90 protein-coding genes, 3 tRNA genes and 1 riboswitch are annotated in these 115,343 nt (G+C 44.6%); of the genes, 60 read left to right on the plus strand and 33 right to left on the minus strand.

Translation table 11 applies throughout. The features are described 5' to 3' along the window. Window positions 1-113: 113 nt before the first annotated feature. Window positions 114-190 (plus strand) — tRNA-Asp (locus MSG34_RS16980). Between the two features lie 59 nt (window positions 191-249). After that, window positions 250-326 (plus strand) — tRNA-Trp (locus tag MSG34_RS16985). Between the two features lie 821 nt (window positions 327-1,147). On the opposite strand, the gene MSG34_RS16990 is transcribed toward MSG34_RS16985, so the two are convergent. Beyond that, window positions 1,148-2,428: a sodium:proton antiporter gene (locus MSG34_RS16990; protein ID WP_017061334.1), complete on the minus strand. Its 1,281-nt coding sequence runs from the start codon at window positions 2,426-2,428 to the stop codon at window positions 1,148-1,150. A gap of 169 nt (window positions 2,429-2,597) precedes the next feature. Here MSG34_RS16990 and metH point away from each other — a divergent pair, with 169 nt between their 5' ends. Further along, window positions 2,598-6,275 (plus strand): methionine synthase, encoded by a 3,678-nt coding sequence (gene metH, locus MSG34_RS16995; protein ID WP_248338711.1) that lies wholly within the window; start codon window positions 2,598-2,600, stop codon window positions 6,273-6,275. A 115-nt stretch (window positions 6,276-6,390) separates the two neighbouring features. Here metH and lysC read toward each other — a convergent pair whose 3' ends face one another. Then, window positions 6,391-7,758 (minus strand): lysine-sensitive aspartokinase 3, encoded by a 1,368-nt coding sequence (gene lysC / locus MSG34_RS17000; RefSeq protein WP_248338713.1) that lies wholly within the window; start codon window positions 7,756-7,758, stop codon window positions 6,391-6,393. 108 nt (window positions 7,759-7,866) lie between these two features. After that, window positions 7,867-8,044: riboswitch (Lysine riboswitch) on the minus strand. Between the two features lie 176 nt (window positions 8,045-8,220). Between lysC and MSG34_RS17005 the strand changes: the two genes are divergently transcribed. Continuing rightward, window positions 8,221-9,360 carry an alanine--glyoxylate aminotransferase family protein gene (locus MSG34_RS17005; protein WP_248338715.1) on the plus strand — a complete coding sequence of 380 codons (1,140 nt, stop codon included), beginning with the start codon at window positions 8,221-8,223 and terminating at the stop codon, window positions 9,358-9,360. A 104-nt stretch (window positions 9,361-9,464) separates the two neighbouring features. Here the strand turns inward: MSG34_RS17005 and MSG34_RS17010 are convergent, their stop codons facing one another. The 4 genes from MSG34_RS17010 to MSG34_RS17025 form a co-directional block, all read right to left on the minus strand. Continuing rightward, window positions 9,465-11,228, minus strand: a complete 1,764-nt coding sequence (locus MSG34_RS17010) for a PglL family O-oligosaccharyltransferase (RefSeq protein WP_248338717.1) — start codon at window positions 11,226-11,228, stop codon at window positions 9,465-9,467. 96 nt (window positions 11,229-11,324) lie between these two features. Then, a complete protein-coding gene (gene uvrA / locus MSG34_RS17015; protein WP_248338720.1) occupies window positions 11,325-14,156 on the minus strand; it encodes an excinuclease ABC subunit UvrA in 2,832 nt (943 codons plus the stop codon). Window positions 14,157-14,305: 149 nt separating this feature from the next. Further along, window positions 14,306-15,178, minus strand: coding sequence for a UTP--glucose-1-phosphate uridylyltransferase GalU (gene galU / locus MSG34_RS17020; protein WP_248338723.1), 873 nt, complete (start codon window positions 15,176-15,178; stop codon window positions 14,306-14,308). Window positions 15,179-15,335: 157 nt separating this feature from the next. Continuing rightward, window positions 15,336-15,983 carry a LuxR C-terminal-related transcriptional regulator gene (locus MSG34_RS17025; RefSeq protein WP_248338725.1) on the minus strand — a complete coding sequence of 216 codons (648 nt, stop codon included), beginning with the start codon at window positions 15,981-15,983 and terminating at the stop codon, window positions 15,336-15,338. 278 nt (window positions 15,984-16,261) lie between these two features. Here MSG34_RS17025 and MSG34_RS17030 point away from each other — a divergent pair, with 278 nt between their 5' ends. From MSG34_RS17030 to tldD, 26 genes are all read left to right on the plus strand, one after another. Beyond that, window positions 16,262-16,819, plus strand: coding sequence for a single-stranded DNA-binding protein (locus tag MSG34_RS17030; RefSeq protein ID WP_017061342.1), 558 nt, complete (start codon window positions 16,262-16,264; stop codon window positions 16,817-16,819). Between the two features lie 161 nt (window positions 16,820-16,980). Further along, on the plus strand, window positions 16,981-18,996 hold the full coding sequence (csrD, locus tag MSG34_RS17035; protein WP_248338727.1) for an RNase E specificity factor CsrD: 2,016 nt from the start codon (window positions 16,981-16,983) through the stop codon (window positions 18,994-18,996). Window positions 18,997-18,998: 2 nt separating this feature from the next. Further along, window positions 18,999-20,441: an MSHA biogenesis protein MshI gene (locus tag MSG34_RS17040; protein WP_248338729.1), complete on the plus strand. Its 1,443-nt coding sequence runs from the start codon at window positions 18,999-19,001 to the stop codon at window positions 20,439-20,441. Then, window positions 20,441-21,088 carry a type 4a pilus biogenesis protein PilO gene (gene pilO, locus MSG34_RS17045; RefSeq protein WP_248338731.1) on the plus strand — a complete coding sequence of 216 codons (648 nt, stop codon included), beginning with the start codon at window positions 20,441-20,443 and terminating at the stop codon, window positions 21,086-21,088. The genes MSG34_RS17040 and pilO overlap by 1 nt, the downstream gene beginning before the upstream one ends. Beyond that, the gene (locus tag MSG34_RS17050; RefSeq protein WP_017061346.1) at window positions 21,081-21,413 is read left to right on the plus strand and encodes a hypothetical protein; all 333 of its coding nucleotides are present in this window, start codon (window positions 21,081-21,083) and stop codon (window positions 21,411-21,413) included. Before pilO ends, MSG34_RS17050 begins: the two co-directional genes overlap by 8 nt. 15 nt (window positions 21,414-21,428) lie before the next feature. Next, a complete protein-coding gene (gene mshL / locus MSG34_RS17055) occupies window positions 21,429-23,072 on the plus strand; it encodes a pilus (MSHA type) biogenesis protein MshL (RefSeq protein WP_050622247.1) in 1,644 nt (547 codons plus the stop codon). Between the two features lie 53 nt (window positions 23,073-23,125). Next, window positions 23,126-23,965 (plus strand): AAA family ATPase, encoded by an 840-nt coding sequence (locus MSG34_RS17060; protein ID WP_050622248.1) that lies wholly within the window; start codon window positions 23,126-23,128, stop codon window positions 23,963-23,965. A gap of 2 nt (window positions 23,966-23,967) precedes the next feature. Beyond that, window positions 23,968-25,143 carry an MSHA biogenesis protein MshN gene (locus MSG34_RS17065; protein WP_248338733.1) on the plus strand — a complete coding sequence of 392 codons (1,176 nt, stop codon included), beginning with the start codon at window positions 23,968-23,970 and terminating at the stop codon, window positions 25,141-25,143. After that, window positions 25,133-26,857: a GspE/PulE family protein gene (locus tag MSG34_RS17070; RefSeq protein WP_248338735.1), complete on the plus strand. Its 1,725-nt coding sequence runs from the start codon at window positions 25,133-25,135 to the stop codon at window positions 26,855-26,857. Before MSG34_RS17065 ends, MSG34_RS17070 begins: the two co-directional genes overlap by 11 nt. A 12-nt stretch (window positions 26,858-26,869) precedes the next feature. After that, the gene (locus tag MSG34_RS17075) at window positions 26,870-28,093 is read left to right on the plus strand and encodes a type II secretion system F family protein (RefSeq protein ID WP_048609623.1); all 1,224 of its coding nucleotides are present in this window, start codon (window positions 26,870-26,872) and stop codon (window positions 28,091-28,093) included. 3 nt (window positions 28,094-28,096) lie between these two features. Continuing rightward, a complete protein-coding gene (locus MSG34_RS17080) occupies window positions 28,097-28,552 on the plus strand; it encodes a hypothetical protein (protein ID WP_048614831.1) in 456 nt (151 codons plus the stop codon). 79 nt (window positions 28,553-28,631) lie between these two features. After that, a complete protein-coding gene (locus tag MSG34_RS17085) occupies window positions 28,632-29,207 on the plus strand; it encodes a prepilin-type N-terminal cleavage/methylation domain-containing protein (protein WP_248338737.1) in 576 nt (191 codons plus the stop codon). A gap of 35 nt (window positions 29,208-29,242) precedes the next feature. Next, window positions 29,243-29,707 carry a prepilin-type N-terminal cleavage/methylation domain-containing protein gene (locus MSG34_RS17090; RefSeq protein ID WP_248338740.1) on the plus strand — a complete coding sequence of 155 codons (465 nt, stop codon included), beginning with the start codon at window positions 29,243-29,245 and terminating at the stop codon, window positions 29,705-29,707. A 142-nt stretch (window positions 29,708-29,849) separates the two neighbouring features. Further along, on the plus strand, window positions 29,850-30,356 hold the full coding sequence (locus MSG34_RS17095) for a prepilin-type N-terminal cleavage/methylation domain-containing protein (RefSeq protein ID WP_248338742.1): 507 nt from the start codon (window positions 29,850-29,852) through the stop codon (window positions 30,354-30,356). Window positions 30,357-30,358: 2 nt separating this feature from the next. Next, window positions 30,359-30,745, plus strand: a complete 387-nt coding sequence (locus tag MSG34_RS17100; protein ID WP_248338744.1) for a type II secretion system protein — start codon at window positions 30,359-30,361, stop codon at window positions 30,743-30,745. After that, window positions 30,745-31,488 carry a prepilin-type N-terminal cleavage/methylation domain-containing protein gene (locus MSG34_RS17105; RefSeq protein ID WP_248338746.1) on the plus strand — a complete coding sequence of 248 codons (744 nt, stop codon included), beginning with the start codon at window positions 30,745-30,747 and terminating at the stop codon, window positions 31,486-31,488. The genes MSG34_RS17100 and MSG34_RS17105 overlap by 1 nt, the downstream gene beginning before the upstream one ends. Next, window positions 31,478-31,921: an MSHA biogenesis protein MshP gene (locus tag MSG34_RS17110; RefSeq protein ID WP_248338748.1), complete on the plus strand. Its 444-nt coding sequence runs from the start codon at window positions 31,478-31,480 to the stop codon at window positions 31,919-31,921. The genes MSG34_RS17105 and MSG34_RS17110 overlap by 11 nt, the downstream gene beginning before the upstream one ends. A 3-nt stretch (window positions 31,922-31,924) precedes the next feature. Beyond that, a complete protein-coding gene (locus tag MSG34_RS17115) occupies window positions 31,925-36,535 on the plus strand; it encodes a DUF6701 domain-containing protein (RefSeq protein ID WP_248338750.1) in 4,611 nt (1,536 codons plus the stop codon). Window positions 36,536-36,685: 150 nt separating this feature from the next. Further along, complete coding sequence (locus MSG34_RS17120; RefSeq protein WP_017062957.1) at window positions 36,686-37,729, plus strand: rod shape-determining protein; 1,044 nt, start codon at window positions 36,686-36,688, stop codon at window positions 37,727-37,729. A 94-nt stretch (window positions 37,730-37,823) separates the two neighbouring features. Next, complete coding sequence (mreC, locus tag MSG34_RS17125) at window positions 37,824-38,711, plus strand: rod shape-determining protein MreC (protein ID WP_004735927.1); 888 nt, start codon at window positions 37,824-37,826, stop codon at window positions 38,709-38,711. Beyond that, window positions 38,701-39,189, plus strand: a complete 489-nt coding sequence (gene mreD / locus MSG34_RS17130; protein ID WP_017061361.1) for a rod shape-determining protein MreD — start codon at window positions 38,701-38,703, stop codon at window positions 39,187-39,189. Before mreC ends, mreD begins: the two co-directional genes overlap by 11 nt. A gap of 7 nt (window positions 39,190-39,196) precedes the next feature. After that, on the plus strand, window positions 39,197-39,799 hold the full coding sequence (locus tag MSG34_RS17135; RefSeq protein ID WP_248338752.1) for a Maf family protein: 603 nt from the start codon (window positions 39,197-39,199) through the stop codon (window positions 39,797-39,799). Between the two features lie 20 nt (window positions 39,800-39,819). Beyond that, a complete protein-coding gene (gene rng / locus MSG34_RS17140) occupies window positions 39,820-41,289 on the plus strand; it encodes a ribonuclease G (protein ID WP_017061363.1) in 1,470 nt (489 codons plus the stop codon). Window positions 41,290-41,299: 10 nt separating this feature from the next. Further along, the gene (locus MSG34_RS17145) at window positions 41,300-45,175 is read left to right on the plus strand and encodes a YhdP family protein (RefSeq protein WP_248338754.1); all 3,876 of its coding nucleotides are present in this window, start codon (window positions 41,300-41,302) and stop codon (window positions 45,173-45,175) included. A gap of 95 nt (window positions 45,176-45,270) precedes the next feature. Further along, window positions 45,271-46,083 (plus strand): carbon-nitrogen hydrolase family protein, encoded by an 813-nt coding sequence (locus tag MSG34_RS17150; RefSeq protein WP_248338756.1) that lies wholly within the window; start codon window positions 45,271-45,273, stop codon window positions 46,081-46,083. 19 nt (window positions 46,084-46,102) lie between these two features. Further along, on the plus strand, window positions 46,103-47,548 hold the full coding sequence (gene tldD, locus MSG34_RS17155; RefSeq protein ID WP_017061366.1) for a metalloprotease TldD: 1,446 nt from the start codon (window positions 46,103-46,105) through the stop codon (window positions 47,546-47,548). 108 nt (window positions 47,549-47,656) lie between these two features. On the opposite strand, the gene MSG34_RS17160 is transcribed toward tldD, so the two are convergent. Continuing rightward, window positions 47,657-49,036, minus strand: a complete 1,380-nt coding sequence (locus MSG34_RS17160) for a PhoH family protein (RefSeq protein ID WP_017062953.1) — start codon at window positions 49,034-49,036, stop codon at window positions 47,657-47,659. Between the two features lie 466 nt (window positions 49,037-49,502). Between MSG34_RS17160 and rapA the strand changes: the two genes are divergently transcribed. Beyond that, entirely contained in the window at window positions 49,503-52,412 is a 2,910-nt protein-coding gene (gene rapA / locus MSG34_RS17165) for an RNA polymerase-associated protein RapA (protein WP_248338758.1), read from the plus strand. Between the two features lie 111 nt (window positions 52,413-52,523). On the opposite strand, the gene MSG34_RS17170 is transcribed toward rapA, so the two are convergent. Next, window positions 52,524-53,801: a divalent metal cation transporter gene (locus tag MSG34_RS17170; RefSeq protein ID WP_048609638.1), complete on the minus strand. Its 1,278-nt coding sequence runs from the start codon at window positions 53,799-53,801 to the stop codon at window positions 52,524-52,526. A gap of 158 nt (window positions 53,802-53,959) precedes the next feature. Here MSG34_RS17170 and MSG34_RS17175 point away from each other — a divergent pair, with 158 nt between their 5' ends. Further along, window positions 53,960-54,694, plus strand: coding sequence for a pseudouridine synthase (locus MSG34_RS17175; RefSeq protein WP_248338759.1), 735 nt, complete (start codon window positions 53,960-53,962; stop codon window positions 54,692-54,694). 34 nt (window positions 54,695-54,728) lie between these two features. After that, window positions 54,729-55,691 (plus strand): D-2-hydroxyacid dehydrogenase, encoded by a 963-nt coding sequence (locus MSG34_RS17180; protein ID WP_248338761.1) that lies wholly within the window; start codon window positions 54,729-54,731, stop codon window positions 55,689-55,691. An 85-nt stretch (window positions 55,692-55,776) separates the two neighbouring features. On the opposite strand, the gene MSG34_RS17185 is transcribed toward MSG34_RS17180, so the two are convergent. From MSG34_RS17185 to argR, 4 genes are all read right to left on the minus strand, one after another. Continuing rightward, entirely contained in the window at window positions 55,777-56,214 is a 438-nt protein-coding gene (locus tag MSG34_RS17185) for a universal stress protein (RefSeq protein WP_048609641.1), read from the minus strand. A 107-nt stretch (window positions 56,215-56,321) separates the two neighbouring features. Further along, window positions 56,322-58,901 (minus strand): TRAP transporter permease, encoded by a 2,580-nt coding sequence (locus tag MSG34_RS17190; RefSeq protein WP_048609642.1) that lies wholly within the window; start codon window positions 58,899-58,901, stop codon window positions 56,322-56,324. A gap of 255 nt (window positions 58,902-59,156) precedes the next feature. Next, the gene (locus MSG34_RS17195; protein WP_017061374.1) at window positions 59,157-60,125 is read right to left on the minus strand and encodes a TAXI family TRAP transporter solute-binding subunit; all 969 of its coding nucleotides are present in this window, start codon (window positions 60,123-60,125) and stop codon (window positions 59,157-59,159) included. 342 nt (window positions 60,126-60,467) lie between these two features. Then, on the minus strand, window positions 60,468-60,938 hold the full coding sequence (gene argR / locus MSG34_RS17200) for a transcriptional regulator ArgR (protein ID WP_004740827.1): 471 nt from the start codon (window positions 60,936-60,938) through the stop codon (window positions 60,468-60,470). Window positions 60,939-61,270: 332 nt separating this feature from the next. Here argR and mdh point away from each other — a divergent pair, with 332 nt between their 5' ends. Together mdh and MSG34_RS17210 are read left to right on the plus strand one after the other, a co-directional pair. Further along, window positions 61,271-62,206 (plus strand): malate dehydrogenase, encoded by a 936-nt coding sequence (gene mdh, locus MSG34_RS17205; protein WP_248338763.1) that lies wholly within the window; start codon window positions 61,271-61,273, stop codon window positions 62,204-62,206. Between the two features lie 124 nt (window positions 62,207-62,330). Beyond that, the gene (locus MSG34_RS17210) at window positions 62,331-62,522 is read left to right on the plus strand and encodes a hypothetical protein (RefSeq protein ID WP_017061375.1); all 192 of its coding nucleotides are present in this window, start codon (window positions 62,331-62,333) and stop codon (window positions 62,520-62,522) included. Window positions 62,523-62,633: 111 nt separating this feature from the next. On the opposite strand, the gene ispB is transcribed toward MSG34_RS17210, so the two are convergent. Beyond that, window positions 62,634-63,605: an octaprenyl diphosphate synthase gene (ispB, locus tag MSG34_RS17215; RefSeq protein WP_017061376.1), complete on the minus strand. Its 972-nt coding sequence runs from the start codon at window positions 63,603-63,605 to the stop codon at window positions 62,634-62,636. Window positions 63,606-63,873: 268 nt separating this feature from the next. Here ispB and rplU point away from each other — a divergent pair, with 268 nt between their 5' ends. From rplU to folA, 6 genes are all read left to right on the plus strand, one after another. Continuing rightward, window positions 63,874-64,185, plus strand: coding sequence for a 50S ribosomal protein L21 (rplU, locus tag MSG34_RS17220; protein WP_004740823.1), 312 nt, complete (start codon window positions 63,874-63,876; stop codon window positions 64,183-64,185). 19 nt (window positions 64,186-64,204) lie between these two features. Further along, window positions 64,205-64,462, plus strand: a complete 258-nt coding sequence (gene rpmA / locus MSG34_RS17225; protein ID WP_004735905.1) for a 50S ribosomal protein L27 — start codon at window positions 64,205-64,207, stop codon at window positions 64,460-64,462. 323 nt (window positions 64,463-64,785) lie between these two features. Further along, the gene (gene cgtA / locus MSG34_RS17230; protein ID WP_248338765.1) at window positions 64,786-65,958 is read left to right on the plus strand and encodes an Obg family GTPase CgtA; all 1,173 of its coding nucleotides are present in this window, start codon (window positions 64,786-64,788) and stop codon (window positions 65,956-65,958) included. Between the two features lie 329 nt (window positions 65,959-66,287). Next, on the plus strand, window positions 66,288-67,055 hold the full coding sequence (locus MSG34_RS17235; RefSeq protein ID WP_017061378.1) for a threonine/serine exporter ThrE family protein: 768 nt from the start codon (window positions 66,288-66,290) through the stop codon (window positions 67,053-67,055). Beyond that, on the plus strand, window positions 67,055-67,528 hold the full coding sequence (locus MSG34_RS17240; protein WP_048609645.1) for a threonine/serine exporter family protein: 474 nt from the start codon (window positions 67,055-67,057) through the stop codon (window positions 67,526-67,528). Before MSG34_RS17235 ends, MSG34_RS17240 begins: the two co-directional genes overlap by 1 nt. A 36-nt stretch (window positions 67,529-67,564) precedes the next feature. After that, on the plus strand, window positions 67,565-68,044 hold the full coding sequence (gene folA, locus MSG34_RS17245) for a type 3 dihydrofolate reductase (protein WP_048614861.1): 480 nt from the start codon (window positions 67,565-67,567) through the stop codon (window positions 68,042-68,044). 72 nt (window positions 68,045-68,116) lie between these two features. Here the strand turns inward: folA and apaH are convergent, their stop codons facing one another. From apaH to lptD, 6 genes are all read right to left on the minus strand, one after another. Next, window positions 68,117-68,920, minus strand: a complete 804-nt coding sequence (apaH, locus tag MSG34_RS17250) for a bis(5'-nucleosyl)-tetraphosphatase (symmetrical) ApaH (protein WP_248338767.1) — start codon at window positions 68,918-68,920, stop codon at window positions 68,117-68,119. A gap of 29 nt (window positions 68,921-68,949) precedes the next feature. Beyond that, entirely contained in the window at window positions 68,950-69,330 is a 381-nt protein-coding gene (gene apaG / locus MSG34_RS17255; RefSeq protein ID WP_004735899.1) for a Co2+/Mg2+ efflux protein ApaG, read from the minus strand. A gap of 88 nt (window positions 69,331-69,418) precedes the next feature. Next, window positions 69,419-70,234, minus strand: coding sequence for a 16S rRNA (adenine(1518)-N(6)/adenine(1519)-N(6))-dimethyltransferase RsmA (gene rsmA, locus MSG34_RS17260; protein WP_017062942.1), 816 nt, complete (start codon window positions 70,232-70,234; stop codon window positions 69,419-69,421). Beyond that, a complete protein-coding gene (gene pdxA / locus MSG34_RS17265; RefSeq protein WP_248338769.1) occupies window positions 70,231-71,223 on the minus strand; it encodes a 4-hydroxythreonine-4-phosphate dehydrogenase PdxA in 993 nt (330 codons plus the stop codon). Before pdxA ends, rsmA begins: the two co-directional genes overlap by 4 nt. Beyond that, window positions 71,210-72,508, minus strand: coding sequence for a peptidylprolyl isomerase SurA (gene surA, locus MSG34_RS17270; RefSeq protein ID WP_248338771.1), 1,299 nt, complete (start codon window positions 72,506-72,508; stop codon window positions 71,210-71,212). Before surA ends, pdxA begins: the two co-directional genes overlap by 14 nt. 43 nt (window positions 72,509-72,551) lie before the next feature. Next, window positions 72,552-74,897, minus strand: coding sequence for an LPS assembly protein LptD (gene lptD, locus MSG34_RS17275; protein ID WP_248338773.1), 2,346 nt, complete (start codon window positions 74,895-74,897; stop codon window positions 72,552-72,554). A gap of 149 nt (window positions 74,898-75,046) precedes the next feature. Between lptD and djlA the strand changes: the two genes are divergently transcribed. Both djlA and MSG34_RS17285 read left to right on the plus strand, forming a co-directional pair. Further along, on the plus strand, window positions 75,047-75,901 hold the full coding sequence (djlA, locus tag MSG34_RS17280) for a co-chaperone DjlA (RefSeq protein ID WP_010434455.1): 855 nt from the start codon (window positions 75,047-75,049) through the stop codon (window positions 75,899-75,901). A 57-nt stretch (window positions 75,902-75,958) separates the two neighbouring features. After that, window positions 75,959-76,504 carry a DUF924 family protein gene (locus MSG34_RS17285; RefSeq protein WP_248338776.1) on the plus strand — a complete coding sequence of 182 codons (546 nt, stop codon included), beginning with the start codon at window positions 75,959-75,961 and terminating at the stop codon, window positions 76,502-76,504. A 360-nt stretch (window positions 76,505-76,864) separates the two neighbouring features. On the opposite strand, the gene MSG34_RS17290 is transcribed toward MSG34_RS17285, so the two are convergent. From MSG34_RS17290 to leuA, 5 genes are all read right to left on the minus strand, one after another. Next, complete coding sequence (locus tag MSG34_RS17290; RefSeq protein WP_248338778.1) at window positions 76,865-77,647, minus strand: DUF547 domain-containing protein; 783 nt, start codon at window positions 77,645-77,647, stop codon at window positions 76,865-76,867. A gap of 156 nt (window positions 77,648-77,803) precedes the next feature. Continuing rightward, complete coding sequence (gene leuD / locus MSG34_RS17295; RefSeq protein WP_017061388.1) at window positions 77,804-78,406, minus strand: 3-isopropylmalate dehydratase small subunit; 603 nt, start codon at window positions 78,404-78,406, stop codon at window positions 77,804-77,806. A gap of 14 nt (window positions 78,407-78,420) precedes the next feature. After that, window positions 78,421-79,833 (minus strand): 3-isopropylmalate dehydratase large subunit, encoded by a 1,413-nt coding sequence (leuC, locus tag MSG34_RS17300; protein WP_248338780.1) that lies wholly within the window; start codon window positions 79,831-79,833, stop codon window positions 78,421-78,423. Window positions 79,834-79,950: 117 nt separating this feature from the next. After that, window positions 79,951-81,042 (minus strand): 3-isopropylmalate dehydrogenase, encoded by a 1,092-nt coding sequence (gene leuB, locus MSG34_RS17305; protein ID WP_017061390.1) that lies wholly within the window; start codon window positions 81,040-81,042, stop codon window positions 79,951-79,953. 97 nt (window positions 81,043-81,139) lie between these two features. After that, window positions 81,140-82,687, minus strand: a complete 1,548-nt coding sequence (gene leuA / locus MSG34_RS17310; protein ID WP_019826902.1) for a 2-isopropylmalate synthase — start codon at window positions 82,685-82,687, stop codon at window positions 81,140-81,142. A gap of 568 nt (window positions 82,688-83,255) precedes the next feature. Here leuA and MSG34_RS17315 point away from each other — a divergent pair. The 10 genes from MSG34_RS17315 to MSG34_RS17360 all read left to right on the plus strand — a co-directional run bounded on the left by MSG34_RS17315 (window position 83,256) and on the right by MSG34_RS17360 (window position 98,312). After that, window positions 83,256-83,915 (plus strand): TetR/AcrR family transcriptional regulator, encoded by a 660-nt coding sequence (locus tag MSG34_RS17315; protein ID WP_048609655.1) that lies wholly within the window; start codon window positions 83,256-83,258, stop codon window positions 83,913-83,915. Then, window positions 83,915-85,252, plus strand: coding sequence for an HlyD family secretion protein (locus MSG34_RS17320; RefSeq protein WP_248338782.1), 1,338 nt, complete (start codon window positions 83,915-83,917; stop codon window positions 85,250-85,252). The genes MSG34_RS17315 and MSG34_RS17320 overlap by 1 nt, the downstream gene beginning before the upstream one ends. Then, complete coding sequence (locus MSG34_RS17325; protein ID WP_248338784.1) at window positions 85,249-88,356, plus strand: efflux RND transporter permease subunit; 3,108 nt, start codon at window positions 85,249-85,251, stop codon at window positions 88,354-88,356. Before MSG34_RS17320 ends, MSG34_RS17325 begins: the two co-directional genes overlap by 4 nt. Before the next feature lie 312 nt (window positions 88,357-88,668). After that, entirely contained in the window at window positions 88,669-89,193 is a 525-nt protein-coding gene (locus MSG34_RS17330) for a phosphatase PAP2 family protein (protein ID WP_017068816.1), read from the plus strand. A gap of 54 nt (window positions 89,194-89,247) precedes the next feature. Then, window positions 89,248-90,303, plus strand: a complete 1,056-nt coding sequence (locus MSG34_RS17335) for an MJ1255/VC2487 family glycosyltransferase (RefSeq protein WP_248338785.1) — start codon at window positions 89,248-89,250, stop codon at window positions 90,301-90,303. Window positions 90,304-90,649: 346 nt separating this feature from the next. Further along, complete coding sequence (gene leuO, locus MSG34_RS17340) at window positions 90,650-91,609, plus strand: transcriptional regulator LeuO (protein ID WP_019826889.1); 960 nt, start codon at window positions 90,650-90,652, stop codon at window positions 91,607-91,609. Between the two features lie 201 nt (window positions 91,610-91,810). Next, the gene (locus MSG34_RS17345) at window positions 91,811-93,619 is read left to right on the plus strand and encodes a long-chain fatty acid--CoA ligase (protein WP_248338786.1); all 1,809 of its coding nucleotides are present in this window, start codon (window positions 91,811-91,813) and stop codon (window positions 93,617-93,619) included. A gap of 460 nt (window positions 93,620-94,079) precedes the next feature. Beyond that, the gene (locus MSG34_RS17350) at window positions 94,080-95,819 is read left to right on the plus strand and encodes an acetolactate synthase 3 large subunit (protein ID WP_048618189.1); all 1,740 of its coding nucleotides are present in this window, start codon (window positions 94,080-94,082) and stop codon (window positions 95,817-95,819) included. 1 nt (window position 95,820) lies between these two features. Continuing rightward, on the plus strand, window positions 95,821-96,315 hold the full coding sequence (ilvN, locus tag MSG34_RS17355) for an acetolactate synthase small subunit (RefSeq protein WP_008219984.1): 495 nt from the start codon (window positions 95,821-95,823) through the stop codon (window positions 96,313-96,315). A 113-nt stretch (window positions 96,316-96,428) separates the two neighbouring features. Further along, window positions 96,429-98,312, plus strand: a complete 1,884-nt coding sequence (locus tag MSG34_RS17360) for a diguanylate cyclase (protein WP_248338788.1) — start codon at window positions 96,429-96,431, stop codon at window positions 98,310-98,312. A gap of 583 nt (window positions 98,313-98,895) precedes the next feature. Here the strand turns inward: MSG34_RS17360 and MSG34_RS17365 are convergent. Beyond that, window positions 98,896-99,567, minus strand: a complete 672-nt coding sequence (locus MSG34_RS17365) for a GntR family transcriptional regulator (protein ID WP_019826885.1) — start codon at window positions 99,565-99,567, stop codon at window positions 98,896-98,898. 176 nt (window positions 99,568-99,743) lie between these two features. Beyond that, window positions 99,744-101,156 (minus strand): pyruvate kinase PykF, encoded by a 1,413-nt coding sequence (gene pykF / locus MSG34_RS17370; RefSeq protein ID WP_017061403.1) that lies wholly within the window; start codon window positions 101,154-101,156, stop codon window positions 99,744-99,746. 429 nt (window positions 101,157-101,585) lie between these two features. Here pykF and MSG34_RS17375 point away from each other — a divergent pair, with 429 nt between their 5' ends. Next, entirely contained in the window at window positions 101,586-102,356 is a 771-nt protein-coding gene (locus MSG34_RS17375) for a DeoR family transcriptional regulator (protein ID WP_017061404.1), read from the plus strand. Between the two features lie 107 nt (window positions 102,357-102,463). After that, complete coding sequence (gene glmS, locus MSG34_RS17380) at window positions 102,464-104,296, plus strand: glutamine--fructose-6-phosphate transaminase (isomerizing) (RefSeq protein ID WP_050643142.1); 1,833 nt, start codon at window positions 102,464-102,466, stop codon at window positions 104,294-104,296. A gap of 102 nt (window positions 104,297-104,398) precedes the next feature. Here the strand turns inward: glmS and MSG34_RS17385 are convergent, their stop codons facing one another. The 6 genes from MSG34_RS17385 to rpsU all read right to left on the minus strand — a co-directional run bounded on the left by MSG34_RS17385 (window position 104,399) and on the right by rpsU (window position 110,610). Beyond that, a complete protein-coding gene (locus MSG34_RS17385) occupies window positions 104,399-105,667 on the minus strand; it encodes an O-acetylhomoserine aminocarboxypropyltransferase/cysteine synthase (RefSeq protein WP_248338789.1) in 1,269 nt (422 codons plus the stop codon). Window positions 105,668-105,871: 204 nt separating this feature from the next. Beyond that, window positions 105,872-105,947 (minus strand) — tRNA-Ile (locus MSG34_RS17390). A gap of 163 nt (window positions 105,948-106,110) precedes the next feature. Next, the gene (rpoD, locus tag MSG34_RS17395) at window positions 106,111-107,955 is read right to left on the minus strand and encodes an RNA polymerase sigma factor RpoD (RefSeq protein ID WP_048614894.1); all 1,845 of its coding nucleotides are present in this window, start codon (window positions 107,953-107,955) and stop codon (window positions 106,111-106,113) included. A gap of 99 nt (window positions 107,956-108,054) precedes the next feature. After that, entirely contained in the window at window positions 108,055-109,806 is a 1,752-nt protein-coding gene (gene dnaG / locus MSG34_RS17400; RefSeq protein WP_248338791.1) for a DNA primase, read from the minus strand. A 119-nt stretch (window positions 109,807-109,925) separates the two neighbouring features. After that, window positions 109,926-110,369 (minus strand): GatB/YqeY domain-containing protein, encoded by a 444-nt coding sequence (locus MSG34_RS17405; RefSeq protein WP_017069475.1) that lies wholly within the window; start codon window positions 110,367-110,369, stop codon window positions 109,926-109,928. Between the two features lie 25 nt (window positions 110,370-110,394). Then, window positions 110,395-110,610 (minus strand): 30S ribosomal protein S21, encoded by a 216-nt coding sequence (gene rpsU, locus MSG34_RS17410; protein ID WP_004396009.1) that lies wholly within the window; start codon window positions 110,608-110,610, stop codon window positions 110,395-110,397. A gap of 258 nt (window positions 110,611-110,868) precedes the next feature. Here rpsU and tsaD point away from each other — a divergent pair, with 258 nt between their 5' ends. Together tsaD and MSG34_RS17420 are read left to right on the plus strand one after the other, a co-directional pair. Further along, entirely contained in the window at window positions 110,869-111,885 is a 1,017-nt protein-coding gene (gene tsaD / locus MSG34_RS17415; RefSeq protein WP_019826876.1) for a tRNA (adenosine(37)-N6)-threonylcarbamoyltransferase complex transferase subunit TsaD, read from the plus strand. 106 nt (window positions 111,886-111,991) lie between these two features. Beyond that, complete coding sequence (locus MSG34_RS17420; RefSeq protein WP_086971310.1) at window positions 111,992-112,807, plus strand: alpha/beta hydrolase; 816 nt, start codon at window positions 111,992-111,994, stop codon at window positions 112,805-112,807. Between the two features lie 43 nt (window positions 112,808-112,850). Here MSG34_RS17420 and plsY read toward each other — a convergent pair whose 3' ends face one another. Beyond that, the gene (gene plsY / locus MSG34_RS17425; RefSeq protein WP_009847793.1) at window positions 112,851-113,447 is read right to left on the minus strand and encodes a glycerol-3-phosphate 1-O-acyltransferase PlsY; all 597 of its coding nucleotides are present in this window, start codon (window positions 113,445-113,447) and stop codon (window positions 112,851-112,853) included. 138 nt (window positions 113,448-113,585) lie between these two features. On the opposite strand from plsY, the gene folB reads away from it, so the two are divergent. The 3 genes from folB to MSG34_RS17440 are packed head-to-tail and all read left to right on the plus strand — an operon-like array spanning window position 113,586 to window position 115,243. Continuing rightward, a complete protein-coding gene (folB, locus tag MSG34_RS17430; protein WP_004735969.1) occupies window positions 113,586-113,945 on the plus strand; it encodes a dihydroneopterin aldolase in 360 nt (119 codons plus the stop codon). Then, the gene (folK, locus tag MSG34_RS17435) at window positions 113,942-114,424 is read left to right on the plus strand and encodes a 2-amino-4-hydroxy-6-hydroxymethyldihydropteridine diphosphokinase (protein WP_248338793.1); all 483 of its coding nucleotides are present in this window, start codon (window positions 113,942-113,944) and stop codon (window positions 114,422-114,424) included. Before folB ends, folK begins: the two co-directional genes overlap by 4 nt. A gap of 15 nt (window positions 114,425-114,439) precedes the next feature. Continuing rightward, a complete protein-coding gene (locus MSG34_RS17440; protein WP_019826869.1) occupies window positions 114,440-115,243 on the plus strand; it encodes an undecaprenyl-diphosphate phosphatase in 804 nt (267 codons plus the stop codon). Window positions 115,244-115,343 lie beyond the last annotated feature (100 nt).

A 115,343-nucleotide genomic window follows, 5' to 3' on the forward strand; every position in this document is an offset into this window, starting at 1 on the left:
CAGAAGTGAAACACAATAGCGCCGATGGTAGTGTGGGGCTTCCCCATGTGAGAGTAGGACATCGCCAGGCTTTAAATTTGAACACTTGTCAGCGACGACAAGTATTCCACTGCGGAGTGGTAGTTCAGTTGGTTAGAATACCGGCCTGTCACGCCGGGGGTCGCGGGTTCGAGTCCCGTCCACTCCGCCACTTATTCGATAACCTCGCCTAGTGCGAGGTTTTTTCGAATCTGAAGTAATGAAAGTTTTAGGGGTGTAGCTCCAATTGGCAGAGCAGCGGATTCCAAATCCGCGTGTTGGGAGTTCGAATCTCTCCACCCCTGCCATATTTAAGGCTCTAGCAGAAATGCTAGAGCCTTTTTGCTTTCTGAATCCAATATACGCCATTAGTTAAGCAGTGGATTCTCCGACTTACCAAAACCGCGCGTGTTGAGAGTCTAAACCTCCAACCCTTCTATATACTAAGCCTCAGCAGAAATGCTGGGGCTTTTTTACGTCTGTTGCTTCTACGAAGTAATGTGGGATAACTAGGAGCTCCTAGCTCACCTGCGTGCTCGAATCTCCGGAGTGCCTGCTCATTCCAGCCTTGCCATATTTAAGACTCTAGGCTGCACGTCTCGGCAGAAATGCTAGCGCTTTTTATTCCTGTCATTTTTACAAGTATCACTAGAAGTACCAAGTGTTCCTTTAGCTATCTCTATCGAACACTGATTTAGTGCAGCCTTGCTGTATTTAATGACTTAGTTCAAAGCTAAAGCTTTCTGTTCACCACTCATCTAGCTCCGTAGTCCTGTTAATAACTAACGCTATTCTAGCGAGACGTTGAGTCCCGTTACTTTTGTTTCCAGGTGAAAGGTGAAGCCTTTCGATTGAAGCTTATATAACTTGAGAGTGGGTTATTGGGTAGACTAGCGAGTGGGCAGAAGAACTAATTCTCTGTATGACTTAAGCTCCTTAAAGAGTTCTAGCCACCCACATTAATGCTTTCAATTGCTTAAATACTAGCGGTATCAAATATCGATATAAGTTCTATATTCCACGTATACCTTTCAGCTATAGCTTCAGTGTGGGAATTGGTGAGTTTGACTTTCATTAGGTGTAAAAAAGGCCACCTAAAGTAGGCGGCCTTGATTGATCTATCTAAGTGTTAATCTAGCTCTTTCTCTGCTTGTTTTGCTTTCTCTATCATAGGAGTGATTGTTGAGCCTTGAACTAGAATAGAGAACACAACAACGGCGTATGTCATGACAAGGATTATCTCTTTTACATCTATTGCTTTGTCTTCAATTACCCAGATACCTGAAGGGATCGAAAGTGCCATGGCTAAAGCTAAGCCACCGCGTAAGCCACCCCAAGTTAGAATCTTAATCGACCACGGGTTGTAAGTTCTAAAGCGTTTAAATCCGATGTAAGACAAGAAAACACTTAAGTAACGTGCACTCAATACTAGAGGGACTGCGAACGCCATTAATATCCAGTCTTCTTGGTGGAATTTGAATAACAACATCGACATACCAATCAATAAGAACAATACGCCGTTTAAGAATTCATCTATCAATTCCCAGAAATGATCTAGGTGATCTTCACTCTCTTTTGAGAATCCGATAAAGCGAGTCCAGTTACCAATCATGATACCTGATACCACCATTGCCAATGGACCTGATACATGTAGAACTTCAGCAAACGCATAACCAGCAGTTGGGATGCCGATGGTTAATAGCAACTCCATCGAGTGGTCATCGGTATTGCTGATTAGGTAATGGAATACGAGGCCTAAAACAAAACCGTAGACGATGCCGCCAATTGCCTCTTGAACGAATAGCATGGTCACACTACCGACGGTTGGTGCTTCTGTACCAAATGCGATAGTAAATAGGGTTACGAAGATCACTAAGCCAAAACCATCGTTAAATAGAGACTCTCCTTCGATTTGAGTAGAGATTCTTCTGGGCGCATCGAGCTTCTTTACTATTGCTAACACGGCGATTGGGTCGGTTGGAGATATTAGCGAGCCAAAGAGTAGGCAGTAAATCAGATCAAATTGAATACCGATGAACTGACAGAACCCGTACAGCACAAAACCGATAAAGAAGGTTGAAAACAGCGTAGCACCTAACGCGAGTACTGTTATTTCCCATTTCTGGTCTTTTAAATTTGGTAACTTAATCCCTAAACCACCGGCAAAGAGTAAGAAGCCCAATATTCCCTTTAGTAGGAAATCTTCAAAGTTGATACTGGCAACGGTTTCTGAGGCGATGTCAGCCAGTTGGAACCAATTGTTTTGTCCCGCAATGATAATCAATAGAGATAACATCATTGAGCCAGCTGTGATGGCGATGGTTGTCTGCATTTTACCAATTTTGGTATTAACGAAAGCAATAAGCATGGCTGCAGCGGACAAGAAGCATAAGGTGTAATAGACCGACATTGGGATTCCAACATGTAACAAAGTATGAATATGAATTTTCGTTGTCTCATGCTCAAATAGCAAACATTTTTTTGTCATGACTCAGTAATCAATTTCCTTTTTTAGACGTCTAGACTCCTTTTTAATGTGTGATAGGATGGAGGGATAATTAAAGGAATGAGGTTGTACCGTGGGAAGTAATGTAAGGCAAAAGATTGACGCTCTGTTGAAGCAACGAATTTTACTGATTGATGGTGGCATGGGCACCATGATTCAGGATTATAAATTGGAAGAGCAAGACTATCGTGGTGAACGCTTTGCTGATTGGCACAGTGACTTGAAGGGCAACAATGACCTTTTAGTTCTTACACAGCCTAAGCTTATCAAAGATATCCATTCAGAATACTTGGAAGCTGGGGCAGACATCCTCGAAACCAATACCTTTAACGCTACAACCATCGCTATGGCCGACTATGATATGGAAAGTCTTAGTGAAGAGATTAACTTTGCTGCTGCCAAGCTTGCTCGTGAAGCAGCTGATGAATGGACCGCAAAGACCCCAGACAAGCCTCGCTTCGTCGCGGGTGTATTAGGTCCAACCAACCGAACTTGTTCTATATCCCCTGATGTAAACGATCCTGGTTACCGTAATGTTAGCTTTGACGAACTGGTTGAAGCTTATTCTGAATCGACTCGCGCGCTCATTAAGGGCGGTTCAGACTTAATACTTATTGAAACTATCTTCGATACGTTAAACGCAAAAGCGTGTGCTTTTGCGGTTGAATCTGTTTTTGAAGAAGTAGGTACTAGTCTGCCTGTAATGATTTCCGGTACCATCACTGATGCATCGGGTCGTACCCTTTCAGGACAGACGACAGAAGCATTCTACAACGCCCTTCGTCATGTAAAACCTATCTCATTCGGATTGAACTGTGCATTAGGCCCTGATGAACTGCGTGAGTATGTCGGTGAGATGTCTCGTATCTCAGAGTGCAACGTTTCTGCTCACCCTAATGCGGGTTTGCCTAATGCATTTGGTGAGTATGACCTTTCTCCTGAGGATATGGCTGAACATGTTAAAGAGTGGGCTGAAAGTGGCTTCTTGAACCTAATTGGTGGGTGTTGTGGTACTACTCCAGAGCATATCCGTCAAATGGCTGAGGCCGTTGAGGGTGTAACGCCGCGTCAATTGCCAGACTTACCAGTTTCTTGTCGTCTTTCGGGACTAGAGCCACTGACGATAGCTAAAGAATCTTTGTTCGTGAATGTGGGTGAACGTACCAATGTTACCGGCTCTGCACGCTTTAAGCGCCTTATCAAAGAAGAGCTCTACGACGAAGCCTTGAGTGTAGCTCGAGAGCAAGTCGAAAATGGTGCTCAAATTATCGATATTAACATGGATGAAGGTATGCTAGACGCCGAGGCGTGTATGGTTAAATTCCTGAATCTGTGTGCTTCAGAACCTGAAATCTCGAAAGTGCCTGTTATGGTCGATTCTTCTAAGTGGGAAGTTATCGAAGCTGGCCTAAAGTGTATTCAAGGCAAAGGCATCGTTAACTCCATCTCTCTAAAAGAAGGCAAAGAGAAGTTTGTTGAGCAAGCCAAATTAGTTCGTCGTTATGGTGCTGCTGTCATCGTGATGGCGTTTGATGAAGTCGGGCAGGCTGATACTCGAGAGCGTAAGGTCGAGATATGTACTAATGCCTACAACATTCTTGTTGATGAAGTCGGTTTCCCGCCAGAGGATATTATTTTTGACCCGAATATTTTCGCAGTGGCTACTGGTATCGATGAGCATAATAACTATGCGGTTGATTTCATTGAGGCAGTAGGGGACATCAAACGCGATCTGCCGCATGCGATGATCTCTGGTGGCGTGTCGAATGTTTCATTCTCATTCCGCGGTAATAACTACGTCCGCGAGGCTATTCACGCGGTATTCCTGTATCACTGTTTTAAAAACGGTATGGATATGGGCATTGTAAACGCTGGTCAGTTGGAAATTTACGATAATGTTCCAGAAGATCTGCGTGATGCTGTTGAAGATGTCGTACTAAACCGTCGTGATGATTCGACTGAACGATTGCTGGATATGGCGACCGAATATCTAGAGCGCGCTGTCGGTAAGGTTGAAGATAAATCTGCATTAGAGTGGCGTACTTGGCCTGTAGAGAAGCGTTTGGAGCACTCTTTGGTAAAAGGTATCACCGACTTTATTGTTGAAGATACCGAAGAAGCTCGCGTTAATGCCTCTCGTCCTATTGAAGTGATTGAAGGTCCTCTAATGGACGGCATGAACGTTGTTGGTGACCTATTTGGTGAAGGTAAGATGTTCTTACCACAAGTTGTAAAGTCTGCGCGTGTGATGAAGCAGGCCGTTGCCCACTTAGAACCATTCATCAATGCATCCAAAGAAGTGGGCGCAACTAACGGTAAGATTTTGTTAGCGACCGTTAAAGGTGACGTTCATGATATCGGTAAAAATATCGTTGGTGTGGTCTTGCAGTGTAATAACTACGAAATTATCGACTTAGGTGTGATGGTTTCTTGTGAGAAGATTCTCAAGGTAGCGAAAGAAGAGAATGTCGACATTATTGGCCTGTCTGGACTGATTACACCGTCTCTTGATGAAATGGTACACGTTGCTAAAGAAATGGAGAGACAGGGTTTCAAGCTGCCTCTTCTGATTGGCGGTGCAACCACATCTAAAGCTCACACAGCAGTTAAGATTGAACAGAATTATTCAGAGCCTGTTGTATACGTAAATAATGCCTCGCGTGCAGTGGGTGTTTGTACTTCACTACTTTCTGATGAATTGAAACCCGCTTTCGTTGAGAAGCTGGATATCGATTACGATCGCGTTCGAGATCAGCATAATCGTAAGAAGCCTCGTACCAAGCCTGTCACGCTTGAAAGAGCTCGTGCCAATAAAGTCGCTATCGATTGGGATGCGTATACGCCACCGGCACCCGCTAAGCCGGGAGTTCACATCTTCAATGATTTTGATGTGGCGACTTTGCGTCAGTATATCGATTGGACTCCATTCTTTATGACATGGTCATTGGTTGGTAAGTACCCAGCTATTTTGGGCCATGAAGAAGTGGGTGAAGAGGCAAAACGTTTATTCAAAGATGCCAATGATTTACTGGATCGCGTAGAGAAAGAGAAGCTGCTTGAAGCGCGTGGCATGTGTGCCATGTTCCCAGCGAACAGTGTTGGTGATGATATTGAGGTGTATACCGATGAATCTCGTACCGAAGTTCTAAAAGTTCTACACAACCTTCGTCAACAAACAGAGAAACCAAAAGGCTTTAACTATTGCCTGTCAGATTACATTGCGCCAAAAGAAAGTGGTAAAGCGGACTGGATTGGTGGCTTTGCGGTGACGGGTGGTATTGGTGAGCGCGAGCTGGCTGATGAATACAAAGCGAAAGGCGATGACTACAACGCAATTATGATTCAGGCGGTTGCTGACCGATTGGCTGAAGCGTTCGCTGAATACTTGCATAAAGAAGTGAGAAAGGACATTTGGGGCTACTCACCAGATGAGGATTTGTCTAACGACGATTTGATTCGAGAGAAATACCAAGGTATTCGCCCAGCTCCAGGTTATCCTGCTTGCCCTGAGCATACAGAGAAAGGCACGTTGTGGGAGCTGATGGATGTTGAAAAGGCAATCGATATGTCATTAACGACAAGCTACGCGATGTGGCCTGGTGCTTCAGTATCTGGTATGTACTTCTCACACCCTGATGCTAGATACTTTGCTATTGCACAGATTCAACAGGATCAAGTGGATAGCTATGCTGACCGCAAAGGTTGGGACATGTTAGAAGCCGAGAAGTGGTTAGGTCCAAACATTAACTAGTTTGAATCTACGACGAGCTTTGATTCGTATAGTAAAAAAGAGAAAGGGTTGCTTAATAGCAACCCTTTTTGTATCGGTGATTTAGTTATTTATCTGTCGATGATAGACGGACTTTCTACTCAAATAATTCTTGATGAAGTTTTTGAATCGCCAGCTTAGAAACAGATTCATCCAATAAGAAGCACAAGTTATGTGGGCTTGCTCCGTAACAAATCATGCGTAGGTTGAAATCTTCAAGAGTGCCGAATACCTGCTTTGCATAGCCTTTGCTTTCACTCATGTTGTTACCAATAAGTGCAACAAGGCATAGGTCGTGTTCAATATCGACAGAACACAGCTCTTCAAGCTCAAGGCGAGCGGCTTCCGGTAACTCAGGAGCACCACCTGATGTGTCTGTTTGATCGAGAGTAAGTGACACACTGATCTCTGAGGTGGTGATAAGATCGACAGAGATCTTATGTTTAGCAAGGATCTCGAATACCTTTGCCAAAAAGCCATAGGCATGGAACATGTTAGCACTGCGTAGCGTAACCATAGTTTGGTTGCAGCGTAGGGCAAGCGCTCTAAATAGAGGGGAGCTCTCAACTTGTTGGCGAATCCAAGTACCACCTAACTCTGGCGTTTTAGAAGAGCCGACAAATACCGGTATTTGGTAGCGTAGTGCAGGTACTAGAGTTGATGGGTGCAAGATCTTCGCACCAAAGTTTGCCATTTCCGATGCTTCACTAAAGCTGATCTCTGGGATAGGAGAGGCTTTAGGTGCAATACGAGGGTCAGTGGTGTAGATACCCGGAACATCCGTCCAGATTTCTAAGCCAATCGCCTGTACAGATTCGGCAATCAGTGCTGCTGAGTAATCACTGCCACCGCGGCCTAAAGTCGTGGTGTTGCCTTCACTATCAGCACCAATAAAACCTTGGGTAACGACAACTTGTTGTTGGCAAAGTGGAATAAGTTTCTCTTGCGCTAGAGCGGCAATATCTTCTAGTTGAGGTTCGGCTTTACCAAAATCATCATTAGTACGCATCACATCTCTGATATCAAAGCGAACAGCAGGAGTGCCTCGTTCAGAGATGATCTGAGCCAAGATGTGTGTCGACATCAACTCGCCGCATGCGACAAGGTGATCCGTCAGTTTAGTGCTTGTTTGGAATGATGCGGCCTCTGCAGCGCTCGCAATGTCATCAAGAATGCTGTGGACTTCTTTTTCGATGCTGATTGGATCTGCGAGTTGGTCAAGAATTGCGTTATGAATGTCCGCTAATTGCGCCATTAGTTCCTGACGACGAGCTTTGTCTTGAACACCATTTGCCAGTTCAACCAACAAGTTAGTGACACCAGAGCATGCACTACTCACGACCAGTTTCGTGTTTGAGTTGTTTTCAATAATGGTAGCACAACGGCTCATTGCTTCAAAGTTGGCAACACTTGTTCCACCAAACTTAGCGACATTAAAAGAACCAGCTACATTAGATGCACTCACGATATATCTCCCACGACTTCCTAAAATAAAATTACGGTTGGGTAATCCAACGTCCGATGTTTTTCGAAGAGAGTTTTAGAGCAAAAAGAGAGGAATTATTAGAATAGTAACCTCAGAAGCTCTTCACCATATAGAAATGGCGACAGTTGACGGGATTCAGCCCGCTCAACCGATAATAAAGGTCCTGCATACTTTTATTATCTCGGCACTGCTCCCCATAAATGTTTTGTATTGGAAATGCGGTTCCACAAAACATCTGCCTGGGCAGTGCTCCTCTTCTGCTAGATAGCCGTTTCATTGAACGTTTTTGTGGTAACAATGTCAATCCGTAACTTGAGATAATTGAAAAATAATTTTAACAATTATGTGACAGTGGTTTGACCTCAATACTTATGGCTAATTGCTGAGGTAATCAATTTGCTTTAGGGTGGATTGTTCACAACATTAACGTAAGGGATGTACATGTCTAATTTAACACTCACTACTGCTATCGATAGCTTTTATCCACCACACCGAACGTTAATGGGACCAGGTCCTTCTGATATCTCGCCTCAAGTGCTACAGGCTTTGAGCCGTCCTACCATAGGTCATTTAGATCCGCTGTTTATTGCGATGATGGACGAGCTTAAACAACTTCTTAAATACGCTTTCCAAACGGAAAATGAATTTACGATTGCCGTTTCTGCGCCGGGTAGCGCAGGTATGGAGACCTGTTTTGTTAACTTGATTGAGCCTGGTGAAAAGGTGATTGTTTGTCGTAACGGTGTCTTTGGTGAGCGTATGCGAGAAAACGTGGTGCGTTGTGGTGGCGAAGCCATCCTTGTTGATGACGAATGGGGCAAGCCCGTTTCCGTTAAAAAGATAGAACAAGCATTGGCAGAAAATCCCGATGCCGTTGCTGTTGCATTTGTGCATGCAGAGACATCAACCGGAGCGCTATCTGATGCTCAAGCTATCTCTGCTGCCGCTCGCCAGTTTGATGCGTTAACGATTGTTGATGCGGTGACATCGTTAGGTGGTGTGCCATTGCTGGTTGATGAGTGGCAGCTTGATGCGGTTTATTCTGGCAGCCAAAAGTGTCTGTCTTGTGTGCCAGGGCTATCTCCGGTGACTTTCTCTCAGCGCGCTGTTGATAAAATGAAAGCCCGCCAAGCACCAGTGCAAAGCTGGTTCTTGGATCAAAGTTTAGTACTAGGTTATTGGAGTGGAGAAGGTAAGCGTAGTTACCACCATACTGCACCTGTAAATAGCCTCTATGCTCTGCATGAGTCGCTGGTTTTGTTGAAAAATGAAGGCCTAGATAATGCGTGGTCTCGTCATCATGCAATGCACCAAGAGCTTAAAGACGGTGTAGAAGCTCTAGGGTTAAAGTTTGTGGTTGATGAAGAGAGTCGCCTTCCTCAGCTTAACGCGCTGTATTTCCCTGAAGGAATTGATGAGGCTAAGATCAGAACGCAGCTTTTAGAAGAATATAACCTTGAAATCGGTGCTGGGTTAGGTTCTTTGGCTGGTAAGACATGGCGTATCGGCCTAATGGGCTACGGCGCTCGTAAAGAGAATGTCGCGTTGTGTCTAAAAGCGCTAAAAGATGTTTTGAAATAGCTGCAATAAACTGAAATTAAAAAGAAAAGCGCACGAGAGAACGTGCGCTTTTTTGTATCTACCCCCAGGCTCCTAAATGATATTTTAGTTGTGAGGTCTAAATATTATTCAGCAGACGAAACGTTATCTTCTGCTTGTGACACTTTCTTATACTGAACCTCTGAAAAGTCTCTGTTAGGGAATAAAAAGTTCGCTTCGCTACGAATTTGCTCTGCCTTACTTTCTTCACCTAGGCCTTGATACGCCAGAATCAGGTTGCTGTAGAAAGCCGGTCTTGGTTTGCTCTTAATGATCTCCAGTGACCAATCGATGTAAGGCTGTATAAGGCTCGGGTCGGCTTTGTAGAGACCAATATTAAGGTAAGTGCTGTATATGTCCCAGTCGTAGCGATCTTTCCACACCACTGGGTTCGTTACCTGCTTAAGAATGTCCGGGTTTTTAGGCTTAGACAGTTCAAACTTAGTCAGTACGTAGTTGGTGTGCAGGGCGCTCAACATATAAAAACTGACCAAAATAGGGAGCACTAAGCTCGACACTCTAAACAGGGTCTTGCTGATGGTACTGAACGGCTTTTGATAATGTCGGGAAGAGCGCTGATCGACCCAGTAAATCAATATAATGAATGTTATCCAGTGAATCGCTGAGTGGTAAAAAGGATACTCAAGTTGAGAGTGCAACAGGATCGGGATAAATAAAGCGAGCAGGGCTAGACGCGTTCCCTTTGCAGAACTTGCTATGCGTGACATCACCAATATTGCAGCAATCAAGATCCCGATGATTGGTACTATTCCCCCTTCTACCCCCCAAAACAGGAACTCATTGTGCGGGTGATCCATTGAAGGAAGACCTGGGTGATAGTTCGAGTTGAGTTGATGTTGGCGAGCCGTATATAGCGTGTATTCAGACTCAAATTTCCCGTAACCATAACCTGTGAATGGCTTTTCAATCATCATATCTAGAGCTTGTGGGAACGTATAAGCACGCGGGCTTTCTAGGTTCGCTTTCTTGCTAGCGACACTATCTGTAGCACTTAGGCTGATCACCGTAAAAGCGACGACGACACCGACGAGCACTGATGCACACCATCCGTAGAAGCGCTTCTTAGTCGAGAACTTGTATAGATAAGGCAGAATGCAGACAAACCCAATTGCGGCGGCCAACCATCCTGTACGTGACGCAATAATTATTAGCAAAGGCACAGTTAAGGTTGGAGTTAAATACAGTAGGAATGATTCGCTAATTTTGTGATTATATTTAGCTGGCTGTCTTGCTAAAAGGTAAGCGGACAGCACAAAACCAGTAGCAAGAAAGCTTGCCATTACATTCGGTTGTTGAAATATCCCATATGGTCGGTTTGCCGCTGTGTTGTAGCCGAATAGGTTACCAGGCTCTAATAAGAAATATTGCACATAGCCAAACAGTGCTTGTATAACCACAGCAAGCACAATGAACCACAACATGCGCTGCTTGTGTTTATTGCTGAACTTAAATTGCTGCAACACTACAAATAATGCAAAGCCTGCCCATAATCCAATCAAGCGTCCTGACGCTCCTTGAGGTGCAGCATTGCTGTATAACATGGGTAGCGTGAGTATGATGCAGCTAATCAATAAACCAATCGTTAATTTGGAATACTTGAGTACTCGATTGGTCGCGAGTTGGTAAAAGCCAATTGCTAGCGTGAAGCTTAGCGCCAGCCAAGTGGTAGGGTTAAAGGATAGAGCAAGGCCCGAGCCTCCAGGGTTAGGCATGAAAAAATGCATGGCTAACAAGAATACAACAGCTAAAGAAGCCAGAAATGCTTTGTTGAGCGGTAGCTGAGTGACCTGATTTTCTAGCTGGGTTCCGCTAGTGTGTATTGTTGCCATAAATCCCTAACCTTATAAAAACAGAGCTTGTTCCTTTTGAAACAAGCTCTGTTACTTTAACATTTTTCTGTCTGCTCGCAGGGCGCTATTTTACACCTACTTCAAATTTAACATAGGCTTAAGGAAGCGAGCAGTGTGTGAACCTTCGACTAACGCCACATCTTCAGGTGTACCTTCTGCAACAATCTCACCACCACCTTGCCCACCTTCTGGGCCAAGATCTAGGATCCAGTCTGCTGTTTTAACGACATCTAGGTTGTGCTCAATCACGACAACCGTATTACCGTGATCACGCAATCTATGTAGTACCGTTAACAGCTGTTGGATATCGTGGAAATGAAGACCTGTTGTTGGCTCATCCAGAATGTATAAGGTTTTCCCCGTGTCTCGTTTAGACAGTTCACGCGCCAACTTAACACGTTGCGCTTCACCGCCAGACAAGGTTGTTGCCGCTTGTCCAAGGCGAATGTAGGAAAGGCCAACATCCATCAATGTTTGCAGCTTACGAGCGATAACAGGCACAGGGTTGAAGTATTCTCGAGCATCTTCCACAGTCATCTCTAGAACTTCGTCAATGGTTTTCCCCTTGTAGCGGACCTCTAGAGTCTCACGGTTATAGCGCTTACCTTTACACACATCACAAGGCACATACACATCGGGTAAGAAGTGCATCTCTACCTTGATTACGCCATCGCCCTGACAAGCCTCACAACGACCACCTCGAACGTTAAAACTGAATCGACCTGGCTTGTAACCACGAGAACGTGACTCTTGTGTGCCCGCGAATAGTTCACGAATAGGGGTGAAAATACCTGTATAAGTTGCAGGGTTTGATCTTGGAGTACGACCTATAGGGCTTTGGTCTATGTCGATCACCTTATCAAAATGCTCTAACCCTTTAATCTTTTGGTGCTGTGCCGGAACTGCAGTCGTGGCACCGTTTAATTGAGTGTGGGCGACTTTAAAGAAGGTATCGTTGATAAGTGTTGATTTACCCGAACCTGATACACCCGTAATACAGCTGAACAAGCCAACAGGAATCGTCGCGGTCACATTCTTTAGGTTGTTCCCTGTTGCGCCAACGATCTCTACGACCTTTTTCTTGTCGATAGGCGTTCTCTTGTCAGGTATTGCAATTTCTTTAGCACCGCTTAGGTATTGACCTGTCAAAGAGTTCGGGTTGTCGATGATGTCTTGCATGGTGCCTTCTGCAACCACGTGACCACCATGAACACCTGCCCCTGGACCGATATCGATAACATGGTCAGCACAACGAATTGCATCTTCGTCATGTTCCACAACAAGCACGGTATTACCTAAGTCTCTAAGGTGAATTAAGGTTTGCAGTAGACGTTCATTATCGCGTTGATGGAGACCAATTGATGGCTCATCCAGTACATACATAACGCCAACTAAACCGGCACCGATTTGGCTCGCCAAACGAATCCTTTGCGCTTCACCACCAGACAGCGTTTCAGCACTGCGTGATAGGTTAAGGTAGTTTAAACCTACGTTGACTAAGAAATGCAGACGATCATTGATCTCTTTCATCACTTTATCTGCGATCTGCCCACGCTGACCGTCTAGCTTCAATTCTTGGAAAAATTGTAGTGCGTCAGCAATGCTCAGTTCAACGATTTCTGGCAGTGTGGTATCACCAATGAAAACATTGCGAGCTTCTAGTCTCAGGCGAGTGCCATCACAGCTAGAACACGATTTCGTTGAGATATATTTGGCAAGATCTTCACGCACCGCGCTAGATTCAGTATCACGGTAACGGCGCTCTAAGGTATTTAATATTCCCTCGAATGGATGACGCTTAACTCGAATATCACCTCGGTCATTGATGTACTTGAATTCCACTTCAGTACGACCTGAACCTTTTAGAATGATCTCTTGAGTCTTCTTCGGTAGAGAATTAAATGGCGCATACAGATCAAAACCATAATGCTCTGACAACGATGTTAGCATCTGGAAATAGTAGTAGTTCTTTTGATCCCAACCTTTGATCGCACCTTCAGCAATGCTTAGGTTCTCATCTAAAATCACTCGGCTTGGATCAAAGTATTGTTGAACACCAAGACCATCACACGTACCACAGGCTCCTGCCGGGTTATTAAATGAGAACAGGCGAGGCTCAAGCTCTTGCATGCTGTAACCACATTTAGGACAGGCGAAGTTAGCGGAGAATACGATTTCTTCTTGATCTGTTTCGTCCATCCAGCCAACAACCGCAATACCGCCAGAGAGCTCCAGTGTTGTTTCAAACGATTCTGCTAAGCGTTGTTGTAGATCTGGGCGTACCTTAAATCGGTCAACCACAACTTCAATGGTGTGCTTCTTATGAAGTTCAAGTGCTGGTGGATCGGATAGATCACAGGTTTCACCATCAATTCGGGCACGGATAAAACCTTGCGCAGCGAGGTTTTCCAGTGTTTTCACATGCTCACCTTTGCGCTCTTTGACAATCGGTGCCATTAACATCATCTTTGAGCCTTCAGGCAATTCTAATACCTTGTCGACCATTTGACTGATGGTTTGCGCAGCTAGAGGGATGTTGTGATCAGGACAGCGAGGTTCGCCAACTCGCGCATACAATAATCTAAGGTAGTCATAGACTTCGGTAATGGTACCGACGGTTGAGCGAGGGTTATGTGAAGTCGATTTTTGTTCTATTGAGATAGCTGGAGACAGGCCTTCAATATGGTCGACATCAGGCTTTTCCATAAGAGATAGAAATTGACGAGCGTAAGCAGACAGAGACTCAACATAACGACGCTGACCTTCTGCGTAGAGTGTGTCAAACGCAAGTGACGACTTTCCTGACCCTGATAATCCGGTGATGACAGTCAGTTTGTCACGTGGAATGGTTAGGTTAACGTCTTTGAGGTTATGCGTACGAGCGCCTCTAATTTCTATTTTATTCATCTCAATAGACCATGTAATTTTAAGTGGCTAAAGTATTACATAGAGTGAGATTTGTGCAAAGTTTTACTGGATAAAAAAACAGTAAACAAAAAGGGCGACTCAAAGAGTCGCCCTTTCTAAAATCAGTAACGTTAGTGATAAACCAGTCGTTATGCTTCTTTCTTGGTCGAGTGTTTACCTAGCTCGATTTGCTGCTGGTCTTTCTTGTATAGGTTTTCGAAGCAGTAGTTTGTTGCTTCGATATAGCCTTCAACACTACCACAGTCAAAACGTTGGCCTTTAAATTTGTAAGCCAATACACAGCCTGATTTTGCTTGTTTTAGCAATGCATCAGTGATCTGGATTTCGCCGCCTTTGCCTGGCTCAGTCTGCTCGATCAATTCAAAGATATCCGGAGTCAGAATATAACGACCGATGATCGCTAGGTTGCTTGGCGCTGTGCCTTGCTCTGGTTTTTCGACCATGTCATCAACACGGAAAAGGTCACCTTTGATCATTTCGCCAGAGATAACACCGTACTTGTGAGTTTCTTCTTCAGGTACTTCTTGTACTGCAACAATTGAGCAGCGGAACTGTTTGTATAGCGCAACCATCTGAGCCAGCACGCCTTGTTGTTCGTTCACACAAAGGTCATCGGCAAGTACAACGGCGAATGGTTCATCGCCTACAAGCTCGCGACCCGTTAAAATAGCATGCCCAAGGCCTTTCATTTCACGTTGGCGAATGTAGGTGAAGTTTGCCGCTTCAATCGTCTCACGAATATTGAACAGCAAATCTTCTTTATTGGTGCCGCTAATTTGGTGTTCCAGCTCGTAGTTTTTATCAAAGTGATCCATCAGTGAATGTTTGCCACGGCCAGTAACTATGCACATTCCATCCATACCAGCTTCGATAGCTTCCTCTACACCGTATTCAATCAGAGGTTTGTTTACTACAGGCATCATTTCTTTTGGCATGGACTTAGTTGCAGGTAAGAAACGTGTACCGTAGCCAGCTGCCGGGAAAAGGCACTTTTTGATCATGATAAGACCCTTTATCTATAATAGTTATTGATTCAACCTGAGTGGTTGATATTTCTGAGGGCAACTCTAGCACAAGTTATGTCGAAAATTCAGCAACAATAGCCATGGTTTTCTAGAGCTTCCCTCAAAATTATCGTCAGACTAAGATGCGGAGCGATTATGCAAGCAGGTTCTGGTTGGCCCAAGCAATGGCTTGAACTCTATTTTTGACCGCCAACTTACGGAATATCTGATAAAGGTGAGATTTAACCGTGAACTCACTAATAAACAAGTCATCGGCAATTTGTGTGTTTGATGAACCTGATTGAAGGCAGCGGATTACCTGGATCTCGCGAATGGTTAAATCGACATTGGTTGGTGTGGTGTTGGTATTGACCATATTACGATAATAAAACAGCAGTTGATTGGTTACCTTCCTAGGCAGCCAGTTCTCACCATCTATGACTTCTTGAAGACCACGTGCAATCTTGTCCTTTTGCTCGGTGTTGTAAAAAAGCCCTTTTAGTACACCATAGGTAAGAAGCTCAGATGTAGGAAGTTGCTGAGGGACATTAAACAAGATGATCTCATGGTTTTTCCACATAACAGTCAGGTTAGGACAAATAATCAGTAGTTGTGGCACCTCTCTGTAATCAATGAGTAAGATCCGGTTACTCTGCTTTCTATCAACTAGCATTAATTCGTCGGGTGTCATTTTGTAGAGAATAATAGATAAATGCTTTTCTATCTCTTTTACATGTAGATAGGTATCGTTTGGGTCGATGCACAGAAAGTGTAAAGTGCGAGCGTATCTTGATTTTCTCATTGAAACGTCCTGTTTGAGTGGGATTAGATTCCACGTTGTCATGCAGGCTTTCGCTTCTCTAGCGCCTTGATAGTGACTTGCGTTGAATATCAATTATCAAAGTAAATGAGTGGTTTGTAAGTGGAGAAAAAAGCAACATCGCTCTGAATATCATGATTTGTTACGTTTTTATTCTTTGTAGTGAGGAGAGAATAGGAATGCGATTTATCACTGCAGAAAAGCATGCTATTCTTGTGCGCTAAAATTTTCTGAGACTATGAATTTAGACGGAGCAAATCATGGCTAGCCGTGGAGTTAACAAAGTTATATTAGTGGGTAACCTAGGTAATGACCCTGAAATTCGTTACATGCCAAATGGCGGCGCAGTAGCGAACATTACCATTGCAACGTCAGAGTCATGGCGTGATAAAGCAACTGGTGAGCAGCGTGAAAAAACAGAATGGCACCGTGTTGCTCTGTTTGGCAAGTTAGCGGAAGTTGCTGGTGAGTACCTACGTAAAGGTTCTCAAGTTTACATTGAAGGTCAACTTCAAACTCGTAAATGGCAAGATCAAAGCGGTCAAGATCGTTACACAACAGAAGTGGTTGTTCAAGGCTTCAATGGTGTAATGCAAATGCTTGGCGGCCGTGCTCAAGGTGGTGCTCCTGCTCAAGGTGGCATGGGTAACAACCAACAGCAAGGTGGTTGGGGTCAGCCACAGCAGCCACAACAGCAGCAACAACAATACAGTGCTCCAGCTCAACAGCAGCCAAAAGCACCTCAACAAGCTCCTCAGCAGGCTCAACCTCAATATAATGAGCCGCCAATGGATTTTGATGATGACATCCCATTTTAAGCCCTGTTTTTAATATATTATAAAGACAGTATTAAATTGGAAAAAGCCGCGTTCATCGCGGCTTTTTGTTACCTACAATTCTTAACGCTTTATTTACAACGTCAATTTATAGTATAAGTAGCAATACGGTATAATGTGAGTTGAAAAGGATTTCGTTATTCATGAGATATACCCCGACACTAAAATTGAGCACTCGATTGGTCGCATTTGTCACCGTGATAGTGATCAGCGCGATGTTCATTCTTTTTATTGGTGGCACACTTTCCTTTAAGCGTATTGGACAGGAATATTTAGACCATTATTTGGTTGGCATTGTCGACGTTGTAGATAAAGAGATGGAAGACCCCGACGCCGCGTATTCAATGCAGCGCTGGATGCCTAAAATGTTGCAGGCGAGCAATATTATTGAGATGAAACTCTCGAATAAGACCGGCATCGTTTATCGTTTCAAAGATACCTCCCCACAAATTGATCCCAATCGTCTTTATGAGAAAAGCTTCATTTTAGAGCGTAATGAAGGCTACCGAATCGAATTTAAAGCGCTTCCTCCTTATATTGGCTACAACTACTCAATGGAAGCTATGTGGTCAATTACTTTGGCTGTCGCATTGGTCCTCTTCTGTCTTGCTCGCGGTGTTCGTTGGTTGAAAGAGCAACTCATGGGTTCTGAGATTTTGGAAGAGCGAGGAAGAATGATCTTGGCCGGTCAGGTTGAAGCTCATGCAAAGGGAGATGAGCGAGAGTGGCCTTATACCGCAAGTGAAGCCTTAGATGTCTTGATCGAAGAGCTGCAAGATGCTCGTCAAGAGCGAAGTCGCTTTGATACCTTTATTCGTACCCATACCTTCCTAGATAAACTTACAGGAACGGCAAACCGAGTTTTATTCGATAATAAGCTGGAATCGGCACTGCATGAAAGTGGCGCACGAGGCGGTGTGTTACTGATACGTATCGACGAATGGGAGCAAGTTAGTGACGCTAACGACAAGCAAACCACTGATGGCTTTATTATCGAAGTCGGTGAAGTACTGTCGAATATCGTTCAGCGTTATCCAGATGTCATCTTTTCTCGCTATTACGAAGCGGACTTTGCTGTATTTATCCCTCATCAGGGCGCAAAAGATATTGCAACCTTGGCAGCTCAGTGTTTAAGGCAGTTAGATAAGCTAACCCCGCCAGAGCCTTTGGAGTCGGATAACTGGTGTCATATTGGCGTAACTATGTATACCGAAGGTGAGCGCCATAGTCAGATCATGGATGAAACGGAAACAGCATTAAAGAGCGCTCAGTTAGAACGTATTAATAACTGGAGCCGTTACCCGAAAGAGAATAAGAATGAGCTTGATAGAGGCAGTGTTCGTTGGAGAACATTACTTGATAAAGCGCTGCTTCCTGAAAATTTAGTAATCTTTGCTCAGCGGTGTTATCTTATGCCGGAATCTGGTCAAGCTAATGAATTACATAGAGAAATATTTACTAGAATTCAGGATCCTGAGAAAGGTTTATTGAAATCGTCTCGATTTATGCCTGCGGTAGAGCAAGTGGGTTATCAAGCTCAAATGGACCAATCGGTTCTAAAGGTTGTGTTGAAATCGCTGAAAGAATCAACTCAATCGATTAACTATTCGGTGAATCTGAATGTTACCCCGTTTGCTAATAAACAGCACTTTAAGTGGTTTAGGAGTGAGTTGTTGCAGCTCTCTGCTCAGCACCGCTCTCAGCTTTCTTTTGAGTTCCCAGAAGGGCACTTGATTGCTCATCTTGATTATATGAGACCGGTGGCAAAGATGCTGCGGGGTTTAGGGTGTAAAGTTGTGGTCGGCCAAGCTGGACGAACCATTGTTAGCACTCACTACATCAAGGATTTGAAGGTTAATTATATTAAGCTTCATCGAAGCCTAATTAAGAAAATCGATCAAAGGCATGAGAACCAACTGTTTGTTCGAAGCTTAATTGGGGCGTGCGGTGATTCTCCAACTCAAGTTATTGCTGTTGGAGTCGAGACAAAACAAGAAAAGAATACCTTGATAGAGTTAGGCATTAACGGCTATCAAGGGAGATATTTCGACGAAGAACAACAAATTATCCCTTTGCCTAATCAAGCAGAAAAGGCCGCGAAAGCGGAATCTGTTGTCAAAGTTGGACGAAGAAATCGATGGCGTAAGAGTAGTAGTTAAGAATGAATTTTAAAGCGATTTTAGACAAAATAAAGCCAACGAATAGTAAAGGTAGCTCGCAAGTTGTCCTGCTGGGCAATGATGCCATTTATATTTCATCGACAGAACAAGAGCCTCAAGTAGCCAGCATTCCCGTGGTTAATGGGGACTGGGAGAGTGCGCTAAAAAAATCGCTTAGCAGTGAGGCGTTTACCAGTCATAGCGTCCAATTGATTGTTTGTGCTAACTACTACCAAACCTACCAAATTGATAAACCGGACATTCCAGAGAGTGAATGGTCGGTAGCTCTGCCTTTTTTACTCAAAGATCTTGTTTCAGAAAGAGTCACGGAAATTACCGCGAGTGCGGTCGCGTTACCAACGTCGAACAAGCTGCAAGTATATGTCCTGCCTAAAAAGCTGTTGGACAAGCTTTTGAATATCACTAATTCGGCTCAGGTTGAATTAATAGGCGTTGCTCCTGAAGATGAAATCTGGGGTTACAGCGCTGGCGAACTGTCTAATTTCATTCTTTTGCAGCGCAGCGCCAATTCACACTTTAAGTTGGGTGCGTTTGTTGAAAATACCGTTTGTTTTCAAAGAACAATCCGCAGTGTTGTCCCACCTTTAACTGGGGTTGCGTCAAGTGCTCTGCAGTTGGATGGTCTCGCTTTAGAGCTTCAACGCTCGATTGATTACCTTTCTTCGCAAATTAAAGGCACCCAGCTTCACCAGTTGAAAATCTGTTGTGACGAAGAAGATGAAGCAGAGTTACAAAGTGCCTTAAACAGTACATTGAGCTCGACAGTTTCATTGTTGGTTGAAGGTGAGCGTGATAATTCAGAGAGTTTGTTGGTTAAACTCGCAGCTAAAAAAGAGACGTTTAAGGTCAATCTTTACCCAGAACACCTTAAGCCTAAAAAAGAATATTTTACGCTGACCAATGTTGTTGCGAGTTGGGGGGGAGTTTGTGTTTTGCTGCTTGGTGGTTACTTCGCGATGCAGTATCAGGTCTCTAATCTAGATAAAGAACTAACAGCTCTGCAACAAGACTCGAATCAACTTAACAAGCAAGTTAACCAATTGAATAGTAAGTTAACTCAGCATAATCCGTCTCCAGAGAAAGTCGCGGCTGTTGCGCGTCTCAAACGTGAGACTGAGGCTAAAAAAGAGGCTTTGAAGGCTGTTGGACAATACGACGAATCCCAACAAGTCGGGTATTCTGGCGTCATGAATTCCTTAGCTAAATTAGGCCGAAATGACATCTCTCTTTCGCACATCTACATGACCCACGATACTTTAGATCTTAGTGGCTTGGCTCGTAACGCAAATGTCGTTCCGAACTGGATTGGTCAGTTCAAAAGTGAGCTTAATTTAGTCGGGCGCACTTTTGAAAAACTAAAAATTGGTCGTAATGATCAGGATGTGGTGACGTTCGAGCTAAGCACTCGTCGGGAGAGTAAATAATGCAGCAGTGGAACCAGCTGAGCGACAAGTTTCTTGCATTAAGTCAAAGAGAAAAATGGCTACTTTTTTTGTGTGGATTTGTTGGCCTATCGATGTTGTTGTTCACCTTATTGGTTGAGCCAGCGTATCTCGACCTACAAGCTAAAAATGCCAAGGCGACCAGCCTGACCCAATCGAACCAAAGGCAGCAGGGTGAGCTATTTGTTCTGCAAGCTAAGTTAAACAAAGACCCAGACAAAGACATTAATCGAGAGTACAAAAAATTGCTGGTGGAGAGCCAAGATCTCTCACTTCAACTTTCGCAGATTGTCGATGGGTTAATCACACCTTCTCAAATGTCGCAGTTATTGGAGAGCGTTCTTAACGCCGGTAATGGGCTAAAGCTTGAATCGCTAGAGTCACTAAAACCAGAAGCGATTTCGAACAATAAAGAGACCAGCGAATATTCAGGCTACTTTCTTCACCCTGTAAGAATGGAGCTAACCGGCAGTTACTTTGATATCTCCGCTTACCTTCAAGCACTTGAGTCTCTACCTGTGAGTTACTACTGGCGCACATTTGAGTACTCAGTAGAAGAATACCCCAAAGCTCGACTGGTGTTCGAGGTTTACACATTAGGTACTAGACAGGAGTTTATCGGTGGTTAGAACTCTTTTGTTGTCCTTGCTTTTTAGTAGCTCTTTTGTGTGGGCTGAGCAAGATCCCACGGCGCCATTAGGCTGGCTTTCACCTCAACAGAAAACGGCGCCTGCTAAGAAAGCACCAACTCGTTATCGCTTGCCTTCTTTAGAAAGCATCGTGTGTAAGGGAGATACGCCTTGCTATGCGATTATGAATGGTCAGATTCTCGGACAAGGGGAAACGATCAGAGGGTACCGAGTTAAGAACATAGATCCAGAATACGTCACTCTGCAGAGAAGCTCTAAGCAGTGGAAATTAGAGATGTTCTCTTTAGATGTTAAGAATAATTAAGGTTAGAGTGAAGACATGCGTAAACTTGTAGTAGCAATCCTAGTGTCATCTTTAGTCGGCTGTTCGATGGGACATAGAGATCCTGTTGAGATTAAAGAGTCTTTAAACGAATCAATTAATGAAGCCAATAGCAGAGCGCTTCATGAGCTGCCTTCGTCGGTTCAAGATGACCTTATGCCTCAGCTTAATTCTGACTCTATGTCTCCGGGTATGGAAACGGTTAAGCGTTTCCGTATTCAGGCAAAAGGCGTTGAAGCGAGAACCTTTTTTGCAAGCCTAGTGAAAGGTACGGAGTATAGCGCGGCTATTCACCCAAGTGTGTCTGGAAACCTTACGCTTAATCTAACTGACGTGACGTTAGATGAGGTACTGGCTGTTGCTCAAGATATGTATGGCTACGATATTGAAAAGCGTGGCAAAGTGATTCAAGTGTATCCTGCCGGTCTTCGCACCGTAACTATCCCTGTCGATTACTTACAAGTTAAGCGTTCTGGTCGCTCACTAACGACGATCACCACAGGCACGATCTCTAACTCAGATTCGAATTCATCGAGCTCTTCAAATTCGAATTCGAACTCAAACTCGTCAAATTCATCTAACTCTTCTAATTCATCAAACTCGACATCGAATGGTGGTACAGAGATTGAAACGACCTCTGAAAGTGATTTTTGGCCACAGCTTGAAGCGGCGGTTGCTCACTTAATTGGTTCGGGTGATGGGCAAAGCGTTGTCGTGACCCCGCAAGCGAGTGTGATTACAGTGCGTGCTTACCCGGATGAAATTCGTGAGGTTCGAGAGTTCTTAGGTATTTCTCAAAAACGCCTGCAGCGTCAAGTGATCCTAGAAGCCAAAATCATGGAAGTAACCTTGAGTGATGGTTACCAACAAGGTATTAGCTGGTCTAATTTATCTAAATCTATTGGCAGTGGTGGTGTGGTTATCGACCGACCAGGTGGAACATTGCCTCCATTAGATGCGATCAGCTCTTTGTTAGGCGGACAAACCAACGTAACGATCTCAGATGGCAGTTTCGAAGCGGTATTGAGCTTTATGGATACTCAAGGTGACTTGAACGTTCTATCAAGCCCACGAGTCACAGCGGCAAACAACCAGAAAGCAGTTATCAAAGTGGGTACTGACGAATACTACGTGACGGATTTATCTAGCGCGGTAGGCAGTGGTGATAACGCGAACGTCGCACCTGAGGTTGAGTTAACTCCATTCTTCTCTGGTATCTCTTTAGATGTGACCCCTCAGATAGACGATAAAGGCAGTGTGTTCTTACATGTTCACCCCGCTGTTATCGAAGTAGAGGAAGAAGTGAAAGAGCTCAATCTAGGTTCAACAACTGGCATCGTGCAACTTCCTTTAGCGAAAAGTTCTATTCGTGAGTCTGACTCAGTGATTCGAGCACGAGACGGCGATGTGGTTGTTATTGGTGGTTTGATGAAATCCAACACCAGTGATGTGACCTCTAAAGTTCCATTCCTCGGTGATATTCCAGCCTTAGGTCATTTGTTCCGTAATACCAATCAGTTAACGCAAAAAACTGAGCTAGTGATCTTGCTTAAGCCAACGATCGTGGGTGTGAATACTTGGCAAAATGAGTTGGAGCGTTCACGTGATCTTCTTCAACAGTGGTTCCCTGATGAAGAGTAATTGCTTACTTTCTCAATATAGAGTGGCAGTGTCTCACTAAGCTAGGTCGTCGTATGTATCAAGCTCACTTTGGTTTTGAACAACTGCCATTTACCTTAACGCCGAATACCGATTTCTTTTATGGTTTAGCGCCTCATTTTGAAGCGATTCAGACGGTAATCTCGGCGTTGGAAATGGGCGAGGGCGTGATTAAGGTGACCGGAGAGGTCGGCACTGGAAAAACCATGGTTTGCCGGATGTTGGTCAATCACCTACATGACTGTACAGCTCTGATCTACTTACCAAACCCTGTGTTATCAGGGGCAGACTTGCGCCAGGCGGTTGCTACAGAGCTTGGTTTAGCTGTCGATAATGAAGCAACCTTGGTTGATAACATTCAGCACAAGCTTATTGAGTTACACAATTCAGGTTTAAGAGTAGTGGCTATTCTTGATGAAGCTCAGGCTCTATCAGATGAAGCTCTCGAAACATTAAGGTTGTTTGGTAACCTTGAAACGGAAGATAAAAAACTGCTGCAGATTGTTCTATTAGGTCAGCCAGAATTGGATGCTCGATTAGAGGCTTACCACCTAAGGCAGTTTCGCCAAAGAATCACATTTAGTTCGACACTGAGACCGCTGACTCTCGATGAAACGGTGGCGTATATTGATAATCGGATTGCTAAATCTGGTGGTAGCCCTGAGTTATTCAGCTTGAATCAAAAAAAGGCGATCTGTCGTTCGTCGTTAGGTATCCCTAGATTGATAAACCAACTTTGCCACAAGGCTCTATTGCTTTCGTTCAGTGAAGATAAGAAAAGTATCGACAACCAACATCTGTTTTCTGCTATGCATGAAACGTACGATGTGTGTAAGCCTAAATTTAAAACGCCAATACTGTGGGGTTGGAATTAATTATGAGCGTCATTAACAACGCCTTGTCTGAATTGGCAAAGAAAAAATCAGCGACTTCGATTGAAGCGGCAGTCGTACCTAAAGTAAAAACGTGTTCCCCATTGGTTTGGGTAGTTGCAGGATTTACTTTGAGCTTAGCGATGGGCGGCTGGGCGATATCGCAAGGCCCAGTGATTGAGCCGTCTATTGTTGCGCAGTCAATCTCAACTCGAGATCTACAAGTTCAAGTTTCTGTCGTTGATGGTTCAAATGGCATTCAGGAAGTTGCTCAACCTATCTCATCACCAACTAAGAAACTGGTGACGCTAGACTCTGCGAGCCTTTTAACAGAACATTCCGTGATGGCAAAAAGCGTTCAAGTTAAGCCCGATGTTTCCGAATCAGTTGTTATGTCTGCCCCAAAAGCGACAAAACAACAAATACCAACTAAACCTCTAAGCACGCCTAAAACGACTGATACTGAAGTTCCCCAACCGATTTACGTTGCGAGTGTGGAAAAAAAAGACCCTGCGTCTATCTCTAATGAGCCTGTCGCCTCTGGAGGTTCAGAAAATAGCGGAATGTTGATCGAGCAGGTTGAGTTAACTCCGGAACAGCTATCTGTGAATGCACAAGGTCGAGCTCAGAAAGCGCTTGATGCGAATGATCTTACTGGTGCGTTGAAGGGTTACACTGAAGCTCTACGCTACACGCCACGAAATGAAGATGTTCGCCAGAAACTTGCGATTCTCTATTTTGGTAAAGGCGATACTCGCAAAGCCTATGAGCTTTATCAGTCTGGTATCAAGCTCAACATCAATAGTGAAAAACTGCGTTTAGGGTTATCAAAACTGCTGGTAAAAGCAAATCAATCAGAAGCGGCTTTAAGTCCGTTAATACATTTACCACCGAACGCTACTCAAAATTACTTGGCGATGCGTGCGGCGCTGAGTCAAAAGTCTCAGCAAGAAGAAGTGGCATTGGAAAGTTACCAAAAGTTGGTTGAGGTCGATTCAGATAATGCTCGCTGGTGGTTGGGCTTAGCGATTCAGCAAGAACGTCAACTCGATTTCACAGCCGCTAAAGCGTCATACCAAGGTGCGTTAACCAGAGTCGGTATCTCATCTCAATCACAAAGCTTTGTGCGTGACCGGTTAAAAATACTCAATGCTTTAGAGGAGAGCGGCGATGCAAATTAGATTAAGAAAAAGACTTGGTGATTTGCTTGTCGAAGAAGGCATTATCACTGAGGATCAAGTTGAACAAGCACTGGCCGCTCAGAAAAGTACTGGGCGTAAGCTCGGTGATGCGCTAATTGAGCTTGGCTTCTTGTCAGAACAGCAAATGCTGAGCTTTTTGTCGCAGCAGTTAGCGATTCCTCTTATTGATTTAAGCCGAGCCGTTGTCGATGTTGAAGCAGTACAGCTTTTGCCAGAAGTACATGCTCGTCGCCTTCGTGCATTGGTTATTGGACGCCAAGGTGACACTTTGCGTGTGGCAATGAGTGACCCAGCCGATCTGTTTGCCCAAGAGTCTTTGCTTGGTCAGCTCGGCGATTACGCGCTTGAATTCGTTGTTGCTCAAGAAAGGCAATTGGTTGATGGCTTCGATCGCTATTATCGAAGAACCAAAGAGATTGCCTCGTTTGCTGAGCAACTTCACGCTGAACACCAAGTTAATGATGCCTTTGATTTCGATATCGCTGAAGAAGACAGTGATGAAGTAACCGTCGTTAAGCTGATCAACTCACTATTTGAAGATGCTATTCAGGTTGGTGCTTCGGATATCCATATCGAGCCAGACTCAAACGTATTGCGTCTTCGTCAGCGTATTGATGGTGTGCTGCATGAAACACTGCTGAATGAAGTGAATATTGCTTCAGCACTTGTACTGCGCTTGAAGCTGATGGCAAACCTCGATATTTCAGAGAAACGTCTTCCTCAAGACGGCCGATTTAATATCCGAGCTAAAGGTCAGTCGGTTGATATTCGTATGTCCACTATGCCGGTACAGCACGGTGAATCAGTAGTTATGCGTCTTCTTAACCAATCAGCGGGCCTACGTAAACTAGAAGAGTCGGGCATACCGAGTGATCTGTTGGTTCGTCTGCGTCAACAATTGCGCCGTCCACATGGCATGATTTTGGTTACCGGCCCAACCGGCTCAGGTAAAACAACAACCTTATACGGCGCGTTAAGTGAATTAAACGAACCGGGTAAAAAGATCATTACTGCGGAAGACCCGGTGGAATACCGCCTACCTCGTGTGAATCAAGTTCAGGTAAACCCTAAGATCAATCTCGATTTCTCTACTATCTTGAGAACCTTTCTACGTCAGGATCCCGATATTATTCTTATCGGTGAGATGCGTGACCACGAAACCGTTGAGATAGGCTTGAGAGCTGCACTGACCGGTCACTTAGTATTAAGTACGCTGCATACCAATGATGCAGTAGACAGTGCGTTGCGTATGATGGATATGGGTGCTCCAGGTTACTTGGTGGCGAGCGCCGTTCGAGCAGTAGTCGCACAGCGATTAGTTCGTAAAGTGTGTACCGATTGTAAGGTTGAGGATGAGTTAGATGAACCTCGCAAGCAGTGGCTGAGCGTCCGTTTCCCTAACCAAGTAGGTGTGCCGTTTATGAAAGGCCGTGGTTGCCAGAACTGTAACTTAACCGGTTACCGCGGGCGAATTGGTGTATTTGAAATGTTGGAGCTAGAGCAAAACATGATGGATGCACTAAGAGCCAATGATGCGGTTGGTTTTGCTCAAACGGCTAGACAGTCTGAAAACTACAAACCGTTACTGGCTTCTGCGATGGAATTGGCTCTGCAAGGTGTCGTGAGTCTTGATGAGATAATGCATCTTGGCGAAGGCGATGCGTCCGGTGCCACTGACCCAATTTATTTGTAGGGGTAGAATGATATGCCAACGTATCGTTATGTAGGTCGCAGCTCTGATGGTAGCCAAGTAAGTGGGCAATTAGACGCGAATAACGAAGATCTTGCTGCTGAAAGCTTGATGAGCAAAGGGATCATTCCAACCTCTATCAAACTGGGCAAAAGTGGTGGTTCAGTCTTAGATATGGATGTATCGAGCCTGTTCTCTCCGAATGTTCCGCTTGAAGTCTTGGTTCTGTTTTGTCGACAGTTATACAGCCTAACCAAAGCGGGTGTACCACTATTAAGATCGATGAAAGGCCTAACTCAAAACTGTGAAAATAAGCAGCTGAAAGCCGCCTTAGAAGAAGTGGTTGCAGAGTTAACTAATGGTCGTGGGTTAGCGGCGTCAATGCAGATGCACCCAAAGGTATTCAGCCCGTTGTTCGTCTCGATGATTGGTGTTGGTGAAAACACAGGTCGTCTAGATCAGGCATTGCTGCAATTAGCTGGATATTACGAACAGGAAGTTGAGACTCGCAAACGAATTAAGACTGCGATGCGTTACCCAACATTCGTGATCAGTTTTATCTTGATCGCAATGTTTATTCTTAACATCAAGGTTATTCCACAGTTCTCAAGCATGTTTGCGCGCTTTGGTGTCGACTTACCACTGCCTACTCGTATCTTGATTGGTATGTCTGAGTTCTTTGTGAATTACTGGGGCTTAATGCTTGGCGTGATCTTTGGTCTTATCTTTGCTTTTAAAGCCTGGGTTAAGACAGACAAAGGGCTAGAGAAATGGGATCGGTTGCGCTTAAAAATGCCGGTCATTGGTGGAGTAGTGAATCGAGCACTATTGTCACGCTTCTCGCGTACTTTTGCTTTGATGCTAAAAGCCGGTGTTCCACTAAACCAGTCGCTAGCGTTATCGGCGGAAGCCTTAGATAACCGTTTTCTAGAGTTGCGAGTTCAAGCGATGAAGTCGGCCATTGAAGCCGGTAGTACGGTTTCATCGACCGCGATTAACAGCGAAATTTTCACACCGCTCGTGATACAAATGATTTCAGTTGGTGAAGAGACGGGACGTATTGATGAGCTCTTACTTGAAGTGGCTGATTTTTATGACCGCGAAGTTGATTACGATCTGAAAACCCTAACCGCTAGAATTGAACCCATTTTGTTAACCATCGTTGCGGGCATGGTGCTGATTTTGGCACTAGGTATCTTCTTGCCGATGTGGGGAATGTTGGATGCGATCAAAGGCTAGGGAATGCTAAATAACCTACAACGCTCACGTTTTGTTATTTGGACAGTGGTTATTCTTTTTCTTATTGTCGGTGTGCTTTCGGCATTCAAAACGGTAGAAGAAGAAGCGACTAACACGGCATTTATCGTCGCGAGCAAGCGGATTTTAGAGCAAGCCAATTTGTTCAAACAACAATATTTGTTATCGGGTGCTGGGCAAGAAGAAGGCTCGGAAGCCCCAAAAATCTACAGCAGAACTGGATGGGTAATGCCTATCCAAGGCTCAGAGCGAGACTGTAACTATTGGCTGGATCAATTATATCCTCAAGGGAGTATTTTAGGGCTAAGCTCTCCAAGTGTTGAGGATAAAAGTGATAACATACAGTTTCACTGCATTTATCATTATACTGATAAATATCAGATAGATATATTACTCGAAAGAGAAAGGTTTAGTGTGAAAGCCAATATTTTGGCTTTGTGAAAATATTGACAGTTTTTTTATGGTTTTATACGAGCGCGAATGTATAATGCGCGTTAATAATTAGATGAGTAGGTAGAAAATGCTTAAGAATCAAAAGGGTTTCTCCCTTGTCGAATTAGTCATAGTGATCGTAGTCGTTGGTTTATTGGCGGTTGCCGCCCTACCTCGCTTCTTAGATGTGACAGATGAAGCCAAGAAATCAAGCATTGAAGGCGTTGCTGGTGGTTTTGCGACAGCAGTACTGTCGGCAAGAGCACAGTGGGAAGCAGGAGCTAGGCCATCAGAGAAGATAGGTGTTGAAACATACAATACTGTAAACTATGATGGTGTTGATTTTTGGTTAACAAGATCAAAGAACAGTAACAAGGTCGAGACCGACTTTCGTGATGGCTATCCGTGGACTCTGAACAATAATTCGAGCACTGCTCCACAAGATATTTCAGATGAAACATGTTCTGAGTTGATGGAAAACTTGCTGCAAAATCCACCTAAAGTAGGTGCGGTTTCAGATGTCGCTAATGACTCAAATTACAAATATTCAGCGCAAGCGAATTCAGGTGATGCAACCTGTACTTACGTTCAATTAGAAGGTAGTACCGAGCATGAATTTGTTTACGAAATTAAAACTGGTCGTGTGACCGTAACTTTGCAGTAAGTCTGCGTAAAATTAAACATAGAGAGAGCTTAACTATGAAAAGACAAGGCGGTTTCACCCTAATCGAACTAGTGGTTGTAATTGTTATTCTAGGTATTCTTGCTGTAACTGCGGCACCTCGTTTCCTAAACCTGCAAGATGATGCGAAGGAATCAGCACTTCAAGGTTTAGCTGGTGCTATGAATGGTGCTTCGGGTATTGTATTTGGTAAAGCAGCCATTGAAGGTCAGGAAACTTCAAGCACTGCCGTTGACGTTGAAGATGTTGAAACTATTTGGGGTTACCCAACTGCTACATCTGAAGGTATTGCGGCGGCTATCGATATGGATGGCTTTGTGTACATGGCCAACGGTGGTAATACGGCTGGAGCTGTAGTTGATTATGGCTTTGAAGGCTATACAACACAATGTGTGCGCTATACTGCCGCAACATCAGCAGCACAAGCAACTGCGCGTGTTGTGGATGGTGTCTCTGAGGGCAATACAACCGTATGCCAGTAAGATAAATTGTTATTTTAAGGCCAGCTCCTGCTGGCCTTTTTTCTATCTACGACACATAAATATCAAAACTATTCATATACATAAGATCATCAGTTTCGTTATCTTGTATAATCAGTATTCGCTAGGCAGTTAGAGGCTCATTATGGATAACAGCCCCCCACCCAAAGGCTTTACCCTTGTAGAGCTGATCATTGTTATCATTATCCTTGCTATCGTATCTATTACAGCTGTATCACGTATGTCGGGTCGAAGTAGCTTTGAACTCTACGCTTTGCAAGATCAAGCCATCTCAGTTGTAAGGCAAGTTCAAGTCAATCGAATGCAATCAAATATTGATTCGTCATCACCTCTAGATCAAGCTAACTTTCAACTATCTGCCAATGGTAATTGTTTAGGCTCTCCTAATGCGTGCTCTTCTGATGAAAATACAGAACCAAGAAGTGATCGTGTGATGGATGACGGATACTCTTTCGAATACCAGCCAAACCTCACCGAGAATATTCTTGAATTTGATCTCCTTGGTAACCCTTTATTTGCAGCTTCCGCCGGAGTAGGCATCGCAATCAGTGAACAAGGAAACACTAGTAACCGTGTTTGGGTATGTATCAATGAACAAGGATTCGTTTCTGCTGAAATAGGAGGGTGTTGATAATGACAGCCAATGCCAAAGGATTCACTTTAATTGAATCAGTGATTGTAATCGTCTTACTGGGGTTTGCGGCGCTTACATTATCCTCTTTTTTAGCTCCGCAATCTGCTCAAACGAGCGACGCAAGTTATTATAATCGAGCTTCAGCTTTGGGAAGCAGCGTTATGTCTCGGTTATTGGCGCAAAGTTATAGTGATATTGATGCGTTTAATGGCGAGACGGATCTCAGCAATCTAATACAAGACGCCTCTACTTATACAAACTTTCAAATAGAGGTTGCTGTAGAGCCTGTATCCGGGGCTGCTAGTAATCTTAAATCTGTCATTGTCGAAATTACCGCAAGCTCGCAGCCAACAGTGTCTTTTAATGCTTTTAAGGGGAACTATTGATGCGAATGAAAGGCTTTACATTGATCGAACTGATTTTAGCCATCGTTGTATCTAGCATTCTGTTGCTCGGTTTAGCTAATTTCACGGAAGTGGGTGTAAAAGGTTATTTTGGTACGGTAGAACGTTATCGCTTACAAACTGAAGCCAATTTTGTTATTGAAAAAATATCGCGTGAGATGAGACATGCGGTGCCTAACTTATTCCCTTCAGCAGTATCCAGCGGTTGTGTATCTTTCTATCCGATTTTAGATTCAGGCTTCTATGTTGTTTCTGGGGCAGATATCAATTTTTTAGTAAGCGATTCAGGTAGTGATATTCAATCACTGCAAAATTTATCAATGGTTATCAACCCAACGCGCCCTTACAAAGAAATTAGTAAGATCGATAATGTATTTCCACTAACTAATATTGGCCAAGCTACTGGCACTGGTGTGTCGGGAGCTGCGTTCACTTTAGCTGGCCAAGCTAGTGAGTTGGTTGGAGGGTCTGTGAGTAATAGGCATTATATTTTTGACGATGATAATTCTGTTGAATACTGCTTTTCTGGCGATAATTTTTTAACAAGAGCCAATGGTGGAGCGCCAGTTATCATTAGTGATAAATTAAATGTTGCTCAAAGTTCCCTTTTATATTCTCCGGCTACGGTTCAGCAAAACGGAATTGTAGATCTAACCCTTACATTTACTGTTAATGATGAAACCACGACCTTTGAACAAGAAGTGCAGGTGCTCAATGTCCCGTAATTATCAACAGCGTGGTAGCGCACTTATCATTGTTATTTTTGTCATTGTTATTGTTGGGTTTCTCGCCACAAGTTTAACCCGCACTAGTTGGTCAACTCACGATACTAATACACGCTCTGTTATGGGGACTCAAGCTTGGCTATTAAGCCATTCAGTCAATGAGTATGTTATGACTCAGTTTTATCCTGACCCAGATCCTACGGCTTCGTCAGCGGTATCTTCTTTATGTAAAGAAGAAATGTCTCCCGATATTAACAATTTTGCTGAAACTTTAGTTGAAAGTGCGACGGTCTCTTGTGAACTACACCGGTTGGAGTGTGAGAGTCGTGGTCAGTTAGGTGGTATGAGTTTTTATATTCTTGAGTCTTCGGTAGTTTGTGGGTCTGGTGTGAGCCAAGTGGAGCGTAATCAAGAACTTTGGGTGAAGGAGTAGTTAATGTATCAATTAAAGATATATGTAGGTACAAACAGCACTAGATTTTTGTTTTTGGTCTTAGCCTTCATAGTATTCTTGTTTTTTTCATATTCAGTCTCTGCTGGGACAACATATGTATTCCCGAATGATACTGGATATTGTCAAGGAAACTGGGTTTCGAGTCAGAATCGTTGTAACGGCAAGATATACTTGGCTGAGGGTGACAGTATAGTCAATTCTACCGGTGCTCCTGTTACCATTACTTCAAATAGTGATATTCAAATAGAAGACAGCCAAATAGGTAGTTCAGACGCTCCAATCAATTTTGTAGCAAATAAAGGGATAACCACTGATAAGGGGCAATCTGTAATCTATGGCAATTTAACTGCTAAGAACGATATTGTTCTCAAAGGTGCTGTGGTCTGTGATGGTCAAGTTGTATCTACACATGATGATGTGAAGTTGGAACCCGACTTTGGAGGGAGCTATATATTTTCATCTACTCGAGCAATTAAGGCTGATGATGACGCAATTGTAAAAGGCTCATCTATTTGTGGGCGAGTGGTTGCTGATGATAAAGAGTATGAGAGCTCTGATTTTTATTGTGGGATCGATGATGCTAACTGTAATTACTCAAATAGAAACTGTCCTGTGGATACTTATCAATCACTTTGTAACATTACTAATCCGCCTGAGTTAGAAGACGTATCCTATGAGTTTGGGTCTATTGAAGGGATGGATTGTACTCATGGTTGTAACTTGTTGTTCCAAAAACAATATGACAATCCAATTGTATTTTTAATGTCGACTATCGATCCTGATGATATCGTGAATAGCGTACCAACAAAGGCTAGTGTTGCGACTATTTGGGATTCGAAGAAAGGTGCAACAATTGAGAGTGAATCGGCTGAGAGTTATAGCTCAACAGATCGAATGTCACCGATTTATTATTTTGTTACCGAACCCGGAAGGCTAACATTTTACGATCACAATGGTTCCAAGGTTTATGGTGAAGCTGGCAATATCATAACTTCTAAGGCTCAATGCAAAGGCAATGCTTGTGGCAGTTCTGATTGGGAAACCGTTTCATACCAGGGCGGTGATATTGCAAACCCTGTGATTATGGCTCAAGTTCAAGGTAAGGATCGAGACTGGGCGACGACTGCTATTTCTGGTTTAACTAACCAAAAATTCAAGCTTGCTTTAGAACGTGGTCGACAAGGGCCAACTTCTTCAGCTAAGAAAATCGCTTATTTAGCTGTCCCTACTTTTTCAGGTCAGGACGAATCTAAATCATCAAAAATTGAGTTTTTTCAAGCTCCGGGTACTTACAACCAGAAAATCGAAATAGAACCAGATAAATCTATTGGTTGGTCATGCCTGAATAATGAAATATCACTACATCAAAGTTTTAATAAGTTTGGTGTTATTGCTAATAAGCAAACCCGAAATGGTGGTGATGGTGGTTGGTTACGGTATTGTAAGCAGTATGTGAGTGGAGGAGTGTCGCAATTTACATTCGCATTTGATGAGGATGCTACTTCTCTTAGTACTCGTAAACATGGTGCTTATGAATCAGTAGGCTATTTCGCATTTGAAATTCCCGAGGTCGAGATTCCGGTTAACGTGTGTAACTTGTTTCCGGAACCAATCCAAAGCTGGACTGGAGTGAATAGCGAACTTACTGTCACTAACAACTCGGTTCGTTTTTTGGGTTGGTCTGACGATTATATATCTCGATATCTAAATACTAAGTCTGATGACTACCAATTCTATGATGACTCCCCGAGTTTGCGTCATGCAATGCAGCAATACTTAATGTTAGGTTTCGATCATGCGAATTATGACACATTAGATAAAATATATAACAACCCTATTTGTGATGGGCAATACGGTTGCGATCTTGGAAACAATGATTCATTGAATAGTTTGCGTAAAGTCGACGGTGCAAATGTCGTTTCTGTGCCAACACAAACACCTAGTGATTCACTTATTTTAAACGCTGGTAATGACAACATAGCCCTTTCATGTGGCGCTGGTTCATCGTTATGTTCATATCAAGAAAGTGGGCGAAATGTTGAAGTTACTATAGAGAAAAACCTTGCTAGTTTGACGCTTAATAAGTGGGGTTCTGATTATAATGTTGTTCGAGTGAAGCTTAAGGACGGCATTTATATTTCAAACTTAAACATATCAAACGGTAGTGATGTTGAGTTAGTTATCCCTAAGCTATCTTCAGTAACATTTGGCTCGTTTAAATACAGCTCAGGATCGACTCAATTTATTTTTGAGTCAGGAAGTCAACTCAATGTCATTGATGAAATTCGTTTCTCAAATAGAGTTGAAATATCTTCGGAAGATGCCTATCCAATAATCTATGCACCAGATGCTAAAGTGATCTTTGAAGGAAGTAACTCGATATTTAAAGGGTTTATTCTTGCGGATTACCTTGAATTAAACCAATCCTCAGTCGAAGGTGCAGTAACGGCACGAACGACCCAATTTAATTCTAACGTAACTATTAATAAGCCTGACTACAGCTGTCCACTTCCTCCACTTCCAACTGGTTCTCTTGTCGTGACCCCAAAATATTCGCATGTTCTAACTTGTGAGGTCGCTGAAGTTGAGTTTAAAGTCGTAGATGATGATGGCAAGGTGATTAGCACCGTTCAAGATAACTTCACTGCATCACATACACCAAATTCTACTGGAAAGTGGTGTGAAGATGAGAATGGAACCAGTTGCTCTACATCTTTGGGGGACTACCAAAGTCACTTTGTGAATGGGCAAAAAACTTTGTACTTATCTTCACCTAAATTAGATAGTTATAATGTCAGTGGTACTTGGAATGGTGATTTAGAAACGGCTGCATCAAAAATTAATTTTGTACCTTATAAGTTCGATGTTGATGAACAGTTTGTTGTGGCTGGGGATGATTACCTCGTGACGGCAAAGGTATCCTCTTGTAATTCGCAAGATTCTTCTTTATCACAAGATTATGTAGGCACCCCTAAAGTTAGTTTAGGTATCGTTCAACCTGCGAACGGAAATAGTGCGAGAACCTTATTAGATTATACGCCTGATTTTGAGGTGAGTGATAACGGTGAAACAACCGACACACTTTCGATTCAAGAGTCAGGTCAGTTCAAAGTAACTCTGACCGACAGCACCTTTGATTGTAGTGAGATGTCGGGTTGCCCTGAGAGTGGTATTGATAAACTTTCTGGTAGTTTTTTTGTGAATTCTCGTCCTTGGCAATTTGCGATTTGTACGGGCAGCAATTCTGATGGTAACAGCAGTGGTGGGAATGCGTTTGTTGCAGCGGGGGAAGAGTTTGACGTGTTTGCTAAACCAATTCGATTCACGAGTGATGCAAGCCAGCAATGTAATAATAGCTTGGTAACACAAAATTATTTGCTTTCTGCAGGTGCAGTGGGTGCAACTCATACATTAGATACACCTAGTAACAGCGGTGCAGTATTAGGTAGCTTAGAGCCGACTAGTCAACTAACTCAATCTAGCTCCGATATAGTACTTGCTGATAATGGCTATAAGTTTAAGAACTTAGAATATTCAGAAGTGGGTAGTTTTAATTTTACAGTTACAGAAAGTCCTGACAGCTTTTACGGTGGGATTCTTGAAGGGTTCTCTGGAGCTAAATCGATAGGTCGCTTTTATCCTAAGTATTTCCAAGTTATTGGCCAAAGTTGGGAATACGCTGGTGCCCAAACATTCAATTATATGAACCAGAACTTTGAGCAAGTTACTTTTGACGTCGAAGCATTATCTAAAGAAGTGTCTATTAATGGTGGAGCTGAAGTCCCCCAATCAGTGCACAATTACCAATATTTTGATTCAAAGTTACAAACGAGTTTTTCCTTGTATGAGAGTGAGTTGGCAACACGCTTCATTTCACCAAGTTTTGGGGATGGGGTTTGGAGTGGAACCAATCAGAGCGTTGGTCACTTTTCAGTTAATTTGTCAGGAGAGTGCGGAGGAAGCAGCAGCTTCTGTGTAATTAAAGCAGATACTGGAGTGGGGTATGAAGATGGACCATACAATCTAAATGAACGAGTCTCTGGAGATATCACAGACATTAGGTTAGCGATTGAAGATAACATTGACCCAGTTGAGTTTTGGAGTGGTGGTGACCAGCTTTTAAAAGAACCAGATATCCGTTTTGGTCGAATAGATCTCGATGATGTTGGAGGAAACTCTGGAGCGATAATCGCTATTCCATTAAGAGCTGAATATTGGAACGGCAGTCAATTCGTTGTTAACGAAGACGATAGCACAACAAATGTCGTAGCTTCTACTAGCGCCAGTAGCGTAATTTGGTCTGTGGACGACAGCACGACAACTACAGCAACCTTGGATAATGGTGGCGTTGTTTCTGACGGAGAGTCGCGTGATCTTACCGCTTCTCAGGGTGAAGATGTTAGTACCCGTGAGCAAGTTAGATTATGGCAAAGTATGAGTACGACGCCATGGCTGAGATATAACTGGGACAGTGATGAAGTTTCGGATGACGCTAATGGAGAGCAGGAGCCCTCCACCGTCGTCACATTTGGCATCTACCGTGGTAACGATCGTGTGATCTACCGAGGTGAAAGTGGCTTAACAGGTCAGTAATAATATAATTTTTGCCCCTTAAGTTAGGAATCTGTAAGAAATTGCGGGTTTCAGTCCATGTTTGTACTTCAATGCCTTGCCGTAACAGCAAGGCATTGGTACATTTAGTGCAATTTTTGTCTTCTAATTCTTGCAGGATGAGCGAAGAATATGTTTAAAAAACTTCGTGGCATGTTTTCAAACGACCTATCGATTGATTTAGGTACAGCCAATACCCTTATTTATGTAAAAGGCCAAGGCATTGTTCTTGATGAGCCTTCCGTTGTAGCTATTCGCCAAGATCGTGCGGGTTCTGCAAAGAGTGTCGCTGCTGTTGGTCACGCTGCTAAGCAAATGCTTGGTCGTACGCCTGGTAACATCTCAGCGATCCGTCCGATGAAAGACGGTGTAATTGCCGACTTTTACGTAACGGAAAAAATGCTTCAGCACTTCATCAAACAAGTGCATGACAACAGTGTGCTTAAACCAAGTCCTCGTGTTTTGGTTTGTGTACCTTGTGGTTCAACGCAGGTTGAGCGTCGTGCTATCCGTGAATCAGCTCTCGGTGCTGGTGCTCGTGAGGTTTACCTAATCGATGAGCCAATGGCCGCTGCGATTGGTGCAGGCCTACGTGTTTCTGAGCCAACAGGTTCAATGGTTGTTGATATCGGTGGTGGTACTACTGAAGTTGCAGTTATCTCACTAAACGGTGTGGTTTACTCGTCTTCTGTACGTATCGGTGGTGACCGTTTTGATGAAGCGATCATCAACTACGTTCGTCGTAACTACGGCAGCCTGATCGGTGAAGCGACAGCAGAGAAGATCAAACACGAAATCGGTTCAGCTTACCCTGGCGATGAAGTCGAAGAGATCGAAGTACGTGGTCGTAACCTTGCTGAAGGTGTGCCTCGTAGCTTTAGCCTAAACTCAAACGAAATCCTTGAAGCACTTCAAGAGCCTCTATCTGGCATCGTATCTGCAGTGATGGTTGCACTTGAACAGTGTCCACCAGAGCTGGCTTCTGATATCTCAGAAAACGGTATGGTACTAACAGGTGGTGGTGCACTGCTTAAAGACCTTGATCGTCTGCTAACTGAAGAAACAGGTATCCCTGTTGTTGTTGCAGAAGAGCCATTAACGTGTGTTGCTCTAGGTGGCGGTAAAGCGCTAGAGATGATCGACATGCACGGCGGCGATCTGTTCAGCGAAGAATAATATCTAGTGTTAGGCTCTTTTCTTATCTAGTTTTATGTAAAGAGCCTAGGACCTTGTCTATAGGATCAAATGTAGCTCTAGGACCAAATATAGAATGAAGCCAATTTTTGGTAGAGGTCCCTCTCTACAATTGCGCCTGTTTTTTGCTGTAATTTTATCAGCCAGCCTTATGCTGGCTGATAGTCGTTTAGATGCTTTCTCAAATGTTCGCTATCTATTAAACAGCATGGTTGCGCCTATTCAATATGCAGCCAACTTGCCTCGCACTATGTTCGATGGTGTTTACGACCGTTTTAGCACTCGCAAAGGGTTAATTGAATCCAACCATAATATTAAACGAGAAGTCTTGCGTCTGAAGAGCGAGCTGATTCTGCTTGAGCAATATCAAGAAGAAAACAAGCGCCTTCGTAAGCTGTTGGGGTCTCCGTTTATCCGTGATGAGAAGAAAGTCGTTACAGAAGTTATGGCGGTGGACACTTCACCATATCGTCATCAAGTCGTGATCGACAAAGGTCAGATTGATGGGGTGTATGAAGGTCAACCGGTGATCAACGAAAAAGGCATCGTCGGCCAAGTCACTTTCGTTGCTGCTCATAACAGTCGCGTTCTACTACTGACTGATGCAAACAATGCGATCCCTGTGCAGGTTATTCGTAATGACATCCGTGTGATTGCTTCGGGCAATGGCATGATTGATGAGATCCAACTAGAGCACATTCCAACCAGTACCGATATACAAGAAGAAGATCTTTTGGTGACATCGGGTCTTGGTGGTGTATATCCAGAAGGTTATCCAGTCGCCTATGTTACTGCCGTTGATTACGACCCGAAACGTGAATTCGCTGTGATTAAAGCAGAACCTGTGGTTGAGTTCGATAAGCTCAGATACCTGCTGCTTGTATGGCCTGATGAAAACAAACAGATGCAAGCGGATCAATCGAGCATAGAACAAGCATTGTTAGAGGGCGAAGATGGCCAATAGCGTTTTGAGAAGCAAGGTAGTGATTTTCTGCTCATTTTTAATAGCACTGATTCTGCAGACGATTCCTTGGCCTGGTAGCTTAGATTTATTTAGACCCTCTTGGTTACTGCTGGTTACGTGTTACTGGGTTTTGGCTCTACCGCATCGTGTTAACGTGGGTAGTGCTTTGATTCTAGGCTTATTGTGGGACCTTTTGATCGGCTCTACTCTGGGTATTCGAGGCATGATGATGGCAATAGTGATGTACATTATTGCGATGAACTTCCTCGTCATTCGTAACATGGCGTTATGGCAGCAAGCGATGATCATTGCCGCGTTAACGGTCTTGTTTGAGGTATTGATCTTCTTTGGTGAATATTTGATCCAAGATGTTGTTTTCAATCCGTTATCGTTATGGAGCGCATTGATAAACTGTATACTTTGGCCTTGGATGTTTTTATTGATGAGACGCGTGCGTCGCCATTGGCATGTGAGGTAGCGTGACGATGGAAAAGAAACATTTAGTTTTGGCATCCGGTTCTCCGCGCCGCAAAGAATTGCTATCTCAACTCGGTTATGAGTTCTCTGTCCTCGTAACCGATGTTGAAGAGTGTAAACACGCTCAAGAAACCGTCGAAGAATATGTTAAGCGACTATCTTTAGATAAAGCTTTAGCTGCGTTGTCTTTATTGAAAGATAACCCTTCTGAAAGGCAGCATGTCGTTCCTAGTTCTGATACTGTAGTTCTTGGTTCTGACACAGTCGTCGTAAGCCAAGGGCAAGTGCTTGAGAAGCCGACTAATTTTGCTGACTCTAAGCGCATGCTTACTCAGTTAGCGAATGAACGTCACCAAGTGATGACGGCGGTTTCTGTGGTTTCAGAAGAAAAACAAAGAACAGAAATCATTATTACCGACGTATGGTTTAAACCCCTCAGTGAAAAAGAAATAGAACAATACTGGCAAACAGGGGAGCCATGCGATAAAGCCGGTAGCTATGGGATCCAAGGTTTGGGCGGACGCTTTGTCACCCGAATCGAAGGTAGTTATTACGCCGTTGTCGGCTTACCTTTATTTGAAACGGACCAGCTACTGCAAGAATTCTTATAATTACTAATCTGAGGTGCACCATGAGTGCTGAATTGTTGCTGAACGTGACCCCGAGTGAAACTCGTGTGGCCATGATTGAAGGGGGAGCTCTTCAAGAGATCCATGTCGAACGAGATGCTCGACGCGGTATCGTAGGAAATATCTATAAAGGACGTGTAAGCCGTGTTCTTCCGGGAATGCAGGCGGCTTTTGTGGATATAGGCCTTGAGAAAGCAGCTTTTTTACACGCCTCTGATATTGTCCCACACACTGAATGTGTCGCTGAAAACGAAAAGAAGCAATTTCAGGTTCGTGATATTTCGGAGCTTGTTCGTCAAGGGCAAGACATTGTGGTGCAAGTGGTCAAAGACCCTCTAGGCACTAAAGGTGCCCGCTTAACCACTGATATCACTCTGCCGTCTCGCTATTTGGTATTTATGCCGGGCGCAAGTCATGTTGGTGTATCTCAACGTATCGACAGCGAGTCTGAACGTAACCGTCTTAAAAAAGTCGTGTCTCGTTACTGTGACGAACACGGTGGCTTCATCATCCGCACAGCTGCAGAAGGTGCAGACTCAAATGAGTTGGCACAAGATGCCGCATTCTTGAAGCGATTATGGCTAAAAGTATTAGAGCGTCGTGGTAAGCACAAGGCGCGTACTCGTTTGTATGGTGAGCTTTGCTTAAGCCAGCGTATCTTGCGTGACTTCGTCGGTACTGAACTGAGCAAGATTCAGGTCGATTCTCGCCTAGAATATGAAAACCTAAAAGAGTTTACCTCTGAATATGTGCCTGAGCTGACAGACAAGCTTGAGCTGTATGAAGGTGATAAGCCTATCTTTGATATGTACGATACCGAGAACGAAATTCAGCGTTCATTGGATCGTAAAGTCGAATTAAAGTCTGGTGGATATCTGATTATCGACCAAACTGAAGCGATGACCACGGTTGATATCAACACTGGCGCGTTTGTTGGTCGTCGTAATCTAGAAGAGACGATTTTCAACACCAATGTAGAAGCGACTCAAGCGATTGCTCGTCAGCTGCGTCTACGTAACTTAGGTGGCATCATCATTATCGACTTTATTGATATGTTGTCTGAGGAACATCGTAAGCGAGTACTAACTTCTTTAGAGGCTGCGCTCGACAAAGACCGTGTGAAAACCAATATTAATGGCTTCACGCAGCTTGGTTTGGTTGAGATGACTCGTAAACGTACTCGTGAAAGTATTGAGCATATCCTGTGTTCGAGCTGTCCTGCTTGTGAAGGCCGCGGCAGTGTGAAGACAGTTGAAACCGTTTGTTATGAAATTCTTCGAGAGATCACGCGAGTGAACCGTGCGTATGACGCCGATAAATTTGTGGTCTATGCGGCAGCTGCCGTAGCTGAGGCGTTAGAGGGCGATGAATCTCATGCGCTTGCGGAGCTTGAAGTCTTTATTGGTAAGCAAGTTAAAATCCAGGCTGAGCCTCTGTACATACAAGAGCAGTTTGATGTTGTTATGATGTAATGGAAATTTTGTGAGCTCAAGCGTTACTCTGATTCTACGTGCATGTTTATGGTTAGTGGTTACTCTCTTAGTAACGCTAGCCATTGCCGTTACTACACTGCGTGTAGCCTTGCCCAATTTAAACAAGTATCAATCTGAAATTGAGCTTTGGGTAAACCAACACTCCGGTTTTGATTTTTCGATTCAAGACGTGGGCGGTTTTTGGCGTAACACTCACCCCTCTATTGCTCTGCAAGGCGTTAAAGCCAGCCTTCCCAATGCGGAAGATGTGAGCTTTTCTGTCGAGCGTGTTGAAGTCGAGTTTGACTTGATTCAATCGGTCGTACAGATGCGTCCAGTTGTGGCCGACTTGGTCATGAATCAAATGTATCTTGATATTCGCTCAATTGATCTGTTTGCCGGACAAAACGGCACAGACGAACCTAAAGATCCCGGTTCCTCCAAGCGAGTGATACAAGAGCTCGATAATTTACTTCTGAAAACTTTGGTGGATGTGACCGCCAAAGATTCCACTCTTTTGTATCGCACTATCTCTGATGAAGAACGTCAGCTTGATATTGAAACTCTCAAATGGCAAAACTCAGGTAAACATCACCTTGCGGAAGGTGTCGTAAGTATTAAAGATGCCAATCTAAACTCTTTGTCAGTGAGCGCTAACTTTATTGATGGCGGCTCGTTAACTGATATGACGGGTGAATTTTATGTCAGTGCCGACAGTATCTCGGTTAAGCCTTGGTTAACTCGTTATATGCAGGCGGAATCCGGCATTGAAACGGGTACTGTGAGCTTGAATAGCTGGCTTACGCTGCGCAATAGCAAACCAGTAAGCGCTTATGTTGAGGTTTTACCCTCAGAATTGACGTGGAACGAAGATGGCGAGCATGACCTCATGCTTGAGTCCGGTGTCTTTAAGCTGTCCCCGACGGATGATGGCTGGCAAGTAAATGGTCACTCACTAAATCTTAGAACGGATGACACACCTTGGCCGGAACTGGACGTAGCGTTCAAGTGGAACCAAGGTCCATGGCAACTCAACGTTTCCGAGCTGGATATTGCGACCATTACTCCGTTGATTAAGCTGCTGCCTGACTCTGAACAATCAACCAAAATGATTAACGTATTGGCACCGGGCGGTTCTGTTTCTGATATTCGTGTCTCTATGGATTCAGGAGTCGACAGTTTACGTTATTCAGCCAGCTTTTCTGATCTTGCTATCGAGCAGTGGGAATTAGTCCCGGGTTTTAGCCAAGTGTCCGGCAGTGTGTTTGGTTCGGCTTCGGAAGCGAAAGCTAGCCTGCACGTTATTGATGATGTGTTCCCTTATGGTGATGTTTTCCAAGCGCCTTTGAATATCAAACAAGGTCAGGTTGATATTGTCTGGCAACAAGATGAAAACGGCTGGAAACTGTGGTCGGACAAAATCACAGCTGCCACTCCCGATTTACAAGTACTCGGCGCATTCCGCTTAGACTTTCCAAAAGATGCGAGCCCGTTTTTATCCTTCTACGGCGAAGCGGACGCTTACAATGTCGGTGAAACATGGCGCTACTTACCTACACTGGCCCTTGGACAAGATCTAACTGATTACCTTTCAACTGCGATTCAAGCAGGTAAAGCGGACACCGTAAAACTGTTGTGGCATGGTGATTTGTCTCAATACCCATACACTAACCACGATGGTATTTTCCAGGTTTGGGTTGGCTTAGAAGATGCGAAATTCAGCTTTGATACCGCTTGGCCACTGATTACTGACCTTCAGCTTGATCTGTTGTTTGAAAATGATGCGATGCATCTGGATTCTCGTTCCGCTCAATTGATGGATGTAACGGCAGATCGAATCACTGGACGCATTCCTTATTTAGGGGAAGGCGGCCATATTGAGATTGAAGCTAAAGCAACGGCGTCAGGCAATGCAGTGCGCGATTACATGACGTCTTCGCCACTGGTGGGTTCGGTAGGCGCAGCCTTAACCGCACTTCAAGTGAGTGGTGATGTCTCTTCTGAGTTCCAGCTGAATATTCCGTTTGATTCTGAAAAAGAAGCAAGAGCGTGGGGTTATGCCGACTTAAGTGGCAACCATGTTGAGATTGAAGCGCCGCCAATGGTGCTTGAGAACACTACGGGTCGCATTGAATTTGATAATGACGTAGTTACGGCAAATGGCCTCGCTGCAGACTTGCTTAACCAAGGTATCTCGCTTGATTTTAAAGGCCTGAATGATGGTCCTGGCTATGCAGTTGATATTGATGTGTTAGGTGATTGGGACGTTAAGCCTCTAGAACCTTACATTGGTGAGCAATGGTTAAGTCGCTTGTCAGGTCATGCGCAATGGCAAAGCCAGATTGATATCCAACTTAATGATATCGGCTTTACTTACCAACTTGATTTACAGTCTGATCTAAAATACTTGGCGAGTGATTACCCATATCCATTGGAGAAAAAATCATTAGAAAGTGGCTCTGCAAGGCTACAGGCATCGGGTAACCAAGAGACGATTACCGCGCGTCTGCAATTGCCAAACACCAAGTACCAAGCTGAGATTGATATTACAGGTGATGTTCCTGAGTTAACGGCGACCAACTTAGTGCTCGGTCGCGGTGGCTACAAAATTAGCCCGGTAGTTGGCCATCACGCCCTGATTCGTACAGACAAATTTAATGCCGATGATTGGTTATCGGTTGTGATGGAACCGGTTAAGCCTTCAACGGCTGTACTTAGCCAAATGAACACGCCAACCATTCCAGCGCCAAGCCGTATTACCTTTGAGAGTAAAGAGCTTATCTTGAGTGGTATCTCTTGGAATGATGTCGATTTTAGTGCTCGTAAGAACAAACAAGCGTGGCAAATGGAAGTGTCTAGCCAAGAGCTGGAAGGGGATATTAACTACCTGCCTCCTTATGATTTGACGGTTTCATTGGATCGTCTGCATCTGTTTGTTCCTGAGTGGAGTGATAAGAACAACCAAGATCAGCAGCTGCTGCAACGTAAAGAACAAGCTGCGCCATTGATCTCCAAATTGGATAGAGAGATCCACGATGCGATGCCAAACCTGACCCTGACGCTGAACGACTTTTGGCTGCAAGGCTACAAGGTGGGTAAGGTCGATGTTGAAATGACGAGGAACGAAGACCGTATCGAGTGGAACAAAATCCAGGTGCGAAGCGGCGGTAACAAAGCGGATGTGAGTGGCTGGTGGGAACTGCAAGGTGACAAGAGTCATTCATCGTTAACCGTTGATGTTGAAGGTGAAAACAACAGCGAACTTATGGAGCGCTTTGGTATTACTTCCGGTATTCAAAAAGCGCCATTTGCGTTGGAAGGTCAACTAAATTGGGACGGTTCGCCTTGGGGGATCAAAATGGATACCCTTGATGGCAACGTTAAAACTAAGTTTGGTAAAGGCATTATCTCGGATGTGAGCGGCGCAGCTCGATTGCTTGGTCTGTTTAGCCTAGATTCGATCATCCGTAAGATGCAGCTCGATTTCTCAGACGTGTTTGATAAAGGTATGGCCTTCAACAGCATCACCGGAACGGGCGAGATTCAAAATGGCATCTTCCTGACCAATGATCTGAATATGGATGCGGTCGCCGGTGAGATGAAAATCAAAGGCATCGCTAACCTGAACACGCGTCAGGTCGATGCTGAGGTGAACTTCACCCCAGATATTACCTCGGGTATTCCCGTATTAACGGCCTTTGCGGTAACCCCTCAAACGGCGCTGTACGTATTGGCGGTGACCACGGTTATTTCGCCAGTGGTTGAAGTCTTTACCCAAGTTAATTATTCGGTGAAAGGGCCGCTAGATTCACCTACGGTGAGCGAGCTTTCTCGTAGTTCTGGCGAGTTCCAGCTACCAGAGAAGTTGAGAAAATTAGCCGAATAGAGCTTAAATTAGCCGAAAAGACCTTAGTATCCTGATCAGCGAATATACGGTGAAATACTGATTTCTGAATCATAATGAATGGAGGAGCGATACACATGGATTGTGTTGGGTTGATTCAAATGACATCTGGCCCTAGCCCTGAATTGAACTTTGAGTACTTTGCTCAAGAAGTAGCAAAGTGCAAAGAGTTGGGGGCTAAGTGGGTTGTATGCCCTGAAAACGCGTTAGTTTTTGGCAGTAAAGCCGACTATCACCAGTGTGCTGAGCCTGTAAATGATGGCCCACTGCAAAAGAAAATCTCTGAGCTAGCAAAGCTTCATAGAATTTGGATCGTCATTGGTAGCATGCCGATAAGCACAACTAACGGCGTGACGACCACAACCTTGGTGATCGATGATTTTGGTTGCCTCGTTGCTCATTACGACAAGCTACACATGTTTGATGTGGATGTCGCTGACGCACATAAGTGTTATCGAGAGTCAGATATTTTCACTCCGGGCAACCAAGTTGTGACAGCGGAAACGCCTTTTGGTCGCTTAGGTTTGAGTATTTGTTATGATGTGCGCTTTCCACACTTGTATTCAGAGTTACGTAAGCAAGGGGCACAAATCATTGTGGTGCCTGCGGCTTTTACAGCGGTAACAGGTCAAGCGCACTGGGAAGCACTGTTAAGATGCCGCGCGATTGAAACACAGTCGTGGATTGTCGCGGTAGGTCAAGGCGGAAAACACCCTTGCCAAAGAGAAACATGGGGACACTCAATGGTGGTTGATCCATGGGGACGAGTGGTCGCACAGTTAGACCAAGATCCTAAAAGTATGGTGGTTGAGATAGACACATCCAGTTGCGAGTCCATTAGGCAAAATATGCCGATCGCGCAACACTCTCGATTTACCAATCAATTTTAATTACAAACAAGAGCCATCTATGAGCATTAATCAAATTGAAGAAGCGCTACTGAACCCGACAGGGCTTACGGAGCAAAATATCGCAGATACATTGGCGAGCATTGCTACCCGCCAAATTGATTATGCTGATATCTACTTTCAGTCAAGCTGGCACGAATCTTTAGTGCTAGAAGACAGCATTATTAAAGACGGCTCTTTCAATATCGATTGCGGTGTTGGTGTTCGTGCAGTATCTGGTGAAAAGACCGGTTTTGCTTACTCTGACCAAATCCAACTGGATGGTCTGAAGCAGAGCGCAATTGCGGCTCGTGGTATCGCTAAACAAGGTCAAAACGGCAAGGTTCAAGCGTTCAAACGCAACTCTAACCAAGCTTACTATGATGCAGTTAACCCGCTAGCGAGCTGGGAAAAACAGCAGAAAACAGAATTACTAAAATCATTAGATGCTTACATTCGCACTAAAGAGCCGATGGTGACTGAAGTATCGGTGAGCCTAAGTGGTGTGCATGAGCAGATGCTGGTTGCTGCGACTGATGGTACTTACGCTGGTGATATTCGTCCGTTGGTTCGCCTGTCTATTAGCGTACTTGCACAGAAGGGTGATCGTCGTGAGCGTGGTAGCGCTGGTGGTGGTGGCCGTTTTGGTTACGACTTCTTCTTAAGTGATGACAAAGGCACTCAAGTTGCTTACCAATTTGCGGATGAAGCGATTCGCCAAGCCTTAGTTAACCTTGAAGCGGTTGCTGCGCCTGCTGGAGCAATGCCTGTGGTTCTTGGTTCTGGTTGGCCGGGCGTTCTGCTGCATGAAGCGGTAGGCCACGGTTTAGAAGGCGACTTTAACCGTAAAGAGTCGTCAGTATTCTCTGGCAAAGTTGGCGAACAAGTTACCTCAAGCCTTTGTACGATTGTCGATGACGGCACATTAACGGATCTACGCGGTTCATTGAACGTCGATGATGAAGGTGTTAACGGTCAGTACAATACGCTAATCGAAAACGGCATCCTAAAAGGTTACATGCAAGATAAGCTGAACGCTCGTCTAATGGGTGTAGCACCAACAGGTAATGGTCGTCGTGAGTCTTACGCGCATCTTCCAATGCCACGTATGACGAATACATACATGCTACCGGGCGAACACACGCCGGAAGAGATCATCGCAACCGTTGAGAAAGGTATCTACGCACCGAACTTCGGTGGTGGTCAGGTTGATATCACATCAGGTAAGTTTGTATTCTCAGCGTCTGAAGCGTACATGATTGAAAATGGCAAGATCACTCACCCAGTGAAAGGCGCGACGCTAATCGGTTCTGGTATCGAAGCAATGCAGCAAGTGTCTATGGTCGGTAACGACCTAAGCATCGACCGTGGTGTGGGTGTGTGTGGTAAGGCTGGCCAAAGTGTACCAGTGGGTGTTGGTCAACCAACATTGAAACTAGACTCGCTAACCGTTGGTGGTACTGAGTAATTCAGACTAACCTCTGCCGACTTACTTCAAAATATTAAATTGAAAAGCGCCTCCAATGTGAGGCGCTTTTTGTTTTTAGATTGCTGATTCAGTGAGCGTATAGAGTCACTACATGTTCTCTTCCGCAAACTCAGCCAGTCGGCTACGCACCACACCATTGAGGTGGATGTTGGCACTGCCTTCGAAGTTTTTAAAACGCTCAACCATGTAAGTTAAGCCTGAAGTCACAGGGGTTAGGTAAGAAGAATCTATCTGCGCGAGGTTACCTGAGCAGACGATCTTAGTACCTTCACCACAACGGGTGATGATGGTTTTGATTTGTGAAGCGGTGAGGTTCTGACACTCATCCAAAAGCACAAATGCATTCTGAATCGAGCGGCCACGCATGAAGTTGATTGATTTAAACTGGATGTTGGCTTTGTCGCAGATGTACTTCATCGAGCCTTCTGTGCAGTGGTCATTCTTGTGCAGCGCTTCCAGTGTATCGGTCACTGCGGCTAACCAAGGCAACATCTTCTCTTCCTCTGTACCTGGAAGGAAACCTATCGACTCACCAATATCAGGGGTGTTTCGGGTTACGATGATCTTATCGAACTGTTTGCGTTCAATGGTTTGTTCAAGTGCAGCAGCCATAGCAAGCAGTGTCTTACCACTACCTGCGGCGCCAGTGAGAATCACAAGATCAATATCAGGGTCGAGCAGCGCATCTATCGCCATGCCTTGATAAACGTTCTTTGGTGTGATGTCCCATGCTCTGCGATTCATCAGCCTTTCGCGGCTGAGGTCTCTCAGTGTAATGCTTTCCGGCTCAATCTCCTCGACTCGAGCGGCAAAGTCACTTTCTTCGTCAATCACATATTGGTTGAGGAAGGTTGGCTCGAACGGCGCTCTTGCTAAGGTGTGCAGCGTCTTTCCGCCTAGGCTTCTGCTCTCAACATTATCGATACCATCCCAAAATGAGCCTTCCAATTGTTGGAAGCCTTTGGTGAGGTATTGGATATCATCAATCAGTTGGTCAGTTTGATAGTCTTCAACGAAACGGACACCGGCGCCTTTTGCTCGCAAACGCATGTTGATGTCTTTGGTGATAAGAACCACTTCGCGTGGCGCGCGTTTATTTTGAAGGTAGAGGACTGCGTTGAGGATTCGGTTATCGCCTGCCTTGTCATCGGCGAAGGCTTTGATGCTTTCTTGAAGTTCGTAGTCAGCGAGTATTGAAATACTGCCAGATGCGTTTATGTCTTTAGAAAAAGGGATGCCTTCCGATATTTGGTCTGGTGTGGCTTCCCTGAACAGGTCTTCGAGCGTTCGAATCGCAATTCTCGCGTCTCGAGCAACGTCTCTTTTACTGTCTTTGATTCTGTCGAGTTCTTCTAGCACTGTCATGGGGATAACGACATCGTGCTCTTGGAAAGAAAATATAGCGAAGGGTTCGTGAAGTAGAATATTGGTGTCTAAAACAAATAGCTTCCGGTTGGTCTCGCCCATAGCATCTCCTTGCCGACGTGCGGCTTGCCTTGCATTCATTGAACGTAGATAAAGCTCATATAAAGATTAGTATCTGATTCTGGTGATAGTCAACTACTCACCTAAACTTCATCTAGAGGAATAGCACCATATCGTTACGAGTGAACATGGTGTATTCGTTTGAGAGCAGCAATCTGCTACCTATAGATTAACCATGAATTTTTGACAGTTTGATTGCACTGGCGAAAACAGAAAAAAAGCATGAAATCATCTCCTTTAGGCGTGACCTAAATCACAGCATCGAGTAAGATTAGCGACCTTTTTCTGCACCATTTTCTCGAGATATTTATTATTGAGAGCGCACTTAAAAAGTGGCTGCAAACTAGACATTTTTGGCTATATTTTTAGTTCAGGAGCGATAACGTTCTTGTTTGAAACTGCAGTTAAGAAGACCAAATTCCAACTATAAGATTGAGGTAGTCGATTCATGACATTTGCTTTGGGGCAACGCTGGATAAGCGATACGGAGAGCGATTTAGGTTTAGGTACCGTTGTAGCAATGGATGCTCGCACAGTGACACTAATGTTTGCAGCGTCAGAAGAAAACCGTGTTTATGCACGTACTGATGCTCCCGTAACCCGAGTAACGTTTAATGTAGGCGATGTCATCGAATGCCAAGAAGGTTGGTCTCTGTCTGTCGAAGAAGTTATCGAAGACAAAGGGCTGCTAACCTACTTAGGTACTCGCGAAGATACCCAAGAAACAGAAGTCACCCTGCGTGAAATCTTCTTAAGCAACCAGATCCGCTTTAACAAACCACAAGACAAGCTGTACGCGGGTCAAATCGACCGTATGGATAACTTTGTGTTGCGTTACCGAGCGCTGAGCAACCAGTACCAACAACACAAGAGCCCTATGCGTGGCTTGTGTGGTATGCGTGCTGGCTTGATCCCTCACCAGTTATACATCGCTCATGAAGTGGGTCGTCGTCACGCTCCGCGCGTTTTACTGGCTGATGAAGTGGGTCTAGGTAAAACCATCGAAGCGGGCATGATCATCCACCAACAGGTGCTGTCTGGCCGTGCTGAACGTATTCTTATTGTGGTTCCTGAAACTCTACAACACCAATGGTTAGTAGAGATGATGCGCCGTTTCAATCTGCACTTTTCTATCTTCGATGAAGAGCGTTGTATTGAAGCGTTTGCTGAATCAGACAACCCATTTGATACCCAGCAATACGTTCTGTGTTCTTTGGATTTCCTACGTAAGAGTCGTAAGCGCTACGAGCAAGCACTTGAAGGCGAGTGGGACTTGTTGGTTGTCGATGAAGCGCACCACCTTGAGTGGAGCCAAGACAACCCAAGCCGTGAATACCAAGTGGTTGAAGGCTTAGCGGAAAATACGTCTGGTGTGCTACTACTAACAGCAACGCCTGAACAGCTTGGTCGTGAGAGTCACTTTGCACGTCTGCGTCTGCTTGATCCTGATCGCTTCTACGATTACGAAGCATTCGTTGAAGAAGAAGACCAATACGCACCGGTTGCTGATGCAGTAACGGCTCTGTTCTCTGGCGTGAAGCTTGAAAACAGCGCGAAGAACCAGATTACGGAACTGCTTTCTGAGCAAGATGTTGAGCCTCTGTTCCGCGTGATTGAAGGTGATAGCAGCGAAGAAGAGCAAGCATTAGCTCGCCAAGAATTGATTGATAACCTTATGGATCGCCATGGTACAGGTCGTGTTCTTTTCAGAAACACACGAGCTGCAATCAAAGGCTTCCCTAAGCGTAATGTAAACCTACTGCCGATGGAAATTCCAACGCAGTACACAACCTCAATGCGTGTATCTGGCATGATCGGTGGCAAGATGGCTCCCGAAGCTCGTGCAATGAAGATGCTGTACCCAGAAGAGATCTTCCAAGAGTTTGAAGGTGAAGACTCAAGCTGGTGGCAGTTCGACTCACGCGTTAACTGGTTGATTGAAAAGATCCAAGACAAGCGCAGCGAGAAGATCTTAGTGATCGCCTCTCGTGCAAGTACGGCTTTGCAATTAGAGCAAGCACTGCGTGAGCGGGAAGGTGTACGTGCAACCGTATTCCACGAAGGCATGTCGATTCTAGAGCGTGATAAAGCTGCGGCTTACTTTGCTCAAGAAGAGGGCGGCGCTCAGGTTCTTATCTGTAGTGAAATCGGCTCTGAAGGTCGTAACTTCCAGTTCGCTAACCAACTTGTGATGTTCGATCTTCCATTCAACCCAGACTTGCTTGAGCAACGTATTGGTCGTTTGGACCGTATTGGTCAGCTGCGTGATATCGACATTCATGTTCCTTACTTAAAAGGCACATCACAGGCGATTCTTGCGCGTTGGTTCGATGAAGGTCTGAATGCATTTGCGGAAACTTGTCCAACGGGTCGCACGGTTTACGATAAGTACTCAGATGTTCTTATCGAGATGCTGGCTTCTGGTAACACAGAGCAACTTGATGAAGTGATTGAAGAGTCTGCCAAGCTAAATCAAAGCCTGAAATCAGATCTAGAAAAAGGCCGTGATCGCCTATTAGAAATGCATTCAAACGGCGGTGATAAAGCGCATGAAATTGCAGAAAAGATCGCGTCGACTGACGGCGATACTAACCTAGTGACGTTTGCATTGAGCCTGTTCGACACGATTGGCTTAAACCAAGACGACAAGGGTGAGAATGCGCTGGTTGTGACGCCATCTGAGCACATGATGGTACCAAGCTACCCAGGCTTACCATACGAAGGCGCAACCATCACGTTTGATCGTGATACTGCGCTTTCTCGTGAAGACATGAACTTCATTAGCTGGGAACACCCAATGATTCAGGGCGGTATTGATCTACTACTGAGTGAAGGTGTTGGTGCATCAGCGGTATCGCTACTGAAAAACAAAGCGCTGCCAGTGGGGACTATCCTGCTTGAGCTGGTTTACCTTGTGGATGCGCAAGCACCGAAACGCAGCGGTATCAGCCAGTTCTTACCTAAGACGCCAATTCGTTTGATGATGGATGGCCGTGGTAATGACTTATCAGCTCAGGTTGAGTTCGACAGCTTTAACCGTCAATTAAGCCCTGTAAATCGTCACTTAGCGAGCAAGCTAGTTAACTCGGTACAAGGTGAAATTCACAAGCTAATCGAAGCGGGTGAGACGCACGTACTTCCTAAAGTGGAAGAAGTGCGTGAACAAGCTCAACGAGACATGCAGACTAACCTGAACGGTGAGTTAGAGCGTCTACAAGCGCTTAAAGCTGTGAACCCTAACATTCGTGATGAAGAGCTAGAGGTAATCGAAGCTCAAATCAATGAATTGACAGGTTACATCAGCAAAGCTCAGGTTCAGCTAGATTCATTACGCTTGATTGTGGTTTCTCACAACTAGTTTTGAATTAGCGAGATGCTTCAACGAAATAAGGCCTTCATCATGAAGGCCTTATTTTTATCTAGCGTTTGAAAGCTGTTTTGGTTGTTGAAAGATGTATTGGCTGAAAAATTACATCAACCACTTCCACCAAACAAATACTGCTAAGAAACCAAACAGGTAAACAAGACCCGCGACAGACAGCCATTTTAGCTTGCTGCCAATGGCTAGAGCTTCTGGAAGCTTAGCCTTATTCACTAAGATGAAGTTAAGCAGCGCGAAGAATGGCGTAGTCGCAAAGGCAAGCACCATCGCGAAATCAAGCATTGGCATCAGTGCAGCGCTAAAGAACATTACAATCGCTAATGCCGCGAGAGAGACAATGATGATCCAGCCTTGCAGCATTCTTGGGCTTGAATCTTTTTTGAATAATAGGCGCTGTGATTCAGCAAGCACGCGTGAGTAGCCATCAATAACGGTAATCGTGCTACCAAAGATACAGAAGAAAGCGATAAGAGCGATTAGCGGACGAGACCATTCACCAATTGTCGAAGCGTAGATGCCGACCAATTGATGAGTGAAGCCAACACCGGAGCGAGACAGTTCAACTCCCGAACCGTGAAGCACTAGCGCGCCTAACGCAACAAATACTAAAGCAAGCAATGCAGTACCAATGTAGCCGACATTGAAATCGAACAGTGCTGATTGTGCGGTCACTTCCTGCTTCTCTTTTTGGCTTTTTAGCCACATAGAGGTGATGCTGGAAATTTCGATAGGCGCAGGCATCCAACCCATGGTCACCACGATAAAACCAATAGCAGCGAGAGACCAAGGCGACGGCGGAACAAAAGCAGCATCAGGTTCGACTGGAGAGCCGATAGCAATAGCGACTGCAGCTAAGGTTGTGATGGTCAAGATCGCCATGATCGCTTTGGACAGCGTATCAAGCGCACGATAATGGCCAGCAAACAGAATAATCAAACAGGTCGCTAAAACGATCATGCACAAGGTGCTGGTGGCTAAATCGAAAGGAACAAAGTAACTGAGTAGGCTTGCACTGAATAATAGCAGGGCAGCGGTATTCACGACCGCAGATATGGCACTCAAGATCGAAAAGATCACAAGGTATGGGCGGCCTAGGTTAGAGTAACCTTCCACCAAGCTTTGACCCGTTCCTAGCGTGTATTGGATGCCGGCTCTGAAGAATGGATATTTAAATACGTTAACGAGGATAATGAGAGCGGCAAGCTGCCAACCATAAATCGCACCCGCCTTGGTTGAGGCGACTAAGTGAGAACCACCTACAGCCGCTGCGGCCATCATAATGCCTGGGCCAAGAGACTTAATTAAACTTGATAGGGGAGCTGAGGTTGGTGTTTTTGTGTTGGTGGTTTTAACCGTACTGTCCATCGTTTTTCCTTTGATGCTGACTTCTTATTATCCGTTACCCTATCAATACCATGTTTTGTAAAGTCGTCAACTTTTATGTACGAAAATGTTGAAAATTGTATTTATTTATAAACAAATCAACCGTAAATTATTTATTCACTAGCAATTAAGAGGCTTCAATGGCGTTAGAACAGTACACACCACCGCGTGAACCGTGGATTGATATTGTTTATCAAGATGACGATATTCTTGTGGTGAACAAGCCTGCAGGCCTGCTTTCAGTGCCAGGAAGGTTACCTGAGCATTACGACAGTATGTGGAGTCGGTTAGTTGTCGAATTTCCAGAGATTCAAGTCGTGCATCGATTGGACATGTCGACATCGGGCTTGATGCTGCTCGCTAAACACAAACAAGCTGAGCGTCATTTGAAGAAGCAATTTCAATATCGACTGACACACAAACTCTATTACGCGCGAGTATGGAGTTCCGTTGAAAAGAAAGAAGGCGTGATTGACCTTCCTCTTATTTGCGACTGGCCAAATCGACCAAGACAAAAGGTGTGCTTCGAGGATGGTAAGCCATCTCAGACTCGCTATGTGGTGGAACAAGAAGAGGCTCAAACGACCTTATTGAAATTACTGCCAATTACCGGGCGTTCCCATCAGTTGCGAGTGCACTGTATGGAGATGGGGAATCCGATTGTGGGTGATGAGTTTTATGCAACGCCAGATGCTTTTAACTATAGCGATAGGTTGGCTCTGCACGCGTGTGAACTCAGTTTTTATCACCCGGCCAATGATCAGTTGTTCAAAGCCTTTGTTCCGTGTGAGTTTTATCCTCAAGCATCGCCACAAATCGAGCAGCACTTTGAAATTGCGCCAGAGCTTCCAGACTACAGTAAGCTAAAAGCTTAGAATGGTCTCATCAATACCAATTCAAGGACGTACAATGCCGAAGTTGAAAGTGGTCTTTCTCGACAGAGCCACCATCCCATCTCAAATCCATTTAAAACCTCTCAGCTTTGAACATGAGTGGGTAGAGTATGACTTTACTGCTCCAGAACTCGTTGCTGAGCGAGTTGTCGGAGCAGATGTTATTATCACCAATAAGGTTGTGCTCAATGCTGATAATTTAGCTCAAGCACAACAACTCAAGTTGATCGCTGTGTCAGCGACAGGCGTCAATAATGTCGATGTCGACTATTGCAAGAGTAACAATATCGCAGTGGCTAATGTGCAAGGCTATGCGACTCAGTCGGTACCTGAACATGTGATTGGTATGCTGTTTACGCTAAAACGAAATCTGGTTGGCTACCATCAAGACATTGAAGCCGGCGAGTGGCAAAAGGATAAGCAGTTCTGTTTCTTTACTCATCCTATTCAAGATGTGGCTGGTCGTGCATTGGGTTTAATTGGTAGTGGCAGTTTAGGGCAAGCGACTGCGATATTGGCTAAAGCGATAGGTATGAAGGTGATTTTTGCTGAGCGAAAAGGGGCGGAGTTTTGTCGAGAGGGGTATCTACCTTTTGATACAGTGTTGCAGCAAGCGGATGCGCTCAGCCTACATTGTCCGTTGACCGAAGCGACTCGAAACCTGATTTCAGAGCGAGAGCTAGCAATGATGAAACCAAGTGCGGTGTTAATTAATGCTGGCCGTGGTGGACTTGTCGATGAGCAAGCCCTAGTTGAGGCTTTGAAAAGTAATGAAATCGCAGGTGCGGGTATGGATGTGTTCACACAAGAGCCTGCAGACAATTCGAACCCACTATTGGCCAACAGTCACCTACCTAACTTACTGCTGACACCACATGTGGCATGGGGCAGTGACAGTTCAATTCAAAAGCTGTCTGATATCTTAATCGACAATATTGATGGGTTTGTTGCGGGTAATCCGCAGAACTTAGTGAGTTGATTGAAGAATTAAATTGCGTGAACGAAAAACAAAAAAGGTTGGCTTTTAGGCCAGCCTTTTTAGATCGTTGTGTCGATTAAGTGATTTAGCCTTGCGGCTTAACTACCAATACATTGATTGGTGAGTTCTGTACCACTTTGCTTGCAACAGAACCAAGCACAACTTTGTCGATTTTCGAACGCTTATGGCTAGGCATCACGATAAGGTCAGCGCCCAGTTTTTCTGCGTAATCTAGAATCGTTGTGTAAGTCTTGCCTTCGGCAACGTGAACTTTATACACCACTTCATCGTCAATGTGCTTGTCAGCAAACTCTTTGAGCTGATTTTTCACATCAAGCTTCATTTGGTTCGCTGCATCTTTCGGGAAGTAAGACGCAACCATCGACATGTGAATGCCCGGTAGTACGTTCAGAATGTGGACTTCAGCATTGCTGTGTTTCGCGTGCCATACCGCTAGCTCGACTGCTTTATCAGAAAAGCCTTTGTCGTTAAGATCAACGGGAACAAGGATTTGTCTATACATGTATTCGTCTCTTTTTGAGCAGCGCTTAGTACATACCAAACGCTGTAATTATCTTTTCCATGTAGTAAAAAAGCCAAATAGAGTAGAGCGCTACTTGGCTCTATCCATTACGCGCTAATCTCATCCTTACGAGCACGCCTTCTTTGGTTCATCGCTAAACCAATCAAAATCAGTAGGGCAGGTAAGAATACCCACTCTTTCATTGGTCGTTCTGCGTCTTGGATAACTGATTTAATTTCCCAATCAAAGTCAATGCCAGCGGCTTCTGCAGGGCTACCAAACTCAACCATATCAACAATCATCTTGTCGTCAGCTTGTGTCAGCATTAGGCCCATTGAAGCAATGCGGTCTTCACTTGTTGTCGCAGAATCTTCAAACGGAAGGCGAACTGTTTTCTCAGAATAGTTACCTTCTAAGTTTTCGCCACCTACTCTCAATTCAAGTGATTGTCCCACAGATAGGTTTTCTGTGATTTGAGCGATCTCAACTCCAGGTGAAAGAACTTTCTCTGGATAAATCATGTCCCACCAGAAACCTGGGCGGAAGAAAGAGAAGGTCAGAACGATAAGCAGTATAGTTTCCCACCACTTGTTCTTGGTGAACCACCAACCTTGAGTTGCTGCGGCAAAGATAAGTACCGCAGTCACAGAAGAGAAAATCGTTAGTGCTAAGTGCCACCAAGAATCAATACCCATCAACAGTAGTTGGGTATTGAAGATGAACATGAATGGCAAGATAGCGGTCCGGATATCGTAGGTAAAACCTTGAATACCTGTACGAATTGGGTCGGATTTTGCAATCGCGGCGGCCGCAAAGGCTGCCAGACCTACCGGAGGTGTGTCATCTGCAAGAATACCGAAGTAGAACACGAATAAGTGAACCGCAATCAATGGAATGATCAAGCCGTGCGCTGCGCCTAAGGTCACAATTACCGGCGCCATCAATGTTGAAACAACGATGTAGTTCGCCGTTGTTGGCAAGCCCATACCTAAGATTAAGCTGATTACTGCAGTGAATAGCAACATAAGAATGATGCTACCGCCTGAGATGAACTCAACGAAATCCGTCATTACAAGGCCGATACCCGTTAAAGTCACCACGCCTACAACTGTACCTGCAGCCGCTGTCGCGACACCGATACCAATCATGTTACGTGCGCCCGAAACCAAGCTCTCTGCGAGATCAACGAAGCCAGCTTTAGTTTGCTCTGCAAGATCGTCTGATTTGTTCATCAGAGTCATTAAAGGACGCTGAGTGATCAGAATGAAGATCATGAACACGGTCGCCCAGAATGCCGACAGGCCTGGAGAAAAACGCTCGACAGTCAGACACCAAACAAGCACCACGATAGGCAGTAGGAAGTGCAAACCAGATTTAATCGTTGGACCTGGATCCGGAACTTCTTTGAGATCCGCATCGATTTCCATGCCGCCTTCAGATGCGTATTTTGCTGATACACGAACCAGAGCGACATAAGCGACTAATAGAGCCACCGTTACGATTGGTGTTGCAGCATCGCCAAAGACATCTTTCGTCCAACCGACACCGTAGTAAACCGCGGCACTGATAACACACAGGCCTAAAATGGTACCCGTGAAAGAAAGTAAGCTTTGTACGATAGTTGGTGTATGGCGACGAGGTAGGCCGGTCATACCTGCTTTACATGCTTCTAGGTGAACAATGTAAATCAGAGCGATGTAAGAGATCAGAGCGGGCAGTAGCGCGGCTTTGATAACTTCTACATACGAAATACCCACATACTCAACCATCAAGAAGGCTGCTGCACCCATGATCGGTGGTGTTAATTGACCATTGGTTGAAGCCGCGACTTCTACTGCGCCTGCTTTTGTGCCCGGGAAACCAACGCGCTTCATTAGCGGGATAGTAAATGTACCCGTGGTTACCACGTTTGCAATAGATGAACCTGATACCAGACCAGATAAACCAGAGGCTACAACGGCTGCTTTTGCTGGACCGCCTTTCATGTGACCAAGCAGTGAGAATGCCACTTTGATAAAGTAAGCACCAGCGCCAGCACGTTCTAGCATTGCACCAAACAGTACAAACAAGAATACAAATGACGTTGATACGCCAAGTGCCACACCGAATACACCTTCAGTTGTTAGCCACAGATGCGACATTGCCTTGTTCAGGCTCGCACCTTTGTGGGCAATAACGTCCGGCATGTGAGGGCCGCCAAAGGTATAAAGTAGGAATACTGCTGCCACAACCATAAGAGGTGGACCCAAAGCGCGTCGTGTTGCTTCAAGCAGTAAAACCATACCGAATACAGCCGCAACAATATCGAATGTTGTTGGTGCGCCCGAGCGCTCAGCGAGTTCAGTATAGAAAATATAGATATAAGAAGCTGAAAAGCTACCTACAAGCGCTAGTATCCAATCGACTGCGGGGATGCGATCCCTAGGCGAATTCTTCATGGCTGGATAAGCGGTAAAGGCTAGGAAAATAGCAAACGTGAGGTGAATTGCTCGAGCTTCAGTGTCGTTTAAAATTGCGAAGTTAAAAATGAACGGCAGCGGAGATGCATACCAAAGTTGGAACAGTGACCAACATAGAGGCACAAACCATAAAATACGGCCTTGGATACCACGAGGGCTACGCGCACCAGTATCTGATTGTGCCACCATTTCTTGCACATCTGGAGACGGTGATGTTGTCTGCGTCATGTACTTTATCCTTATTATTGATGGTCTGCCTTTTCTTACGAACAACCAAACGTTATTTATTTCCTATCTAGTGTAGTGAATGGATAGGGAAATGCGTTTTTTGTTCGTCTTTGTCTTAGGCTTGATACGAAGGTAAGTCCTCCAAATTGGAGAAACTTAAAGGGCTGTTCTTTTCACTTAAATTATTTTTATAAAACGTGAAAAGCCAATAAGGAGGGCTAGCCTCCTTATTGGTGTAGTAGGCTTAAAGTAGAGTTACTTTAGAAGGCCCACTTCTTTGTAGTATTTTGCTGCGCCTGGGTGAAGAGGGATAGAGATACCCGCTTTAACCATGTCTTCTTTTTTCAGGTTAGCAAATGCTGGGTGTAGGCGTTTGAAAGTGTCAAAGTTTTCAAATACTGCCTTAGCAACGTTGTATGCAACTTCTTCAGAAACGTCTGAAGTTGTTACCATAGTTGCTGCAACACCGAAGCTGTTTACGTCAGCGTCAGTACCACGGTACATACCAGCAGGAACTGTGCTGTAAGCGTAGTATGGGTTTTCAGCTACGATCTTGTCGATCTGTGGACCTGTTGCTGAAACCAGTTTTGCATCACAAGAAGTTGTTGCTTCTTTGATTGATCCGTTCGGGTGACCAACCATGTAGATGAATGCATCAATCTTGTTATCACAAAGTGCTTGTGAACGCTCAGAACCTTTAAGCTCAGAAGCAAGCTTGAAGCTGTCGTTAGTCCAGCCCATAGCGTCCATTACAACACCCATCGTTGCACGGTCACCAGAACCTGGGTTACCAATGTTTACACGCTTACCTGCTAGGTCAGACACATTGTTGATGCCAGCATCAGTACGAGCGATGATGTTGAACGGTTCTGTATGTAGAGAGAACATCGCGCGAAGTTTCTTGTATTCGCCCTGATCTTTGAACTTACTTGTACCGTTGTAGCCGTGGTATTGCCAGTCCGATTGAACAACACCGAAATCTAGTTCACCAGCACGGATGGTGTTAACGTTGTAGATTGAACCACCAGTAGACTCTACAGAACAACGAATGTTGTGGTCTTTGCGGCCCTTGTTCACTAGCTTACAAATCGCACCACCAGTTGGGTAGTAAACACCCGTAACTGAACCAGTACCAATTGTGATGAACTCTTGAGCGTTAACAGCGCCAGCGCCCATTACAGCAGCTGCAATAGCACCAACTTTAATAAGTTTGGTAAATGCCATGAATTTCCCTTCCTTTATTCATTATTAACCCTGAAACAAGTGTAGTTGCTTCTGGAGTTTCCTATTTGGAAACGGCACCTTTTTCAATCCATGTGATGAAAAAGTGGCTGAATAATATCAAAAATTGGCAGAAAATTACTCGAATGTTAAAAGATATAGCTAAAAAATCTAACAAATGATGTCTGGATCTCGTGTTTGATTTGCTACTGAGTTTTTTAAAATCAATAGTTTAGTGTGATTTTAGAAGGGAGGTATGGATATTCTAGGATGTGATTTGGATCACGAAGCGAATAGATGCTCGTGATCCATTAATAAGGCTGATAGTTATGAAACAGCGATCAATTATCCAGCGTATTCAAACAGTTCGCACACTGAATCAAACAGTTGCTTAGTGGTAACCGATAACGTTGGAGTAATGAAGATAGTGTCATCACCTGCGACTACGCCCAGTATGCCTTCCGACTTACCTAGTGAGTCTAATAAACGAGCAATCAGCTGCGCCGCACCAGGGCCTGTGTGTATCACCACCAATGCATTGTTGTGGTCAATATCTAGTACTAATTCTCTTAGAGAGCTAGAAACGGTCGGAACACCTAGCTCAGCAGGAAGACAGTAAACCATCTCCATTTTTGCATTACGAGTTCGAACGGCACCAAACTTGGTTAACATACGCGAGACTTTAGATTGGTTGATGCTTTCAAAACCTTCGTGTTTTAGGGCATCCACAATTTCGCCTTGTGAGCCAAAACGTTCTTCTTTTAGTAAGGCTTTAAATGCACGAACTAAGTTGTCTTGCTTTTCTGTATTGCGCATATGTCATTCTTATTCATTAACAAAGATGTTTGCATATTCTCGCATACATATTCAATTTTAGCCAAAACATCCCTGTAATTTGTTAGTCATATCACTGTAAATATTTAATAGAATAATGTGTTATTTGCGACGACTTATTTTGTTATTTCAGTCGATTATCGCCATAATGCGAACTTGCTGTGTAGCACGGTTTTATTGACTTGCGCGAAGTCGCAAAGCTAGCGTTAATTGATTGTAATCACTTTGTGATTAATATAGTTTTTTAACTTAGATTTAGCTCAAGAATTACCCTACAAAGAATCTATAAGAGAAAGCTCTCAAGGAGAATAACAATGAAAGTAGCTGTTATTGGTGCCGCTGGTGGCATCGGTCAAGCCCTAGCCCTACTACTTAAGAACCGCCTACCTGCTGGTTCAGATCTTGCACTTTACGACATCGCTCCGGTAACACCGGGTGTTGCTGCCGATCTTAGCCATATCCCAACGCCTGTTTCGATCAAAGGTTACGCGGGTGAAGATCCAACACCAGCACTAGAAGGTGCGGATGTTGTACTTATTTCAGCAGGTGTTGCTCGTAAGCCTGGTATGGATCGTGCGGATCTTTTCAATGTGAACGCTGGCATTGTTAAGTCTCTTGCAGAGAAAATCGCAGTTACTTGTCCGACTGCTTGTGTTGGTATCATCACGAACCCAGTAAACACAACAGTACCAATCGCGGCTGAAGTACTGAAGAAAGCGGGCGTTTACGACAAGCGTCGTCTATTCGGTATTACGACTCTTGATGTGATTCGTTCTGAAACGTTCGTTGCTGAACTAAAAGACAAAGATCCAGGCGACATCCGTGTTCCTGTTATCGGTGGTCACTCAGGCGTAACGATTCTTCCTCTACTTTCTCAAGTTGAAGGCGTAGAGTTCACTGACGAAGAAATCGCAGCACTAACGACTCGTATCCAAAATGCAGGTACAGAAGTAGTAGAAGCTAAAGCTGGCGGCGGCAGTGCGACACTGTCTATGGGTCAAGCGGCTTGTCGTTTCGGTCTTGCTCTAGTGAAAGCGCTTCAAGGTGAAGAGAACGTGATTGAATGTGCATACGTTGAAGGTGAAGGCGAACACGCTCCATTCTTCTCACAGCCAGTTAAGCTAGGTAAAGAGGGCGCTGAAGCGATCCTTAGCTACGGTGAGCTAAGCGACTTCGAACGTAACGCTTTAGATAGCATGCTTGAGACGCTAAATGGTGACATCGAGATTGGTGTTGAATTCGCTAAATAAGCGAGACGCTATTTAACTCAGTCTAAAGCTAATTATTAAGGGCCGGTCATTATGATCGGCTTTTTTGATCCTGAAGTTCAAGCTACTCGTATTCACCTCTACAACCAAGGTGAAGGTAAATGTTATGGCTACTGTTCAGAAGGGTATGAATGTCGAATATTTGGGGCACTTAGGAAAAGTATTGGTAATTGATGAGCAAGAGCAGTACGCGTTAGTAGAGACTTACAACGGGCATGAGCAATACGCAGTGCCAATGGAAGAGCTTGAAGAAATTGAAGCTCAACTGCCGTTATCATTAGAAGCGAGCCGATATTGAATTTGGCGCTCTTACAAATATTTGTTCAAAACTGAAAAAAGAGCCCTGAGGCTCTTTTTTTGTTATTTATATAGAAGCTAGAAGCTAGAAGCGAGTTGTCTATTAACCTGCTTACTTGCTGCGTTTAACAGCTAAGTGTGCGAGCGTGGTTAGCGCTTGCTTATATTCAGAGTCAGGAAGTACAGAAAGCTCAGCGATGGCTTTATCGGCCTCTTCGTAGGCTTTATTTGTTGTGTACTCTAAAGAGCCTGTCTCTTTCATCACCGCCATAATGTCGTCGAGACGTTCCATGCCGTTCGCTTTCTCAATCGCTTCACGAATCATGCTGGCTTGTTCAGGAGAACCATTATGCATTGCGTAAAGTAGAGGCAGTGTTGGCTTGCCTTCGGCTAGATCGTCGCCAACGTTCTTACCCATCTCTTTACCATCTGCAGTGTAATCCATCACATCGTCAATCAGCTGGAATGCGGTGCCTAGGTATTTACCATAGTTCTGCATTGCTGTTTCGATTTCTGGTGATGACTCAGTAAGAATCGCGCCGATTTGGGTCGCAGCTTCGAACAAGCGAGCAGTCTTAGAGTAGATCACCTGCATGTAGCTTTCTTCTGTGGTGTCTGGGTTATTGCAGTTCATTAATTGTTGAACTTCACCCTCGGCAATCACGTTTACCGCTTCACTCATTAGCTCGAGGATCTTTAAGGATCCTAGCGTTGTCATCATTTGGAATGAGCGAGTGTAGATAAAGTCACCCACCAAAACGCTAGCGGCATTACCAAAAGCGGCATTGGCCGTCGCTTTACCACGTCTCATGTCCGATTCGTCGACAACATCGTCGTGAAGCAGGGTTGCGGTGTGAATAAACTCGATAAAGGCTGCAGAGGTGATATGAGCTTCACCTTGGTAACCGAGTGCGCGAGCAGATAAAAGAGCAAGCAAAGGGCGTAGGCGTTTGCCACCACCGCTAACGATATAAAAACCAAGCTGGTTGATTAAACTTACGTCAGAATTAAGTTGGGCTTGAATTGTTTCATTCACTTTTGCCATATCATTGGCAGTAAGCGTTTGGATAGCTTTAAAATCCATTGTTCATCCGGCTGAAGTTAGACCCTGTAAGGCTTATACGTTGTATTTAATTGTTGAATAATACACTAAAAAACGTTGATTAATACATCGCTAAAGGGCATGATTGCCGCACTTTTCTTTGGCGAACAGGTTTTCGCCAATTTTTTAAAAATATGGCTTGTCATAGCGCCATGATTCCCGTAGAATCTGCGCCCTATTGATTAGTTTAGCGCACACCCGAGTTGTACAATTAACAACCATAGGCTGTGCGGAAAAAGCGGAGTAAAATATGTACGCTGTTTTCCAATCTGGTGGCAAACAACACCGAGTAAGCGAAGGTCAAACACTTCGTTTAGAGAAATTAGACGTTGAAACTGGTGCAACTGTTGAATTTGATAAAGTTCTTCTTGTTGCTAACGGCGAAGAAATCGCTGTTGGTGCACCTCTTGTTGAAGGTGGCAAGGTTACTGCAGAAGTAGTACAACACGGTCGTGGCGATAAAGTAAAAATCGTTAAGTTCCGTCGTCGTAAGCACTCGCGTAAGCAAGCTGGTCACCGTCAGTGGTTCACTGAAGTGAAAATCACTGGCATTAACGCTTAAGTATTAGGAGAGTTTAACAATGGCACATAAAAAAGCTGGCGGTTCTACTAATAACGGCCGCGATTCAGAAAGCAAACGTCTTGGTGTTAAGCGTTTTGGTGGTGAATCTGTTCTTGCAGGTAACATCATCGTTCGTCAACGTGGTACTAAGTTCCACGCTGGCACAAACGTTGGCATCGGTAAAGACCACACTCTTTTCGCTCTTACTGAAGGTAAAGTGAAATTTGCTGTTAAAGGTCCTAAAAACCGTAAGTTTGTAAGCATCGAAGCTGAGTAATTTAATCTTTAATTAGATTATTTTATTAGCTTTCAAGCTGAATTCAAAAGCCCTGCCGATTCGGCAGGGTTTTTTATTTATAGCAAGAATAAAAAAGCAGACGCTCTTGTTTTGGTTTTGAGAAGCCGTTTTATTTTTTGATAAACAGATTAGTTTTTAAGAAGCCGTTTGTTTTTAATAAATAAGAAGCAAAGAACCTCTCCTTATTTGTTCCTTGGTTGCAGGTCGGCCTAGATCTTAGGTGATCGATCTAAACACGGATCTGCTAGAATTTATATCACTCCTTGATGAGTGATAACGCAACGTAAGTGCGGAGTTAAAAAATGAAATTCGTTGATGAAGCGGTAGTAAAAATAGAAGCCGGTGATGGCGGTAATGGTACAGTGAGCTTTTGGCGCGAAAAATTCGTCGCTAAAGGTGGTCCTGACGGCGGTGATGGCGGTGACGGCGGTGATGTTTACATCCAAGCGGATGAGAACTTAAACACGCTGATCGATTATCGTTTCCAACGTTTTTACAACGCAGAGCGTGGTGAGAACGGTCGCGGTGGTAACTGTACTGGTAAACGTGGTAAAGACATTACACTGAAAGTGCCTGTAGGTACTCGTGCAGTTGATATCCACACCAACGAAATCGTTGCTGAAGTTGCTGAACACGGCAAGAAAGTAATGGTTGGTAAAGGTGGTTGGCACGGTCTTGGTAACACGCGTTTTAAATCGTCTGTTAACCGCGCTCCTCGTCAAAAGACAATGGGTACTAAAGGCGAAGTTCGTGAACTGCGTTTAGAGCTTCTTCTATTAGCTGATGTTGGTATGCTTGGTCTACCAAACGCAGGTAAATCTACTTTTATTCGTTCAGTATCTGCTGCGAAACCAAAAGTGGCTGACTACCCGTTCACTACCTTGATCCCAAGCTTGGGTGTGGTAAGTGTTGTTCCTGAAAAGAGCTTCGTTGTTGCCGATATCCCAGGTCTAATCGAAGGCGCAGCTGATGGCGCAGGCCTTGGTATCCGCTTCCTTAAGCACCTTGAGCGTTGTCGTGTTCTGCTGCATATGATCGACATTATGCCGATCGATCAATCTGATCCTATTCAGAATGCACTAACGATCATCGATGAGCTTGAGCAATACAGTGAAAAAGTTTCACAGAAACCTCGTTGGTTAGTGTTCAACAAAGTTGACCTAATGCCAGAAGACGAAGCAGACGAAAAGATTCAAGAAATCATCGATGCTTTGGGTTGGGAAGGCGAGTACTTCAAGATCTCTGCTGTGAATAAAATCGGCACCAAAGATCTTTGCTTCAAACTTGGTGAGTTTATGGAAAACCTACCTCGCGAAGTTTTAGAAGTTGAAGAAGAAGAAAAAGTAGACTTTATGTGGGATGACTACCATAAAGATGCGATGAGCGGTAAGAATGTCGTTACTGAAGATGACGACGATTGGGACGATTGGGATGACGAAGAAGATGACGGCCATGTTATCTATGTTCGTGACTAATCCCTCTTAGTTTCTCATAACGCATCGGTCGCTTCTTACAAGTACACTGATAGTTTTATTAAACCGCAATGAAAATTGCGGTTTTTTTGTATCTAAATCATTATGTACTGTCGAATTTTAATGCAGAATTTATTTCTAGATAATTAATACCAATCGTAGTAAATAACTGGTCACCCTAGCTTGTTAAAACGCTCGATAACTGCGTTAGAGATTTTGATTGTAGAATAACTACTTATCGAAGATCTCTGCCTTGTTCTCAAGCTTTTTTCCTACGCTATTTCTGATCACTTACTTACTGTGATTGGTATAACGCCTATGGGAAGGAAATCATGGCATCAAAGCAAAGAGCGATCTCAAGACTCGTCGCTCAATCAGGACAAATGTTATTGGCGCACGGGGCAGAGAGCACTCTGGTCGGCGATATCATGCGCCGCATCGGCATTGCTTGTGGGGTTAATGAGGTTGAAGTCGCACTGTCAGCCAATGCGCTTGTTGTAACTACCGTAATGGATGATCACTGTATTACTACAACTCGAAGTTGTGCTGATCGTGGCATTAACATGCAGGTTATCACCGACATTCAACGCATTTGCATCATGATGGAGAAGGGAATTCTCGATTATGATTTGGCGTATAAAAAGATTCAAAATATCAGCCCCGAGCGCTACAACCGATGGTTAGTGGTTGTGATGATAGGGTTGTCGTGCGCCTCTTTTAGCCACCTTGCGGGCGGAGACTGGCAAGTCTTCATGATGACTTTTATTGCTTCAGCTTGCGGCATGATCGTCAGACAAGAAATTGGGCATCGCCATTTCAATCCGCTATTAAACTTTGCTATCACAGCATTCGTTACTACTACCATTTCAGCTCAAGCCGTACTTTACAATATTGGCGGCCAACCCACGATCGTGATGGCTTCATCAGTATTAATGTTAGTACCCGGTTTCCCTCTGATTAACTCCGTCGCTGATATGCTTAAAGGCCATATTAATATGGGGTTAGCGCGCTTTACCATGGCCAGCTTATTAACTTTGGCGACAAGCTTGGGCATTGTTGCGGCGATGAGCCTGTCGGATGTTTGGGGGTGGGCGAGTTAATGAGTATTTTCGAACTGTTTTTAGGTCTGTTCAACGATATGTTTTTCGCCGCTATTCCTGCGGTTGGGTTTGCATTGGTATTTAACGTCCCGCAACGCGCTTTAATTTATTGTGCACTCGGTGGTTCTATCGGTCATGGTAGCCGTTATCTGATGATGCACTTTGGTATTCCAATCGAATGGGCAACGTTCTTCGCCGCGACTGTGGTTGGCATGATAGGGGTTCATTGGTCACATAAACTCTTGGCACATCCGAAGGTGTTTACGGTTGCTGCTCTAATTCCTATGGTGCCAGGTGTGTTTGCCTTCAAGGCGATGATTGCGATGGTGGAGATTAACAGGGCAGGCTACACGCCTGAGTTGTTGGCAATGTTGATGGAAAACTTTTTAAAATCGATGTTCATTATCGCAGGGTTGGCGGTTGGCTTAGCTGTGCCAGGGCTGTTATTCTATCGCCGTAGACCTATCGTTTAGCGTTAATTTTCTTTTTAGGGACAGGACTTTCGATTTATGATCATCAGCATGATAGCGGCAATGGCAAACAACCGTGTAATTGGTAAAGACAATCAGATGCCTTGGCATTTACCTGCGGATTTTGCATGGTTTAAACGCTCGACTATGGGTAAACCAGTCGTGATGGGACGTAAGACCTACGACTCAATTGGACGCCCTTTACCGGGTCGGCCGAATATTGTTATCAGCCGTGATGAGAGTTTAAAAATTGAAGGTGTAACGACGGTAACCTCTATTGAGCAGGCATTAGAGCTGCTCAGTGATGTTGAAGAGGTGATGATCATTGGTGGCGGCTCTATTTATGAGAGCTGTTTACCTAAAGCGGACAAGTTGTATCTGACTTACATCGATTTCGCCGTCGATGGAGATACACAATTTCCTGACTGGGGTGAAGGTTGGAAGCAGAGCTTTAACGAGAGTTATCAAGCTGACGAGAAAAACAAACACAACATGGAGTTTGTGATTCTCGAGCGTTAACTGTGGTTATCAATAGATAGTCTCTGAAAAATACTTGCGTTACTGTACCAGTAGCGCAAGTATCTCGTATTTCTATAGCGCTTTTTGGGTAAAGAACTGTTTATCTTCCCAGCGAAGTATCGTCAACTCTCCTCCCCAGACGCACCCAGTATCAAGTCCAATCACGTCTTTTCCGTTATAGCCTTCAAGTGCAGCCCAGTGTCCAAAAACAACGGTTTTATCGAGCTTTATGCGTTGAGGAAGGTCAAACCACGGCACTAATGGTTCATCGGTAATTTCATTCGGTGGTAGCTTACATGCCATGTCGAGTCGGCAATCTTCAAAACAGAAACGCATTCTTGTCAGGCTATTGATCGCATAGCGATAGCGCTCAATATCATGTAAATCCTGATGCCATAAATCAGGTGCGTTGCTGTACATGTTTTCGATTAGCCATTGCCATTTATCGGACTTTAACAAGGATACGATCTCTCGATTTTCAACACGTGCTCTTTCTAGGCCCCATTGCGGTGAGATACCTGCGTGGCACATCACGAACTCTGGATGTTCCTGAAGCAAAGGCTGTTGTCTTAACCATTCGAGTAACAGTTCTCGATCTTCAGCATCAAGAATCGCTTGAGTCTTATCTTTTGGTTTCGCTGGAAATTGCCCTAAGGACACCGCCAGAAGGTGTAAGTCGTGGTTGCCTAATACAACCTTAGCTGCGTCACCAAGGCTACGAATAAAGCGTAGCGTCTCCAATGATTTAGGGCCTCGAGCAACTAAGTCTCCGGCGACCCATAACGTATCTTGGTGTTTATCAAAGCTGATAGTTTCAAGCAGCAATTGAAGTTCGTCGAAGCACCCTTGGATGTCTCCGACAATATAATTCGACACAATAATTTCCTGTAGATACGTATGTACGACTAATTAAGAATATTAGGGATTGCGAGTCTGAATGGGTCAACTTCAGTAATAAAATCAATGCCCTTGTTATCGGTCATCACATAGTGACCTTGCATTACGCCAACAGGGGTTTCGATGACAGTGCCACTTGTGTAAGTGTATTCGTCGTTGGCTTCAATCACGGGTTGCTGCCCTACCACACCATCACCCTCAATGGTAAGTTGCTTGCCGTTAGAGTCGGTAATTAACCAGCGGCGAGACATAAGTTGCACCGTTGTTTTACTTAGATTTTTGATGGTAATAATGTAGGCGAAGACATAACGATTCTTCGTTGGCTCAGATTGTTCTTCTATATACTTAGAGTGAACCTGGCATTTGATACAAGGCGTAGATATATCCATATTCGCACCTTTTGTTGTTGATATACTTAATGTAATTAAAGTATTACATAAAAAAGGCTCCTAACCGAAGTGTAGGAGCCTTTTTTATTTATTTGTCAGCGTTGTGGCTGTCGTACAACCAGTTTGCCATGTCGACAAACTGCTCAAGCGTTAAGTTCTCAGGACGCATGCTTGGGTTGATACCTAGCTCTTCCAGTACTTCTTTATCGATCAAGCTCTTGTAGCAGTTACGAACCGTTTTCCGACGCTGGTTAAAGCCTTCACGACATACGCGATCAAGCCATTTCAGATCTTTTGCCGGGTAAGGTAGCACTTCGTATGGCTGTAAGCGAACGACTGCTGAGTCTACTTTCGGTGGCGGAACGAAGGCCGTTGGTGGCACTTCTAGCACAGGTGTCACTTTACAGTAGTATTGAGCCATTACAGTAAGGCGACCGTAAGCTTTGCTGCCAGGGCCTGCCGCCAAACGGTTAACCACTTCTTTTTGAAGCATAAAGTGCATATCTTGTACGTCTTTATGGAATTCAAAAAGGTGGAACATCAATGGTGTAGAGATGTTGTATGGCAAGTTACCAAAGATACGTAGCTTATTGTTCGGCTTAACCAATTCTTGGAAATCGAACTTCATCGCATCGCCTTCACGGATCGTTAGCTTATCGGCCAGATCTGGATGGTTACGAAGACGCTCTGCAAGGTCTCTATCCAATTCGATAACGGTAAATTTATCGACAAGCTTACCCACAGGCTCAGTAATTGCGCCTAGACCAGGACCGATCTCTACCAAGTTTTGACCGGGTAGTGGGTTAATGCTCGATACGATGCCATCAATAATGTATGGATCGTTAAGGAAGTTTTGACCAAAACGTTTACGCGCTTTGTGCCCTAAGTGGACATCATTTCTCATTGCTTTTTCTCTACTAATTCAATGGCGTGCGTGAGCGCTGTTCTAAAGCTCCCTGTATCGGCTTGGCCTTTCCCTGCCAAGTCTAAGGCGGTACCGTGGTCGACTGATGTGCGAATAAACGGTAAGCCAAGCGTGATGTTCACTGAGCGACCAAACCCTTTGTATTTCAATACCGGGAGTACTTGGTCGTGATACATACCTAAAACAGCATCTGCATCTTGCAAATATTTTTCATTAAAGATGGTATCTGCTGGCAATGGGCCAACTAAATTGATGCCATCTTTTTGGCGAATTTTTTCTAGCGTCGGGGTGATGGTTTCAATTTCTTCACGCCCTAAACAACCATCTTCACCAGCATGTGGATTCAAGCCACATACGTAGATAGTTGGTTTCTCAATCGCAAATTTCTCAACCAAATCTTTATTCAGAATAGCAATAATTTGTTCTAATCTGTCTTCGGTCACAGCTTGAGATACATAAGCTAGTGGGATGTGCGTTGTTACTAGAGCAACACGCAGCCCTTCAGTTGCCAACATCATCACCACCAGTGGTGTATTGGACTTCTCTGCAAAGAACTCGGTATGGCCGCTAAAAGCAACGCCAGCTCGGTTAATTACACCCTTGTGAACGGGGCCGGTGACAATAGCATCAAATTCATCATTCATACAGCCAATTGCTGCGGTTTCTAAAGTATTTAATACGTAATGACCATTAGCCTCGTTGAGTTGACCTGCAACTGCCGTTTCAGCAAGTGGAACGTGTTTCACTACCAGTGTACCAGCGCGTTGCGGTTGCTTAGTTGCGTTTGTGTCATAATCTAGCAGATCGACTTCGATACCAAGAATTTTAGCTCGCTCGGATAGCAGTGTTTTATCAGCACAAACCACGAGTTGATGAGGCCAACTTTCTTGAGATAGAGCCAGAGTTAAATCTGGACCTATCCCTGCTGGTTCACCTGCGGTTATGACAATACGTTTAGTTGTTGTCATCTTGGTCGTCCTCAACCATTTCAACAAAGGCACTTGCTCTTACTTCTTGCAGCCAAGCACCAGCTTCTTCGTTGAATTTACGGTTAAATAGAATTTGGTAAGCCTTATTTTTCAGAGCTGAATCGGTGCGGTCTACTTCGCGACGGTCTAGTACTTCAACAATGTGCCAACCGTGTACTGTTTTGAATGGTGCACTGATCTTGCCTTCAGGCAGGGTTTCTACTTGGTGTTTGAACTCTGGTACATACAAATCTGGTGTTTGGTAGCCTAGCTCACCATCTTGTACTGCAGAACCTGGATCTTGGCTGTATTGCTGTGCAAGGTCGCCAAAGCTCGCTTCACCTGCGTTTACGCGGCGTGTGATTTCTTCAAGTTGTTCCTTCGCGCCATCGTCACTCAAGATGACAGTTGGCTTAATCAGGATATGACGAGCATTCACTTCCGTTACTGCTACGGTTTCTAAGCCTTTCACATCTTCAATTTTTAGAATGTGGAAACCTACACCGCTACGGAAAGGGCCAATGATGCTGCCTTTATTTTGCATTTTGATTTGGTCAGCAAAAATGGTTGGCATCTCTTCTTTACGCATCCAACCCCAATCACCACCTTGCAGCGCTTTAGGACCCTTAGAGTAAGTATACGCCATGGTGCTGAAATCTTCGCCTGAGTTCAGTTCTTCAACTAGCTCAGTAGCTTGAGCCTCTAACTCTTCTTTGGTTTGGTCATCATTAAAGCGCAGCTGAATGTGGCCAATTTTGTATTGAACGGTCGCGTTAGTCTCTTGAGCTAAGATATCCGCTAGGTTATCGACCTCCGCAGGAAGAATATTGATACGGCGACGAACTAAAGCGTTACGAGCTTCACTTGCTGCAATCTCTTTTCTTACTTGCTCACGAAATGCATTGTAGCTAAGGCCTTCTTCCGCAACCGATGCGGTAAGTTGTTCAACTGTTTGGTTGTTGTCTTTCGCGATGCCTTCGATTGCTTGATCAAGTCTAGCATCATCAATACGAACGCCAATACGTTCCGCTTCTTGAGTTTGAATAGTATCGATGATCAGTTTTTCTAGTACTTGCTCATTGAGCACATCTTGCGATGGCAATGTTTGCCCGCTTTTCTTAGCGTTTGCACGCAGCGTCTTCATCGAAGCATCGATGTCGCTTTGCAAGATAACGCCCTCGTTAACGATAACTTTTACGCTGTCTAGCTCGACCGGCGCTGCAAAGCTTGTTGATAAAGTACAAGTCGCTGCGATAGCAATTAATGTGCGTTTCCACAATGTCATGTGTAATCCTTTAAATTTACTGATGTCTTATCAGTAAAGAAAATTAGTTGTTTAAGAAGAATGGGCGGCCGTAGCTCAATGAGTTGTCTGAACTACTATCCCCTACAGCACCTGAATCAGAGCCTAGGTTAGTACCGAAGCCGACAATACCGAAATTCACACTGAAATTGTTTTCGTAAATTGGTGAAGCTGTGGGGCTATTAATATTTCTTTCAGTCCATTCTTGTAGTTGGTTACTGTAAGTGAAACCTATGTACCAGCAGTCTGATTTGTAGTTTAAACGAGCTAACCATTCTAAATTTTCTTGGGTGGTTAGATCGTAAAAATATTGAGCACTCGCATTCCATTTTCTTGATATTTGATAAGCACCTAGCAAACCTGCTTGTGATATACCATCTCTAGTAATTGAAGATATGTCAAAATCAACGGTTTCTTTTATATATTCTTCTGTAACGTAGCGATAGTTGGTTTGTATATAACCACCTGCAAAGCGATATTCAAGTGTACTATTGGCAAGTTGCATCGCAGATGAGTCAATGTCGTATTGCACTCCCCCATGATAGAATAGATAGTCATCGTAGTTGAAGTCCATTTCGATAGCCCAAGAAGAATAATTAGTTTTATCATTAGATCCTTCACTACTCAGGGTTTGCTTTGTGTCTTTATCAAAATAGAATATTTGACCAAATGATATATTTAGTCTTTCTTTGTATTCGTCATCAAAGAAACGAGATGATGCTCCATAGCTTACTTGGTTTGCGGCTGCTATCCGATCTACACCACTGTATTTCCGACTTCTGAATAGGCCGTAGTAATCCGTTTGAAGTAACGTTGTATCATAAAGACCAATATTACTTTGATCTTCTTCGGGGACATACAAGTATTGAACCTGCGGTTCTAGTGTTTGAGTGTAATTGCCAACAATAGTGGTATCTCGCTCTAGAACGATACCAGCATGGCTTCTAAACTCAGGGATCACACGACTTACTGATTCTTCCAAGCCTTCATAATCAGATCCTGATCCCGTATCAACGCCATCAAGGTCTTGTTGATAGTAAGTACCAAGTAGGCGAGCTTCTGTTGTCCAAGTACCCCAAGTATTGCCTACTGGGATAGTGATACCAGGCTCAACATGGACACGATTCGCAGAAGGTTTTCCACTTGCATCGGTATCAAATATTGAGACGTGACTGATCATGTCAAAATCTAAATACTCCATCACCTCAGGAGCATAGTAGTTGTACTCTAGTTGTGGCATTAGGCGGTATGGTTGATTGTTTTCTGATAAAACTTGGAAATCACGAACTAAAACGGATGCATCCCAATTATGTGAACGGTATGTAGCCTGTCCTTCTTGTAACAGCTGTCCATCTTCTCTATTGCCAATATTGGATCCATTGATATCTCGAAAGTAATCCACATCACTAACTTGTGAGTAGTCAACTTTAAATAGCCAAGACTCTTGGAAAATCCCTGAATGTTCAAGTTGAGCGCCCCAGCGGGCGCCCTTTTCTGGGTGCTCAGCATCGTCGGGCAAGTATTCTGATTTAATGCTACCTGACCCAAAATCGTTTAAATAACGAAAATTGTTATCAAGTTGAGTACCACGCTCTTGCATGTATTTAATCGTAGTTTCTAGGTCATAGTTAGGTGCTAAGTTCCAATAAATAGGAACCTCTGCTTCAAAACCATCACTAGAACCGTATGAAACGGTTGGATACAAGAAACCAGTTTTACGGGTATCGCCAATAGGAACTGTTAAATAAGGCAGATAGAAAACCGGAACGCTCTGGATTTCAAAACGCGGGTTATAGAAGGTGGCTTGTTCTTCATTTTGATCGACGTCAATACTTGAAGCTCTTAGGCGCCAAGCATTGTCGCCAATAGGGCAAGAAGTGATTGAGCCATCTTCAATCTCATAAACGGCCTTACCTGTTTTGGCTATATAAACAGCATCGCCACGACCTGTTTCGCAAAGGAATTCGTAATCGGTATTCTCAAGCGTCATTTCATCTGTAGTCAGATTATTGGTCGCTCTGTCTGAGATAGATTTGATTTGGCCATCACTAAAGTTTACGTTGCCTTCAGCTACAACGATATTTTCTTGTTGGTGCAGGGTTACGTTATCGGCAAGGATGGTCTTGTTCCCTTGCGTAACGACTACGTCACCTGAATATATTGCCTTGTCACCATTGATAGCTTCTAAGCGATCTGACTCAACGTGAGCGGGTAGCTGTGTCTCGTTTTCTGCAGCGGGCTCGATCAAGCATTGATCTATAGAGGGCATTTCCTGCACACTACTATCGGTGATTGTTTCAGCTTGAGTTGTCGACACGTATAACGCCGTACTTATAGACGCGGCTAACAAGGTGCGGGAAAAAGATTGCATGAAGTTGAACTATCCTGTGTCACTAGATGAAGGGTTGATCTAGTATCAATCCAATTAATAAAGCATTTTCCTTATGATAAAGGAAATAATAGCATTCAGCATCATCAGACAGCATTACTCAGATAAAATTCATAGATAGAGAACACATAATGCAAATATTTGGCAAAATTTTGGGCGCGTTTTTTGGCTTTTTATTTGGAGGGCCGCTCGGTTTAGTTTTTGGCCTGTTTTTAGGGCACCAATTCGATAAAGCTCGCCGATTGAACCAATCAGGCTTCAATAGCTCTGGTTTTGGTCGAGGTCCAAGCCAAGCAGAAAGACAGAACGAGTTTTTTAAATCCGCTTTTGCGGTTATGGGGCACGTTGCTAAAGCGAAAGGGCAGGTAACGCCAGAAGAGATTCAACTCGCTTCTACCATGATGGAGCGTATGAACCTGCATGGCGAACAGCGCAAAGCAGCGCAAGATGCATTCCGTGACGGTAAAGAGAGCGACTTCCCTCTGAGCGACGTACTTGAGCGAGTGAAAATCTCATCGGGTGGTCGTTTTGATCTTCTGCAGTTCTTTCTAGAGCTTCAGGTATCTGCCGCATTTGCGGATGGAAGTTTGCACCCGAGTGAGCGCCAAGTTCTGCATAAAATAGCGCAAGGCCTTGGGTTTTCGGCAGAGCAACTAGAACGCCGCTTGCAGATGCAAGAAGCTGCGTTCCGTTTCCAACAGCAAGGTGGAAGCTTTGGTGGCCATCAAGGTCATGGGCAATCATCAGGTTGGCAACAGGCTTCGCAACAGAACCAGCTTGGCGACGCATATAAGGTTCTTGGTGTGAGTGAAAGTGCTGACGGTAAAGAGGTGAAGAAAGCCTACCGCAAGCTGATGAATGAGCATCACCCAGATAAACTGATGGCGAAGGGCTTACCGCCTGAGATGATGAATGTTGCGAAAGAAAAATCGCAAGAAATTCAAAATGCTTATGACCTGATAAAGAAGGTCAAAGGTTTTAAGTAATCGAACACTAAACCGAGTAATAACAAAGTTACTCGGTTTTTTATTAAAGGGAATTATATGACGGTAACGTATCAGGATGTTCTAGAGTTTTGGTTCGATGAGTTGACGCCTAAAGATTGGTTTACTGGCGGCGCCGAGATTGACGTTGTGATTGAGTCTCGATTTTCTGAACTGCATAAAGCAGCCATTCAAGGCGAGCTATTTGAGTGGCGCCAAACTGCACAAGGGCGATTGGCAGAGATTATCGTGCTTGATCAGTTTTCTCGAAATATTGGTAGAAACAGTCCGACAGCTTTTTCGGCTGATCCGATGGCGTTGGCTCTAGCCCAAGAAGCGGTAGCGGGTGGTTTTGATCACCTGCTTAACGAGCAACAAAAAAGCTTTCTGTATATGCCTTATATGCACAGTGAGTCTTTGTTAGTCCATGAACAAGCCGTGGAACTCTTTTCTCAAACGGGATTAGAACATAATCTGGATTTTGAGTTTAAGCACAAGGTTATCATTGAGCGATTTGGTCGCTATCCGCACCGCAATGAAGTGTTAGGGCGAGCTTCGACTCCCGAAGAAATTGAATTCTTGCAGCAACCGGGCTCAAGCTTTTAATTGTAGAAATACAGTTCATTAGATAAAAAGAGGCAAGGGCGTGTTGAGCTTTCGAGCTGATTTTTGCAGCGAGTTGATGGGTATTTATACAAGACAGAGGCTTTGATGTGTAGCTAGCCTACATGAGAAGCCGATAACGCAGTAGAAATGGCCAGCAAACGCTGCCCAAAGGATTCGGCTAAAAGCGTTTTACTCTTTGTTGAGGGGGATTGGCTTAGAATGACTAGGCTACTTCCCCCTCGCCGCGATTAAAACGCTTTTATCTCGAACAAAATTTAACCGCGAAAGGTCAACACGCCCTAGCGGTTAATAAAAACCTCTCGCCTTTTTTTGCTTTAGTTATCAATTTTAGCCATAGAGCTATTTTGCTTGGTTAAGCGACCAATCGTATTCATAACGGATGTTTTGAGTATTGGTTACTGCTTCAGTTCGATATTGGTCTAAGTGCTGAATAAGTTGTTTCTCTGTACCAAAATCCACAGCAAACCATTCGTAAATCGATGATAGTTGAAGCTTCTTGTTTGTAACCAGCACGCCTTTGTTACTGCTTACAAACTCAGTTGCAGCATGCTCTAGCAAGGCTTCAGTATTGTCAGAGGTAAAAGCGTCAGGTTGTAAGTTAGGGCAACCTAGGCTGGCACAGTTCACTGCATAATGCGTGCGAGGATCTTGCCAAATCGGTCTTAGGATTCGGTGTTCAATGTCGTTGAGTGTCAGTGATTTCCCGTTAACGACTACCACATCATCTCCCCACGGCCCGAAACTAAATAGTCCGCCAAGTTTAGTGATGGACTTAATCGGGTAGGCTTCAAGAATCAAATCGACAGTCACGGCGTTGTATAGGTTAACCCAATAGGCATACTGCTCCGCTTTTGAATAGTCGAGCGGATTAACCTGTTCGAGTTGCTTGATGTATTGCTTGAGCTTTTTCTTATCTGCGGTGTTCACTGCTTTGTAGCGAACTAACGTATTTTGCCCCTGTTTAACTAAGTAGTTATCGAGAAATTGTTGCCAATCTTGATGAGATACCTGTTCTAGGTTGGTTTCGTCGCTTTGGTTCCAGTATGGCCAAAGATCGGATTTAGGCGCAGACCAAGCTAAGGTTGAGAAAAGTAGGCTGACAATAAAAAGTAGTTGTTTCATGGCATTCTCCTGATGACTGACTACTAAGACCTTAAGGCTTACCATTTTCTTTCATTGCCCTTCATTTAAATAAACATATGAAGTTAAGTTAAAAGCTTAGCCAAATAAAAAAGGTTGGCACTTGGCCAACCTTTAGATTTATTCAGAAACGTCTCATTATTTTAGGAAGCTAGGAATCTTAGCTTCAAACTCTGAAATCTTATCGGCGTGTTGAAGTGTAAGGCCGATATTATCTAAACCATTCAGTAAGCAGTGACGACGGAACTCATCAATTTCAAACGAGTACTCTTTGCCGTTCGCGCTAACTTTCATTGCTTCTAGATCAACCGTAATTTCTGCACCTTCATTCGCTTCAACGAATTGGAACAGTTCATCCACCTCTTGCTCAGTCAATCGAACTGGCACCATTTGGTTGTTGATCGAGTTACCGTAGAAAATGTCGGCAAAGCTTGGTGCGATCATTACTTGGATACCGTAATCGGCAAGCGCCCAAGGTGCGTGTTCACGAGATGAACCACAACCGAAGTTTTCACGAGCTAGAAGAATTGAAGCGCCTTGGTAGCGTGCTTCATTCATTACAAACTCAGGGTTTGGTTGTTGGCCTGCGTCATCTAGGAAGCGCCAATCGTGGAACAAGTGCTTACCAAAACCGATGCGGTTTACTTTCTGTAGAAACTGCTTTGGAATGATCGCATCAGTATCGATGTTGGCCGTATCTAGAGGAACGACTAATCCGGTGTGTTGTTGAAAACCTGACATGTTAAATCCTCTAATTAAAGTTCACGAATATCGACAAAGTGACCAGCGATAGCCGCTGCGGCTGCCATTGCTGGGCTAACTAGGTGCGTACGACCATCACGGCCTTGGCGACCTTCAAAGTTACGGTTTGATGTAGAAGCACAGCGTTCTTGTGGACCTAGACGGTCGTTGTTCATCGCAAGACACATAGAACAGCCTGGTAAACGCCATTCAAAGCCTGCTTCGATGAAGATTTTATCTAGGCCTTCAGCTTCAGCTTGTGCTTTAACTTGTTCAGAACCTGGAACGATAAGCGCTTGAACGTGTTTCGCTACTTGGCGGCCTTTCGCTACCGCTGCTGCTGCACGCATGTCTTCGATACGAGAGTTAGTACAAGAACCAACGAACACTTTATCGACGTTGTAATCCGATAGAGATTTACCGGCTTCAAGGCCCATGTAAGCCAGTGCTTTTTCTGCAGATGCCTTTTCTACAGGGTCTGCGAAGCTTTCTGGTGCTGGGATTGGTGTGTCTACTGAAATAACCTGACCTGGGTTAGTACCCCAAGTAACTTGTGGTTTGATGTCTGCTGCTTCTAATGTAACAACCGCATCGAATTCTGAATCAGCATCGGTTTTCAATGTGTCCCAGTATTCAATTGCTGCTTCTAGGTCTTCGCCTTCAGGAGAGAACTTACGACCTTTGATGTACTCGTATGTCGTTGCATCTGGAGCGATTAAGCCTGCTTTAGCGCCAAGCTCGATAGCCATGTTACATACCGTCATACGACCTTCCATCGTAAGGTCAGTAATCGCTTCACCACAGAATTCCACAACGTAGCCAGTACCGCCTGCAGCTGTAGTTTTACCGATGATCGCTAGCACGATGTCTTTTGCAGTGATGCCCGGAGCAACCTTGCCTTTTACTTCGATCTTCATGGTTTTTGCGCGAGCTTGTTTTAGCGTTTGAGTAGCTAGAACGTGCTCAACTTCTGAAGTACCGATACCGAATGCTAGTGAACCAAATGCACCGTGTGTAGCCGTGTGCGAGTCACCACATACGATGGTCATGCCCGGTAGCGTAATACCTAGCTCAGGGCCCATTACGTGCACAATACCTTGGTATTTGTGGTTTAGGTCGTAAAGCGTGACACCAAACTCTTCACAGTTCTTCGATAGCGTTTCCATTTGGATACGAGCCATCTCGCCAGAAGCGTTGATGTCTTTAGTTTGTGTCGATACGTTGTGATCCATGGTCGCAAAAGTTTTGCCTACTTGGCGAACTTTACGGCCTTTTTCACGCAGACCATCAAAGGCTTGTGGCGACGTTACTTCGTGGACTAAGTGACGATCGATATAAAGAATTGGCGTTTCGCCCTTTGCTGCAACCGCAACGTGAGCGTCATAAACTTTTTCGTATAAGGTTTTTGCTTGCTGGTTTGTCGACATAGCTTTTCTTCCTTGGGAGCATCAGTCCCAGTGTTTGTTTCGAGCCAAGTCATGCGGTTTACGCTGACTTGGCTTGATATTATTCTTATGTACTTGCTTCTAATCGGAGCATTTAGCTTATGAAGCTAAGATGTACTCTGCGATCTTGTCACCCATTTCAGAGGTAGTCAGTGCTTGGTTTTTGCCTGCAAGGTCTGCCGTTAGCTCGCCTGCAGAAAGTGCTTTAGAAACCGCTGCTTCGATGTCTTGTGCTGCTGCTTCTTCGCCTAGGCTGTAACGTAGCATTAGTGCTGCAGAAAGAATTTGCGCGACTGGGTTCGCAATGTTCTTACCTGCGATATCTGGTGCGCTGCCACCTGCTGGTTCGTATAGGCCGAAGTTGCTTTCGTTTAAGCTTGCAGAAGGAAGCATACCCATAGAGCCTGTGATCATTGCGCATTCATCAGAGATGATGTCACCAAAGATGTTTGAACATAGCATTACGTCAAACTGAGATGGGTCTTTGATTAGCTGCATGGTCGCGTTGTCGATGTACATGTGGTTTAGCGTGACATCTGGGTAATCTTTTGCGATTTCTTCAACCACTTCACGCCATAAGATAGAGCTCTGCAGAACGTTTGCTTTGTCGATTGAGTAAACGTTTTTGTTACGTAGACGTGCAGATTCAAACGCAATCTTTGCAATACGTTCGATCTCGTAACGGTGGTAAACCTCGGTATCAAAAGCTTTTTCCGTTGCGCCTTCGCCTTCACGACCTTTAGGTTGGCCGAAGTAGATGCCGCCTGTTAGTTCACGAACTACAACGATGTCGAAGCCGTTACCTGAGATGTCAGCACGCAAAGGAGAGAAAGACTCTAGACCTTTGTGGATTTGTGCAGGGCGTAGGTTACAGAACAATTGGAAGTGTTTACGTAGAGGAAGTAGGGCACCACGCTCTGGTTGATCGTTTGGTGGAAGGTGTTCCCACTTAGGTCCGCCAACCGAGCCAAATAGTACTGCGTCAGATTCTTCACAGCCTGTTACTGTCGCTTCTGGGAGTGGACAGCCGTGGTTATCAATTGCGATACCACCAACATCATACTCTTCACGAGAGAAGCTAATCGCGTGCTTCTTTTCAATCGCGTCTAGCACTTTGTGTGCTTGCTGCATTACTTCTGGGCCAATGCCATCACCAGGTAGTACGGCAATCTTGTATGATTTATCAGTCATGTTAATCCTTTAATTCTTGTTACTGAGCTCTTTCGCTCGTTTTAAATTTTGTCCCTAAAGCCAACAACATCGGCTCTAGGGCTCTGTTATTGGGTGTTTAAACTGTTGCGATTCTTTGCTGCTTCATTTCAGCAATGGTGTCTGCGCGTTGAATGCTATTAATAACGTGCAGTAGCGCTTGACCAGAGGCTTCAACGATATCCGTTGAAACGCCCGTACCGTGGTACTTGCGGCCTTTATAGTTAGCAATAATATCAGCTTGGCCTAAGCCATCTTCGCCTTCACCTTTCGCGGTAAGGTCGAATTTATCCAATGCAATTTCGTAACCCGTTAAGCGGTAGATACATTGGTATAAAGCATCAACCGGGCCGTTACCGACAGCCGCTTCGCATTTCTCTTCGTCACCACATTGCAGCTTGATGCTGGTGGTAGACATTACACTACCAGATTGTACGCTTAGGTAGTTAAGTTTATAGAAGTCATCTTCGTCACGTAGGTTTGCGAAGTGCATTAGTGCTTCTAGATCGTAATCGAACACTTGGCCTTTACGGTCAGCCAGTTTCAAGAAGTCTTCATACAATGAATCTAGGTTGTACTCATTGTCTTTGTAGCCCATTGCGTCCATGTGGCTTTTAACTGCGGCACGACCACTGCGGCTGGTTAGGTTCAATGCTTTGTTTTTCAAGCCAATAGACTCAGGTGTCATGATCTCGTAAGTGTTCTTGTTCTTAAGCATGCCGTCTTGGTGGATACCTGAAGAGTGGCTGAATGCGTTAGCACCTACGATTGCCTTGTTGTCTTGAATTGGCATATGGCAAAGCTGGCTAACCAACTTACTGGTACGGTGAATCTCTTTGTGGTCCAAACCGGTATGAACACCTAATAGCTCTTGACGAGTTTTGATGATCATTGCAATTTCTTCTAAAGAACAGTTACCCGCACGCTCACCAATACCATTGATTGTGCCTTCAATTTGTCGAGCACCTGCTTGAACGGCAGCAATTGAGTTAGCAACCGACATGCCTAAGTCATCGTGACAGTGAACAGAGATGATCGCTTGATCGATGTTTGGTACGCGATCAAATAGCGTTTGGATAATGCCACCAAATTCATTCGGTACTGTGTAGCCTACGGTGTCTGGAATGTTGATGGTTTTTGCGCCAGCGTTGATAGCGGCTTCAACCATACGACATAGGTTGTCGATAGGTGTACGACCGGCATCTTCACAAGAGAACTCAACATCATCGGTATAGTTACGCGCATGTTTTACTGCTTTCACTGCCATCTCGACAACATCGTCGTAGCTGCGGCGTAATTTGTCTTGTACGTGAACTGTTGATGTTGAGATGAAGGTATGAATACGGAACTGGTCAGCCACTTTTAGTGCTTCGGCAGCGGCGTCGATATCTTTTGCAACGGCACGAGAAAGCGCACAGATGCGGCTATCTTTAATATTTTTTGCGATGGTTTGTACTGATTCGAAATCGCCTGGCGATGACACAGGGAAACCCGCTTCAATAACATCTACACCCAGTCGTTCAAGTGCATAAGCGATCTGTAATTTCTCTTTTACCGTAAGGCTTGCTGCCAACGCTTGCTCGCCATCACGTAAGGTCGTGTCAAAAATTATCACTTGATCGTTCATGGGTGCTTCCTTATATCGATAATGAATCGATTGCTATCCAAATTATTATTAAGAATGATGTTCTTTTAAAAGTGCCAGTTACAAAAAAACCCGCTCAGCGCGGGTTTTAATATTTGTGTAGTTCTTGACCCACAACTTACCCGCGCGATTGGTTCACGATAAGGAGAAGTTTCAGCAGTCGAGAAGAAGAAAAAATCATTACACAAATATCCGTAAATAAACTGTTAACACCATATTTACCGCAATTTATTCTGAGCGTCAAACAAGAAAATCCAATATCAGCGTGCATTGGCGACGTTTTGGTTTGGTTTGTGCTGTTTTGTATGGCGTTATTGGGTAAATCATCTGATTGGTGGTTTTGTATTGGGGGGTTAGTTTATCGTTTGGCTTATGTGTAGGTTAAAACTTTGTAGTAAATCTTTTTGATGGAACGATTCACCAAAAAAATCACAAGCGTGACCAAACTAATTAATCACTTGATTAAATAGTGAGTAATTAATCTTCTACTGTTACACCTGTTTATCTCTATAATTAATCAGATGATTAATTATAGAGATGGATTTTTACCATGACGGCACGAAAAGCGGGGCGACCTCAAAAGAACTTAGATGTTCGACAGTTATTGATTGAGCATGCTCGTGATCTGTTTGTCGTTCAGCCATACGACAAGGTCTCGACGCGCCTGATTGCTGAGCGTGCGGGTGTCAACATTGCGATGATCCGTTATTACTTTGGCAGTAAGGCCGGGTTGTTTGAAGCGATGCTGCGTGAAACGCTACGACCGATGCAATTGCAGATGCAGAGATTGGTTGAAGAAAGCAGTCATGAGAACTTTCTTGATTTAATGCGGACTTACTACAAAGAGATGGTCAAGGTGCCGAAGTTTCCTCGCTTGATAGCCCAAGTGATGAATATGCCTCCCTCTGAAGTGCAAAGAGAGTTGCTCGAAAAGGTTTTCCTCGATGTTGCAAAGCCAGCCCAAGATGTCATTTTTGAAAAGTTGGTTGAACAAGGCATCTTAAAACAGAACATGGATCCAAAATTGTGCCGTGTTTCGTATGTAAGCTTGATGGTGTTTCCTTTCATCGCTCCGCCGCCTTTATTGGCAATCCATGGTATTGAGATTAATGAAGAATTTCTTAATCGTTTAATCGAACACAACATTCAATTGATGACTGAAGGCTTTATTAACGCACCAAGCCCTTCTTCCGTGCAGGACCAAAGATAATGAAAATAAATAAAAAACTACTCTTCTTTCCAGCACTTGCGGTTGGTGTTCTTGGCCTTGTCGCCGCGATTAACTTGAAGCCGGATCTTCCAACCAAACCTGCGGGTGATAGAGCCCGCTTAGTTGATACAGTGAGCCTAGAACAACAACTGATAGCGCCGTTAGCGGTCGGCTTTGGCAAAGTGGTGCCTAAAGTTGAATGGAAAGCGATTGCTGAGGTGACAGGACAGATCGTTTATCGCCATCCGGATCTTGAGAAAGGGCAGGTGATCCCCGCGGGAACGGTCGTGCTCAAGGTTGATCCATTGGATTATGAATTAAAGCTGATACAAGCAGAAGCGGATCTAAAATCAAGCCAAACCTCATTAGCGAAATTGAATCAAGAAGAAGACAACCTGAATCAGACTCTTAAGATCGAAAAGAATCGTTTGGTGATCAGCAATAAAGAGCTACAACGTAAACAAGATCTGCGTAAGAAAGGGCTGACTTCTCAGTCTGATGTCGACCTGCAACAACAAAGTGCACTGTCTCAACAGAAGCTAGTGTTGGATATCGCGAACCAAATCGCTTTAATGCCTGATGAAAAACGCGTCGCGGAAGCGGTGATTAAGGTCAACGTATCCAAAGTGAAAGAGGCACAACGCTCTCTCGATAAGACCACTATCACTTTGCCAAGAGCAATGCGAATTGCTCAGGTTGATATCGAACAAAATCAAGTGGTTAATCTTCAACAAGAGATGTTTATTGCTCACGGGATTAATGTCATGGAAGTGGAGGCGCAACTTTCTATTCACGATATGCAAACTTTAGCCTCCAGTTTCAACCAGTTCCCTCGCGATGCTGCAGGAATCCCAAACCCTTATGAAGCGCCAATCAAAGCAAGCATTCAACTTAACAGCGGCAACCTGAACCTTAGCTGGCCTGCGAAGGTGGCAAGAATCAGCGAAACGGTTGATGAAAACCAAGCGACGGCGGGGATTATTCTCGAGATCGCTCAAGATTACTCACAATTGCAACCAGACAGCGCAACGCCTTTGGTTAACGGTATGTTTGTCAAAGCTGAGATTGAGGGTGTCGCGAATCTAAGTTGGGTCGTTCCAGAGCGAGCACTGCATGGTGATAAGGTTTACTTGATGGATGACAGTCAGCGTCTGCAAGTGATTAATGTTGAAGTGCTTTATCGCAGAGACAATCAAGTGGTTGTGAGTGGCGAGCTACAAGCTGGAGATAAACTGGTTCTCAATGATGTCCTGCCAGCAATCGAAGGCATGTTACTGAGAGAGTCGAACTCTGAAGAGGCTGAACTTGAGTCCGATACTCAGGAGAGTGCGTCATGATCAAGTTTTTCTCTCGGCACCCAACAGCAGCAAACTTGTTGATGCTTGGGTTGTTGATCTTGGGTATAAGCTCACTATCAACCATCAAACGTGAAACCTTCCCCGCTTACGATCCGCCTTACATTATGGCTGCGATTGTTTATCCCGGCGCTTCTCCACAAGAAGTGGAAGAGAGCTTATGTGTGCGAATGGAAGATGCAGTAGACGGTTTGGCCAACATTGAAGAGACTCAGTGTGAAGCGATCGAAGGCAGCGCTCGTTTAATTCTCAAGTTAAATGAGAAAGCGGACATCGGCCGAATGCTGGTGGACGTGCAAACCCAGATTAACTCGATCAATGATTTCCCGACTGAGATTGAATCGCCTGTTGTTCAAGAGCTAGATTGGAATGAACCGGTTGTTGATATCGCTATCACAGCCGAAACGTCGTGGCCGGAGCTTAAGGCCTACGCGGAAGATCTTAAGCGTACCATGAAGCTTGATTACGATGTCTCTTTGGTCGAGGTCAGCGGCTTCTCTGATCATCAATATCGAGTGGAACTGGATACCCAAGCTATTCGTCAGCTGGGCTTGAGTGTCGGTGATATCGCGGATCAAATTGGTCGACAGAATGTAAAACTGCCGAGCGGTAACGTTGAAACACCAGACAAAAACTTTCTGATTCGTTTCGACGAGAGACGAATTACGCCTGTTGAGCTGGAAAGCATCGTGGTTGGATCTGCGCCTAATGGCTCGGTGATCCGTTTGAGAGACATAGCCAAAATAACCGACCGCTTTGAGCTTGATGAACAAAAGGTGTTATTTGATGGCAAGCCTTCAGCGTTGCTTAAGATCAGTAAGAACAAAGAAGACGATGCGCTTCGAATCAAAGAGAACGTAACACGATTCGTTGAAGATCAAAGCGCGATTGCTCCTGATGGCGTGACACTACAAATGACCAACGATCTCTCTTCTGTACTTTGGGATCGTCTAACCATGATGGTGAGCAACGGCTGGCAAGGTATTGTGCTAGTGTTCGCCACCATGTGGTTGTTCTTCAGCTTGCGTTATTCGTTTTGGGTAGCGGCGGGGTTGCCGGTGGCCTTCCTTGGTGGTTTGTTCTTGATGGCCAATCTTGGTTTGTCGATCAACATTATGTCGCTAGTCGGCTTATTAATGGCAATCGGTATCATGATGGATGACGCCATCGTGATTGCTGAATCGATAGCGTCCCATTTAGATCGGGGTCAGAGTGTTGATGATGCGGTGTACAACGGCGTTAAGAAAGTGCTTCCCGGAGTACTGTCTTCTTTCCTAACCACTGTGTGTATTTTCGGTAGCTTACTGTTTCTTGATGGTGAGATGGGCGCAGTGCTTAAGGCCGTGCCTCAAGTCTTGATTTTGGTGCTGTCGTTGAGCTTGATTGAAGCCTTCCTGATCCTACCTAATCACCTATCTCATTCATTACACAAAGAAAAGAATGACAAGCTAGCGCTGCGTTTTAAGGTTGTGTTACTTGAGAAGTTTGAGAACTTTCGTAATACCACTTTGATGGACATGGTTGAGAAAGTCGTGACCTTCCGTTATGCCTTTATGGGCGGAGTGATTACGCTGTTGTTGCTTTCAGTAGCCTTGATTGCTGGTGGCGTAGTTAAGTTTCAACCTTTCCCAGAGCTGGATGGCGATATTGCCGAGGCGCGTATTATTCTTCCGCCGGGCGCATCACTGTCTCAAACCGAGAAAGTGGTCGACAAAATTGTCGCGTCTGCTGAGCGTTTGAACAAGCAATGGAGCGAAGAGGTTGAAGAAGGCAATACACTGGTCGAGCATATCACCAGCCAATTCAATGCCAACGCCGATGCCAATGAATCTGGCCCACACTTAGCCACAGTGCGCTTAGATTTACGCGGAGCAGAGAGCCGTAATACGGTTATCGATGATTTCATTGACGCGTGGCGTGAAGATATAGGAGACTTAGCGGATCCTATTTCATTGGTGTTCAAGCAACCGACTATGGGGCCGGGCGGTCGTGCTATTGAAATCCGCGCCAAACACGATGACCTGAGCTCGTTGAAATCTGCTTCTTTGGATATTCAGGAGTACCTTAATCAGTTTGATGGGGTGCATGGCGTGCTTGATGACATGCGCATGGGTAAAGAAGAGATCTTGGTGAAGCTGCGCCCTGGAGCCGAAACCTACAATGTGAATGGGCAGATGATTGCATCTCAGTTACGAGCGGCTTTCTTTGGGCAAACGGCGGACGAGATTCAAATCGGTGTTGAGAATATCTCGATTGAAGTGCGTCTTGATAAGGAGCAAGCGGGCGACATACAGCAGCTGGCTAACTTCCCAATTATTACCGCAGATGGCAGTCAGATCCCGCTAGCAACGTTGGCGACACTGGATTTCCAACGTAACTACGTGCGAATTCAGCGTATTGATGGGCTGAGAACCATCAGTATCTTTGGTGATATTGATAATAAGAAAGCGAGTTCATCCGCGATTTTGGCTCAGTTCCAAAAAGATGAAGCCGCCAAACTTATTCAGAAGTACCCGGGTTTACGCTTTGATTTCGAAGGGGAGGCCAAAGATGCAGCTAAGACGGGCGCTTCGATGGGTAAAGGATTCTTACTCGGCTTATTCGGCGTGTTTGCGATTCTAAGCTATCAGTTCAGAAGCTATTTAGAGCCTGTGGTCGTGATGTTAGCGATTCCACTCGCTTTTATTGGGGTGGTCGTTGGTCACTGGATACTTGGGCACTCTTTGAGTATGCCAAGCATGATGGGCTTTGTGTCGCTTGCCGGGATTGTGGTTAATGATTCCATCTTGTTGGTGCAGTACATTCGTCACCATGTCGATGAGGGAGATAGCGTGCATGACTCGGTGGTGAAAGCCAGTCGCGAGCGTTTCCGAGCGGTATTCTTGACCTCAATGACGACAGCGGCAGGTTTACTACCGCTATTGACGGAAACCAGCTTACAGGCACAGGTTATCCAGCCATTGGTTATTTCGATCGTGTTCGGCATATTTGCCTCGACCTTACTGGTGCTGTTTATGATCCCTGCTGCTTACGCGATATTGGCGGATTTCGGTTTGGTGAAAAAGCACGAGCCATTAGCGCTATAGCCTTTAGCACTTAATTATTTGCGAGCTCTACTATTATTAGCGAGCTCTAGTATCATTAGCGAACGCTATAACCATTAACACGATAGAAGTAGCGTTTGCTTGCTTATATAAAGAAGTGAAAACATAGAAGAATAAAGCGGCCTTGGGTCGCTTTATTTTTATCGGTCGTTTCTATCGCTATCCTGACTTGATCCATTGACCAGCCTATCACGCATGGGAAATTTCATTTTAGTTCATTCAAAACGTCACTTAACTGTCATTTGTTGGGCATAACTTGAGCCTTAACTGAATAAGGATTGTTAAGGAGATCGTATGCGTACTATCGAACCTATTGTCCGTTGGGATGTGGCATTTTCTGTTTTCTGTTTAAACAACCGCTATGGCGGGCAACATGCAACGCTCAGTAAAGCGGTGTCTCATACTGGAGATGGACACCTTTATGTTTTGATTGCCTTGATTGCTCTGCTGGCCGATAGCAACACTGGTCGAGACTTTCTATTGGTGGGCTTAACCGCCTTCGCAATCGAGTTACCTATTTACTGGTTTGCTAAAAACACCCTCAAGCGCCGCAGACCAGCTGAATTCTCTTCACTGCTTCACTCTCATATTGTGCCATCCGATAAATACAGCCTGCCTTCAGGGCATTCCGCTGCGGCTTTTGTTATGGCGACCTTAATTGGACATTTTTATCCGAGCTTGTACCTCTTTAGCTTGGTGTGGGCAACTGCGATTGCAGGCTCTCGAATCCTGCTCGGTGTGCACTTTTTAACGGACGTACTGATTGGCGCAGCCTTGGGCATTGCTTGTACTAGCCTTGCTATCAGCTTCATCCTGTAATTATTTTGTTGGCAACCACTGCCGAGCTTAAGTGGTAAATTTAAAGGAACATGCATGAAAATTTTATATGGCGTACAAGGCACAGGAAATGGGCACATCGCTCGAGCGAGAGCAATGGCCGTCGCTTTTCGTCAGCAAAATATTGATGTCGACTTTCTGTTTTCAGGGCGAGACGAGAGTAAGTATTTCTCGATGGAAGCGTTTGGCAACTACCAGACCTGCAGCGGCTTAACTTTTTACAGCGAGCAAGGGCAGGTTAAATACGGCAAAACATTCATGAAGAATAACATCTGGCGATTTCTCCGTGAGATTAACCAGATCGATCTTACGCCTTATGACTTAGTGATTAATGATTTTGAGCCTGTCACTGCATGGGCGGCTAAGAGACAAGGTGTGCCATGCATTGGGATAAGCCACCAGAATGCGTTTCGTTATGATGTACCCAAAGAAGGGGGCAACTGGATTGAACATTCAGTTATTCAACATTTCGCCCCAACCGAGCACTCTATTGGCTTGCACTGGTATCACTTTGAACAGCCTATATTACCGCCTATCGTTCACACGCTGGTTGGTGAGCAACAAACCAAAACAGCACAAGACTTTACGTTGGTCTATTTGCCATTTGAGGATCTTGAGTCGATCTCAGAGCTGCTGATGAAGTTTATTTCGCACAACTTTGTCTGTTACCACCCGGATGTTATTGAGCACAGCCGAGTCGAAAATATTGAGTTCAAACCACTCAGTCATGCTGGCTTCCAATTCGACCTCAATCAGTGCTCTGGTGTGGTCGCAAATGGCGGCTTTGAATTGCCATCTGAAGCCCTAACTTTGGGGAAGAAATTGCTTCTCAAACCACTCGAAGGGCAGTTCGAACAACAGAGCAATGTGGCGACGCTAGAGGCTCTTGGATTAGCTCAAACCATGACCTTTTTAGATGCGGCTATCTTGCGTGCTTGGCTCAGTGAAAAACAGGCTGAAGTGGTCACCTATCCAGACGTGGCAAGTGCACTTGTTGAGTGGGTATTAGCGGGGAATTGGTCTAATCAAGATGACTTAAGAAAGCAACTTTGGGACAAGGTAGACTTTCCAAGTTATGCATCGCTCACCTAACTCATAAGTGTTATTTCTGAATCAACTGGTCAACTAATTCATCGGTTCAATAAATTGTAACAATTGTAACCAAAAGATAGAACAGCTAAATAAGTCGAAATCAAACTCATAAGTTAAGCTTTTTATATTTTTTTATAACTCTATAAATTACTGATTTTTAGATGTTATTTAATCATTAAGATAAAATAAAATTATTCTTTATCAATCTTGTTGGTAGCTCGAGATGTATTGGTTAATAGTAATGTCAATCCGAAAAACATCGGTCTGATAAATATAAGAATTAGTGGTTATCTATTCTCATACCATTACCAATTTAACGCTGTCGAACCGACAAGAGGCAACTTGAATGTTAGATAAAAAAGACGCAATGAGTGCTATTGCAAGCTACAGAATGGAAAGCACACTTCGTGGAGTCGACTTAAACCTTTTGACTGTATTTGATGCAGTTATGCAAGAGCAAAACATTACACGTGCAGCTCACAATCTGGGTATGTCTCAGCCTGCTGTAAGTAACGCTGTTGCTCGTCTAAAAGTGATGTTTAACGACGAACTATTCATGCGTCAAGGTCGTGGTATTCAACCGACTCAACGTGCTCGTCAGTTGTTTGGTCCAATCCGCCAAGCGCTACAATTAGTACGCAACGAACTACCAAGTTCTGTGTTCTCTCCAGAGTCGTCTTCTCGCCTGTTCAAACTTGCGATTTGCAGCCCTTGTGACATGCGTTTTGCTCCTAAGATTATGTCGACAATCAACGACCAAGCACCGAGCGTTAAACTGCACATGGATGCTGAATTCGATCGTCAACTTTCTGAGCGTATGCGCTACCAAGAAATCGACTTCGTTATCGATTACGCTCGTTTTGATGAGCAAGGCTTCTCAAGCACTGAGATCTTCCAAGACGAATTAGTTGTGGTTGCTTCTGCTTCTCACCCACGCATCAACGGTGAAGTTTCTGCGGCAGAGCTGCTTAACGAAAAGCACGCGAAACTGTCTCGCATCCATGGTCAACGTAGCTTCTCTGAGCAAGCTTATCGTGACCTAGATTGCACGCCTTTCTACGAAGGTACGAGCTTAAGCAACGTTCTTTACGTTGTAGGTCAATCTGAACTAGTAACAATTGCTCCTCGTTGGATGGTAGAACATGCAGCAAACAAAGAGCAGCTTCAGATTCTAGATTTCCCATTCGATAATGCGGCGATTTCTGGCTTCCTAAGCTGGCACGAATCAAGTGAAAAGGATAAAGGACACATTTGGTTACGAGATCAGTTAATGATGATCTGTGGCGAAGTAGTGGCACTTAACTAGACACTAATCCCTATGATTTATAAGCCCTAAGCTAGGAGTCTGGCTTGGGGCTTTTTTATGCGCGCTATTTTAGTAGGTAGAAAACTTAGCGTTAGACGTACTATTACTGATAACTTTGAGCTTCATCAGTTGCCTTTTCCATGATCAGAGGTACACTTGTGCGCTCAAAAAAGCTTACAGGTGTAAGCCAAAGGTAAAGAGATGGCCAATTTAGATTTTCATATCGTAAAAAGACTTCGTGACCAAATTGCCCAAGGCGGCAACCGTACAGCTTTGAAGCACAAAGTAGACAATGTATGGCAAGGCATTAGCTGGGAACAGTTTGGACAACAAATCGATACGCTTTCATTAGCACTGTTGGCTCAAGGACTGAGAGTTCAGGATAAGATCGGTATCTATTCGAACAATATGCCTCAATGGACCGTGGCAGATTTTGCATCGTTACAAGCACGTCTTGTGACTGTGCCGATTTATCCAACGAACACAGCAGCACAGTCTTCTTACATCATCCAAAATGCAGATGTGAAGATCTTATTCGTTGGTGAGCAAGTTCAATTCGATGCGGCGGTTAGCCTGTTTGAAGAGTGCGAGCAGCTAGAAGTGGTTGTGGCTATGTCTGATGACATCGACCTGCAAGGACACAGCTTTGCCGTCTCTTGGGATGACTTCATGGCGCGTGGCGTTGAAGCACAACAAGCTGAACTTGACGTGCGTCTTGCTGATGCAAGCATGGACGACTTACTGACTCTTATCTATACCTCTGGTACCACAGGTCAGCCAAAAGGCGTAATGCTTGATTACACCAATATTGGTTATCAGTTAGAAGGCCACGATGAGCGCCTTAGCCTAAGCAAAGACGATGTCTCATTGTGTTTCCTACCGTTATCACACGTATTTGAGCGTGCTTGGACGTTCTATGTCCTTTATAAAGGCGCAACCAACTGCTACCTGCAAGACACGATGCAAGTGCGTGATGCGCTAAGTGATGTGAAACCTACCGTAATGTGTGCGGTTCCACGCTTCTACGAGAAGATCTTCTCTGCGATTCACGAGAAGGTATCTAAAGCGCCATTTATTCGTAAAGTGCTCTTTACTTGGGCGGTGAACATGGGAGCAAAGCTTTCAGTTTGTCACCAAGAAGGTCGTACTCCATCGTTGATGCTGAAGAAGAGCCATGCGCTAGCTGATAAGCTTGTGCTATCTAAACTGCGCGCTCTACTCGGCGGTAACATCAACTTCATGCCATGTGGTGGCGCGAAGCTTGATGAGACGATTGGTCGCTTCTTCCATGCTATTGGCATCAACGTAAAACTTGGCTACGGCATGACAGAAACCACAGCAACAGTATCTTGTTGGGATGACCGCTGTTTTAACCCTGATTCGATTGGTATGTCGATGCCGGGCGCAGAAGTAAAAATTGGTGCTAAGGACGAGATTCTTGTTCGTGGTCCAATGGTGATGCGTGGCTACTACAAGATGCCAGAAGAGACCGCTAAGACATTCGATGAGCACGGTTTCTTGAAAACCGGTGATGCGGGCCATTTTGATGAAAATGGTAACCTGTTCATTACCGATCGTATCAAAGAGCTGATGAAAACCTCTGGTGGTAAGTACATTGCACCGCAAGTGGTTGAAGGCGCGATTGGTAAAGATCACTTTATCGAACAGATTGCTGTTATCGCTGATACGCGCAAATTCGTTTCTGCGCTGATTGTTCCTTGTTATGACTCGCTAGAAGAGTACGCCAAAGAGCTTAATATCAAGTATCACGATCGCGTTGAGCTTGTTAAGCATCACCAAATCGTCGAGATGCTAGAAAAGCGTGTGAATGACCTACAGCAAGAACTAGCTAAGTTTGAGCAAGTGAAGAAATTCAAACTGCTACCAAAAGCATTTTCTATGGATGATGGTGAACTGACACCAACTCAGAAATTGCGTCGTAAAGTTATCAACGATAAGTATCAAGACGAAATCGAAGAAATGTACAACGAAAAGCCTAAAGATAAGTAGTTTTCTGCTTAGATAAATTTTCAGTTGTTTAAAAATCCCCCTACGAATGTGATTGCATTTTTAGGGGGATTTTTTGTATCTAATGACACAGCACAATGTGCGAAAGCGCACACCAGTAGGCTCGCGGTTTATCGATAAATAGCGATCTATTGAAATATTAAGTGCTTTTTTTTGTCTGGTAACTAGTTTTTAAACCTAGTATAGGGGGCTGGGTTGGGTTTTATTTGATGCTTTGAGCTAATAGTTAGTTTTTTGGCACAGTTGCCGAATAACAGGTGTTAGACCAGATGATAATAAAGCGTTAAAGTTGTTTCGTATTACTGTTTGTTGTTATCACGACAGACAGCCATAGCCGAAAAAGTGGAAGTATTTCGAATTAGGCTACGAATAAGCCCTAGACTATGAAAAACCAGCCCAACATGTTCACCAAATATGATTGGAAACTGGTGAGGAGAGCAATATGACAACAAAACCTGAAACAGCAATGTTATCCGGCGCTGAGATGGTGGTACAGTCTCTAATTGAAGAGGGTGTAGAACAAATCTTTGGTTACCCAGGTGGTTCTGTACTTGATATCTACGATGCGCTGCATGCTAAAACTGCTGAAATTAAACACGTATTAGTACGACACGAACAAGCCGCTACACACATGGCAGATGGCTATACTCGTTCTACCGGTAAACCGGGTGTAGTACTTGTGTGTTCTGGTCCAGGTGCGACCAATACCGTTACTGGTATTGCAACCGCTTACATGGACTCAATCCCAATGATTGTTATTTCTGGTAACGTACCAAATAACCTTATTGGTAACGACGCCTTCCAAGAGTGTGACATCGTTGGTGTATCACGCCCGATCGTTAAACACAGCTTCTTAGTTAAGAAAGCGGAAGATATCCCTGAAGTCGTTAAAAAAGCATTCTATATTTCAACAACAGGACGTCCCGGTCCTGTCGTTATTGATCTGCCGAAAGACATCTTAAACCCACAAATCAAGCTTCCTTATGAATACCCAGAAACGATCAAAATGCGTTCGTATAATCCAACGGTTACGGGTCATAAAGGTCAGATCAAAAAGGCGCTAAAAGCCCTTCTTGAAGCGAAGAAGCCGGTACTTTATGTCGGTGGTGGTGCGGTTATTTCTGAGGCAGATAAGCCGTTGTTAAAATTAGCAGAAGCACTGAATTTACCCGTGGTAAGCACCCTAATGGGGCTTGGCGCTTTCCCTGGCACCCATAAGAACTCTTTGGGTATGTTGGGCATGCATGGTTTGTATGAAGCCAATATGGCGATGCACAATGCGGATTTGATCTTTGGTATTGGCGTACGTTTCGATGATCGAACGACTAATAACCTAGATAAGTACTGCCCTGATGCGAAGATCATGCACATTGATATCGACCCATCTTCGATCTCTAAGAACGTAAAAGTGGATCTACCGATTGTAGGTTCTGCTGAAAAAGTTCTAGAAAGCATGGTCAACTTGCTCGTTGAGCAAGGCGGCACTAACGATGCAGAAGCGATTGAAAGCTGGTGGAGTGAAATTAAGCAGTGGCAAGAGCGTGACTGCCTAGCTTACGAGAAATCGTCTGAGCGCATTAAACCACAGCAAGTAATTGAAACACTTCATAAAGTAACCAATGGCGATGCTTATGTTGCTTCTGATGTAGGTCAACACCAAATGTTTGCTGCTTTGTACTACCCATTTAACAAGCCACGTCGTTGGATTAACTCTGGTGGTCTAGGCACGATGGGCTTTGGCCTGCCTGCTGGTATGGGCGTTAAGTTTGCTAAGCCAGATGAAGAAGTGGTTGTGGTAACCGGTGACGGCAGTATTCAAATGAATATCCAAGAGCTGTCGACAGCGCTGCAATACAATATCCCGGTTAAGATTATTAACCTTAACAACCGTTTCCTAGGCATGGTAAAACAGTGGCAAGACATTGTTTATCAAGGTCGTTACTCTAACTCATATATGGACTCTGTTCCTGATTTTGCTGCTATCGCTGAGGCTTATGGCCACGTTGGTATGCGTATTTCATCTCCGGATGAACTGGAATCAGGTTTGGAAAAAGCACTGGCGATGAAAGACCGTTTGGTCTTTGTCGATATTAGTGTGGATGACACCGAGCACGTATACCCAATGCAGATCAAAGGCGAGGGTATGGATAACATGTGGCTAAGCAAAACGGAGAGAACATAATATGAGACACATTATTTCACTACTAATGGAAAACCAACCTGGTGCGCTTTCTCGTGTGGTTGGCTTGTTTTCTCAGCGTGGCTACAACATCGAGTCTTTGAACGTATCTCCAACCGATGATCCGACGCTGTCTCGTTTGAACGTAACCACTAACTCAAGCGAAATGCAGCTTGAGCAGATTCAAAAACAGCTACACAAGCTAATCGACGTACTTAAAGTACAAGAAGTGTCTGAACTTGAGCACATTGAGCGTGAGCTGTTGATGGTAAAAGTACGTGCGAGCGGCTTTGCTCGTGCAGAAGTGAAGCGTACAGCAGATATCTTCCGTGGCCAGATTGTTGATGTCACGGCTTCTCAATATACGGTTCAAATGGCCGGAACGAGCGAGAAACTGGATGCCTTCATTCAGGCACTGTCTGAAGTGACGGAAGTTCTTGAAGTAGCTCGAAGTGGTGTTGTTGGCATCGCTCGAGGCGAACGTGCGTTGAAAGCCTAGACGATAAGTCTTTAAAAAATAACTTTAAAGCTGCTTTTTTAAGCGGCTTTTATTTTGTTAATTTTTTAGAGTGCTATAATCCCGCGCTGCACTTCCATTCATCTGAGTTAGCAATGCGAAATAAAAAATCAATAATTACATTGCTGATTATCTCTATCATATTGTCTTCTGCAGTATGTCTGTATTATTTGCAGCGTTACAAAGAAGTAAAACAGCAGAGCTTTGACTACTCAGCTAAGCAAGCCGTTCATCAGTTAGTGTATGCCAAGCGAGATTACGATCTTCTCAAGACTCAGTTAGTCTCGGTAATGGAGCTACTCAGTCATAGCCAGAGCTTGGTTAACTTTGCTTCCTCTCCCTCAGACCAAACTAAACATCTACTTGAAGAGGTCTGGCAATCTGTTCTCGCGAATCAGAAGTGGTATACACAAATCCATCTGCTAGATGTCACTGGCAAAGAATTAGTGCGCGTTAACTACTCCTCTGATACCGGTAGAGTGACGTTTCCTCAACAACTGCAAGATAGGTCGGATTCTAACTACTTCCAATACGCTCAAAAACTAGAAGCCGAACAGATTGGCGGTTGGGGTATTGAGCTTGAAACGGAGCATGGTGAAGTCACCTTCCCTTATTCGCCGGTAATCCGTGTCTTTACCCCAGTAGAAACCCCTGATAAAAGAGTAGGCTACCTTGTCATCAATCTCGATGTATGGGGTCTATCGTCGCGTCTTAGCTTTTCACCAGATAACGATCTTAGAGCAGAAGTGCTCAATGACGCGGGTTATTTCATCGCGAGTAACAACAGCGGTAAGTTGTTCGGGGACTCTATCCCTGAAAGAAAAGGCTACAACCTGAAAAATATCGCGCCGAAGACGTGGGATGCGATCTCCAATGATCAGGTGGGACACGTTTTTGAAGATGGTAATTTGTTTGCCTTTAACACGGTTATGCTCGCGAACAGTCAAAAGGTTCATTTGCTGATTCAACTTAATCAGAAGCAATTGATGGATAGGGCTGAACCGAGCTTAAGTGACCTCTCTCAAGAAGAAGTGTTTGTATTGCTAACGGTGCTGATTTTCGCCTTCCCATTTGCTTACCTGGTGACGCACTACCGACGCCGAAGCCTGGAGAGTAAATTGGCACGCGCCGCATTGAATGGCATGTCGGCAGTGATGATCTCTGATAAACAGCACCGCACAATGATGATCAATAACGAATTTGAGAACATGACTGGGTACTGCAAAAAACAAGTGATCGGTCAGAATGCATTGCAACTGTTGCTTGAGAATACCGATCAAGTGCTCTCAAGCTCGGCTATTTGGAGTCATTTAGAGCAAGAAGAAGTATGGGAAGGGGAGGTTCAGTGTAAGAACAAGCTGCGTATTCCTTTTACTGCGATCATGCGAGTGCATGCGGTCAAAAACAATTCAGGCAAAGTCAGTTACTACATCACCTCGTTGGTTGATATTTCCGTAAGGAAGGAGCTTGAGGTGCGTTTGAGGATCTTAAGTGAACGTGACTCTTTGAGTAACCTCTGGAACCGACGAAAGTTCGAAGAGCAGTTGGCCTACTATTCTCGCTTGGTTGAGCGTTACCCGAACGAAGCGACCACTTGCTTAGCCTTAGTCGACATCGATAACTTCAAGCGAATCAATGACGAACTTGGCCACGACGAAGGTGACCGTGTGATCGCTGGTGTTGCTAAGCTTCTGCAAGACAGCCTTCGTGGGACGGACTTTGTTGCACGTGTTGGAGGAGAAGAGTTTGCACTCTTGATGCCACACACCTCACTGCCAGAAGCAAAGCGCGTATTGGATCGCTTACGAATCGAGATTGAGCTAGCGGCCGGAACTAAGGTAACGGTGAGTGTTGGCTTTACGGATTTAACCAGTAACAGCACTCGTTCATACAAGTGTGCTGATGTTGCGCTTTACGAATCTAAATCGTCTGGCCGTAATACGGTCTCTATGTGTCCTAGCTATGATGATGTCGCTTAGGTTCACTTCTATCTAGTCCTGTCTTCTATTTGCTTCACCTCTTCAAGTCGCGCCCCGACTCCTTTTTCCTTTCCCCCTTTTTATTAGGAATCTCACTTTTGAGCGACCTATGTCACAAAATCTATACAGTTAGACTAAAGTCTAATGCCGGTGAAAATTTGAGCTAAAATGAACAATAAGTAAACTACTTTGCTTCAGATTACATCGTGTTAAACGATGCAATAAATAGAGTGTTTACCAGATGTAAAAGGATGACACCGTTAACTTAATTCAGCTGGTTAGCTAGCCTTATCAATAACTTGAAAGGCTGCAGTAGAATTAGGTTAGCTGGAGCAAGAGTTTGGGGATCATACAGTCTGGTTAAAAGAGGCGTGGTATGTTTGTCGATTTTTTAGTGAGGTTAACCATAGGCACATTAGCCATTCTTGGCTTTCAGCTTAGTGCATTGTATTTTTTACCTATGGTTGTGCTACTCAATACTCACCACAAAGAGTTTTTTGGGTGGTAGTTCAGTCGTGGTACTGGAGACAAAAAAACGGAGCCGTTGGGCTCCGTTTTTATTTGGTTAGAATCTATCTTGGCATTATGCCGCTTCGATAACTTCTTCAATTCGTTTCATTGAACCTAGTAAGTGTTGATCAAGCAGTTCTGTTGCTTGTTCTACATTCTTAGAGAGTACTAGTTTCATGATCATTTCGTGCTCATCAATATTGAACAGATCATCAGATGCGCTTTCTGCAGACATAGCGAGGAAGCGGTAACGTTTCACTTGGTTGATTAGATCATCAAAGAACTTAAACATGTTCTCTGAGTCTGCCCCTTCAAGTAGTGCAACATGGAATTGCTGGTGGCGTTCTTCCCATTCAACACAATCAAACTCTTCAGATACGTACTGTACTCGCGACAGTTTATGGTAAGACGTTAGTACATCCAGTTCCCAGCTCTCATCACCTGCTGAAATCGCTTTTTTAAGTAGAACCGATGATACAACACGAAGGCTTTCGTATAGGTCATTCAGTTCTTTCTTTGATACAGGAGATACCCAGCAGCCTTTTTGTGGCTCTAGCTTTACGTATTTGCTCCAAGATAATTGTACCAAGGCTTCGCGAATAGGGGATGCGCCAACGTTGTAGCGTGCTTTTAGATCAGCAACAACGAGCTTTTGGCCTGGGGTTAACTCACCATTAAGAATATCTTGGCGAATCATCTTTGATACTTTGTCAGTGAGCGTAGGACTAGACATTACAAACCTCATCTATATATGATTTCTAGTCTGCTAATCCGTCTCTTAGAAAGAGCCAATTGGAAGTTAACAGTACGTAGTTCTATTGTGATTGATAATACAGCGTACTGAAAAGTTAGGCAAGATTTTGTTTCATAAAAAAAGAGGGCCGAAGCCCTCTTTTATATTTTATGCGAATCGGTTCATTCTTATAGAACGTGAACAGATGCCGTGTTTGTAGTACCAGAAGCTACTAGAGCACCAGAAACCATAACTACGATATCGCCTTTGTTACCTAGGCCAGATTGTAGAGCGATTTCTTTACCGTTGATGTAGAACGCGTCTGTGTTCTCGATAGAGTCAACAAGAACTGGCTTAACACCTTTAGTAAGAACTAGCTGTGCAGCTGTCTTTTCGTTAGTTGTTAGAGCTAGGATGTTTGCAGTTGGGAAGTACTTACGTACTGAACGTGCAGACTTACCGCCTTCAGTTGCAACAACGATTAGAGGAGCAGCTAGCTTCTCTGCTGTGTCTACAGCGCCTTTACATACTGCTTCAGTGATGCGTAGACGTGGGCTGTCTAGACGAGAACCTAGCTCAGCTTTAAGAGCTGAATCAGTACGGTTCGCGATTTGAGCCATGATAGTAACAGCTTCAACTGGGTACTTACCTTTAGCAGTTTCACCAGAAAGCATTACTGCATCAGTACCATCCATGATTGCGTTCGCAACGTCACCCGCTTCTGCACGAGTTGGACGTGGGTTGCTGATCATAGAGTCAAGCATTTGAGTTGCAGTGATAACCATCTTACGTGCACGGTTACACTTCTCGATCATCATCTTCTGAGCGAAGATTACTTCTTCAGCTGGGATTTCAACACCTAGGTCACCACGAGCAACCATGATGCCGTCAGAAGCTTCAAGGATTGAATCGAAGTTATCTACACCTTCTTGGTTTTCAATCTTAGAAATGATGTGGATGTTCTCGCCGCCGTTAGCGTTTAGAAGCTCACGGATTTCTTTAACGTCTTCTTCTTTACGGATGAAAGAAGCAGCAACGAAATCTACGCCTTGCTCACAACCAAACTTAAGGTCAGCTTTGTCTTTCTCAGAAAGAGCTGGAAGTTGAACAGAAACGCCAGGAAGGTTAACACCTTTGTTTTCGCCTAGAGCACCGTTGTTAAGAACTTTACACTTAACTTCAGTTTCTGTTGTTGCGATAACTTCCATTTCGATTAGGCCGTCATCAACAAGGATAGTGTTACCCGCTGTTAGGTCTTTAGCGAAACCTAGGTAAGTTACTGCTACTACGTCTTTGTTACCAACAACTGTTGCGTCAGTTGTGAAAGTGAACTCTTGACCAGCTACTAGATCTACGTCGTTACCATCTTCAAGTTTGATAGTACGGATTTCTGGACCTTTAGTATCTAGAAGGATAGCAAGTTGCTCACCTTTGTTTTCCATTACTTTACGGAAGTTCGCGATACGAGTGCCGTGCTCTGCGAAATCACCGTGAGAGAAGTTAAGACGCATAACGTTCATGCCAGCATCTACTAGTTCAGTTAGCTTCTCTACAGATTCAGTTTTAGGGCCAATCGTACATACGATTTTGGTCTTTTTCATGGAAGGTACTCTCCGGTAAGTATTGTTACAATTTGAAATTTATTTAAGTTCTGAAGATTGGTCCGCTACATCAACATTTTGTGCCTGTTGTGTAAAAGCGCGGGACTTCCAATATGTCCTTCAGAGTTGTAAGTCTTTCATCAATTTTAGTCATTTTATGACTAAAAGATTTTGATTCAACATCGGTTTTCTGTGACTTACCCCACTATATAGGGGGTAGGTTGCAAAAAAATAACAGTCAGTTTTGTAATTTTTTTTCTTTTCGGGTGCGGATTCTACCACCTAATGAGTTCAATATCACTGCTTAACAATTGTCTTAGGACAAGGTTTTATCGCTATTTATTAATTTTTTGGATCAAAATAAATGGACTAAATAGTTTCGTTGTAACTATAATATGTTTCATATCGAAACTTAATGGCCTTTTTTAAATGTCGAAACGAAACACCCAGCTCAGAAGACATGCAATTTCTAACCTAGTGAATGAAAAAGGGGAGGTTAGTGTTGATGAATTATCCGCTAAGTTTGAAACCTCAGAGGTCACTATTAGAAAGGACTTGGCGTCTTTAGAGAAAAACGGTCAGCTTTTACGCCGTTATGGTGGTGCGATTTCGTTACCGAAAGAGGTTGTCAACGAAGAACTGGGTCAACAAGTTTCGACTCGAAAGATTTCATTGGCAAAAGCCGCTGCAGATTTAATTCGCGACCATAACCGTATTGTGATCGATAGTGGCAGTACGACCGGTGCTCTAATTCAGCAGCTTAATGCTAAGCGTGGCTTGGTTGTGATGACCAACTCATTGCACGTCGCTAATGCGCTTAATGAGCTTGAAAGCGAGCCGACGTTATTAATGACTGGCGGCACTTGGGATACCCATTCGGACTCTTTCCAAGGCAAAGTCGCAGAGTCGGTGCTTCGCGCTTACGATTTTGACCAACTATTTATCGGGGCCGATGGTATCGATCTTGATAGAGGCACAACCACGTTTAACGAATTGGTTGGCCTGAGCAAAGTAATGGCTGAAGTGTCACGAGAAGTGATCGTGATGGTTGAGTCGGAAAAAGTGGGACGAAAGATCCCGAACTTAGAGCTGGCATGGGAACACATTGACATCTTAATTACCGATACAGACTTAGGCGAAGAATCCAAAGCAAGTATCGAATCACATGATGTTCGCGTGATCCTGACCGATCCAGCGTAAAAACAAATTTAAGTATTATGCATTTACCTTCCTATAATTGATCTTAATGAAGATCTGGCCTTTGCTTGCTGCCTATAGGAATAAAACAAAATTGATGGAGTGAAACTATGTGTGGAATTGTTGGTGCAGTAGCACAGCGTGATGTAGCTGAAATTTTAGTAGAAGGCCTTCGTCGTCTAGAATACCGTGGCTACGATTCAGCAGGTGTCGCTGTCGTCGATACTGAATCTAACCTAACTCGTGTACGCCGCTTAGGTAAAGTACAAGAGCTAGCTGACGCAGTAGAAGAGCAACAAGTGATTGGCGGTACAGGTATCGCTCATACACGTTGGGCGACACACGGTGAGCCATCTGAAGCGAACGCACACCCACACATGTCTGGTGATATTGCCGTTGTACACAATGGCATTATCGAAAACCACGAAGCACTGCGCGCTATGCTGCAAGAGCGTGGCTACGTGTTTACTTCACAAACGGATACAGAAGTTATTGCTCACTTAGTTGAGTGGGAACTTCGCACTTCAGCTTCTTTGGTTGAAGCGCTACAGAAAACAGCAAAACAATTAGACGGTGCGTACGGCACGGTTGCGGTTGATCGCAAAGATCCTAGCCGTATTGTAGTGGCTCGTTCTGGTAGCCCGATCGTTATCGGTTTTGGTGTCGGCGAGAACTTCCTTGCTTCTGACCAACTGGCACTACTGAGCGTAACTCGTCGCTTCATGTACCTAGAAGAAGGTGATGTTGCTGAGGTAACTCGTCGTGATGTTACTGTATTTGATGTCGCGGGCGAGCGTGTTGAGCGTGAAATCGTTGAATCAAACGCTGAACATGACGCAGGCGATAAAGGTCAATACCGTCACTTCATGCAGAAAGAGATCTTTGAGCAACCAACAGCGCTGATCAACACGATGGAAGGCCGTATCTCTGAGACTTCGGTTATCACTAACGCGATCGGCGTTAAAGCTGAAGAGATCCTAAGCAAGGTTGAACACGTGCAGATCATAGCATGTGGTACGTCTTACAATTCAGGCATGGCTGCGCGTTACTGGTTTGAATCTCTAGCTGGCGTAAGCTGTGACGTAGAGATTGCTTCTGAATTCCGTTACCGTGATTTCGTTGTTCGTCCGAACAGCCTATTGGTGACCCTGTCTCAGTCTGGTGAAACAGCGGATACGCTTGCTGCACTTCGTCTTGCAAAAGAGAAGGGTTACATGTCAGCAATGACTATCTGTAACGTTGCAGGTTCTTCGTTGGTTCGTGAGTCTGATTTTGCCTTCATGACTCGCGCAGGAACAGAGATCGGCGTTGCTTCTACTAAAGCTTTCACAACTCAACTAGCAGCGATGCTGATGATGGTAACGTCAATTGGTCGCCTACAGGGTCGTATCAATGAAGAGAAAGAAGCGGAAATCGTTCAAGCTCTTCACCAACTGCCTGCTGATATCGAGAAAGCATTAGCGTTTGATAAAGAGATCGAAGCGCTAGCACCTGATTTTGCTGATAAGCATCACACACTGTTCTTGGGGCGTGGTGAGTTCTACCCAATCGCGATGGAAGCGTCTCTTAAACTGAAAGAGATCTCTTACATCCACGCAGAAGCATACGCTGCTGGTGAGCTTAAGCACGGTCCTTTGGCTCTTATCGATGCAGATATGCCTGTTGTCGTTATTGCACCAAGCAACGACTTGCTAGAGAAGCTGAAATCGAACGTTGAAGAAGTACGTGCTCGTGGCGGTCTACTTTACGTATTTGCTGACCAAGACGCTGGCTTTGAAAGTGATGAGAACATGAAGATCATCAAGATGCCTCACGTAAGTGAAGTAACAGCGCCTATCTACTACACAGTACCGATGCAGTTACTGTCTTACCACGTAGCGCTAATCAAAGGTACCGACGTTGACCAGCCTCGTAACCTAGCGAAAGCGGTAACAGTTGAGTAATCGACAGCTTATCTAAGAAATAGATAATAAGAAGCCCATCCTGTGATGGGCTTTTTTATGTCTGTTACTTAACGATCAGTGTTAGAGCTAGCTGTAGCGTCATTAAGCGCTCAGTGCTTGCTCTAGGTCAGCCAAGATATCGTCAATGTGCTCGATACCTACTGAGAGGCGAATCATCTCCGGTGATACACCGGCTTGTTTCTGTTCAGCTTCGCTTAGTTGACGGTGTGTCGTCGAAGCAGGGTGACAAGCGAGCGATTTCGCATCGCCAATGTTGACCAAACGTTTGAAGATTTGCAGTGCATCATAGAAGCGAACACCGGCTTCATAACCGTCTTTTAAACCAAAAGATAGAATGGCCGATGGCTTACCTTGCATGTACTTTTCAGCGAGTGGATAGAATTCTGAATCAGGCAGGCCAGCGTAACTTACCCAGCTGACTTTCTCGTGTTGCTTGAGGTATTCCGCTACTTTCAAGGCATTCTCTGTGTGTCGCTCCATGCGCAGCGACAAAGTCTCCAAACCTTGCATCAACATGAAAGCATTCATTGGTGACAGTGCTGCACCTGTATTACGCAGGGGAACCGTTCTAGCACGACCAATAAACGCAGCCTCACCAAAGGCCTCGGTATAAACCACACCATGGTAAGAAGGCTCTGGCTGATTAAACACAGGGAAGCGGTCCTTGTGCTGTGCCCATGGGAATTTGCCTGAGTCGACAATCACGCCACCTAACGTTGTACCGTGACCACCCACGTATTTGGTTAGTGAATGCACCACGATGTCAGCACCAAAATCGATAGGTTTAGATAGCACAGGCGTCGCCACCGTGTTATCAACAATCACTGGCACACCTTGTGCGTGGGCAAGTTCTGCAACACGTTCTAAGTCGATGATATTACCTGCTGGGTTACCGATACTTTCGCAGTAAACCGCCTTGGTTTTTTCGTCAATCAGTGCCGCTAAGCTTTCTGGTTTATCGTCTTTAGCAAAACGAACTTCGATCCCTTGGTTTGGCAACATGTGAGCAAATAGGGTGTAAGTACCACCGTAAAGCTGAGGCGTTGAAACAATGTTGTCACCGATTTGCGCCAACGTCTGAATCGCATAGTTAATTGCAGCACTGCCTGCACTCACCACTAAGCCTGCAATGCCCCCTTCTAAGGCTGCCATGCGTTTTTCTAACACATCGTTGGTTGGGTTCATTATGCGAGTGTAGATATTGCCAGGCACAGCAAGGTTGAAGAGGTCGGCGCCGTGTTGTGCGTCATCGAATTCGTAAGCGACGGTTTGGTAGATAGGAGTGGCAACCGATTTGGTGGTTGGATCAGTATCGTAACCGAAGTGAATCGAGAGTGTTTCGTCTTTCATGAGTCTTCCCTGAACTATTGAGCGATTTATGTACTCTCATATTGCCGATTTTTTTATAAAAGAAAAGTATGTTTAGTCACAGAGAGGTAATTGGAATTGTGTGCGGGACGATTCGTTATTGGTTAGGAAGTGCAGGGCGTGATTGGTACGTAACCAGAAAAGCAAAAAGCCAGAGCAGCGTGAACTGTTCTGGCTTTTCTAATTTGGTGGCCCCTCCCAGATTTGAACTGGGGACCGAACGATTATGAGTCGTGCGCTCTAACCACTGAGCTAAGGGGCCGTAGGGCATAGATTATAGGGGAAGCATTCAGTGGTGTCTAGACACTATAAGGGGCAATTCCGCTTACATCTTAGCCACTTAAATCACACAGATAAAAAAAAGGTGAGCCAACGCTCACCTTTTCTTATTTATGCTTAAAAGCTAACCGCACTAAAGCGTGTGATTACTCGTCTAGGAAGCTACGCAGAGTTTCTGAGCGGCTTGGGTGACGAAGTTTACGCAGTGCTTTTGCTTCGATCTGACGGATACGTTCACGAGTTACGTCGAACTGCTTGCCCACTTCTTCAAGAGTGTGGTCAGTGTTCATGTCGATACCGAAACGCATACGCAGTACTTTAGCTTCACGAGGCGTTAGGCCAGCAAGAACGTCTTTAGTTGCGCCGCGTAGGCTTGTTGCCGTTGCAGAGTCTAAAGGTAGTTCTAGTGTTGTATCCTCGATGAAATCACCTAGGTGCGAATCTTCGTCGTCACCGATTGGTGTCTCCATTGAGATTGGCTCTTTAGCGATTTTCAGTACTTTGCGGATCTTGTCTTCAGGCATTTGCATGCGTTCAGCTAGCTCTTCCGGAAGTGGTTCACGACCCATCTCTTGTAGCATTTGACGAGAGATACGGTTTAGTTTGTTGATCGTTTCGATCATGTGAACCGGAATACGGATAGTACGAGCTTGGTCGGCAATCGAACGAGTGATTGCTTGACGGATCCACCACGTAGCGTAAGTAGAGAACTTGTAACCACGACGGTATTCAAACTTATCTACGGCTTTCATCAGACCGATGTTACCTTCTTGGATTAGATCCAGGAATTGTAGACCACGGTTTGTGTACTTCTTAGCAATCGAGATTACTAGACGTAAGTTCGCTTCAACCATCTCTTTCTTCGCACGACGAGCTTTCGCTTCACCGATAGACATACGACGGCTGATATCTTTGATGCTTTGAACAGTAAGAGACGTTTCACGTTCGATCATATCCAGTTTTTGGATAGAGCGACGGATGTCGTGCTCGTTACGTTTGATCTTTTCTGCGTATGGCTTGTCTGAAGCAAGAACTTCATCCAACCATGCTTCGCTAGATTCATTGCCAGTAAATAGAGCAATGAAAGATTTCTTCGGCATTTTGCCGTACTCAACCGTTTGACGCATGATTAGGCGTTCTTGAGTACGTACGCGATCCATAGAGTTACGCAGTTCGTTTACTAGGTAATCAAACTGTTTTGGTGTTAGACGGAACTCTTTGAATACGTCTTGCATCATTGTTGTTGCAAGCATTGCTTTCGGGCTTTCATGGCCGTACTCGTTGATCGCTAGCTGACGGTTCTGGTAGCTAGTACGAAGCGCTGTGAACTTCTCAAGAGCAAGCTCAGGATCGATACCTGTATCTTCTTCTTCCTCTTCCTCGTCGTCTTCAGCGTCTTCTTTGTCTTCGTCTTCCAGATCAGTTTCAGCAAGTTCTGAACCGATGTGAGTCGCCGTTGGCGCAGCTGTGCCATCGTCGTCAGGGTCAACAAAGCCATTGATTAGGTCTGTTAAGCGAATCTCTTCTGCTTGTACGCGGTCAAACTGTTCCAAGATGTATGGAATAGTGCCAGGGTACTCAGCAACCGATAGTTGAACTGTATTGATACCATCTTCAATACGTTTCGCAATGTCGATTTCGCCTTCACGAGTCAGTAGTTCAACCGTACCCATTTCACGCATATACATGCGAACTGGGTCAGTAGTACGGCCAATCTCGCTTTCTACGCTTGAAAGCGCAGCAGCTGCAGCTTCGGCTGCATCTTCATCTATATTGGCATCGTCATCATTAAGTGCTAGATCATCAGCATCAGGTGCAGTTTCAACTACCTTGATACCCATGTCGTTGATCATTTGAATGATGTCTTCTACCTGTTCAGAATCCACGATTTCTGCAGGTAGGTGGTCGTTTACTTCGGCGTAGGTCAGATAGCCTTGTTCCTTGCCTTTAATAACAAGTAATTTAAGCTGTGACTGCGGATTTTGATCCATAGATGATATCCAACTTCAGGTCTGGTGAAGGACGTTGCATTCTCAAATGCAAACCAATTATGTTAACAAATTTATTAAATGCTGACTAATCAAACAGGGTTACGCTTTTAGATCTAGCATTAAAGCTAGTAGCTCCCTTTTTTCTTCGGCTGATAAACCGACGCTTCTTGCTTTGGCCTGCAGGTTTTCAATTTGTTTTTCAACGCACTGGGCAAGTATGTTGTCCAATGAGTCTAAAAATATGTCTTCTTGATTGTCTTCGTCGAGGGGGATTTCCCAGCTCGCGAGACGAGACAGAAGAGCCTCATGTTTATTGTGTCGCCAATGCTCTAATAATTGGCCTGTGTTGATATGGGGATGCGCGTGGCATTTATCAAGTACTTCGACGAATAAACTTAGCCCAGGCAACTGTAAGCCTTTGACACTTGATAAATCCGGTACCATATCAGCATAGCTCGGATTTTGGATAAGCAAAGCGATAACTTCACGCATTGGAGTGCGCTTCAGCTCTTTATGCGGCTGAGGTGTCGGGTTCTGTGTATGAACACGCGCACGTCGCAATTGGTTATCAAATCCAGTTCGCTCATCGAGCAGTTTTTCGAGCAATTCTTGGAAGTAACTGTCAGGAATTTTGTTAATCAAGGCGCTGGCGTGTGCACGCAGTGCTGATTTCCCTTCGGTTGTTCCCAAGTTTAACTTGTGTATTTCAATCAGGTTATCGAACAAATAGGTCGAAAGCGGCGTCGCATTATGGACCAGCTGTTCAAAAGCGGCTTTGCCATGCTCTCTAATATAGCTGTCTGGGTCTTCACCGTCGGGCAAGAACAGAAACTTAAGCGTGTTGCCCGTTTTCAGATACTCAAGTGCGGTTTCGAGTGCGCGCCATGCGGCCTCTTTACCTGCTCGGTCACCATCGTAACAACAAACCACAGTGCTGGTTTGACGGAACAACATTTGAACGTGGTCGCCAGTTGTTGAGGTGCCCAGTGATGCCACTGAGTAATCGACACCATATTGCGCGAGTGCCACGACATCCATGTAACCTTCAACCACAAGTATTTGCGGCGGTTCACGGTAGGCTTGCAGCACTTCATAAAGGCCGTAAAGCTCTTTACCTTTATGGAATATAGGTGTTTCTGGTGAGTTGAGGTATTTTGGTGTGCCGTCTTCTAATACACGACCACCAAAACCAATCACACGGCCACGACGATCACGAATCGGGAACATTACGCGTCCACGGAATCGGTCGTATCGGTTACCTTTATCGTTCTCAATTAGCATGCCGCCAGTCACGAGCATGTCTTGGGCTTCTTTCTGTTGGCCAAAGTTCTTACGAACTAAGTCCCACTCATCGGCCGCATAACCAATACCAAACTTCTGGACGATCTCGCCCGAAAGACCACGATTTTTTAGGTAATCAATCGCAGGTTTGTTGGCTGATATTTTCAGTTGAGAGCGGTAAAAATTACTGATGCCGCCCATCAAATCGTAGAGGTTACGTTTTTGTTCGCTGTTGGCTCTTGGTGCTGTTGATATCTCGCCGCTGCGCTGTTCTCTAGGAACATCGAGGCCTAAGAAAGAGGCTAGCTCTTCAATAGCTTCAACAAAATCGAGACGTTCGAACTCCATAATGAAGTCGATAGCATTACCGTGTACGCCACAACCAAAGCAGTGATAAAACTGTTTTTCTTGGCTTACGCTAAAAGAAGGGGTCTTTTCGTTGTGGAATGGGCAACAAGCACCATAGTTTTTGCCTTTTTTCTTAAGTTTCACGCGTGCGTCCACAATGTCGACAATGTCGAGACGCGCTAGGAGATCATCGATGAAACTACGCGGGATGTGTCCTGCCATAAAACCTTAGAAAAATGCACTAACTGAGAGTGTGGATAATAATAGTTTGAATAGGTTACAGATACAAACAAGCCGTGCGTTCCGAAGGATTGCACGGCTTGTTGCAATTTGATTTGGGATTAAGCGAGTTTAGAACGAACTAAACCACTAACTTTACCCATATCTGCACGCCCTTGAATTTGTGGTTTCAAGATAGCCATTACTTTACCCATGTCTTGCATGCCCGCTGGTTGAGCTTCGGCGATTGCGCTATCAAGTAGTGCAATAACTTCTTCATCAGTTAGCGGTTGAGGCATAAAGCCTTCAAGTACCGTAATTTCTGCTTTTTCCACGTCAGCAAGATCTTGACGATTTGCTGATTCATATTGAGCAACAGAATCGCGACGTTGCTTAACCATTTTAACTAATACAGCAAGAATGTCGTCATCGTTCAGAGTGATCCGTTCGTCAACTTCACGTTGCTTAATTGCTGAAAGAGCTAAGCGGATAGTGCCAAGGCGCGGTTTGTCCTTGGCTTTCATCGCTAATTTTTGCTCTTCTTTGAGTTGTTCAATAAGAGCCATAACTCAGTCCTTATGGATTAAGTTATTAGTACAGGCGAACGCGACGTGCGTTTTCGCGAGCTAGCTTCTTAGCGTGACGCTTTTGAGCTGCTGCTTTAGCGCGTTTGCGAACTGTAGTTGGCTTTTCGTAGTGCTCGCGACGGCGAACTTCAGAAAGGATACCTGCTTTTTCACAAGAGCGCTTGAAACGACGTAGTGCAACGTCGAACGGTTCGTTTTCACGTACTTTAACTATTGGCATATGCCTTTCACCTCAGGGGTTATTCATTATCGCTGGCCACTCAGTACCAAATCAGAGAAGTTACCCATCGAGCTAACTCTCTATTCGCGTTTGGCCATTAACCAGCTTGATCAAAAATGGTGCGGAATTTTAATCCGATCACAGTGGCTTTGTAAAGCACTTTGTCGATTATAGTCTGTACAATATTTGTTTGAAGAGCTTAGGCAGGGTAATATTGCGCTAATTTCCCATTTTAGACGAAAGCGTGCCGAGAAAATTATGCGCATTATTGGTATTGAAACCTCTTGTGATGAAACAGGAATCGCGATTTATGATGATGAGCAAGGGCTGCTTTCTCATCAATTATATAGCCAAGTAAAGCTGCACGCCGATTACGGTGGTGTGGTGCCTGAGCTAGCTTCGCGTGACCACGTGAAAAAAACAATTCCCCTTATTAAAGCGGCATTAGCTGAAGCGAACCTAACGTCGAAAGACATTGATGGTGTGGCTTACACAGCTGGCCCTGGTTTAGTGGGTGCACTGCTTGTAGGTGCAACGATTGGTCGCAGTATTGCTTATGCGTGGGGGGTGCCTGCTGTGCCTGTTCACCATATGGAAGGTCACCTTCTTGCGCCAATGTTAGAAGACAACCCACCGCCATTCCCATTTGTGGCTCTGCTGGTTTCTGGCGGCCATACCATGATGGTAGAAGTGAAAGGCATTGGTGAATACCGAATCCTTGGTGAATCGATTGATGATGCAGCGGGTGAAGCGTTTGATAAAACCGCGAAACTGATGGGCTTAGATTACCCTGGTGGTCCACTGCTCTCTCGCTTGGCAGAAAAAGGCACTCCGGGTCGTTTTAAGTTCCCGCGTCCAATGACCGATCGTCCGGGTTTAGATATGAGCTTTTCTGGTCTGAAGACGTTCGCAGCGAATACCATTCGTGATAACGATAATGATGACCAGACTCGTGCTGATATTGCTTACGCATTCCAAGAAGCTGTTTGTGCAACCTTAGTAATCAAGTGTAAGCGCGCCTTGGTAGAAACAGGCATGAAACGTATAGTGATTGCTGGCGGTGTAAGTGCCAACAAGCAACTGCGTGTTGAGCTTGAAGCTCTTGCTAAGAAAATCGGTGGTGAGGTGTACTACCCACGCACTGAGTTCTGTACAGATAACGGTGCGATGATCGCTTATGCGGGCATGCAGCGCCTGAAGAATGGCGAAACGGCTGATTTGTCTGTTCATGCCACACCGCGTTGGCCTATTGACCAGCTAGAGCCAATTGCGTAATTGACTATAGTGTTTCGATAAACGGTCGCCTTGTGCGGCCGTTTTTATATCCTAGCTTACCGACTGTATGTCGATAAATAATTGCTGATAGAGATTAGGGAAGAAAATGAACAAGTTCACAGTAGACAATCAATCGATGGCGTACCTAGATGAAGGTCAAGGCCCTGTTGTTGTACTCGGCCACAGCTACCTTTGGGATAGTGCAATGTGGAAGCCGCAGATCGAAGCGTTAAAAACTCAGTATCGCTGTATTGTTCCAGAGCTTTGGTCTCATGGTGAATCTCAAGCAGCACCCACTTCGATGCGTAACTTGAAAGATTACGCTCAGCACGTTTTGGCTCTGCTTGATCATTTAGAGATCGAAGAATTCTCAGTGGTTGGCTTATCGGTTGGCGGTATGTGGGGTACTGAGTTAGCGGAACTTGCACCTTCACGTATTAAGTCTTTGGTTCTAATGGATACTTTTGTGGGTTTAGAACCAGAAGTTGCTCACGCTAAGTACTTCAGCATGTTAGATACCATCACTCAAACCAAGACGGTTCCTCAGCCAATTGTTGAAGCGGTTGTGCCACTGTTCTTCGCTAATGATGCTCAAACCAACACGCCAGCTTTAGTTGAAGGTTTTACTCAGCAGTTATCAGCTCTTGAGGGCGACAACGCTGAAGAAGTGGCACGAATTGGTCGAATGGTGTTTGGACGTCGCGATATGATTGAATCGGTAGAGAACTTTGCTCTGCCTGTTTTGATTGCTGTAGGACAAGAAGATAAACCACGTCCGGTACTTGAGTCATACCTAATGCACGATTGCATTACGGGCAGTGAATTAGTGGTGATTCCTGGCGCAGGTCATATTAGCTCGTTAGAGCAACCAGAGTTTGTGAACACAATGCTGAAGACGTTTTTAGATAAACATCTGCTGTAAGCTTTAAATACTGAATATTATGGTTCGGCTTAGACGTGACAGTTTAAGCCGATTTTTTTTGTCCGAGTTTTGGTTCGCTGCCATCGAGTAGGCGGCGGATATTCTGATGGTGACGCAACACGATCAAACAACACAACATGGCTACAGGCAGTGTGTATTGAGGTTTGACTAACCAAGCGTAGAAAGGGGCAAGTAGCACAGTAACCAGTGCAGCTAAAGAAGAGTAACGAAACAAAAACGCGACCACTAACCAAGTTGCCATGATCATTCCGGTTAGATCGAATCCTATTGGGGCGATAGCTCCGAGTGCAGTTGCCACGCCTTTACCACCTTTGAAGTGGAAGAAGATCGGATACATATGACCTAGACACGCCGCAATTGCGACAACCCCAAGAATGATTGGGTCGATCTTGAGGTAGTAGCCAAGCCAGACAGGGATAGTGCCTTTCAGCATGTCACACAGGAGGACGGCAGCAGCGGCGCCTTTACCGCCAACGCGCAGTACATTGGTGGCGCCCGGGTTATTGGAGCCTACCGTTCTTGGATCAGGAAGTCTTAAGACTCGGCATATCAAGACCGCACTAGAGATTGAACCTAGCAAATAGGCTGCAATGATCATGATTAGTGCCAATGGGGTCATGTCTTTCCTTAAACGGTTATAAGCCTAACGATGGGAAAATAATGCTCAATCCAAGAGTAATTGATATCATATCTCGAATTACGCAAATAATACGTTTTTTTCCCCCATATGGGTATCCGACCTCTAAAAGGACAAGTCATGGCACTGGATAAAGTTTTCATTGAACAGCTAGAAGTAATTACAACGATCGGTGTTTACGATTGGGAACAAGAGATTAAACAGAAACTTGTGCTTGATATTGAAATGGCTCATGACAACCGCCCAGCGGGTAAGAGTGATGATGTGGTTGATGCTTTGGACTACTCGACTGTGAGTACAGCTGTACTTGATCACATTGCGAATGGCCGATTTCTATTGGTTGAACGTGTGGCTGAAGAAGTCGCTGAATTGATCATGACTCAATTTTCTGTGCCGTGGATTAAAATCCGCTTGGCTAAACCTGGCGCAGTGCCACAAGCAAAAGCCGTTGGTGTGATCATCGAACGAGGTCAAGCATGACAGTAGCCTATGTTGGTGTTGGCACGAACATAGACCGCGATAAGCATGCAAGGGTGGCATGGACAGAGCTTCAATCGTTAGGGACTAACCTTAAATGCTCTAAAATCTATCACTGTGAGCCCGTGGGTTTTAATGGCCATCCGTTTTATAACTTTGTGATAGAGCTCGACACGTCACTCTCATTGACTGAATTTTCACAGCAGCTGCGTAAAATTGAGTTTAAATGGGGTCGCTCTCAAGATGCGCACAAACTACAAGATCGAAAACTCGATCTTGATATTGTGCTGTTTGGAGAGGAGATTTCTGATAGCGATCCAGAGCTGCCACGCAGTGATATCTACAAATATCCTTTTGTAACACAACCGCTTTATGATCTTTGTCCTGCGAGAGTTATCCCGCAAGACGGAAGAACCGTCAGTGAAATATGGCAGAAGATGCAGCAATTAGATTCGCTCTCTGTCGTAGATATAAAACTATAATTTTTAAGGTAAGTAATGAGTTATTTTGAAGCGTTTATATTGGCGTTGGTGCAAGGCTTTACTGAGTTTTTACCTATTTCCAGTTCTGCACACTTAATCCTTCCTTCTGCTGTTTTAGGTTGGGAAGATCAAGGCTTGGCTTTTGATGTGGCTGTCCACGTTGGTACTTTGGCAGCCGTGGTTATCTATTTCCGTAAAGAAGTGGTCTCTCTGTTGAGCGCATTCTTTGGTTCAGTGTTTAAAGGCGATCGCAGTAAAGAAGCGAAGTTAGCGTGGATGATCATTCTCGCGACGATTCCTGCATGTATCTTTGGCTTGCTGATGAAAGATATTGTTGAGCTTTACTTACGCAGTGCGTGGGTGATCGCGACGACAACGATTATCTTTGGTCTATTGCTATGGTGGGTGGACAAGAACTCAAGCCTGCGCGATGACGAATACCAAGCGGGTTGGAAAAAGGCGCTGTTTATTGGTCTTGCTCAAGCAATGGCGATCATTCCGGGCACGTCTCGTTCTGGCGCAACTATTACTGCGGCGCTTTACCTTGGTTTCACACGTGAAGCAGCGGCTCGATTCTCTTTCTTGATGTCTATCCCAATCATCACTCTGGCTGGTGGTTATTTGGGTCTGAAGTTAGTGACCAGTGGTGACCCAATCCATGTGGGCACTTTACTAACGGGAATCGTGGTTTCTTTCATTAGTGCTTATATCTGTATCCACTTCTTCTTGAAGCTTATCTCTCGTATGGGTATGACACCGTTTGTTATTTACCGCCTGATTCTAGGTTTTGGTCTATTTGCTTTCTTGATGATGCAGTAGCGCTCGACCTACGAAGACAAATGTTTCGTCCTACAGATTGAAACGGAAAAACCCGCTTAAGTTGCGGGTTTTTTAATGTGTGCTTACTAACGGAGTGAAG

This window comes from Vibrio sp. 1CM2L, assembly GCF_023161695.1.
Classification (GTDB): Bacteria; Pseudomonadota; Gammaproteobacteria; order Enterobacterales; family Vibrionaceae; genus Vibrio; species Vibrio coralliirubri.

What these genes read in the sequence shown, in the direction of transcription:
- leuC (WP_248338780.1), bottom strand. Translation starts at nt 79,833, where the DNA reads ATGTCGACAAACCAGCAAGCAAAAACCTTATACGAAAAAGTTTATGAC.
- MSG34_RS17405 (WP_017069475.1), bottom strand. Translation starts at nt 110,369, where the DNA reads ATGGCTCTTATTGAACAACTCAAAGAAGAGCAAAAATTAGCGATGAAA.
- csrD (WP_248338727.1), top strand. Translation starts at nt 16,981, where the DNA reads ATGAGATATACCCCGACACTAAAATTGAGCACTCGATTGGTCGCATTT.
- mreD (WP_017061361.1), top strand. Translation starts at nt 38,701, where the DNA reads ATGGCCAATAGCGTTTTGAGAAGCAAGGTAGTGATTTTCTGCTCATTT.
- MSG34_RS17075 (WP_048609623.1), top strand. Translation starts at nt 26,870, where the DNA reads ATGCCAACGTATCGTTATGTAGGTCGCAGCTCTGATGGTAGCCAAGTA.
- MSG34_RS17105 (WP_248338746.1), top strand. Translation starts at nt 30,745, where the DNA reads ATGCGAATGAAAGGCTTTACATTGATCGAACTGATTTTAGCCATCGTT.
- MSG34_RS17375 (WP_017061404.1), top strand. Translation starts at nt 101,586, where the DNA reads ATGTCGAAACGAAACACCCAGCTCAGAAGACATGCAATTTCTAACCTA.
- MSG34_RS17325 (WP_248338784.1), top strand. Translation starts at nt 85,249, where the DNA reads ATGATCAAGTTTTTCTCTCGGCACCCAACAGCAGCAAACTTGTTGATG.
- rapA (WP_248338758.1), top strand. Translation starts at nt 49,503, where the DNA reads ATGACATTTGCTTTGGGGCAACGCTGGATAAGCGATACGGAGAGCGAT.
- MSG34_RS17365 (WP_019826885.1), bottom strand. Translation starts at nt 99,567, where the DNA reads ATGAGGTTTGTAATGTCTAGTCCTACGCTCACTGACAAAGTATCAAAG.
- MSG34_RS17175 (WP_248338759.1), top strand. Translation starts at nt 53,960, where the DNA reads ATGGCGTTAGAACAGTACACACCACCGCGTGAACCGTGGATTGATATT.
- cgtA (WP_248338765.1), top strand. Translation starts at nt 64,786, where the DNA reads ATGAAATTCGTTGATGAAGCGGTAGTAAAAATAGAAGCCGGTGATGGC.
- MSG34_RS17320 (WP_248338782.1), top strand. Translation starts at nt 83,915, where the DNA reads ATGAAAATAAATAAAAAACTACTCTTCTTTCCAGCACTTGCGGTTGGT.
- tldD (WP_017061366.1), top strand. Translation starts at nt 46,103, where the DNA reads ATGAGCATTAATCAAATTGAAGAAGCGCTACTGAACCCGACAGGGCTT.
- MSG34_RS17210 (WP_017061375.1), top strand. Translation starts at nt 62,331, where the DNA reads ATGGCTACTGTTCAGAAGGGTATGAATGTCGAATATTTGGGGCACTTA.
- MSG34_RS17080 (WP_048614831.1), top strand. Translation starts at nt 28,097, where the DNA reads ATGCTAAATAACCTACAACGCTCACGTTTTGTTATTTGGACAGTGGTT.
- MSG34_RS17025 (WP_248338725.1), bottom strand. Translation starts at nt 15,983, where the DNA reads ATGAGAAAATCAAGATACGCTCGCACTTTACACTTTCTGTGCATCGAC.
- pdxA (WP_248338769.1), bottom strand. Translation starts at nt 71,223, where the DNA reads ATGACAACAACTAAACGTATTGTCATAACCGCAGGTGAACCAGCAGGG.
- MSG34_RS17030 (WP_017061342.1), top strand. Translation starts at nt 16,262, where the DNA reads ATGGCTAGCCGTGGAGTTAACAAAGTTATATTAGTGGGTAACCTAGGT.
- MSG34_RS17385 (WP_248338789.1), bottom strand. Translation starts at nt 105,667, where the DNA reads ATGAAAGACGAAACACTCTCGATTCACTTCGGTTACGATACTGATCCA.
- rpsU (WP_004396009.1), bottom strand. Translation starts at nt 110,610, where the DNA reads ATGCCAATAGTTAAAGTACGTGAAAACGAACCGTTCGACGTTGCACTA.
- glmS (WP_050643142.1), top strand. Translation starts at nt 102,464, where the DNA reads ATGTGTGGAATTGTTGGTGCAGTAGCACAGCGTGATGTAGCTGAAATT.
- MSG34_RS17135 (WP_248338752.1), top strand. Translation starts at nt 39,197, where the DNA reads ATGGAAAAGAAACATTTAGTTTTGGCATCCGGTTCTCCGCGCCGCAAA.
- MSG34_RS17010 (WP_248338717.1), bottom strand. Translation starts at nt 11,228, where the DNA reads ATGGCAACAATACACACTAGCGGAACCCAGCTAGAAAATCAGGTCACT.
- mreC (WP_004735927.1), top strand. Translation starts at nt 37,824, where the DNA reads ATGAAGCCAATTTTTGGTAGAGGTCCCTCTCTACAATTGCGCCTGTTT.
- dnaG (WP_248338791.1), bottom strand. Translation starts at nt 109,806, where the DNA reads ATGGCAGGACACATCCCGCGTAGTTTCATCGATGATCTCCTAGCGCGT.
- MSG34_RS17160 (WP_017062953.1), bottom strand. Translation starts at nt 49,036, where the DNA reads ATGGGCGAGACCAACCGGAAGCTATTTGTTTTAGACACCAATATTCTA.
- plsY (WP_009847793.1), bottom strand. Translation starts at nt 113,447, where the DNA reads ATGACCCCATTGGCACTAATCATGATCATTGCAGCCTATTTGCTAGGT.
- MSG34_RS17065 (WP_248338733.1), top strand. Translation starts at nt 23,968, where the DNA reads ATGAGCGTCATTAACAACGCCTTGTCTGAATTGGCAAAGAAAAAATCA.
- lptD (WP_248338773.1), bottom strand. Translation starts at nt 74,897, where the DNA reads ATGCAATCTTTTTCCCGCACCTTGTTAGCCGCGTCTATAAGTACGGCG.
- folK (WP_248338793.1), top strand. Translation starts at nt 113,942, where the DNA reads ATGACAGTAGCCTATGTTGGTGTTGGCACGAACATAGACCGCGATAAG.
- galU (WP_248338723.1), bottom strand. Translation starts at nt 15,178, where the DNA reads ATGATCAAAAAGTGCCTTTTCCCGGCAGCTGGCTACGGTACACGTTTC.
- leuD (WP_017061388.1), bottom strand. Translation starts at nt 78,406, where the DNA reads ATGTCAGGTTTTCAACAACACACCGGATTAGTCGTTCCTCTAGATACG.
- folB (WP_004735969.1), top strand. Translation starts at nt 113,586, where the DNA reads ATGGCACTGGATAAAGTTTTCATTGAACAGCTAGAAGTAATTACAACG.
- leuO (WP_019826889.1), top strand. Translation starts at nt 90,650, where the DNA reads ATGTTAGATAAAAAAGACGCAATGAGTGCTATTGCAAGCTACAGAATG.
- apaG (WP_004735899.1), bottom strand. Translation starts at nt 69,330, where the DNA reads ATGGATATATCTACGCCTTGTATCAAATGCCAGGTTCACTCTAAGTAT.
- rsmA (WP_017062942.1), bottom strand. Translation starts at nt 70,234, where the DNA reads ATGAGAAATGATGTCCACTTAGGGCACAAAGCGCGTAAACGTTTTGGT.
- MSG34_RS17290 (WP_248338778.1), bottom strand. Translation starts at nt 77,647, where the DNA reads ATGAAACAACTACTTTTTATTGTCAGCCTACTTTTCTCAACCTTAGCT.
- MSG34_RS17285 (WP_248338776.1), top strand. Translation starts at nt 75,959, where the DNA reads ATGACGGTAACGTATCAGGATGTTCTAGAGTTTTGGTTCGATGAGTTG.
- uvrA (WP_248338720.1), bottom strand. Translation starts at nt 14,156, where the DNA reads ATGAATAAAATAGAAATTAGAGGCGCTCGTACGCATAACCTCAAAGAC.
- MSG34_RS17070 (WP_248338735.1), top strand. Translation starts at nt 25,133, where the DNA reads ATGCAAATTAGATTAAGAAAAAGACTTGGTGATTTGCTTGTCGAAGAA.
- MSG34_RS17345 (WP_248338786.1), top strand. Translation starts at nt 91,811, where the DNA reads ATGGCCAATTTAGATTTTCATATCGTAAAAAGACTTCGTGACCAAATT.
- MSG34_RS17420 (WP_086971310.1), top strand. Translation starts at nt 111,992, where the DNA reads ATGAACAAGTTCACAGTAGACAATCAATCGATGGCGTACCTAGATGAA.
- tsaD (WP_019826876.1), top strand. Translation starts at nt 110,869, where the DNA reads ATGCGCATTATTGGTATTGAAACCTCTTGTGATGAAACAGGAATCGCG.
- MSG34_RS17350 (WP_048618189.1), top strand. Translation starts at nt 94,080, where the DNA reads ATGACAACAAAACCTGAAACAGCAATGTTATCCGGCGCTGAGATGGTG.
- mdh (WP_248338763.1), top strand. Translation starts at nt 61,271, where the DNA reads ATGAAAGTAGCTGTTATTGGTGCCGCTGGTGGCATCGGTCAAGCCCTA.
- MSG34_RS17315 (WP_048609655.1), top strand. Translation starts at nt 83,256, where the DNA reads ATGACGGCACGAAAAGCGGGGCGACCTCAAAAGAACTTAGATGTTCGA.
- rpoD (WP_048614894.1), bottom strand. Translation starts at nt 107,955, where the DNA reads ATGGATCAAAATCCGCAGTCACAGCTTAAATTACTTGTTATTAAAGGC.
- folA (WP_048614861.1), top strand. Translation starts at nt 67,565, where the DNA reads ATGATCATCAGCATGATAGCGGCAATGGCAAACAACCGTGTAATTGGT.
- pykF (WP_017061403.1), bottom strand. Translation starts at nt 101,156, where the DNA reads ATGAAAAAGACCAAAATCGTATGTACGATTGGCCCTAAAACTGAATCT.
- MSG34_RS17240 (WP_048609645.1), top strand. Translation starts at nt 67,055, where the DNA reads ATGAGTATTTTCGAACTGTTTTTAGGTCTGTTCAACGATATGTTTTTC.
- MSG34_RS17090 (WP_248338740.1), top strand. Translation starts at nt 29,243, where the DNA reads ATGAAAAGACAAGGCGGTTTCACCCTAATCGAACTAGTGGTTGTAATT.
- rpmA (WP_004735905.1), top strand. Translation starts at nt 64,205, where the DNA reads ATGGCACATAAAAAAGCTGGCGGTTCTACTAATAACGGCCGCGATTCA.
- ilvN (WP_008219984.1), top strand. Translation starts at nt 95,821, where the DNA reads ATGAGACACATTATTTCACTACTAATGGAAAACCAACCTGGTGCGCTT.
- MSG34_RS17180 (WP_248338761.1), top strand. Translation starts at nt 54,729, where the DNA reads ATGCCGAAGTTGAAAGTGGTCTTTCTCGACAGAGCCACCATCCCATCT.
- MSG34_RS17335 (WP_248338785.1), top strand. Translation starts at nt 89,248, where the DNA reads ATGAAAATTTTATATGGCGTACAAGGCACAGGAAATGGGCACATCGCT.
- ispB (WP_017061376.1), bottom strand. Translation starts at nt 63,605, where the DNA reads ATGGATTTTAAAGCTATCCAAACGCTTACTGCCAATGATATGGCAAAA.
- MSG34_RS17095 (WP_248338742.1), top strand. Translation starts at nt 29,850, where the DNA reads ATGGATAACAGCCCCCCACCCAAAGGCTTTACCCTTGTAGAGCTGATC.
- MSG34_RS17060 (WP_050622248.1), top strand. Translation starts at nt 23,126, where the DNA reads ATGTATCAAGCTCACTTTGGTTTTGAACAACTGCCATTTACCTTAACG.
- MSG34_RS17235 (WP_017061378.1), top strand. Translation starts at nt 66,288, where the DNA reads ATGGCATCAAAGCAAAGAGCGATCTCAAGACTCGTCGCTCAATCAGGA.
- rng (WP_017061363.1), top strand. Translation starts at nt 39,820, where the DNA reads ATGAGTGCTGAATTGTTGCTGAACGTGACCCCGAGTGAAACTCGTGTG.
- MSG34_RS17100 (WP_248338744.1), top strand. Translation starts at nt 30,359, where the DNA reads ATGACAGCCAATGCCAAAGGATTCACTTTAATTGAATCAGTGATTGTA.
- MSG34_RS17005 (WP_248338715.1), top strand. Translation starts at nt 8,221, where the DNA reads ATGTCTAATTTAACACTCACTACTGCTATCGATAGCTTTTATCCACCA.
- MSG34_RS16990 (WP_017061334.1), bottom strand. Translation starts at nt 2,428, where the DNA reads ATGTCGGTCTATTACACCTTATGCTTCTTGTCCGCTGCAGCCATGCTT.
- MSG34_RS17195 (WP_017061374.1), bottom strand. Translation starts at nt 60,125, where the DNA reads ATGGCATTTACCAAACTTATTAAAGTTGGTGCTATTGCAGCTGCTGTA.
- MSG34_RS17190 (WP_048609642.1), bottom strand. Translation starts at nt 58,901, where the DNA reads ATGACGCAGACAACATCACCGTCTCCAGATGTGCAAGAAATGGTGGCA.
- MSG34_RS17040 (WP_248338729.1), top strand. Translation starts at nt 18,999, where the DNA reads ATGAATTTTAAAGCGATTTTAGACAAAATAAAGCCAACGAATAGTAAA.
- MSG34_RS17185 (WP_048609641.1), bottom strand. Translation starts at nt 56,214, where the DNA reads ATGTATAGACAAATCCTTGTTCCCGTTGATCTTAACGACAAAGGCTTT.
- MSG34_RS17085 (WP_248338737.1), top strand. Translation starts at nt 28,632, where the DNA reads ATGCTTAAGAATCAAAAGGGTTTCTCCCTTGTCGAATTAGTCATAGTG.
- MSG34_RS17110 (WP_248338748.1), top strand. Translation starts at nt 31,478, where the DNA reads ATGTCCCGTAATTATCAACAGCGTGGTAGCGCACTTATCATTGTTATT.
- pilO (WP_248338731.1), top strand. Translation starts at nt 20,441, where the DNA reads ATGCAGCAGTGGAACCAGCTGAGCGACAAGTTTCTTGCATTAAGTCAA.
- djlA (WP_010434455.1), top strand. Translation starts at nt 75,047, where the DNA reads ATGCAAATATTTGGCAAAATTTTGGGCGCGTTTTTTGGCTTTTTATTT.
- surA (WP_248338771.1), bottom strand. Translation starts at nt 72,508, where the DNA reads ATGACATTGTGGAAACGCACATTAATTGCTATCGCAGCGACTTGTACT.
- argR (WP_004740827.1), bottom strand. Translation starts at nt 60,938, where the DNA reads ATGCGCAATACAGAAAAGCAAGACAACTTAGTTCGTGCATTTAAAGCC.
- MSG34_RS17120 (WP_017062957.1), top strand. Translation starts at nt 36,686, where the DNA reads ATGTTTAAAAAACTTCGTGGCATGTTTTCAAACGACCTATCGATTGAT.
- mshL (WP_050622247.1), top strand. Translation starts at nt 21,429, where the DNA reads ATGCGTAAACTTGTAGTAGCAATCCTAGTGTCATCTTTAGTCGGCTGT.
- MSG34_RS17330 (WP_017068816.1), top strand. Translation starts at nt 88,669, where the DNA reads ATGCGTACTATCGAACCTATTGTCCGTTGGGATGTGGCATTTTCTGTT.
- MSG34_RS17150 (WP_248338756.1), top strand. Translation starts at nt 45,271, where the DNA reads ATGGATTGTGTTGGGTTGATTCAAATGACATCTGGCCCTAGCCCTGAA.
- MSG34_RS17360 (WP_248338788.1), top strand. Translation starts at nt 96,429, where the DNA reads ATGCGAAATAAAAAATCAATAATTACATTGCTGATTATCTCTATCATA.
- rplU (WP_004740823.1), top strand. Translation starts at nt 63,874, where the DNA reads ATGTACGCTGTTTTCCAATCTGGTGGCAAACAACACCGAGTAAGCGAA.
- leuA (WP_019826902.1), bottom strand. Translation starts at nt 82,687, where the DNA reads ATGAACGATCAAGTGATAATTTTTGACACGACCTTACGTGATGGCGAG.
- MSG34_RS17440 (WP_019826869.1), top strand. Translation starts at nt 114,440, where the DNA reads ATGAGTTATTTTGAAGCGTTTATATTGGCGTTGGTGCAAGGCTTTACT.
- MSG34_RS17170 (WP_048609638.1), bottom strand. Translation starts at nt 53,801, where the DNA reads ATGGACAGTACGGTTAAAACCACCAACACAAAAACACCAACCTCAGCT.
- MSG34_RS17115 (WP_248338750.1), top strand. Translation starts at nt 31,925, where the DNA reads ATGTATCAATTAAAGATATATGTAGGTACAAACAGCACTAGATTTTTG.
- leuB (WP_017061390.1), bottom strand. Translation starts at nt 81,042, where the DNA reads ATGACTGATAAATCATACAAGATTGCCGTACTACCTGGTGATGGCATT.